The 110,919-nt window shown below is 69.3% G+C and carries 116 protein-coding genes, 2 tRNA genes and 1 pseudogene (2 of these 119 cut by a window edge); 62 read left to right on the top strand and 57 right to left on the bottom strand.

Annotation, left to right across the window (positions count from 1 at the left end):
• Positions 1–1,005: the 3' portion of a baeRF8 domain-containing protein gene (locus HNR13_RS13930; protein ID WP_179606674.1), read on the top strand. It extends 117 nt beyond the left edge of the window; only the last 1,005 of its 1,122 coding nucleotides appear in the window; the start codon falls outside the window, past its left edge; its stop codon occupies positions 1,003–1,005.
• A gap of 15 nt (positions 1,006–1,020) precedes the next feature.
• Here HNR13_RS13930 and HNR13_RS13925 read toward each other — a convergent pair whose 3' ends face one another.
• Genes HNR13_RS13925 through HNR13_RS13915 form a run of 3 tightly spaced genes read right to left on the bottom strand, consistent with a single transcriptional unit; the run spans position 1,021 to position 3,628 of the window.
• Positions 1,021–1,554 carry a DUF2017 family protein gene (locus HNR13_RS13925; protein WP_179606672.1) on the bottom strand — a complete coding sequence of 178 codons (534 nt, stop codon included), beginning with the start codon at positions 1,552–1,554 and terminating at the stop codon, positions 1,021–1,023.
• A complete protein-coding gene (clpS, locus tag HNR13_RS13920; protein WP_179606670.1) occupies positions 1,551–1,853 on the bottom strand; it encodes an ATP-dependent Clp protease adapter ClpS in 303 nt (100 codons plus the stop codon). Before clpS ends, HNR13_RS13925 begins: the two co-directional genes overlap by 4 nt.
• Positions 1,850–3,628 (bottom strand): glycoside hydrolase family 15 protein, encoded by a 1,779-nt coding sequence (locus tag HNR13_RS13915; protein ID WP_179606668.1) that lies wholly within the window; start codon positions 3,626–3,628, stop codon positions 1,850–1,852. The genes clpS and HNR13_RS13915 overlap by 4 nt, the downstream gene beginning before the upstream one ends.
• Positions 3,629–3,657: 29 nt before the next feature.
• On the opposite strand from HNR13_RS13915, the gene HNR13_RS13910 reads away from it, so the two are divergent.
• A complete protein-coding gene (locus HNR13_RS13910; protein ID WP_179606666.1) occupies positions 3,658–5,034 on the top strand; it encodes a glucose-6-phosphate dehydrogenase in 1,377 nt (458 codons plus the stop codon).
• Between the two features lie 24 nt (positions 5,035–5,058).
• Here the strand turns inward: HNR13_RS13910 and HNR13_RS13905 are convergent, their stop codons facing one another.
• Together HNR13_RS13905 and HNR13_RS13900 are read right to left on the bottom strand one after the other, a co-directional pair.
• Positions 5,059–5,523, bottom strand: coding sequence for a hypothetical protein (locus HNR13_RS13905; RefSeq protein WP_218881235.1), 465 nt, complete (start codon positions 5,521–5,523; stop codon positions 5,059–5,061).
• Between the two features lie 98 nt (positions 5,524–5,621).
• On the bottom strand, positions 5,622–5,819 hold the full coding sequence (locus HNR13_RS13900; RefSeq protein ID WP_179606664.1) for a hypothetical protein: 198 nt from the start codon (positions 5,817–5,819) through the stop codon (positions 5,622–5,624).
• A 77-nt stretch (positions 5,820–5,896) separates the two neighbouring features.
• Here HNR13_RS13900 and HNR13_RS13895 point away from each other — a divergent pair, with 77 nt between their 5' ends.
• Positions 5,897–7,051 carry an SLC13 family permease gene (locus HNR13_RS13895; RefSeq protein ID WP_179606662.1) on the top strand — a complete coding sequence of 385 codons (1,155 nt, stop codon included), beginning with the start codon at positions 5,897–5,899 and terminating at the stop codon, positions 7,049–7,051.
• A gap of 71 nt (positions 7,052–7,122) precedes the next feature.
• Here the strand turns inward: HNR13_RS13895 and HNR13_RS13890 are convergent, their stop codons facing one another.
• Both HNR13_RS13890 and HNR13_RS13885 read right to left on the bottom strand, forming a co-directional pair.
• On the bottom strand, positions 7,123–9,183 hold the full coding sequence (locus tag HNR13_RS13890) for a YhgE/Pip domain-containing protein (protein WP_179606660.1): 2,061 nt from the start codon (positions 9,181–9,183) through the stop codon (positions 7,123–7,125).
• A complete protein-coding gene (locus HNR13_RS13885) occupies positions 9,180–12,116 on the bottom strand; it encodes an MMPL family transporter (RefSeq protein WP_179606658.1) in 2,937 nt (978 codons plus the stop codon). The genes HNR13_RS13890 and HNR13_RS13885 overlap by 4 nt, the downstream gene beginning before the upstream one ends.
• 138 nt (positions 12,117–12,254) lie before the next feature.
• On the opposite strand from HNR13_RS13885, the gene HNR13_RS13880 reads away from it, so the two are divergent.
• Entirely contained in the window at positions 12,255–12,917 is a 663-nt protein-coding gene (locus HNR13_RS13880; protein ID WP_179606656.1) for a TetR/AcrR family transcriptional regulator, read from the top strand.
• A gap of 75 nt (positions 12,918–12,992) precedes the next feature.
• Positions 12,993–13,862, top strand: a complete 870-nt coding sequence (locus tag HNR13_RS13875) for an SGNH/GDSL hydrolase family protein (protein WP_179606654.1) — start codon at positions 12,993–12,995, stop codon at positions 13,860–13,862.
• On the opposite strand, the gene HNR13_RS13870 is transcribed toward HNR13_RS13875, so the two are convergent.
• A complete protein-coding gene (locus HNR13_RS13870; RefSeq protein ID WP_218881672.1) occupies positions 13,774–14,685 on the bottom strand; it encodes a sugar phosphate isomerase/epimerase family protein in 912 nt (303 codons plus the stop codon). The genes HNR13_RS13875 and HNR13_RS13870 overlap by 89 nt on opposite strands.
• Positions 14,686–14,869: 184 nt before the next feature.
• On the opposite strand from HNR13_RS13870, the gene otsA reads away from it, so the two are divergent.
• From otsA to ilvC, 6 genes are all read left to right on the top strand, one after another.
• Positions 14,870–16,342: an alpha,alpha-trehalose-phosphate synthase (UDP-forming) gene (gene otsA / locus HNR13_RS13865; RefSeq protein WP_179606650.1), complete on the top strand. Its 1,473-nt coding sequence runs from the start codon at positions 14,870–14,872 to the stop codon at positions 16,340–16,342.
• 31 nt (positions 16,343–16,373) lie between these two features.
• Positions 16,374–17,243, top strand: a complete 870-nt coding sequence (otsB, locus tag HNR13_RS13860) for a trehalose-phosphatase (protein WP_179606648.1) — start codon at positions 16,374–16,376, stop codon at positions 17,241–17,243.
• 71 nt (positions 17,244–17,314) lie between these two features.
• Positions 17,315–19,009, top strand: a complete 1,695-nt coding sequence (gene ilvD, locus HNR13_RS13855) for a dihydroxy-acid dehydratase (RefSeq protein ID WP_179606646.1) — start codon at positions 17,315–17,317, stop codon at positions 19,007–19,009.
• Between the two features lie 56 nt (positions 19,010–19,065).
• Positions 19,066–20,871 (top strand): acetolactate synthase large subunit, encoded by a 1,806-nt coding sequence (locus HNR13_RS13850; RefSeq protein ID WP_179606644.1) that lies wholly within the window; start codon positions 19,066–19,068, stop codon positions 20,869–20,871.
• A gap of 5 nt (positions 20,872–20,876) precedes the next feature.
• Positions 20,877–21,386 carry an acetolactate synthase small subunit gene (ilvN, locus tag HNR13_RS13845; RefSeq protein ID WP_064108653.1) on the top strand — a complete coding sequence of 170 codons (510 nt, stop codon included), beginning with the start codon at positions 20,877–20,879 and terminating at the stop codon, positions 21,384–21,386.
• Between the two features lie 72 nt (positions 21,387–21,458).
• Complete coding sequence (gene ilvC / locus HNR13_RS13840) at positions 21,459–22,487, top strand: ketol-acid reductoisomerase (protein WP_179606642.1); 1,029 nt, start codon at positions 21,459–21,461, stop codon at positions 22,485–22,487.
• Between the two features lie 74 nt (positions 22,488–22,561).
• On the opposite strand, the gene HNR13_RS13835 is transcribed toward ilvC, so the two are convergent.
• Positions 22,562–22,750, bottom strand: coding sequence for a DUF1918 domain-containing protein (locus tag HNR13_RS13835; protein ID WP_179606640.1), 189 nt, complete (start codon positions 22,748–22,750; stop codon positions 22,562–22,564).
• Positions 22,751–22,826: 76 nt separating this feature from the next.
• Here HNR13_RS13835 and HNR13_RS13830 point away from each other — a divergent pair, with 76 nt between their 5' ends.
• The 4 genes from HNR13_RS13830 to HNR13_RS13815 all read left to right on the top strand — a co-directional run bounded on the left by HNR13_RS13830 (position 22,827) and on the right by HNR13_RS13815 (position 27,110).
• Positions 22,827–23,573 carry a copper homeostasis protein CutC gene (locus tag HNR13_RS13830; protein ID WP_179606638.1) on the top strand — a complete coding sequence of 249 codons (747 nt, stop codon included), beginning with the start codon at positions 22,827–22,829 and terminating at the stop codon, positions 23,571–23,573.
• A 140-nt stretch (positions 23,574–23,713) separates the two neighbouring features.
• On the top strand, positions 23,714–25,306 hold the full coding sequence (serA, locus tag HNR13_RS13825) for a phosphoglycerate dehydrogenase (RefSeq protein ID WP_179606636.1): 1,593 nt from the start codon (positions 23,714–23,716) through the stop codon (positions 25,304–25,306).
• Positions 25,307–25,423: 117 nt separating this feature from the next.
• Positions 25,424–25,789 (top strand): YciI family protein, encoded by a 366-nt coding sequence (locus HNR13_RS13820; protein ID WP_179606634.1) that lies wholly within the window; start codon positions 25,424–25,426, stop codon positions 25,787–25,789.
• Positions 25,790–25,838: 49 nt separating this feature from the next.
• On the top strand, positions 25,839–27,110 hold the full coding sequence (locus HNR13_RS13815; protein ID WP_179606632.1) for a sigma-70 family RNA polymerase sigma factor: 1,272 nt from the start codon (positions 25,839–25,841) through the stop codon (positions 27,108–27,110).
• 9 nt (positions 27,111–27,119) lie between these two features.
• On the opposite strand, the gene HNR13_RS13810 is transcribed toward HNR13_RS13815, so the two are convergent.
• A complete protein-coding gene (locus HNR13_RS13810; protein ID WP_179606630.1) occupies positions 27,120–27,701 on the bottom strand; it encodes a TetR/AcrR family transcriptional regulator in 582 nt (193 codons plus the stop codon).
• 141 nt (positions 27,702–27,842) lie between these two features.
• Between HNR13_RS13810 and HNR13_RS13805 the strand changes: the two genes are divergently transcribed.
• The 3 genes from HNR13_RS13805 (at position 27,843) to HNR13_RS13795 (ending at position 31,689) form a co-directional block, all read left to right on the top strand.
• A complete protein-coding gene (locus HNR13_RS13805; protein ID WP_179609483.1) occupies positions 27,843–29,390 on the top strand; it encodes an MFS transporter in 1,548 nt (515 codons plus the stop codon).
• Positions 29,391–29,465: 75 nt separating this feature from the next.
• Entirely contained in the window at positions 29,466–30,536 is a 1,071-nt protein-coding gene (locus tag HNR13_RS13800) for a 3-isopropylmalate dehydrogenase (RefSeq protein WP_179606628.1), read from the top strand.
• A 22-nt stretch (positions 30,537–30,558) separates the two neighbouring features.
• Positions 30,559–31,689, top strand: a complete 1,131-nt coding sequence (locus HNR13_RS13795; RefSeq protein WP_179606626.1) for a branched-chain amino acid aminotransferase — start codon at positions 30,559–30,561, stop codon at positions 31,687–31,689.
• A 98-nt stretch (positions 31,690–31,787) separates the two neighbouring features.
• Here the strand turns inward: HNR13_RS13795 and HNR13_RS13790 are convergent, their stop codons facing one another.
• Positions 31,788–32,912: an aminotransferase class V-fold PLP-dependent enzyme gene (locus HNR13_RS13790; protein WP_179606624.1), complete on the bottom strand. Its 1,125-nt coding sequence runs from the start codon at positions 32,910–32,912 to the stop codon at positions 31,788–31,790.
• Between the two features lie 73 nt (positions 32,913–32,985).
• Between HNR13_RS13790 and HNR13_RS13785 the strand changes: the two genes are divergently transcribed.
• From HNR13_RS13785 to HNR13_RS13765, 5 genes are read left to right on the top strand one after another with little or no spacing between them, the layout of a single operon-like run.
• A complete protein-coding gene (locus HNR13_RS13785) occupies positions 32,986–33,927 on the top strand; it encodes a LysR family transcriptional regulator (RefSeq protein WP_179606622.1) in 942 nt (313 codons plus the stop codon).
• Positions 33,928–33,947: 20 nt separating this feature from the next.
• Positions 33,948–34,832: a ketopantoate reductase family protein gene (locus HNR13_RS13780; protein ID WP_179606620.1), complete on the top strand. Its 885-nt coding sequence runs from the start codon at positions 33,948–33,950 to the stop codon at positions 34,830–34,832.
• Complete coding sequence (locus tag HNR13_RS13775; RefSeq protein WP_179606618.1) at positions 34,829–35,614, top strand: fumarylacetoacetate hydrolase family protein; 786 nt, start codon at positions 34,829–34,831, stop codon at positions 35,612–35,614. The genes HNR13_RS13780 and HNR13_RS13775 overlap by 4 nt, the downstream gene beginning before the upstream one ends.
• A 12-nt stretch (positions 35,615–35,626) precedes the next feature.
• Positions 35,627–37,144, top strand: a complete 1,518-nt coding sequence (gltX, locus tag HNR13_RS13770) for a glutamate--tRNA ligase (RefSeq protein WP_179606616.1) — start codon at positions 35,627–35,629, stop codon at positions 37,142–37,144.
• A gap of 9 nt (positions 37,145–37,153) precedes the next feature.
• Positions 37,154–38,092 carry an FAD-dependent oxidoreductase gene (locus tag HNR13_RS13765; RefSeq protein ID WP_179606614.1) on the top strand — a complete coding sequence of 313 codons (939 nt, stop codon included), beginning with the start codon at positions 37,154–37,156 and terminating at the stop codon, positions 38,090–38,092.
• A gap of 164 nt (positions 38,093–38,256) precedes the next feature.
• Here the strand turns inward: HNR13_RS13765 and HNR13_RS13760 are convergent, their stop codons facing one another.
• Complete coding sequence (locus HNR13_RS13760; RefSeq protein WP_179606612.1) at positions 38,257–38,718, bottom strand: MarR family winged helix-turn-helix transcriptional regulator; 462 nt, start codon at positions 38,716–38,718, stop codon at positions 38,257–38,259.
• A gap of 93 nt (positions 38,719–38,811) precedes the next feature.
• On the opposite strand from HNR13_RS13760, the gene HNR13_RS13755 reads away from it, so the two are divergent.
• Positions 38,812–39,888 (top strand): hypothetical protein, encoded by a 1,077-nt coding sequence (locus HNR13_RS13755; RefSeq protein WP_179606610.1) that lies wholly within the window; start codon positions 38,812–38,814, stop codon positions 39,886–39,888.
• Positions 39,889–39,994: 106 nt separating this feature from the next.
• Positions 39,995–40,066 (top strand) — tRNA-Gln (locus HNR13_RS13750).
• 196 nt (positions 40,067–40,262) lie between these two features.
• Here HNR13_RS13750 and HNR13_RS13745 read toward each other — a convergent pair.
• From HNR13_RS13745 to HNR13_RS13730, 4 genes are all read right to left on the bottom strand, one after another.
• A complete protein-coding gene (locus HNR13_RS13745; protein ID WP_179606608.1) occupies positions 40,263–40,496 on the bottom strand; it encodes a hypothetical protein in 234 nt (77 codons plus the stop codon).
• Between the two features lie 144 nt (positions 40,497–40,640).
• A complete protein-coding gene (locus tag HNR13_RS13740; RefSeq protein ID WP_179606606.1) occupies positions 40,641–41,390 on the bottom strand; it encodes an ATP-binding protein in 750 nt (249 codons plus the stop codon).
• The gene (istA, locus tag HNR13_RS13735; protein WP_179606604.1) at positions 41,387–42,952 is read right to left on the bottom strand and encodes an IS21 family transposase; all 1,566 of its coding nucleotides are present in this window, start codon (positions 42,950–42,952) and stop codon (positions 41,387–41,389) included. The genes HNR13_RS13740 and istA overlap by 4 nt, the downstream gene beginning before the upstream one ends.
• A gap of 120 nt (positions 42,953–43,072) precedes the next feature.
• A complete protein-coding gene (locus HNR13_RS13730) occupies positions 43,073–43,909 on the bottom strand; it encodes a tyrosine-type recombinase/integrase (RefSeq protein ID WP_179606603.1) in 837 nt (278 codons plus the stop codon).
• Positions 43,910–44,086: 177 nt separating this feature from the next.
• On the opposite strand from HNR13_RS13730, the gene HNR13_RS13725 reads away from it, so the two are divergent.
• The 3 genes from HNR13_RS13725 to HNR13_RS13715 all read left to right on the top strand — a co-directional run bounded on the left by HNR13_RS13725 (position 44,087) and on the right by HNR13_RS13715 (position 46,101).
• Positions 44,087–44,710 (top strand): hypothetical protein, encoded by a 624-nt coding sequence (locus tag HNR13_RS13725; RefSeq protein WP_179606601.1) that lies wholly within the window; start codon positions 44,087–44,089, stop codon positions 44,708–44,710.
• Between the two features lie 364 nt (positions 44,711–45,074).
• A complete protein-coding gene (locus HNR13_RS13720) occupies positions 45,075–45,695 on the top strand; it encodes a hypothetical protein (protein ID WP_179606599.1) in 621 nt (206 codons plus the stop codon).
• A gap of 85 nt (positions 45,696–45,780) precedes the next feature.
• The gene (locus tag HNR13_RS13715; RefSeq protein WP_179606597.1) at positions 45,781–46,101 is read left to right on the top strand and encodes a hypothetical protein; all 321 of its coding nucleotides are present in this window, start codon (positions 45,781–45,783) and stop codon (positions 46,099–46,101) included.
• Between the two features lie 976 nt (positions 46,102–47,077).
• On the opposite strand, the gene HNR13_RS13710 is transcribed toward HNR13_RS13715, so the two are convergent.
• Positions 47,078–47,518 (bottom strand): hypothetical protein, encoded by a 441-nt coding sequence (locus tag HNR13_RS13710; protein ID WP_179606595.1) that lies wholly within the window; start codon positions 47,516–47,518, stop codon positions 47,078–47,080.
• On the opposite strand from HNR13_RS13710, the gene HNR13_RS13705 reads away from it, so the two are divergent.
• On the top strand, positions 47,517–47,894 hold the full coding sequence (locus HNR13_RS13705; protein WP_179606593.1) for a hypothetical protein: 378 nt from the start codon (positions 47,517–47,519) through the stop codon (positions 47,892–47,894). The genes HNR13_RS13710 and HNR13_RS13705 overlap by 2 nt on opposite strands.
• A gap of 24 nt (positions 47,895–47,918) precedes the next feature.
• Here HNR13_RS13705 and HNR13_RS13700 read toward each other — a convergent pair whose 3' ends face one another.
• Entirely contained in the window at positions 47,919–48,794 is an 876-nt protein-coding gene (locus tag HNR13_RS13700) for a PIN domain-containing protein (protein ID WP_179606591.1), read from the bottom strand.
• Positions 48,795–48,930: 136 nt separating this feature from the next.
• Between HNR13_RS13700 and HNR13_RS13695 the strand changes: the two genes are divergently transcribed.
• From HNR13_RS13695 to HNR13_RS13685, 3 genes are all read left to right on the top strand, one after another.
• Positions 48,931–49,110, top strand: coding sequence for a hypothetical protein (locus tag HNR13_RS13695; protein ID WP_179606589.1), 180 nt, complete (start codon positions 48,931–48,933; stop codon positions 49,108–49,110).
• Between the two features lie 136 nt (positions 49,111–49,246).
• Positions 49,247–49,858, top strand: coding sequence for a DUF2510 domain-containing protein (locus HNR13_RS13690; RefSeq protein WP_179606587.1), 612 nt, complete (start codon positions 49,247–49,249; stop codon positions 49,856–49,858).
• A gap of 140 nt (positions 49,859–49,998) precedes the next feature.
• Positions 49,999–50,211, top strand: coding sequence for a hypothetical protein (locus HNR13_RS13685; RefSeq protein ID WP_179606585.1), 213 nt, complete (start codon positions 49,999–50,001; stop codon positions 50,209–50,211).
• 104 nt (positions 50,212–50,315) lie between these two features.
• On the opposite strand, the gene HNR13_RS13680 is transcribed toward HNR13_RS13685, so the two are convergent.
• Entirely contained in the window at positions 50,316–50,900 is a 585-nt protein-coding gene (locus HNR13_RS13680; RefSeq protein ID WP_179606583.1) for a hypothetical protein, read from the bottom strand.
• A gap of 745 nt (positions 50,901–51,645) precedes the next feature.
• Between HNR13_RS13680 and HNR13_RS13675 the strand changes: the two genes are divergently transcribed.
• Positions 51,646–52,596, top strand: coding sequence for a hypothetical protein (locus tag HNR13_RS13675; protein WP_179606581.1), 951 nt, complete (start codon positions 51,646–51,648; stop codon positions 52,594–52,596).
• Between the two features lie 165 nt (positions 52,597–52,761).
• On the opposite strand, the gene HNR13_RS13670 is transcribed toward HNR13_RS13675, so the two are convergent.
• The 9 genes from HNR13_RS13670 to HNR13_RS13640 all read right to left on the bottom strand — a co-directional run bounded on the left by HNR13_RS13670 (position 52,762) and on the right by HNR13_RS13640 (position 58,281).
• A complete protein-coding gene (locus HNR13_RS13670) occupies positions 52,762–53,073 on the bottom strand; it encodes a hypothetical protein (RefSeq protein ID WP_179606579.1) in 312 nt (103 codons plus the stop codon).
• A gap of 100 nt (positions 53,074–53,173) precedes the next feature.
• On the bottom strand, positions 53,174–54,418 hold the full coding sequence (locus HNR13_RS13665; RefSeq protein WP_179606577.1) for a hypothetical protein: 1,245 nt from the start codon (positions 54,416–54,418) through the stop codon (positions 53,174–53,176).
• Positions 54,419–54,966: 548 nt separating this feature from the next.
• Entirely contained in the window at positions 54,967–55,317 is a 351-nt protein-coding gene (locus HNR13_RS13660) for a hypothetical protein (RefSeq protein WP_179606575.1), read from the bottom strand.
• A 312-nt stretch (positions 55,318–55,629) separates the two neighbouring features.
• Complete coding sequence (locus HNR13_RS21295) at positions 55,630–56,106, bottom strand: SDR family oxidoreductase (protein ID WP_218881233.1); 477 nt, start codon at positions 56,104–56,106, stop codon at positions 55,630–55,632.
• Between the two features lie 53 nt (positions 56,107–56,159).
• Entirely contained in the window at positions 56,160–56,390 is a 231-nt protein-coding gene (locus HNR13_RS21290) for an NAD-dependent epimerase/dehydratase family protein (protein ID WP_218881232.1), read from the bottom strand.
• Between the two features lie 23 nt (positions 56,391–56,413).
• Positions 56,414–56,746 (bottom strand): hypothetical protein, encoded by a 333-nt coding sequence (locus tag HNR13_RS13650; protein ID WP_179606573.1) that lies wholly within the window; start codon positions 56,744–56,746, stop codon positions 56,414–56,416.
• Positions 56,747–56,753: 7 nt separating this feature from the next.
• Positions 56,754–56,888, bottom strand: coding sequence for a hypothetical protein (locus HNR13_RS21890; protein WP_281369284.1), 135 nt, complete (start codon positions 56,886–56,888; stop codon positions 56,754–56,756).
• Positions 56,889–56,893: 5 nt separating this feature from the next.
• Positions 56,894–57,334, bottom strand: coding sequence for a GNAT family N-acetyltransferase (locus HNR13_RS13645; protein ID WP_179606571.1), 441 nt, complete (start codon positions 57,332–57,334; stop codon positions 56,894–56,896).
• Positions 57,335–57,363: 29 nt separating this feature from the next.
• Positions 57,364–58,281: an NADP-dependent oxidoreductase gene (locus HNR13_RS13640; protein WP_179606569.1), complete on the bottom strand. Its 918-nt coding sequence runs from the start codon at positions 58,279–58,281 to the stop codon at positions 57,364–57,366.
• A gap of 189 nt (positions 58,282–58,470) precedes the next feature.
• Here HNR13_RS13640 and HNR13_RS13635 point away from each other — a divergent pair, with 189 nt between their 5' ends.
• Positions 58,471–58,848 carry a nuclear transport factor 2 family protein gene (locus tag HNR13_RS13635; RefSeq protein ID WP_179606567.1) on the top strand — a complete coding sequence of 126 codons (378 nt, stop codon included), beginning with the start codon at positions 58,471–58,473 and terminating at the stop codon, positions 58,846–58,848.
• A complete protein-coding gene (locus HNR13_RS13630; RefSeq protein ID WP_218881231.1) occupies positions 58,824–60,077 on the top strand; it encodes an MFS transporter in 1,254 nt (417 codons plus the stop codon). Before HNR13_RS13635 ends, HNR13_RS13630 begins: the two co-directional genes overlap by 25 nt.
• Here the strand turns inward: HNR13_RS13630 and HNR13_RS13625 are convergent.
• Positions 60,046–60,666, bottom strand: a complete 621-nt coding sequence (locus HNR13_RS13625) for a TetR/AcrR family transcriptional regulator (protein WP_179606565.1) — start codon at positions 60,664–60,666, stop codon at positions 60,046–60,048. The two genes, HNR13_RS13630 and HNR13_RS13625, sit on opposite strands and share 32 nt — an antisense overlap.
• Between HNR13_RS13625 and HNR13_RS21885 the strand changes: the two genes are divergently transcribed.
• The 3 genes from HNR13_RS21885 to HNR13_RS13615 all read left to right on the top strand — a co-directional run bounded on the left by HNR13_RS21885 (position 60,665) and on the right by HNR13_RS13615 (position 63,603).
• Positions 60,665–60,799, top strand: coding sequence for a hypothetical protein (locus tag HNR13_RS21885; protein ID WP_281369283.1), 135 nt, complete (start codon positions 60,665–60,667; stop codon positions 60,797–60,799). The two genes, HNR13_RS13625 and HNR13_RS21885, sit on opposite strands and share 2 nt — an antisense overlap.
• 549 nt (positions 60,800–61,348) lie before the next feature.
• Positions 61,349–62,752: a DUF2510 domain-containing protein gene (locus HNR13_RS13620; RefSeq protein WP_179606563.1), complete on the top strand. Its 1,404-nt coding sequence runs from the start codon at positions 61,349–61,351 to the stop codon at positions 62,750–62,752.
• Positions 62,753–62,769: 17 nt separating this feature from the next.
• Positions 62,770–63,603: a hypothetical protein gene (locus HNR13_RS13615; RefSeq protein ID WP_179606561.1), complete on the top strand. Its 834-nt coding sequence runs from the start codon at positions 62,770–62,772 to the stop codon at positions 63,601–63,603.
• 180 nt (positions 63,604–63,783) lie between these two features.
• Here HNR13_RS13615 and HNR13_RS13610 read toward each other — a convergent pair whose 3' ends face one another.
• From HNR13_RS13610 to HNR13_RS13585, 6 genes are all read right to left on the bottom strand, one after another.
• Positions 63,784–64,416, bottom strand: coding sequence for a PASTA domain-containing protein (locus HNR13_RS13610; protein ID WP_246313105.1), 633 nt, complete (start codon positions 64,414–64,416; stop codon positions 63,784–63,786).
• Positions 64,416–64,952: a hypothetical protein gene (locus tag HNR13_RS13605; RefSeq protein WP_179606557.1), complete on the bottom strand. Its 537-nt coding sequence runs from the start codon at positions 64,950–64,952 to the stop codon at positions 64,416–64,418. The genes HNR13_RS13610 and HNR13_RS13605 overlap by 1 nt, the downstream gene beginning before the upstream one ends.
• Positions 64,953–65,121: 169 nt before the next feature.
• Positions 65,122–65,637 (bottom strand): hypothetical protein, encoded by a 516-nt coding sequence (locus HNR13_RS13600; RefSeq protein ID WP_179606555.1) that lies wholly within the window; start codon positions 65,635–65,637, stop codon positions 65,122–65,124.
• The gene (locus HNR13_RS13595) at positions 65,637–66,227 is read right to left on the bottom strand and encodes an RNA polymerase sigma factor (RefSeq protein ID WP_246312771.1); all 591 of its coding nucleotides are present in this window, start codon (positions 66,225–66,227) and stop codon (positions 65,637–65,639) included. The genes HNR13_RS13600 and HNR13_RS13595 overlap by 1 nt, the downstream gene beginning before the upstream one ends.
• Before the next feature lie 77 nt (positions 66,228–66,304).
• A complete protein-coding gene (locus HNR13_RS13590; RefSeq protein ID WP_179606551.1) occupies positions 66,305–66,577 on the bottom strand; it encodes a hypothetical protein in 273 nt (90 codons plus the stop codon).
• Between the two features lie 71 nt (positions 66,578–66,648).
• Positions 66,649–67,056, bottom strand: coding sequence for a hypothetical protein (locus HNR13_RS13585; RefSeq protein ID WP_179606549.1), 408 nt, complete (start codon positions 67,054–67,056; stop codon positions 66,649–66,651).
• Positions 67,057–67,338: 282 nt separating this feature from the next.
• Between HNR13_RS13585 and HNR13_RS13580 the strand changes: the two genes are divergently transcribed.
• Entirely contained in the window at positions 67,339–67,713 is a 375-nt protein-coding gene (locus HNR13_RS13580; protein WP_343063558.1) for a hypothetical protein, read from the top strand.
• Between the two features lie 345 nt (positions 67,714–68,058).
• On the opposite strand, the gene HNR13_RS13575 is transcribed toward HNR13_RS13580, so the two are convergent.
• The gene (locus HNR13_RS13575) at positions 68,059–69,054 is read right to left on the bottom strand and encodes a hypothetical protein (RefSeq protein WP_179606547.1); all 996 of its coding nucleotides are present in this window, start codon (positions 69,052–69,054) and stop codon (positions 68,059–68,061) included.
• 92 nt (positions 69,055–69,146) lie between these two features.
• A complete protein-coding gene (locus HNR13_RS13570; protein ID WP_179606545.1) occupies positions 69,147–75,137 on the bottom strand; it encodes an RHS repeat-associated core domain-containing protein in 5,991 nt (1,996 codons plus the stop codon).
• Positions 75,138–75,786: 649 nt separating this feature from the next.
• Between HNR13_RS13570 and HNR13_RS13565 the strand changes: the two genes are divergently transcribed.
• Together HNR13_RS13565 and HNR13_RS13560 are read left to right on the top strand one after the other, a co-directional pair.
• The gene (locus HNR13_RS13565; protein WP_179606543.1) at positions 75,787–76,617 is read left to right on the top strand and encodes an SGNH/GDSL hydrolase family protein; all 831 of its coding nucleotides are present in this window, start codon (positions 75,787–75,789) and stop codon (positions 76,615–76,617) included.
• Between the two features lie 64 nt (positions 76,618–76,681).
• Positions 76,682–77,014 carry a hypothetical protein gene (locus tag HNR13_RS13560; protein WP_246312770.1) on the top strand — a complete coding sequence of 111 codons (333 nt, stop codon included), beginning with the start codon at positions 76,682–76,684 and terminating at the stop codon, positions 77,012–77,014.
• A 55-nt stretch (positions 77,015–77,069) separates the two neighbouring features.
• Here the strand turns inward: HNR13_RS13560 and HNR13_RS22055 are convergent, their stop codons facing one another.
• From HNR13_RS22055 to HNR13_RS13545, 3 genes are all read right to left on the bottom strand, one after another.
• A complete protein-coding gene (locus HNR13_RS22055; protein ID WP_179606541.1) occupies positions 77,070–78,023 on the bottom strand; it encodes a LuxR C-terminal-related transcriptional regulator in 954 nt (317 codons plus the stop codon).
• Positions 78,024–78,172: 149 nt separating this feature from the next.
• Positions 78,173–78,550: a hypothetical protein gene (locus HNR13_RS13550; protein ID WP_179606539.1), complete on the bottom strand. Its 378-nt coding sequence runs from the start codon at positions 78,548–78,550 to the stop codon at positions 78,173–78,175.
• Positions 78,551–78,688: 138 nt separating this feature from the next.
• Positions 78,689–78,886 (bottom strand): hypothetical protein, encoded by a 198-nt coding sequence (locus tag HNR13_RS13545; RefSeq protein ID WP_179606537.1) that lies wholly within the window; start codon positions 78,884–78,886, stop codon positions 78,689–78,691.
• A 160-nt stretch (positions 78,887–79,046) separates the two neighbouring features.
• Between HNR13_RS13545 and HNR13_RS13540 the strand changes: the two genes are divergently transcribed.
• On the top strand, positions 79,047–79,487 hold the full coding sequence (locus HNR13_RS13540; protein WP_179606535.1) for a hypothetical protein: 441 nt from the start codon (positions 79,047–79,049) through the stop codon (positions 79,485–79,487).
• Between the two features lie 139 nt (positions 79,488–79,626).
• Here the strand turns inward: HNR13_RS13540 and HNR13_RS13535 are convergent, their stop codons facing one another.
• The 3 genes from HNR13_RS13535 to HNR13_RS21635 form a co-directional block, all read right to left on the bottom strand.
• Positions 79,627–79,914: a YciI family protein gene (locus tag HNR13_RS13535; protein ID WP_179606533.1), complete on the bottom strand. Its 288-nt coding sequence runs from the start codon at positions 79,912–79,914 to the stop codon at positions 79,627–79,629.
• A 105-nt stretch (positions 79,915–80,019) separates the two neighbouring features.
• On the bottom strand, positions 80,020–80,481 hold the full coding sequence (locus HNR13_RS13530; RefSeq protein WP_179606531.1) for a DUF2510 domain-containing protein: 462 nt from the start codon (positions 80,479–80,481) through the stop codon (positions 80,020–80,022).
• 264 nt (positions 80,482–80,745) lie between these two features.
• The gene (locus HNR13_RS21635) at positions 80,746–81,675 is read right to left on the bottom strand and encodes a hypothetical protein (RefSeq protein ID WP_246312769.1); all 930 of its coding nucleotides are present in this window, start codon (positions 81,673–81,675) and stop codon (positions 80,746–80,748) included.
• A 225-nt stretch (positions 81,676–81,900) separates the two neighbouring features.
• Between HNR13_RS21635 and HNR13_RS13520 the strand changes: the two genes are divergently transcribed.
• On the top strand, positions 81,901–82,374 hold the full coding sequence (locus tag HNR13_RS13520; RefSeq protein ID WP_179606529.1) for a hypothetical protein: 474 nt from the start codon (positions 81,901–81,903) through the stop codon (positions 82,372–82,374).
• Positions 82,375–82,406: 32 nt separating this feature from the next.
• On the opposite strand, the gene HNR13_RS21875 is transcribed toward HNR13_RS13520, so the two are convergent.
• A complete protein-coding gene (locus HNR13_RS21875; RefSeq protein ID WP_281369282.1) occupies positions 82,407–82,541 on the bottom strand; it encodes a hypothetical protein in 135 nt (44 codons plus the stop codon).
• A gap of 175 nt (positions 82,542–82,716) precedes the next feature.
• The gene (locus HNR13_RS13515) at positions 82,717–83,013 is read right to left on the bottom strand and encodes a hypothetical protein (protein WP_246312768.1); all 297 of its coding nucleotides are present in this window, start codon (positions 83,011–83,013) and stop codon (positions 82,717–82,719) included.
• A gap of 56 nt (positions 83,014–83,069) precedes the next feature.
• Here HNR13_RS13515 and HNR13_RS13510 point away from each other — a divergent pair, with 56 nt between their 5' ends.
• Both HNR13_RS13510 and sufU read left to right on the top strand, forming a co-directional pair.
• Complete coding sequence (locus HNR13_RS13510; RefSeq protein ID WP_179606527.1) at positions 83,070–84,350, top strand: aminotransferase class V-fold PLP-dependent enzyme; 1,281 nt, start codon at positions 83,070–83,072, stop codon at positions 84,348–84,350.
• Positions 84,347–84,784: a Fe-S cluster assembly sulfur transfer protein SufU gene (gene sufU, locus HNR13_RS13505; RefSeq protein ID WP_179606525.1), complete on the top strand. Its 438-nt coding sequence runs from the start codon at positions 84,347–84,349 to the stop codon at positions 84,782–84,784. Before HNR13_RS13510 ends, sufU begins: the two co-directional genes overlap by 4 nt.
• Positions 84,785–84,861: 77 nt before the next feature.
• Here sufU and HNR13_RS13500 read toward each other — a convergent pair whose 3' ends face one another.
• Both HNR13_RS13500 and HNR13_RS13495 read right to left on the bottom strand, forming a co-directional pair.
• On the bottom strand, positions 84,862–85,143 hold the full coding sequence (locus HNR13_RS13500; RefSeq protein ID WP_179606523.1) for a hypothetical protein: 282 nt from the start codon (positions 85,141–85,143) through the stop codon (positions 84,862–84,864).
• Between the two features lie 118 nt (positions 85,144–85,261).
• The gene (locus HNR13_RS13495; protein WP_343063556.1) at positions 85,262–85,759 is read right to left on the bottom strand and encodes a MarR family winged helix-turn-helix transcriptional regulator; all 498 of its coding nucleotides are present in this window, start codon (positions 85,757–85,759) and stop codon (positions 85,262–85,264) included.
• A 30-nt stretch (positions 85,760–85,789) separates the two neighbouring features.
• On the opposite strand from HNR13_RS13495, the pseudogene HNR13_RS13490 reads away from it, so the two are divergent.
• Positions 85,790–86,602: pseudogene (locus tag HNR13_RS13490) on the top strand (EamA family transporter); the annotation flags it as partial.
• A 56-nt stretch (positions 86,603–86,658) separates the two neighbouring features.
• On the opposite strand, the gene HNR13_RS13485 reads toward HNR13_RS13490, so the two are convergent.
• Positions 86,659–87,627, bottom strand: coding sequence for a Dyp-type peroxidase (locus tag HNR13_RS13485; RefSeq protein WP_179606521.1), 969 nt, complete (start codon positions 87,625–87,627; stop codon positions 86,659–86,661).
• 367 nt (positions 87,628–87,994) lie between these two features.
• On the opposite strand from HNR13_RS13485, the gene HNR13_RS13480 reads away from it, so the two are divergent.
• From HNR13_RS13480 to HNR13_RS13470, 3 genes are read left to right on the top strand one after another with little or no spacing between them, the layout of a single operon-like run.
• A complete protein-coding gene (locus tag HNR13_RS13480; protein WP_218881229.1) occupies positions 87,995–89,314 on the top strand; it encodes a quaternary amine ABC transporter ATP-binding protein in 1,320 nt (439 codons plus the stop codon).
• On the top strand, positions 89,311–91,026 hold the full coding sequence (locus HNR13_RS22050; protein ID WP_343063555.1) for an ABC transporter permease/substrate binding protein: 1,716 nt from the start codon (positions 89,311–89,313) through the stop codon (positions 91,024–91,026). Before HNR13_RS13480 ends, HNR13_RS22050 begins: the two co-directional genes overlap by 4 nt.
• Before the next feature lie 58 nt (positions 91,027–91,084).
• Complete coding sequence (locus HNR13_RS13470) at positions 91,085–91,957, top strand: alanyl-tRNA editing protein (RefSeq protein ID WP_179606519.1); 873 nt, start codon at positions 91,085–91,087, stop codon at positions 91,955–91,957.
• Between the two features lie 14 nt (positions 91,958–91,971).
• On the opposite strand, the gene HNR13_RS13465 is transcribed toward HNR13_RS13470, so the two are convergent.
• The 3 genes from HNR13_RS13465 to HNR13_RS13455 all read right to left on the bottom strand — a co-directional run bounded on the left by HNR13_RS13465 (position 91,972) and on the right by HNR13_RS13455 (position 93,435).
• Complete coding sequence (locus tag HNR13_RS13465; RefSeq protein ID WP_246312767.1) at positions 91,972–92,820, bottom strand: nuclease-related domain-containing protein; 849 nt, start codon at positions 92,818–92,820, stop codon at positions 91,972–91,974.
• A gap of 64 nt (positions 92,821–92,884) precedes the next feature.
• On the bottom strand, positions 92,885–93,154 hold the full coding sequence (locus tag HNR13_RS13460; protein ID WP_179606517.1) for a hypothetical protein: 270 nt from the start codon (positions 93,152–93,154) through the stop codon (positions 92,885–92,887).
• A 32-nt stretch (positions 93,155–93,186) separates the two neighbouring features.
• Positions 93,187–93,435 (bottom strand): SCO4226 family nickel-binding protein, encoded by a 249-nt coding sequence (locus HNR13_RS13455; RefSeq protein WP_179606515.1) that lies wholly within the window; start codon positions 93,433–93,435, stop codon positions 93,187–93,189.
• A 135-nt stretch (positions 93,436–93,570) separates the two neighbouring features.
• On the opposite strand from HNR13_RS13455, the gene HNR13_RS13450 reads away from it, so the two are divergent.
• Together HNR13_RS13450 and HNR13_RS13445 are read left to right on the top strand one after the other, a co-directional pair.
• On the top strand, positions 93,571–96,393 hold the full coding sequence (locus HNR13_RS13450) for an ATP-binding protein (protein WP_179606513.1): 2,823 nt from the start codon (positions 93,571–93,573) through the stop codon (positions 96,391–96,393).
• A gap of 51 nt (positions 96,394–96,444) precedes the next feature.
• The gene (locus HNR13_RS13445) at positions 96,445–96,708 is read left to right on the top strand and encodes a hypothetical protein (protein ID WP_246312766.1); all 264 of its coding nucleotides are present in this window, start codon (positions 96,445–96,447) and stop codon (positions 96,706–96,708) included.
• On the opposite strand, the gene HNR13_RS13440 is transcribed toward HNR13_RS13445, so the two are convergent.
• Both HNR13_RS13440 and HNR13_RS13435 read right to left on the bottom strand, forming a co-directional pair.
• On the bottom strand, positions 96,696–98,087 hold the full coding sequence (locus tag HNR13_RS13440) for an FAD-binding domain-containing protein (RefSeq protein WP_179606509.1): 1,392 nt from the start codon (positions 98,085–98,087) through the stop codon (positions 96,696–96,698). The genes HNR13_RS13445 and HNR13_RS13440 overlap by 13 nt on opposite strands.
• Positions 98,084–98,722: an MBL fold metallo-hydrolase gene (locus tag HNR13_RS13435; RefSeq protein WP_179606507.1), complete on the bottom strand. Its 639-nt coding sequence runs from the start codon at positions 98,720–98,722 to the stop codon at positions 98,084–98,086. Before HNR13_RS13435 ends, HNR13_RS13440 begins: the two co-directional genes overlap by 4 nt.
• A 110-nt stretch (positions 98,723–98,832) precedes the next feature.
• On the opposite strand from HNR13_RS13435, the gene HNR13_RS13430 reads away from it, so the two are divergent.
• Both HNR13_RS13430 and HNR13_RS13425 read left to right on the top strand, forming a co-directional pair.
• Positions 98,833–99,747: a diacylglycerol kinase family protein gene (locus tag HNR13_RS13430; RefSeq protein ID WP_179606505.1), complete on the top strand. Its 915-nt coding sequence runs from the start codon at positions 98,833–98,835 to the stop codon at positions 99,745–99,747.
• A gap of 82 nt (positions 99,748–99,829) precedes the next feature.
• A tRNA-Glu gene (locus tag HNR13_RS13425) sits at positions 99,830–99,902 on the top strand.
• Between the two features lie 140 nt (positions 99,903–100,042).
• On the opposite strand, the gene HNR13_RS13420 is transcribed toward HNR13_RS13425, so the two are convergent.
• Positions 100,043–100,711 (bottom strand): lysophospholipid acyltransferase family protein, encoded by a 669-nt coding sequence (locus HNR13_RS13420; protein ID WP_179606503.1) that lies wholly within the window; start codon positions 100,709–100,711, stop codon positions 100,043–100,045.
• A 23-nt stretch (positions 100,712–100,734) separates the two neighbouring features.
• Here HNR13_RS13420 and HNR13_RS13415 point away from each other — a divergent pair, with 23 nt between their 5' ends.
• Entirely contained in the window at positions 100,735–101,454 is a 720-nt protein-coding gene (locus HNR13_RS13415; protein ID WP_179606501.1) for a hypothetical protein, read from the top strand.
• 38 nt (positions 101,455–101,492) lie between these two features.
• Here HNR13_RS13415 and HNR13_RS13410 read toward each other — a convergent pair whose 3' ends face one another.
• On the bottom strand, positions 101,493–101,987 hold the full coding sequence (locus HNR13_RS13410) for a hypothetical protein (RefSeq protein WP_179606499.1): 495 nt from the start codon (positions 101,985–101,987) through the stop codon (positions 101,493–101,495).
• A gap of 22 nt (positions 101,988–102,009) precedes the next feature.
• On the bottom strand, positions 102,010–102,714 hold the full coding sequence (locus HNR13_RS13405; RefSeq protein WP_179606497.1) for a phosphatidate cytidylyltransferase: 705 nt from the start codon (positions 102,712–102,714) through the stop codon (positions 102,010–102,012).
• A gap of 126 nt (positions 102,715–102,840) precedes the next feature.
• On the opposite strand from HNR13_RS13405, the gene HNR13_RS13400 reads away from it, so the two are divergent.
• Positions 102,841–103,644, top strand: coding sequence for an MBL fold metallo-hydrolase (locus tag HNR13_RS13400; protein WP_179606495.1), 804 nt, complete (start codon positions 102,841–102,843; stop codon positions 103,642–103,644).
• Positions 103,645–103,666: 22 nt separating this feature from the next.
• Here HNR13_RS13400 and HNR13_RS13395 read toward each other — a convergent pair whose 3' ends face one another.
• The gene (locus HNR13_RS13395) at positions 103,667–103,921 is read right to left on the bottom strand and encodes a KTSC domain-containing protein (RefSeq protein ID WP_343063554.1); all 255 of its coding nucleotides are present in this window, start codon (positions 103,919–103,921) and stop codon (positions 103,667–103,669) included.
• A 139-nt stretch (positions 103,922–104,060) separates the two neighbouring features.
• Here HNR13_RS13395 and HNR13_RS13390 point away from each other — a divergent pair, with 139 nt between their 5' ends.
• The 7 genes from HNR13_RS13390 to HNR13_RS13360 all read left to right on the top strand — a co-directional run.
• Positions 104,061–105,167, top strand: coding sequence for a TerC family protein (locus tag HNR13_RS13390; RefSeq protein ID WP_246312765.1), 1,107 nt, complete (start codon positions 104,061–104,063; stop codon positions 105,165–105,167).
• Positions 105,164–105,904 (top strand): PP2C family protein-serine/threonine phosphatase, encoded by a 741-nt coding sequence (locus tag HNR13_RS13385; RefSeq protein ID WP_179606493.1) that lies wholly within the window; start codon positions 105,164–105,166, stop codon positions 105,902–105,904. Before HNR13_RS13390 ends, HNR13_RS13385 begins: the two co-directional genes overlap by 4 nt.
• A 194-nt stretch (positions 105,905–106,098) precedes the next feature.
• A complete protein-coding gene (leuC, locus tag HNR13_RS13380; RefSeq protein ID WP_179606491.1) occupies positions 106,099–107,559 on the top strand; it encodes a 3-isopropylmalate dehydratase large subunit in 1,461 nt (486 codons plus the stop codon).
• Positions 107,559–108,158, top strand: coding sequence for a 3-isopropylmalate dehydratase small subunit (gene leuD, locus HNR13_RS13375; RefSeq protein ID WP_179606489.1), 600 nt, complete (start codon positions 107,559–107,561; stop codon positions 108,156–108,158). Before leuC ends, leuD begins: the two co-directional genes overlap by 1 nt.
• Positions 108,155–109,525, top strand: coding sequence for a UDP-N-acetylglucosamine 1-carboxyvinyltransferase (gene murA / locus HNR13_RS13370; protein WP_179606487.1), 1,371 nt, complete (start codon positions 108,155–108,157; stop codon positions 109,523–109,525). The genes leuD and murA overlap by 4 nt, the downstream gene beginning before the upstream one ends.
• A gap of 19 nt (positions 109,526–109,544) precedes the next feature.
• A complete protein-coding gene (locus HNR13_RS13365) occupies positions 109,545–110,357 on the top strand; it encodes a lysophospholipid acyltransferase family protein (RefSeq protein ID WP_382312696.1) in 813 nt (270 codons plus the stop codon).
• Positions 110,350–110,919 carry the beginning of an NAD(P)H-dependent glycerol-3-phosphate dehydrogenase gene (locus HNR13_RS13360; protein WP_246312764.1) on the top strand. Its footprint extends 588 nt past the window's final position, so only the first 570 of its 1,158 coding nucleotides appear in the window; it begins with the start codon at positions 110,350–110,352; its stop codon lies beyond the right edge, outside the window. The genes HNR13_RS13365 and HNR13_RS13360 overlap by 8 nt, the downstream gene beginning before the upstream one ends.

Below are 110,919 nucleotides of genomic sequence, written 5' to 3'. Positions count from 1 at the left end.
GCGCGCATCGAGCTCAAGAACCACCTCGCCCTGGCGGTGAAGTCGCTGGAGGCGCTGGGCGTCGACCGGCGCCGGATCGCCGCCGTCCAGGCCGAGGGGGAGGGCATCCTGGAGGACCGCGACTTCTGGCGCTACCAGTCCCGCTCGCTCGCCGTCTTCCTCGACGGGGAGCTCGCCGAGACCTTCCGCCTCGCCAACCGGCTCACCTCCGCGTGCGAGGTCGCCGACCGGTTCTACATCAAGCCGCTGCTGCGGGCGGTGACCTTCCCGCAGTCGGCGCTCATCCTCGCGCTCGCGCAGAACTCCGTCCGGCTGATCCGCATCGACCCGGAGCTCCCGCCCGCGCTCATCGAGGTCGAGGGGATGCCGAAGGACGTCGCGTCGGCCGTCGGCCTGACCTCCGTCAGCGGGCGCTCCGCCGAGGGGCGCATCCAGGGCTCCGAGGGGCAGAAGGTGCGGATGCTGGAGTACGTGCAGGCCATCGAGCGGGCGCTGCACCCGCTGCTGGCGACCTCCACCGAGCCGCTCATCCTCGCCGCGGCCGAGCCGCTGATCGGGATCTTCCGCGGCGCCACGGACTACCCGCGCCTGGTGGACGACGTGATCGCCGGCAACCCGGAGGAGAAGACCGAGGACGAGCTGGCGAGCGCGGCGCGCGGTGTGCTGGACCGGCTGTACGCGGCCAAGATCGCCGCCCTCAAGGAGGACTTCTCCACGCGCATCGCCGCCGGGACGGCCCTGGCCGACCTGAGCGACATCGCCCGGGCGGCGACCTACGGCGCGGTGGAGACCCTCGTCTTCGACATCGACCGGCGGGTGCCGGGCACCCTGGACGACGAGACCGGCACGATCACCTACGCCGACGAGGACTCCGCGGGCAACTACGGCGTGGTCGACGAGATCATCCGGCGCTCGCTGGGGTCGAAGGCCAAGGTATACGCGCTGCGCGCGGAGGACGTTCCGGGCGGCGGCGCGGCGGCCGCGGCGGTGCGCTTCCCGGTCTGACCCGCGGCGGCAGGGTCAGCGGAGCTCGGCGCGGGTGAGGGCGAGCACGAGGAACTCCTGGACGGCGGCGAGCCAGTCGTAGGCCGCGCGGCGCGTCGCCGACTCCAGGTCGTGCACATCGCCCTCGTCGCCGTCCTCCTCGATGCCGAGGCCGGCGGCCAGCCCGAGCCGGATGTCGGTGAGGGTGCGCAGCCAGGCCTGCGCCTGCTCCGCGTCCAGGCTCACGTCGACGGCGCCGTCGGGCGCCGTCTCCTCCGCAGGCCCGCTCAGCGAGGCGATCACGACGTGGGCGTTCTGCGTCTTCGTCTCCGCCAGGCGCTCGGCCGTGAACCGGCGGAACTCGGCCGACGCCTCCGGGTCGTCGGGATACGCGTCGGGGAGGAGGCGCGCCAGCGCCGGGTCGGCGGAGGTCGCGCCCGGCGACTCCGCTCCCGCGCGCTCGGCCCGCTCGGCCGCCTCCGCGGCCAGCCCGCGCAGGATCGCGGCCTCGCCCGCCTCGAACCGCGCGTGCACGCCGCCGCCGTGCCGGTCGGCGCGGAACGGCCTCACGCGTCCGCCTTCGTCAGCGTGGCCCACAGGCCGTAGCCGTGCATGGCCTCCACGTGCCGCTCCATCTCCTCGCGGGTGCCGGTGGCGACGACGGCGCGGCCCTCGTGGTGGACGAGCAGCATGAGCCGCTGCGCCTCCGCCTTCGAGAACCCGAAGTAGCTCTGGAACACGTAGGTGACGTACGACATGAGGTTCACCGGGTCGTTCCACACGATGGTGACCCACGGTGAGCCGAGCTCCAGCCGCTCGCCGAGGTCGACCTCCTCCGCGGTGTCGGGTTCCGTGACCGCGGGCGTCACCGTGCCTGAGCCTCCGCGATGGCGTCGGCGGCGCGCACGAGCGCCAGGTGGGTGAGCGCCTGCGGCGTGTTGCCCACCTGCGACCGGCCCTCGACGTCGTACTCCTCCGAGAGCATCCCGACGTCGTTGGCCAGCGAGACGAGCCGGTCCATCAGGCGCACAGCGTCGTCCAGGCGGTGCGAGCGGGCGTACTGCTCGGCGAGCCAGAACGAGCACGCCAGGAACGGATGCTCGCCGGGCGGGAGGCCGTCGACGCCCTTCTCGGTGCGGTAGCGCAGCGCGAGGCCGGCGCGCATCAGGTCCTCCTCGATCGCCTTCACCGTGCCGAGCATCCGGGGGTCGTCGTAGGCGCAGTAGCCGACCTGCGGGAGCAGCAGCAGCGAGGCGTCCACCTCGGTCGTGCCGAAGTACTGGACGTACGTGCCGCGGTGCTCGTCGAAGCCGTTGGCCTCCACGTCGGCGCGGATCTGGTCGCGCAGGTGCCGCCAGCGCTCCACCGGACCCTCCAGGCCGTACTGCTCGACGCCGCGGATCGCGCAGTCGAACGCCGCCCACACCAGCACCCGGGAGTGGGTGAACATCTGCTCCTCGCCGCGGATCTCCCAGATGCCGTGGTCGGGCTTGCGCCAGTTCTGCTCCAGGTACCCCATCAGCGCGCGCTGCAGCGCCCAGGAGAACCGGGTCTCCTGCACCCCTGCCTCGCGGCCGTGGTCGAGCGCCAGCATCACCTCGCCGATCACATCGGCCTGGAACTGCGTCGACGCGTCGTTGCCGATCCGCACCGGATGCGCGCCCTGGTAGCCGGGCAGGCTGTCGATCTCCCGCTCGGCGAGGTCGCGTTCGCCCGCGAGGCCGTACATGATCTGCACGTCGCCCGGGTCGCCCGCGATCGCGCGCAGCAGCCAGTCCCGCCAGTGGTCGACCGAGTCGTCGTAGCCGTGCGCCAGCAGCACGGCGATCGTCAGCGACGCGTCGCGCAGCCAGACGTAGCGGTAGTCCCAGTTGCGCTCCCCGCCGAAGTTCTCCGGCAGGGAGGTGGTCGCCGCGGCGACGATGCCGCCGGTCTCCAGGTGCGTCAGCGCGCGCAGGATGAGCAGCGAGCGCACGACCTCCTCGCGGTACGGCCCGTCGTGGTCGCAGCCGTCCGCCCAGTCCGTCCACCACTTCCTGGTGTTCTGCAGCGAGGTCTCGACGTCGAGGGCCGCCGGCGCCTCGCGGTGCGACGGGAACCAGGTCATCGACAGGTCGACGGTCTGGCCGGCCTTGACGATGAACCGGCCTTCGTGCGCGTGGTCGGCCGGGTGCAGAGCGGAGCCGCGGAACACCAGCCCGTCCGGCCCGGCGACCGCGACGAGCGGTGCCGGCTTCTGGTCGGTCATCCTGCGCACCCAGGGGATGGCGGTCGCGTAGCCGAAGCGGATCCGCAGCTCCTCGCGCAGCTCCACCTGGCCGCTCACCCCGCGCACCCGGCGCACGAGGTCGGCGCGGTGGTCGCCCATCGGCATGGCGTCCACGACCTCCACCTCGCCGGTGGCGGTGCGCCAGCGGGTGACCAGGATCATGGTGTCCCGCTCGTAGTGGCGCGTGCTGGTGGCTGTGGGATCGGAGGGCGCGAGCAGCCAGCGGCCGTGGTCCTCCGTGCCGAGCAGCGCGCCGAAGGTGGACTGCGAGTCGTACCTCGGCAGGCACAGCCAGTCGATGCTGCCGTCCCGTCCGACGAGGGCCCCGGTGAAGCAATCACTGATCAGGGCGTAATCCTCGATGGGGAGCGACATATCCCCAGTATGGCCGTACTGTGAAGCGCATGACGCAGTCCGTGGGCACTCTGGTGATTCTCGGAGCGAGTGGCGACCTGTCGTCCAGGCTCCTCCTCCCTGCGATCGGACAATTGCTCACCCACCACCCGGAACGGCGTTTCCACCTCGTCGGCTCCGGGGCCGAGGACTGGTCGGACGCGAAGTGGCGCTCCGTTGTGAAGGCGTCGTTCAAGACGGTGAAGGCCGGTGGCCCAGCGGTGGAGCAGCTGCTCAAGAGCACCGTGTACCTCCCCGCGGACGTGACGAAGCCCGACGACCTGCAGACGATCTTCGACGCCTGCGAGGGCGCGCCCGCCCTGTACTTCGCTCTGCCGCCCGCGATCACCGCCAAGGCGTGCGAGGCGCTCGGCAAGCTGACGCTGCCGGCCGGGCTGACGCTGGCGCTGGAGAAGCCGTTCGGCACCGACAAGCGCTCGGCCATCGCGCTCAACAAGCGGCTGGCGACGCTGGTGCCGGAGGACCAGATCCACCGCGTCGACCACTTCCTCGGCAACTCCACCGTGCTGAACCTGATCGGCCTGCGCTTCGCCAACAGCATCCTGGAGCCGGTCTGGAACGGCGACCACATCCAGAGCGTCGACATCGTCTACGACGAGTCGCTGGGGCTGGAGGATCGCGCCAGGTACTACGACCACGCCGGCGCGCTGATGGACATGATCCAGAGCCACCTGCTGCAGGTGCTCGCGGTCTTCGCCATGGAGCCGCCCAGCGCTCTGGACGCCACCGACCTGCGGGACGCGAAGGCGATGGTGCTGCGGGCTACCCGGCTCTGGAAGGACGACCCGCTGATCTCGAGCCGGCGCGCCAGGTACACCGCGGGCACGATCGACGGCCAGAAGCTCCCGGCCTACACGAACGAGCCGGGGGTCGACCCCACGAACGACACCGAGACGCTGGCCGAGATGACGGTGCAGATCGACACCTGGCGCTGGGCCGGCGTCCCGTTCACGCTGCGCTCGGGCAAGGCGCTCGGCACGCGCCGGCGCGAGATCCTGGTCACCTTCAAACCGGCGCGGCACATCCCGCGCGGGCTGAGGGGACACCGCGAGCCGACGATGCTGCGGATCATGCTGGCGCCGGACGCGATGTCCCTGGAGCTGAACATCAACGGCCCCGACGACCCGCACGAGATCGAGCGCGTGGCGCTCAGCGCGGACTTCGGGCCCGGGCTGCTGCTCGCTTACGCGGAGGTGCTGGAGGGCATCCTCGACGGGGACCCGTCGCTGTCGGTGCGCGGCGACACGGCGGTGGAGATGTGGCGCATCGTGGCGCCGGTGATCGCGGCGTGGAAGAAGGACGAGGTGCCGCTGCAGACCTACCGAGCAGGATCGGACGGCCCGGCCTCGTGGAAGAAGATCGGCTGAGCGGAGCCGGACAGGCGGGGCGGCTCAGGCCGCCGAGCGCTCCGCGATGGCGGGGAGCTCACCGGTGACGGGCTTGCGCAGGTCGGTCCACACGGTGATGGGAGCGGGCTCCCAGCCGAACGCGGCGGGCTGCTCCTGCTCCTGGTGCGCCTGCTCCTCGGCGACCGCGGGGGCGTCGATGGCGACGGGCTCGGCGGGGGCGCGGTGCTGCGGCTCGGACGCGACCACGACGGTCGCCTCTCCGGCCTCCAGGCGTCGGCGCGCCTCGACCAGGGCGGCGGTGATGCCGACCGAGACGGACTGCGCGAGGACGGAGTGGAAGATGGAGTCGGTGTCGTCGGTCGAACGGCGCGACACGGTCCATTCACCGCTCTCGCCGATCAGCTCGGCGATCTTGGTGTGGACCACCTCGAGGATCTGGGCATCCGTGAGCTGAGGAACGGGCGCCGCCTGCACCTCGGCGGCGGCATGCCGCCTACGACCAAACATCGCGATACCCCTTCCAGGTTCTCCGTCGAGAACCAGTTTCGGGGCGCGAGCGCTTCACGACGCGCGGACACGCCGGGAGATTCGCGGAAATCGTGCGGTCAGCGCCGGATTTCGCGCTCGTCGGCCTCCCGCGACTCCTCCAGGACGGTCCCGACCGCGATCACGACGCTGATCGCCGCGCTGACCCACATGAGCACCACCCGCCAGTCGCGCCGGCCCTCCTTGGTCTCCTGGATCGTGGACCACAGTCCGATGATCGCGCTGATGACCGCTCCGTTGAAGATGAACTTGCGCATCCGCGTCCTTTCGCTCGTTCCGCCAGGGTACGCTTCCCAGGGCATCGGATCGACGGTGTGGCGTGGAGAGGAGTGGGATGCGGACGGCGATCGTCGGCGCTGTGCTCCTCGTGCTCGGGGCCGTCGCCGTGCTCACCGGCCTGCTTCCGGCGGCCGACGCGCTGGCCCTCTGGGACCGGGTCTGGCCGATCCTGCTCTTCGTCGTCGCGGTCACCGTGGTGACCGAGCTCGCCGCGGAGGCGGGCGTGTTCACCATCGTCGCGCAGCAGACGGCGCGCTGGGGACGCGGCCGGGCGTGGCTGCTCTGGCTGCTCGTCGCCGTCGTCGCCGTGCTGAGCACGATCTTCCTCTCGCTCGACACGACCGCGGTGCTGCTCACGCCGGTGGTGATCGTGCTCGCCCGGCACGCCGGGCTCGACCCGCTGCCGTTCGCCCTGACCACCGTCTGGATCGCCAACACCGGCTCGCTGCTGCTGCCGGTCTCCAACCTGACGAACCTGCTGGCCCAGCACGCGATGGGGGACCCGTCGCCGATCGCGTTCGCCGCGCTGATGTGGGCGCCGGCCCTGGTGGGGATCGTCGTCCCGCTGGTGGTCGTGTTCGTCATCTCGCGCAAGCGGCTGCTGGTCCGCTACGTCACCGGCCAGGAGGACGGGATCGAGGACCCGGTGCTGTTCTGGGTCTCGGCGGCGGTGGTCGTCGCGCTCATGCCGCTGCTGGTGTCGGGCATCCCGGTGTGGATGCCGGCCTCGGGTGCGGCTCTCGTGCTGCTCGTCGTCTTCGCCGTGCGCCGGCGCTCGGTGCTGCGGTTCGGGCTGCTGCCGTGGCAGCTCGTGCTGCTGGCGTCCGGGCTGTTCCTGTTCATCGAGGCGCTGCACGCGAACGGGCTCGGGACGCTGCTCGCGCGCGTGTCGGGGTCGGGGGAGTCGCCGCTCGCGCTGCTGCGGCTGTCGGTCACCGGCATGGTCGGCGCGAACGCCATCGACAACCTCCCGGCGTACCTGGCGCTCGAGCCGGCGGCCGGCAGCCCGGTCCGCCTGGCCGCCCTGCTGATCGGCGTCAACGCCGGTCCGCTGATCACCCCGTGGGCGTCGCTGGCGACCCTGCTGTGGCACCAGCGGCTGACGTCGTTCGACGTCCGCATCCGCTGGGGTCGCTACATGCTGCTCGGGCTGATCGTCGCCCCCGTCACCGTCATCCTCGCGACGCTGGCCCTGGCCGCCACCGCCTGACCCGCGCCGGACAGGGGTCGCAACACGCCGTTATCGCGTGCGCGTAACGGCGTGTTGCGACCCCCGTGCCGTCACTCCGCGGGGAGGAGCTGCGCGGCGGTGACAATGCGTCGGCGGGCGACCGCGGCCAGCGCGAGCGCGAAGCCGACGGCGGTCCAGATCAGCAGGCCGCCGAGCCCCCGCCAGACTCCCGTCGAGCCGTCCACGACGCCCTGGAGCGCCGTGATCGCGGGCGACGTCGGGAGCCAGGCGGTCACGCTGTCGAAGAACCCGGGCGCGGTCGACACGATCCCGGAGGCGAGGGTGACCACGACGACGAGCATCGAGAGGAACCGGCCGAGACCGCCGAGCAGGGCGACGAGCCCGTGGTTGACCGCCGCGAAGCAGACAGCCACCGCGGCCGCGACCCCCGCGAAGCCGAACCACGCGCCGACGCCGAGCTGCATGGCGGGCTGCATGATCGCCGCGACCAGCACGCCCTGGACGACGCCGATCGCGGCGGCCGGCAGAAGCCCGTCGGACGCGATCAGTCCCGCAGCCCGCGAGGTCAGCAGCGCGCGGCGCGAGATCGCCTGCAGCACGAGGAACGACGCGAACGCGCCCAGCCACAGCGCCACGGACGCGAACAGCGGGACGCTCGACGCGCCGAACGCGGTGGTGCCGGACTGCTTCTGCCCGACCGGCTGGGAGGCGACGGACGCCAGGTTGGTGCGCTGCCCGGCGTCGTAGCTGGGCAGCTGGGCGACGGCCTGGTTCAGTCCCGAGGCGAGCGAGGCCGCCCCGGCCGCGGACTGGTCGGCGCCGGAGGCGAGCGCGGGGACGCCGGCGGCGAACTGCTGGACGCCCGTCGCGTACTGCGATGCGCCGTCCGCGGACTGCTGGACGCCGGAGGCGAGCTGCTGCGCCCCGGAGGCCGACTGGGCCGCGCCGGAGGCGAGCTGCTGGGCGCCGGAGGCGGACTGCGCGGTGCCGGCGGCCAGCTGCTGCGCGGCGGACGCCGACTGGGCGATACCGCCCGCCAGCGCCGGAGTTCCCGCCGCCAGCTGCTTGGTCCCGGTCGCCAGCGCCGCGGCGCCGTCGACGAGGCTCGGGTTCTTGCCCTGGGGGGTCGTCATGATCCCGTAGGTGGTGGCGATCTGCTCGCACGTCGGGTCCGTCTCGCCGTGAGCCGCGACGCAGGTGGCGAGCGCCGTCTTCGCCGAGCCGGCCGCGAGCGACAGCCCTGAGGAGACCCCCGCGGCGCCGTCGGCGAGCTGCTGGGTGTCCGCCGGCAGCGATGCGGTCTTCTGCTGGAGTGCCGACATCCCGTTCGCGAGCCCCGAGGTCCCGCTGGACAGCGTTCCGAGCCCGTTCGCGAGCCCCGAGGTCCCGCTGGACAGCGTCCCGAGCCCGTTCGCCAGCCCGGACGCGCCGCCCGACAGCTGCCCGAGCCCGCTCGCGAGCGAGTCGGCGCCGGTCGACAGCTGCGTCGCGCCGTCCGCGAGCTGGTGCGTCCCGCTCGCCAGCTGCGTGAGTCCGGTGGAGAGCGATCCCGCACCCGACGCCGCCTTCGCGAGCTGGTCGTGCAGCGTGTTGAAGCCGACGTAGACGTTCTCCAGGTAGGTCGTCGTCAGCTGCTTGTTGAGCACGCCGGTGGCCGTGGTGGTCACGGCCTGGCTGATCGCCGGGTCCACGAGCTTCGACTTCTGGCTGGTGCGGACGTCGATCGTCGCCTGGGTCGCCGCGCCGGAGGTGCCGGCCGTGGAGGTAGCGGCCTTCGAGAAGTTCTTCGGGATGGTCACGACGGCCACGTACTCGCCGCTCGCGATCCCGGAGTCGGCGTCCTTCTGGTCGGTGAGCACCCACGTGAAGTTCTCGTTCTTCGCGCCGAGGAGCCCCGCGGCCATCTGCCGACCGAGCGGCACGATTTGGCCGTTGACGGTCACCGGCTGATCGAGGTTCACGACGGCGGCCTTGACCTCGCCGAGGCGGTCGGTCGGGTTCCAGAGCGCCCACACCAGCAGTCCGCCGATGACGAGCGGCACGAGCACGAGGCCCACGATGGTCAGCCAGGTCACCCGCTTGTCGGAGCGCATCCGCTCCAGCGAGAAGAGCGAGCGCGGACGGCGCAGCGGCGAGGTGGGGGTGGTCATCGGGCGTTCGCCTTCTCGAGGTGGGCGGCATCGTGGTGGTCGCCGAGGGGGTGGTCGGTGGAGGTCGCGCCGTCGGCGGCGGGCGGGACGGGCGCGGTTCCGTGCGCGGCGCCGTCGGCGTCCACGGCGAGCTGCACCGCGGTGGGCTCCGCCACGTCGGGCAGGAGGTCGTCCAGTCCGGACGGGTCGACGCAGCTCACGACCAGCGCGAACGGCCGGCCGGCGGCCGACGCGTCGGCGAAGGCGCGGCCGAGCTCGACCCGCACGCGGCGGCGCTCCACCGGGTCGGTCAGGCTGTCGGCGGCGTCCAGGCCGAGGATGACCGGCGCGCTGGCGAGCGCCCGGCGGACGTCCTCCACCGGTGTGTCGGAGTGGTCGAGCCGCACGACGGAGGTCCGCGACCGCACGGCGGAGCCGCGGGTCGGGAGCACGAATCCGGCGACCTTCACCGTCCCGCCGTCGATGCGGGTGCGGCCGGTGACGGCCATCACGAGCGCGAGCGCCGCGGTCCGGTCGGGGCCGTGCACGACCAGCGCCTCGCCGTCGCCGAGCCGGAACGACACGTCGCGCATGATCGGCGTGCGCCGGGCGCTGACCGACAGCCCGTCGGCCGCTGCGAGGTACCGGGCGCCGGGCGCCGGCCAGTCGGCGAGCTCCAGCTCCTTCTGCAGCCCGTCGCCCTCGACGTCGAACGAGGGGAGGATGCGGTCGAGCCAGCGCGGCATCCACCAGGCCTTGTCGCCGAGGAGCTGCAGCACGGCGGGCACGAGCGTCATCCGGACGATGAACGCGTCCACGAACACGCCGACGGCGAGGCCGAGCGCTATCGGCTTGATCGACGCGTCGCCCTCCGGGACGAAGGCAGCGAACACCGAGATCATGATGATCGCCGCGGCCGTGACCACCTTGGCCGAGCCGACGAACCCGCTCTGGATGGCCCGGCGGGCGTCGCCGCCGTGCACGTAGTCCTCGCGGATCCGGCTGACCAGGAAGACCTCGTAGTCCATCGCCAGGCCGAACAGGACGCCCATCAGGATGATCGGCATGAAGCTGATCACCGGCCCGGTCTTGTCGAGGTGCACCGCGTCCGCGAACCAGCCCCACTCGAACACCGCCGTGACCGCGCCGAAGGCGACGCCGACCGAGAGCAGGTAGCCGAGCGCGGCCTTGATCGGCACGGCGATCGAGCGGAACACCATCGTGAGCAGCACCAGGGACAGCCCGACCACGAGGATGCCGAAGGGCAGCAGGGCGCCCGCGAGCCGGCTGGAGACGTCGATCTGGGCCGCGGTGGTGCCGGTCACCTTGAGGTCGACGCCGTACTCGTCGAGGAAGTGCTGGTGCTTGGCGCGCAGCTCGGAGACCAGCTGGGCGGTGCGCGGGTCGTCCGGCGCCGTGGTCGGGATGACCTGGACGATGCCGGTGTCCGCGTTCTGGTTCGGCGTGGACAGCGGCACGGCGGCGACGCCGGGGAGGTCGGCGATCTCGGCGCCGAGCTTCTTCATCAGCCCGAGCGGGTCGTGGCTGGAGATGATCGAGCCGGTCACGATCAGCGGACCGTTGTAGCCGGGACCGAAGTGCTCGGACACCAGGTCGTAGGCGATGCGCGCCGGGTCGTTCTTGGGGTGCGAGCCGGCGTCGGGGAGGGCGAGGCGCAGCTGGAGGGCGGGCACGGCGGCGATGCCGAGCGCGACCACGACAGCCAGGACGGTCGCGATCGGGAACCGCGTGACGGCGCGCACCCAGGTGCGGAACGGGCCCTTCGGGATCTCGGCCTTGGCGGCGTGGGCGAGGGAGGGGTTGGCGCGGCTCGCGGGCTCCGGTGCGGCGTCGGCGGTGCCGGTCTCCGGCACGCTCGCCTCGCCCGTCGAGCGCGTGGCCGCGCGCTCGGCTCGCTTCGCGGCGCGGCGCCCCGGCGTGATGCGCGTCCCGGCGAAGCCGAGGAACGCGGGGGTGAGGCTCAGTGCGACCAGCACGGCGATGCCCACCGCGACGGACGCGGCCAGGCCCATCGTGGTCAGGAACGGGATCCCGGCGACGGCCAGGCCGGCCAGCGCGATGATGACGGTGATGCCGGCGAAGAGCACGGCCGAGCCCGCCGTCGCCACCGCGCGGGCGGCGGACTCCTCCGGGTCGACACCCGCTTTCAATTGGCTCTGATGGCGGGAGATGATGAACAGCGAGTAGTCGATCCCGACCGCGAGCCCGAGCATCAGAGCGAGCAGCGGGGTGGTGGAGGAGATCGGGCCGAACAGCGTCGCGATGAAGATGAGCGCCATCGACAGTCCCACACCGAGCAGGGCGGTGACGAGCGGCATACCCGCCGCGATGATCGATCCGAAGGTCACGATCAGCACGATGATCGCGATCACCAGGCCGACGCCCTCGGTGAGCGAGATCGTCGGCAGGTTCTGCGAGAACAGCTGGCCGCCGACGGCGGTCTGGGAGCCGGAGGGCAGCTCCTTCTGCAGCGCGGCGCCGGCGTCCTTGATCGCGGTCTTGGTCGCGGCGGGGACGGTGGTCTGCTGGCCGTGCAGCTGCACGGTGATGATCGCCGCGGTGCGGTCGTCGGAGATCAGGTTCTTGACGGTGGTGCTGTACGGGGAGGTCGTCCCCGCCACGCCGTCGGTCTTGGCGAGGTCGGCGACGGTGCTCTCGACCGGGTCCTTGATCGCGGCCTGGTCGACGGTCTCGCCCTTCGGTGCGACGACGACGATCTGCGCGCTCGTGCCGCTGACCTGCGGGAAGGTCCTGCTCAGCGTGTCGAGCGCCGCCTGGGACTCCGTGCCGGGGATGCTGAACGTGTTGTCCGTGCCCTGGTTGAAGGCGATCGCGCCGCCGGCCAGGAGGACGAGCAGCAGCAGCCATAGTGAGACGACCAGCTTGCGGGCACGGAAGGCCCAGCGGCCGATCGAGTACAGGAGCGAGGACACGCGTTCTCCAGCAGTCAGGGGAACGACGGCGCCGGAGGAACGGCGCCGTCGAGAGGGTTTCGATACACCGTCGTATCCGATGCCCGACTGTATCGGATACACTCGTGTATCGGAAACTCGACACAGGAAGGTTTCAGCTTGACCAGCACAGCTCTCAGAGACGACGCGCCTGTCGAGTCCGCGCGCCGGCAGCGCACCCGCACCCGGCTCCTGGACGCCGCCTTCGACGTCTTCGCCGAGCAGGGTGTCAAAGCCGCGAGCGTGGAGACGATCGCCGAGGCGGCGGGCTTCACCCGCGGTGCGTTCTACTCCAACTTCTCCAGCAAGGAGGAGCTCTTCTTCGCGCTGATGGAGCGCGAGAAGACGATGCGCCTCGAGCAGCTCGACGCCGGCGTCGAGCAGTTCCTGCGGCCGCTCGTCGGCGCGGGCGGCGTGGAGCTCGACGACGACGACGTCATCCGCACGATCACCCGCATCCTCGAACTGCAGTCCGACGATCGGCGCTGGTGGCTGGTGCAGTCGGAGTTCCTGCTCCTCGCCCTGCGCGACCCGGCGATCTCCGCCGACTTCCTGCGCTACCAGGACGGCTTCTTCCAGGAGCTCACCGAGACGGTCGTCGCCGCGCTCGCGAGCGCCAGGCGGCGGTTCACGATCGACCCGGAGGAAGCCGTCCGCGTCATCGCGGAGCTGTGCGCCAACGGGGAGGCCAGGGCACTGCTGGCGCGCGACGAGCGCAAGTTCTCCGAGCGGCTCTCCCAGTCCGTGCCCGCGATCCTGCTGGCGCTCACCGAGCGGATCTGATCGCCGCAGGCACCCGGCTCCGATCGCGGCGCAAGTCTGATCGAACGTCGAGCCGCACCGGGTAACGTGTGCTCGATGCGACGTCGAGTGCTCCGTCCCGCCCTCACGACCGCGCTGTGCGCGGCCGTGCTGCTGGTCGTGACCGCATGCGCCGCCCCGGCGGAACCGGCCGCGTCGCCGGGCGCCGGCACCGCGACGCCCGCCCCGACGGCGACGCACGACCCGTTCCCGAAGACGCCGCTCACCGCCAGGACGCGCTACGTCGCGCTGGGCGACTCGTTCGCCGCCGGGATGGGCGGGGGAGACGAGACGGGCAAATGCCGGTCCAGTCCGTACAGCTACCCCAGCGACTTCACCCGGGCCTCCGGCGTCGACCTCGTCGTCAACGCCGCCTGCGCGGGCGCCACCACCTCCGACCTCCTCAAGCACCAGCTGATCGCCCTGGACGACCGCACCGACCTGGTGACGCTGAGCATCGGCGGCAACGACCTCGGCGTGGCCGCCATCGCGGCGGAGTGCTCCGCGGGCAAGGCCGTGGCGTGCCGCAACGGGGTCTCCTCAGCGCTGTCGCTGCTCAACGTCCTCCCGGAGCGGCTGGCCTCGGTCTACGCGGCCGTCCACACCGCGGCGCCGAACGCACGCATCGTCGTCACCGGCTATGCCGTGTTCTTCGACAACTACGACCCGAAGTCACCCACCTTCGGCACGGACACCGCGATCAATGCGGCCACGCTCGGCCTCAACCAGACCATCTCGGACGTGGTGGCCAGTCAGCGGGCGCAGGGCGTCCCGATGACCTACGTCGGGGTCGACTTCGCCGGGCACGGCATCGGCTCGAAGAAGCCGTGGCTGAACGTCAGCGGGCCCTTCGCCTTCCACCCGACCGCAGCGGGCTACGCGCAGTACGCGAACGCTCTGGTGCGGCTGCTGGGCCGGGCGAAGTAACCGGGTCGGCGCCCACGGGCTCCGCGCCGGCGGGAACGTCGGCGATGTGCGTGCGGGCGAAGTCCAGCGTCTCGCGCAGCATCGCCATGCGGTCGCCGGCGTCCTTCGCCTTGCGGGTGTTGACCTCCGCCACGATCGAGCCCTCCCAGCCGGAGCCGGCGAGCGACCGGAGCACCTCGGCGACCGGCTGGCTGCCGCGCCCAGGGATGAGGTGCTCGTCGAACACGCGGGAGTCGTCGAGCGGCCCGGAGCCGTCGCAGAGGTGGACGTGGCGCAACCGGCCGCCGAGCGCGGTCGCCAGGTCCATCCCGTCCACACCGCTGAGCGCGGCGTGGGAGAAGTCGAGGGTGACCGCGTCGCAGTCCATGCCGACGGGGTTCCAGTGCGGGACGTACCCGGCCATCGAGCGGCCCGCGACCTTCCACGGGAACATGTTCTCGACCGCGACGGTCACGCCGGTGCGCTCGGCGGTGCCGCGGACGATCCCGAGGAAGTCCTCTGCGTAGCCCGACTGCCAGCGGAACGGCGGGTGCACGACGACCGTGTCGGCGTCCAGCTCGGCGGCGAGCTCGGCCGAGCGCTGCAGCTTGACGCCGGGGTCGCGGCCCCAGACGAAGTGCGTCAGCAGCAGGACGGGCGCATGGATGCTCAGCACGCGGGTGCCGTAGCGCTCCGCGAGCCTGCGCAGCGGCGCGGCCGACTGCGTGGTCTCGTCGCGGGTGACCATCACCTCCACACCGTCGTAGCCCAGTTCGGCGGCCGTGCGGAAGGCCGTCTCGACCCCGAGAGGGTAGACGCAGGTCGTGCCCATGCCGATGCGCATCACGCCCGTCACTCTAGCCACGGCGGCTGAACGACCAGTGTCCTCGAGGGGAACGCCGGGGCCGGTTCCCGCCGGTGCGTGCGCTGGTACTGTGGCAGGAGAACGCCGCTTCAACTGGGGGAGTTGACCCACTATCAGCCAGACGTCCCACGCCTCAGCAACCGAAACCTACGACCTGGTGATCGTGTCCAACCGACTGCCCGTCGACCGGGTGGTCGACGAGGCGGGACAGGCGACCTGGCGCCCGTCGCCCGGAGGCCTGGTGACGGCGCTGCAGCCGGTCATGCGGGCGGAGGACGGCGTCTGGGTCGGCTGGGCCGGCGTCGCGGGCGAGGAGGTCGAGCCGTTCGAGGCCGACGGCATCAGCATCCTCCCCGTCGCACTCAGCGAGCAGGAGCTGCAGGAGTACTACGAGGGCTTCTCCAACGACACCCTCTGGCCGCTCTACCACGACGTCATCGCCCAGCCGAGCTACCACCGGGAGTGGTGGGACAGCTATGTGCGGGTCAACCGGCGGTTCGCGGACGCCGCGGCCGGCGCCGCCGCGCCCGGCGCGGTGGTCTGGGTGCACGACTACCAGCTCCAGCTGGTCCCCGCGATGCTGCGCGAAGTGCGGCCGGACCTGGTGATCGGCTTCTTCAACCACATCCCGTTCCCGCCGTACGGCATCTACTCGCAGCTGCCGTGGCGCCGCCAGATCATCGACGGCCTGCTGGGCGCCGATGTCATCGGCTTCCAGCGCGTGGCCGACGCGGGCAACTTCTCGCGCGCTGTCCGGCGGCTGAAGGGCTACGAGACGCGCGGCCCGATCATCGAGGTGCCGATCGACACCGACGACCCCGAGTCCGGGTCGCACCGCCACGTGACGACGAACAGGCACGGCGGCCTGGTGCGCACGGTCCTCGCCAGGGCCTTCCCGATCTCCATCGACGCCGAGGCGTACCAGGAGCTCGCCCGCCGGCCGGCCATCCAGGAACGCGCCAGGGAGATCCGCGAAGAGCTCGGCAACCCCGAGACGATCATGCTCGGCGTCGACCGGCTCGACTACACCAAGGGGATCGGCCACCGGCTCAAGGCCTTCGGCGAGCTGCTGCGCGACGGCCGGCTCGACGTCGAGAAGGTCACGCTGGTGCAGGTGGCGAGCCCGAGCCGCGAGCGGGTCGAGACCTACCGGCAGCTGCGCGACGAGATCGAGCTCACCGTGGGCCGGATCAACGGCGACTACGCGACGCTCGGCCACACGGCCGTCGCCTACCTCCACCACGGCTACCCGAAGGAGGAGATGGTCGCCCTCTACCTGGCGGCGGACGTCATGCTCGTGACCGCGCTGCGCGACGGCATGAACCTGGTGGCCAAGGAGTACGTGGCCACGCGCGTCGACGAGGACGGCGTCCTGGTGCTCAGCGAGTTCGCCGGCGCCTCCGACGAGCTGCGCCAGGCCCTCCTGATCAACCCGCACGACATCGAGGGGCTGAAGGACGCCATGCTGCAGGCCATCGCGATGCCGAAGCGCGACCGCGTGCGCCGCATGCGCGCGCTGCGCAAGAAGGTGCTCACCAACGACGTCGCGCGCTGGTCGGCCAGCTTCCTGGAGGCGCTCACCCGGAGCGCCCACGGCGACCACCCGCTGCAGGACGCGCCGGTCAACCGGCGCTGAGCCGGACAGCATCCCACCCGACAGAGAGCCCATGACAGACACGCCCTCCCACCCGGACGCCGGCGGCGCCCAGCCCGCCGGCATCGCACAGCCCGCCGCCATCGCCCTGGCGACCGCCGTGGCGCGGCTCGCCCGCGCCGAGCGCCTGCTCCTCGCGCTCGACTTCGACGGCACGCTCGCCCCGTTCGTGGACATCCCGAAGGCGGCGCGGATGCTCCCGGCGATCAAGGCGGCGCTGGACCGGCTCGAGGCACTCCCGGACACCTGGGTCGCGTACGTCTCCGGCCGTCCGCTCGCCAGCCTGGAGATCGTGACGGAGGCGGACGAGGACGCCCTGCTGATCGGCTCGCACGGCGTGGAGATCCGGTTCGGCCGCGACGGGGTCTCCGTCGACCTCTCCGACGAGGAGCGCGCGACGCTCGACAAGCTGGGCGAGACGCTCGGCGCGCTGGTGGACAGCGTCCCCGGCACGCGCCTGGAGGTGAAGCCGGTCGGTTTCGGCGTGCACTACCGGCTGCTGGAGGGCGACGAAGGCGCCGCCGTCGTCGCTCGGGCGTACGAGGCGGCGGCGTCCGTCAGCGACCAGCTGACGATCCGCGACGGCAAGGACATCATCGAGTTCTCGGTCCGCGGGGCCGACAAGGGCGACGGCATTGAGCGGCTGCGGGAGTACACGCACGCGACCGCTGTGCTGTTCGCCGGGGACGACGTCACCGACGAGGACGGCTTCGGCGTGCTGCGCCCGGAGCAGGGCGACCTCGGGATCAAGGTCGGCCAGGGCGAGACGGCGGCGCAGTTCCGCGTCGCCGACGAGCGCGCGGTCGCGACGCTGCTGACGCTGCTCGCGGACGCGCGGGAGGCCGCTCGCGGAGAGAGCGCGCCCACGTCCTCCCCAGCCTGAGCCGCGCGGCCGTTCTCCACGGGTCGGGAGGCATGGCCGAACCGGCATCCAAACGGTCCTAGAGTTGTCACATGCCAGAGATCGATTGGAAGCCGCGTTCGCGCGTCGTCACGGACGGAATCGAAGCCACCACCAGCCGCGGGATGCTGCGGGCCGTCGGCATGGGCGACGCGGACTGGGAGAAGCCGCAGATCGGCATCGCCAGCTCGTGGAACGAGATCACGCCGTGCAACCTGTCGCTCGACCGCCTCGCGCAGGGCGCGAAGGAAGGCGTGCACTCCGGCGGCGGCTACCCGCTCCAGTTCGGCACCATCTCCGTCTCCGACGGCATCTCGATGGGCCACGAGGGCATGCACTTCTCGCTGGTCTCCCGCGAGGTCATCGCCGACTCGGTCGAGACCGTCATGATGGCCGAGCGCCTCGACGGCACCGTGTTGCTCGCCGGCTGCGACAAGTCGCTCCCCGGCATGCTCATGGCAGCGGCACGGCTCGACCTCTCCGCCGTCTTCCTCTACGCGGGCTCCATCGCGCCGGGCTGGGTCAAGCTCAGCGACGGCACCGAGAAGGACGTCACGATCATCGACTCCTTCGAGGCGGTCGGCGCGTGCAAGGCCGGCAAGATGAGCGAGGAGGACCTCAAGCGCATCGAGTGCGCCATCGCCCCGGGCGAGGGCGCCTGCGGCGGCATGTACACCGCGAACACCATGGCGAGCGTCGCCGAAGCGCTCGGCATGAGCCTCCCCGGCTCGGCCGCGCCGCCCTCGGCCGACCGCCGCCGCGACTACTTCGCCCACCGGTCGGGCGAGGCCGTGGTCAACCTGCTCAAGCAGGGGATCACCGCGCGCGACATCCTGACCAAGAAGGCGTTCGAGAACGCGATCGCCGTGGCGATGGCGTTCGGTGGCTCGACCAACGTCGTGCTGCACCTGTTGGCGATCGCGAACGAGGCGGAGGTCGAGCTCACGATCGACGACTTCAACCGGATCGGCGACAAGGTGCCGCACATCGGCGACCTCAAGCCGTTCGGCAAGTACGTCATGAACGACGTCGACCGGCACGGCGGCGTCCCCGTGGTCATGAAGGCCCTGCTCGACGCGGGCCTGCTGCACGGCGACTGCCTCACGGTGACGGGCAAGACCGTCGCGGAGAACCTGGCGGAGATCAACCCGCCCGCGCCGGACGGCAACGTCATGCGCTCGCTCGACAACCCGATCCACCCGACCGGCGGCCTCACCATCCTCAAGGGCTCGCTCGCTCCGGAGGGCGCCGTCGTCAAGACGGCCGGCTTCGACGCCGACGTGTTCGAGGGTCCCGCGCGGGTGTTCGAGCGCGAGCGCGCCGCGATGGACGCGCTGACCGAGGGCCGCATCAACGCGGGCGATGTCGTCATCATCCGCTACGAGGGCCCGAAGGGCGGCCCCGGCATGCGCGAGATGCTCGCCATCACCGCCGCCATCAAGGGCGCAGGCCTCGGCAAGGATGTACTACTATTGACGGACGGACGATTCTCAGGCGGCACAACCGGCCTGTGCATCGGCCACATAGCACCCGAAGCGGTGGACGCAGGTCCCATCGCCTTCGTGCGCGATGGTGATCTGATACGGGTCGATATCGCGGCTCGCTCCCTCGACCTACTTGTCGACGAGTCAGAGCTGACCGCCCGCCGTGACGGCTGGGCGCCTCTTCCTCCGCGCTATACCCGTGGCGTTCTCGCGAAGTACTCCAAGCTCGTGCACTCCGCTGCGGAAGGCGCGGTCACGGGGTAGCCCTTCGCCCCCACACAGAATCATCAACCGCTTCGCACGTAAGGGATCGATAAGGCATGACGCCGGATGCAACCCCCAGTTCAGTGTTGCCCCCCGCGGCGCCAGGAAAGGCGTCGCCCGAAATCCTGACCGGCTCCCAGTCGGTCGTCCGCACCCTCGAGCTCCTCGGCGTCACCGACGTCTTCGGACTCCCGGGCGGTGCGATCCTCCCCATCTACGACGCGATCATGGACTCGTCCGTGATCCGCCACATCCTGGTCCGCCACGAGCAGGGCGGCGGCCACGCCGCCGAGGGCTACGCATCGGCGGCCAACAAGGTCGGCGTCGCGATGGCGACGTCCGGCCCGGGCGCCACCAACCTCGTCACCGCGATCATGGACGCGCACATGGACTCCGTCCCCGTCGTGTTCATCACCGGCCAGGTGTTCTCCACCCTCATGGGCACGGACGCGTTCCAGGAGGCCGACATCGTCGGCATCACGATGCCGATCACCAAGCACTCGTTCCTGGTCAAGAAGGCCGAGGACATCCCGGCCACCATCGCCGCGGCGTACCACATCGCGGGGACCGGCCGGCCGGGCCCCGTGCTGGTGGACATCACCAAGGACGCCCAGCAGAACGCGGTGCCGTTCGTCTGGCCGCCCAAGATCGACCTGCCCGGCTACCGCCCGATCACCAAGGCGCACGGCAAGCAGATCCTCGCCGCGGCCCAGCTGCTCGTCGAGTCCAAGAAGCCGGTGCTCTACGTCGGCGGCGGCGTCATCCGCTCGCGCGCCTCGCAGGAGCTGCTGGAGCTCGCCGAGGCGACGGGCATCCCCGTGGTCACCACGCTGATGGCGCGCGGGGCGTTCCCCGACACGCACAAGCAGCACCTCGGCATGCCCGGCATGCACGGCACGGTGCCCGCGGTGCTCGCGCTGCAGGAGTCCGATCTCATCGTGTCGCTCGGAGCGCGCTTCGACGACCGGGTCACCGGCAACACCTCCCTCTTCGCGCCGAACGCGAAGATCGTGCACGTCGACGTCGACCCCGCCGAGATCTCCAAGATCCGGATCGCCGACGTCCCCATCGTCGGCGATGCCAAGGACGTCATCGTCGATCTGACCGCGGCCTACCAGGAGGCCGCCCGCGCGGGTGCTCCCGACCTGGTCGAGTGGTGGACGTACCTGAACGGCCTTCGCGAGGAGTTCCCGCTCGGCTACACGCCCACCAGCGACGGCCTGCTCGCCCCGCAGCACGTGATCCAGCGGATCGGTGAGCTGACCGGACCGGAGGGCATCTACACCGCCGGCGTCGGCCAGCACCAGATGTGGGCGGCGCAGTTCATCAAGTACGAGCGCCCCAACTCGTGGCTGAACTCGGGAGGCGCGGGCACGATGGGCTACTCGGTCCCGGCCGCGATGGGCGCCAAGGTCGCCCAGCCCGACCGCGTCGTGTGGGCGATCGACGGCGACGGCTGCTTCCAGATGACCAACCAGGAACTGGCCACCTGCACGATCAACGACATCCCGATCAAGGTGGCGATCATCAACAACTCGTCGCTCGGGATGGTCCGGCAGTGGCAGACGCTGTTCTACGACGGCCGCTACTCCAACACCGACCTCAACACGGGCCACGACACCGTGCGCGTGCCCGACTTCGTGAAACTGGCCGAGGCGTACGGCGCCCTCGGGATCCGCGTCACGAAGGAGGAGGAAGTCGACGCCGCCATCAAGCTGGCCCTGGAGACGAACGACCGCCCGGTCGTCATCGACTTCGTCGTCAGCGCCGACGCCATGGTGTGGCCGATGGTCCCGCAGGGCGTCAGCAACAGCTACGTGCAGTACGCACGCGACCACAGCCCCGCCTTCGGAGAGGAGTGACCCCCATGAGCACCCACGTTCTGAGCCTCCTCGTCGAGGACAAGCCCGGTCTGCTGACCCGGGTCGCCGGCCTGTTCGCACGGCGCGGCTTCAACATCCACTCGCTGGCGGTGGGCACGAGCGAGGTCGACGGCCTCTCGCGCATCACCGTCGTGGTGGACGTGGAGGACCTCCCGCTGGAGCAGGTCACCAAGCAGCTGAACAAGCTGATCAACGTCATCAAGATCGTGGAGCTGGACCCGGCGCAGTCGGTCCAGCGCGAGCACCTGCTGATCAAGGTGCGGGTCGACAACTCGACCCGCTCCCAGGTGCTGGAGGCGGTCAACCTCTTCCGCGCCCGCGTCGTCGACGTGGCCACCGACGCCCTCGTCATCGAGGTCACCGGCGACAGCGGCAAGACCCAGGCGCTGCTCAAGGTGCTGGAGCCGTACGGCATCAAGGAGATGGCCCAGTCGGGCCTCCTCGCGATCGGCCGCGGCGGCAAGTCCATCACCGAGCGCGTCTTCAAGAACTAGACCCGCCCTCCGGGCGGCGAAAGAACTAGACCAGAACGTTTAAGAACCACATCACGAAGGAGAACCCACACAGTGGCTGAGATCTACTACGACAACGACGCGGACCTCTCGATCATCCAGGGCAAGAAGGTCGCCGTCATCGGCTACGGCTCGCAGGGCCACGCGCACGCGCAGAACCTCCGCGACTCGGGCGTCGAGGTCGTCATCGGCCTCAAGGAAGGCTCGAAGTCCAAGCCGAAGGCCGAGGAGGCGGGCTTCCGCGTCCTCTCCGCCTCCGACGCGGCCAAGTGGGCCGACGTCGTCGTCATCCTCGCGCCCGACCAGGTGCAGCGGAACCTCTACAAGGACGACATCCAGGCCAACCTCGAGGAGGGCAACGCCCTCGTCTTCGGTCACGGCTTCAACATCCGCTTCGGCTACATCGAGGCCCCCGAGGGCGTCGACGTGATCATGGTCGCGCCCAAGGGCCCGGGCCACACCGTGCGCCGCGAGTACGAGGCCGGCCGCGGCGTCCCCGTGATCGTCGCCGTGGAGAAGGACGCGACCGGCAACGCCTGGCCGCTCGTCCTCTCCTACGCGAAGGGCATCGGCGGCCTGCGAGCCGGCGGCATCAAGACCACCTTCACCGAGGAGACCGAGACCGACCTGTTCGGCGAGCAGGCGGTCCTCTGCGGCGGTGTCTCGCAGCTCGTCCAGTACGGCTTCGAGACCCTGACCGAGGCCGGCTACCAGCCGCAGGTCGCCTACTTCGAGGTCCTCCACGAGCTGAAGCTCATCGTGGACCTGATGTGGGAGGGCGGCATCGCCAAGCAGCGCTGGAGCGTCTCCGACACGGCCGAGTACGGCGACTACGTCTCCGGCCCGCGCGTCATCGACCCGCACGTCAAGGAGAACATGAAGGCGGTGCTCTCCGACATCCAGGACGGCACCTTCGCCAAGCGCTTCATCGCGGACCAGGACGCGGGCGCGCCCGCGTTCCTCGAGCTCCGCAAGAAGGGCGAGCAGCACCCGATCGAGGCCACCGGCCGCGAGCTGCGCAAGCTCTTCGCCTGGAACGCGTCGAACGACGACGACTACGTCGACGGCGAGGTCGCGCGCTGATCCAGCCGCGCTGAACCAGCACGACGGCACGAACGGGGCCGCACCGGACGATCGGTGCGGCCCCGTCCGCCGTCTCACGCCGCGCTGTGCTCGATGACCGCGTCCGTGCCCGGGTAGACGAGCGTCTCGTGCCCGTCGTCGAACCGGACCAGGTACGGCGGTGCGCCGTCCTCCCCGCGCACCTCGACCACCTCTCCGTGGCGGTCGGCGGACTCGACATGGGTGCCCCGGATGCAGATCCGGTCTCCGATCGTCGCCTGCATGACGGCCTCCTCCCTGAACCTCACTGCCGACGTTACGCCGGGGCCGCCGCGGCGGGAATGCCGCTATCGTGGCCGCATGCCCGAACCGCGCCGCACCGCCGTCGAGATCGCCGTCCAGGACGTCGCCGGAGTGCGCGTCGCACTCGCGGAGGGGGCGGACCGGGTCGAGCTGTGCGTCGCGCTGGGCCTCGGCGGGCTGACCCCGTCGGCCGGGCTCGTGCGTGCGGCGGTCGAGGAGGCGCGCGAGGACGGCCGCACCGGCTTCGTCCACGTTCTCGTCCGCCCGCGCGGGGGCGGTTTCGTCTACGACTCCGACGAGCTCGACACGATCGTCGCCGACATCCGCTTCGCCCGCGAGGCCGGCGCCGACGGCGTCGTCGTCGGTGCGCTGGACGAGGCGGGCAGGGTCGACCGGGAGGCCGTCGCCCGGTTCGTCGGGGAGGCCGGCGGGCTGGAGGTGACGTTCCACCGCGCGTTCGACACGCTGCCGGACTCGCTCGGCGCGGGCGACGCGCTCGCCCAGCTGGGCGTCGCGCGCGTCCTCACCTCCGGCGGCGCCCAGCGCAGCGCCGACGGGATCGAGGGGCTGCGGGCGCTGGCCCAGCGGGTGGATGGGCGCCTGCAGGTGATGGCCGGCGGGGGAGTGCGCGTGCAGGACATCCACGCGCTGATCGCCGCGGGCGTCGACGCGGTGCACCTCTCCGCGCGCGAGTCGGTGTCCGGCGCGCCGAGCGGCCCAGGCGGCGGGGACGCGGCTTACGACATCACCGACCCGATCAGCGTCCGGGAGGCGGTCGCGGCCGTTCGCGACGTCCGGCCGTAACGCGAGGTCCGGCCACACGCGGCGTCCGGCCGTAACGCGGCGAAAGGCGGTGTTGCGCTCCGGCTAGAGTTAAGCAACCCGCGCACCGACGACTGCTGCGCGTCTTCTCCCAAGCCAGCCTCCCCGTAAGGAACTGCCACGTGACAAAGCCGGTCGTGCTGATCGCCGAAGAACTTTCGCCCGCCACCGTCGACGCCCTCGGGCCGGATTTCGAGATCCGCAACGTCGACGGGACCGATCGGCCCGCCCTCCTCTCCGCGGTCTCCGACGCGGACGCCATCCTGGTGCGCTCCGCCACCAAGGTCGACGCCGAGGTCATCTCCGCCGCCCCGAAGCTGCGCGTCATCGCCCGCGCGGGCGTCGGCCTCGACAACGTGGACATCAAGACCGCGACCAACGCCGGCGTCATGGTCGTCAACGCGCCGACCTCCAACATCATCTCGGCCGCCGAGCTCACCGTCGGCCACATCCTGAGCCTCGCCCGGCACATCCCCGCCGCCCACAGCGCGCTCGCGCAGGGGCAGTGGAAGCGCTCCAAGTACACCGGCGTCGAACTCTACGAGAAGACGGTCGGCATCATCGGCCTCGGCCGGATCGGCGCGCTCATCACCGCCCGCCTGCAGGCGTTCGGCACCAAGGTGATCGCGTACGACCCCTACGTCACCAGCGCCCGCGCGCAGCAGCTCGGCGTCCAGCTCGTGAGCCTGGACGAGCTGCTCACCGACGCCGACTTCATCACCATCCACATGCCGAAGACGCCCGAGACCACCGGGATGATCTCCGACGACCAGCTCGCCCAGATGAAGCCGACCGCGTTCATCGTCAACGTCGCCCGCGGCGGCCTGATCGACGAGGACGCGCTCTACCGCGCGCTCAGCACGGGCAGCATCGCCGGCGCCGGCCTCGACGTGTTCGTGAGCGAGCCGCCCACCGAGTCGCCGCTGCTCGAGCTCGAGAACGTCGTCGTCACCCCGCACCTCGGCGCGTCCACAGACGAGGCCCAGGAGAAGGCGGGCGTGTCCGTCGCCAAGTCGGTGCGCCTCGCGCTCTCCGGCGAGCTGGTGCCCGACGCGGTCAACGTCGCCGGCGGCGTCATCGACCCGTACGTGCGTCCGGGCATCCCGCTGGTCGAGAAGCTGGGCCAGGTCTTCTCCGGCCTCGCACACAGCCCGCTGACCAGCATCGACGTCGAGGTGCGCGGCGAGCTGGTCGACTACGACGTGAGCGTCCTCAAGCTGGCGGCGCTCAAGGGCATCTTCACGAACATCGTCTCCGAGACGGTCTCCTACGTGAACGCGCCCCTCCTCGCCGAGCAGCGCGGCATCGAGGTGCGCCTCATCACCGACTCGGTGAGCGAGGAGTACCGCAACCTGATCACGCTGCGCGGCGCGCTCAGCGACGGCTCGCAGGTGTCGGTCTCCGGCACGCTCACCGGCACGAAGCAGATCGAGAAGGTCGTCGAGATCAACGGCTACGACGTCGAAGTGCCGATCGCCGAGCACCTGATCGTCATGGTCTACGACGACCGCCCCGGCATCGTCGCGGTGTACGGCCACGAGTTCGGCGAGGCGAAGATCAACATCGCCGGCATGCAGATCGCCCGGACGTCCGCCGGCGGCAAGGCGCTCAGCGTCCTGACCGTCGACTCGCGCGTCCCGGAGGGCCTGCTGGAGACCGTGCGGATCGCGATCAAGGCCGACCTGATGCAGGAGATCGACATCACCGAGTCCTGAGCTCCGGCGTCGGCTTCGGAACTCCGCTGTCGCGCGCTGTCGATTTCGGCTGTTGACTTGCGTCATAGGAATGTCGCCCCGCACGGGGCGGCGTTCCGACGACGTGAGGAGACCACGATGTCCGACGAGTACGTCCTGCTCATCCGCGAGCCGAGCTGGGACCCCGAGGCGATGACGGCGGAGGAATGGCAGGCGGGCATGGCCGGCCACAAGGCGTTCCAGGACGCCGTGGTCGCGGCCGGTGAGCGGATCGTCGCCACCGGCGCCCTCCAGCCGGCCACCCGCGCGGCCAAGATCACGCCGACGCCGGGTGGCGCGCCGCTGATCACCGACGGGCCGTTCGGGGAGACCACGGAGGTCCTGACCGGCTTCTACAGCTACACCGCGGCGACGCCGGAGCAGGCCAGGGAGCTGGCCGCGCTGGTCCCGACCGGAGGCTGGGTGGAGCTCTACCCGGTCCTCGCGCTCGACACGGTGCTCTGAGGACGCAGCCGGGCGGCGCGATGACGGGCACCGCACGAAGGCGCGGGCCGTGACGGCGGCCACCCGGATCGAGCGTGCCTACCGCGAGGACGCCACCCGCATCCTGGGCGCGGTCGCGCGCACGACCGGCGATCTCCTGCTCGCCGAGGACGCGGTGCAGGAGGCCTTCGCGCGCGCGGTCGCCGAGGCGGCGCGCGGCCGCGAGCCGCGGAACCCCGCGGCCTGGATCACTACGGTCGCCCGCCGCGTCGCACTCGACGCGGTGCGCCGGGAGCGGTCCGCGCGCCGGGTTGCGCCGATGCTCGCGGCCGAGCGCGAACGGGCCGAGAGCGCGGCGGCCGAGGCGGAGGAGCGGAGAGCGCAGGAGGGAGGCGGGTCCGTGTTCACCGGCGACGAACGGCTCGACCTGATCCTTCTCGTGGCGCATCCCGACCTCGCGCCGGAGACCCGCGTCGCGCTGGCGCTCCGGCACGTCTGCGGCGTGCCGACCGCGCGGATCGCCGACGCGTTCCTCGTCTCGGAGCCGACGATGGCCGCTCGGCTCACCCGGGCCAAGAAGCGCATCCACGACCGGGGGATCCGCTTCGCCCTGGACGATCGGGCGGCGGTCGCGGCCCGGATGCCGGACGCGCTGACCACGATCTACCTGCTCTACACGGTCGGCCATGCGACCGCGGACGGCCGGCTGCGCGCCGACGCCATCGCCCTGGCGCGGGACGCCCGCCGGGTCGCGGACGACACCGAGAGTGCGGGCCTGCTCGGCCTGCTGCTGCTCACCGAGGCGCGCCAGACCACCCGGCTGACCGCCGACGACGAGTTCGCGACGCTGCGGGAGGCCGACCGGACGCGCTGGGACGTGGCGATGATGGTGGAGGGGGAGCGGCTGGCGACGATCGCGCTGGACGGCGCGGGCCGCGAGGCCGGTCCCGGGGCGGACGGCAGGTACGGGCTCCAGGCGGGCATCGCCGGGCTGCACGCGATCGCGCCGACCTGGGCGGCCACCGATTGGCCGGCGATCGTCCGGCTCTACGACGGTCTGGTGCAGGTGTGGCCGAGCGCGACGGCACGACTCGGCCGCCTGGTCGCGCTGGGCCACAGCCCGGACGCCGGACCGGAGGTCGCACTGGCCGCGCTCGACGCCGAGCCCGACCTGTTCGCCGGGCCGCTGTCCTCGCGCGCGCACGCGGCACGGGCGGAGCTGCTGCGGCTGGCGGGCGACCGCGCGGCGTCGGAGGCCGAGCTGCGGCGCGCGATCGGGACGGCGGAGGACGACCGGACGCGGCGGTCGCTGCTGCGGCTGCTCGCCGCGGGCGGCGCGTGAGGGGCCGGCTCAGTCCCGGGCGCTGAGGCGCTCGACCAGGCCGATCAGCTCCTGCAGGTCGGTCTCGTCGCGGAGCACGGTGTTCGCGGCGGGCAGCAGCGCCGTGTTGTAGTACATCCCGTCGCCGATCAGCATGATGGTGCGCGCGACCATCCGATCGCCGACGACGGCCTCCAGCTCGCTCAGCCACTGGCGCTGCGCGTCGGCGAGGGCGTCGCTGGCGCGGGCGTCCGAGGCCTGGGCCAGCCGTGCGATCGCCACGATCACCCGTTCCAGCCGGTTGTCCGAGGGGATGGAGGTGCGCAGGAAGTACGCCACCGGCCCGTCCGGCGCGGCGCGCATGTGCTCGATGTCCTGCGCGAGGTCGGCGGCGAAGCGTTCGAGAACGCCGTCGACCAGCGCGTCCTTCGAGGCGAAGTGGTAGAGCAGACCGCCCTTGGACACGCCCGCCCGGGCGGCGACGGCCTCGAGCGTCGCAGCGCGCTCGCTCTGCTCGGCGAGCAGGTCCTCGAACGCGTCGAGGATGCGATCGCGGGCCGAGCGCGACGGGGCTGCGGACGAGGTGGACGCCGGGGCGGCGGGGGAGGACATGGGGCCATGCTAGCCGCGACGCGGACGCTCAGCGGTGCGCACAGCGGTGCGCGGGCGGGGCGCGCGGCCGCGGATCGTTGACTACTGTACCGTCCGGACGGTACAGTAGTGGTCATGACCTCGACCACCTGCCCCGACCGCATGCCGGCCGCCGCCGAGACGACGGCCCAGACGCTGCACGCGCCGACGCCGACGCCGGCCCGCGCCGGTGCGCGCGCCTGGGCCGCCCTGGTCGTCCTCATGCTCCCCGTCCTCCTGGTGTCGGTCGACAACACCGTCCTCGGCTTCGCCCTCCCGGCGATCACCGAGGCGCTGCGGCCGTCGTCCACCCAGATGCTCTGGATCGTGGACGTCTACCCGCTGGTGCTCGCGGGCCTCCTCGTCGCGATGGGCAGCCTCGGGGACCGCATCGGCCGCCGGAAGGTCCTCCTGATCGGCGCCACCGGTTTCGCCGCCGTCTCCGCGGCCGCCGCGTTCGCCCCGACCGCCGAGCTGCTGATCGGCGCCCGCGCGCTGCTCGGCGTCTTCGGCGCCATGCTGATGCCGTCGACGCTCTCGCTGCTGCGCAGCGTCTTCCAGGACCGCGAGCAGCGCCGCGTCGCCATCGCGATCTGGGCGGCGGGCTTCGCGGCGGGATCCGCGCTCGGGCCGATCGTGGGCGGCCTGCTGATCGAGCACTTCTGGTGGGGCTCGGTGTTCCTGCTCGCGGTCCCCGTGCTCATCCCGCTGCTGGTGCTCACGCCGCTGCTGGTGCGCGAGTCGCGCGATCCGGCGCCGGGGCCGGTGGACGTCGTGTCCATCCTGCTGTCGCTGGTGACGATGGCGCCGATCGTCTACGGCATCAAGGAGTTCGCCGTGCACGGGCTCGGGGTCGTCCCGGTGCTCGCCGTGCTGGTCGGGCTCACCGCCGGTGTGCTGTTCGTCCGGCGGCAGCTGCGGCGGCCGGTCCCGATGCTCGACATGCGGCTGTTCCGGCGGGCGGCGTTCAGCGGGGCCGTGCTCATCAACCTGCTCAGCGTCATCGCGCTGGTCGGCTTCCTGTTCTTCGTCTCGCAGCACCTGCAGCTCGTGCTCGGGATGGCGCCGATGCGCGCGGGGATGGTGCTGCTCCCGGGGCTCGCGACGATGATCGTCTCCGGCCTGCTCGTCGTGCCGGTCGCGCGGCGCCTGCGGCCCGGCCTCGTCATCGCGGGCGGGCTCTGCGTCTCCGCGGCGGGCTACGTGCTCGTCGCCGTCAGCGGCGGGGACGCGTCGTGGGGTGTGCTGCTGGCGGCGTTCGTGCTGCTCGGCGCGGGCATCGGGGCGGCGGAGACGGTCTCGAACGAGCTCATCGTCTCGACGGCGCCCGCCGACAAGGCCGGCGCGGCGTCCGCGGTCTCCGAGACGGCCTACGAACTCGGGGCCGTGCTCGGCACGGCGACGCTGGGCAGCATCATCATCGCGTCCTACCGCGCCGCGATCGTGCTGCCGGCCGGGCTGAGCCCCGCCGACGCGACTGCCGCCGCCGACACCCTCGGCGGCGCGGTGACGGTCGCGGGCTCGCTCCCGTCCGCGACGGCGGCGGAGCTCCTGGCCTCGGCGCGGCACGCGTTCGACAGCGGGATCGCGCTCACGGCCTCCATCGGCGCCGGCCTGATGCTGACGGCCGCGGTCCTGGCGCTGGTCACCCTGCGGCGCGTGCGGGGCTGAGGCGCGAGGCGGTGGCGGTGCGGCGGCGATAGTGTGTAGGGGAACCGTCCGCCCACCGATCAGTGCAGGAGCGTCATGAGCAGAACCGTCCAACTCGCCGTCATCCCCGGGGACGGAATCGGTCCGGAGGTGATCGCGGAGGCGGTCAAGGTGCTCGACGCGGTCACCGCCGGAAGCGACCTCGCGTTCGAGAAGACCCACTTCTCGCTCGGCGCCGACCGGTACCTCGCGACCGGCGACGTGCTCACCGACGACGACCTCGCGGCCATCGCCGGCCACGACGCCATCCTGCTCGGAGCGGTCGGCGGCAAGCCGGGCGACCCGCGGCTGGCCGGCGCGAACATCGAGCGCGGGCTGCTGCTGAAGCTGCGGTTCTCGCTCGACCACTACGTGAACCTGCGCCCGACCACGCTGTTCCCCGGCATCGCGAGCCCGCTGGCGAACCCGGGCGAGGTCGACTTCGTCGTCGTCCGCGAGGGGACCGAAGGCCCGTACGTCGGCAACGGCGGCGCGATCCGCCAGGGCACGCCGCACGAGATCGCCAACGAGGTCTCGGTCAACACCGCCTACGGCGTGGAGCGCGTCGTCCGCTATGCGTTCGAGCAGGCCGGGCAGCGCCGCAAGAAGCTGACGCTCGTGCACAAGACCAACGTGCTCACCTTCGCGGGCGGGCTCTGGAAGCGCATCGTGGACGCCGTCGCCGCCGAGCACCCGGAGGTGGCCGTCGACTACCTGCACGTGGACGCGGCGACGATCTTCCTGGTCACGGATCCTGCTAGATTCGATGTGATCGTCACGGACAACCTCTTCGGCGACATCCTCACCGACCTCGCGGCCGCGATCAGCGGCGGCATCGGACTGGCCGCCTCGGGCAACATCAACCCCGCGGGTGAATTCCCGAGCATGTTCGAACCGGTTCACGGATCGGCTCCCGACATCGCCGGCCAGCAGAAGGCCGACCCCACCGCCGCGATCCTCTCCGTCGCGCTCCTCCTCCGCCACCTGGGCGCCCGGGAGCTCGCCGAGCGGGTCGAGCAGGCGGTGACGTCCGACCTGGCCGCCCGCAGCGGCCGATCGTCCACGGACCCGACGCGCACGACCTCCGAGATCGGCGACGCGATCGCGGCCCGCGTGGCGCAGAATTGACGCATCGCACAAAGGACACTCAATGACCTCCACCAGCATCAACCTCACCTCCGGACCCTCCGAGACCGCCGGCCTCCTCTGGAACGTCACGCGCAACGAGTCGGCGCGCAGCGCGGCGGAGCGCGAGGAGATCCTCGCGAACCCCGGCTTCGGCAACTACTTCACCGACCACATGGTCGACCTGTGCTGGTCGGCCAAGGGCGGCTGGCACCGGCCCCGGGTCTCCCCGTACGGGCCCATCCAGCTGGAGCCGTCGGCCGCCGTGCTGCACTACGCGCAGGAGATCTTCGAGGGGCTCAAGGCGTACCGCCACGCCGACGGCTCGATCTGGAGCTTCCGCCCGGAGGCGAACGCCGCCCGCATGCAGCGCTCCGCCTACCGCCTGGCGCTGCCGGAACTGCCCGTCGAGCACTTCCTCGACTCGCTCAAGCAGCTCGTCGCGGTGGACGGCGACTGGGTGCCGGACCGCGAGGAGACCAGCCTCTACCTGCGCCCGTTCATGTTCGCCAAGGAGGCGTTCCTCGGGGTGCGCCCGGCCAACAAGGTCGCGTACTACCTGATCGCCAGCCCCGCGGGCGCGTACTTCCCGAGCGGCGTTGCCCCGGTGTCCATCTGGCTGTCCGACCACTGGTCGCGCGCGGGCAAGGGCGGCACCGGCGCCGCGAAGACCGGCGGCAACTACGCCTCCAGCCTGCTCCCGCAGGCCGAGGCGTACGAGCACGGCTGTGCGCAGGTGCTCTTCCTCGACTCGGTGGAGGGGAAGTACATCGAGGAGCTCGGCGGCATGAACGTGGTGCTCGTCTACAAGGACGGCACCCTGGTCACGCCCGACTCGGACAGCATCCTCGAGGGCATCACGCTCGACTCGGTGCTGCAGCTCGCGCGCGACCGCGGCCACACGGTGGAGCGTCGCCGCGTGACGATCGACGAGTGGCGCGACGGCGTGGAGTCCGGCGACATCGTCGAGGTGTTCGCCTGCGGCACCGCGGCGGTCATCACGCCGATCGGCGAGCTGAAGTCCGACACGTTCACGGTCGGCGACATCACCGCTCCTCCCGGGGAGCTGACGATGTCGCTGCGCAAGGAGCTCACCGACATCCAGTACGGCCGCGAGCGCGACCGCCACGGCTGGATGATGCGCCTCGACGCGTAGCCCGCGTCCTGCCGCCCCTGTGTCGCGATTCGTCACGAATCGTGGCACAGGGGCGTATCCACATTCGTGACGAATGTCGCGAAAGCGGCGACGTTTCCCTACATTCGTGACGAATGTCGCGCGGCCGGTACGAGTGCGGCGAGGATGCGGTCGACGTCGTCGTCGGTGTTCCAGAGGTGGAAGGCGACGCGGGCGCGGCCCGCGCGACCGGACGCACGCAGGCCCGCGGCGGTGAGCGCGGCGAGGTCCGCGCCCTCGGGGTCCGGCCAGGTGAGGACGGCGCGGCCGCGCACCCGATCGCCGACGGCGTCGGTGAGGTCCAGCGCCTCCGACAACCGATCCGCGAGCCCCGTCGCGTGCGCGTGCACCGCGGCCGGGTCGAGCGACGCGAAGAACTCCAGCGCCGCCGCGGTGCCCGGCCAGACCGGCCACGCCGGCGACACATCGAACCGGCGGGCGGAGGCCGCGGGAGCCAGGAGCGGCCCGTAGCAGGACGCCCACGGGTCCTCGCCCGCGTACCAGCCGGCGTGCACCGGGGTGAGGGCGTCCAGCAGGGCCGGGCGCACGGTGAGGAACGCGCTCCCGCGCGGCGCGCACAGCCACTTGTAGGCATGCGTGATGGTGACGTCGAACCGGGAGGCGTCCACCGGCAGCCAGCCGAGCGCCTGCGTCAGATCGGCCAGGCTCAGCGTGCCCGTGCGGGCGCAGGCCGCGAGGATCGCGTCGGCGTCGGCGTGCTCCCCGGTGGCGGACTGCACGAGCGAGAAGGCGACGAGCCACGTGTCGTCGTCGATCGCGTCCGCGAGGCCGGCCAGCGGGACCTCCCTGACCCGCACCCCGCGGTGCGCCTGCGCTTGGAAGGGGGCGACGACCGAGGCGAAGTCGCCCTCCGGGCAGAGCACCACGGCGCCGTCCGGGGCGGCGGCGGCGATCAGCGAGGCGAGGACGGACGCCTGCGACCCGATCGCGATGTCGTCCACCGCCACGCCCGCCAGCCGGGCGAACGCCGCCCGGGCGCGGGAGATGGCCACGTCGTAGTCGGCGGGAGTGGCCTCCCCGCGCGCCCACCGCTCCAGGTCGGCGCGGGTCGCCTCGACCGTGGCGCGGGTCGGCAGGCCCTGCGTGCACGCGGCGAGGTAGCCGGCGCCGGCGGCGAAGGCGTCGCGGTACGACGGTGCGGACACGGTGGCGGGGTGGGTGAGGGTCTCGGGCACGCTGTCCATCCTGAGCGACCCTCACACATCACACCAGAACAGGTGTTGAATCGCACGCATCACACGGCGTTATGATTCCGGCATGCTGCTCGACGACCTCGACTCCCACAGCCTCCGCGTGGTGCGGGCGATCGCCGACCACGGCTCGATCACCCGCGCCGCCGAGTCCCTCGGCTACAGCCAGCCCGCGATCAGTCAGCACTTGCGCCGCCTGGAGGCGCGCATCGGGATGCCGCTGGTCGCGCGCGCCGGCCGCGGGGTGCGGCTGACGGAGGCGGGCCGCGTCCTCGCCCGGCACGCGCGCGCCGTGACGACGGCCCTCGACGCGGCGGCGGGCGAGCTCGCCGACCTGCGCGGCCTCCGCACCGGCCGGGTCCGGCTGGCCGGCTTCCCCTCGGCGTCGTCCTCGCTCGTCCCGCGGCTGCTCAACACGATGGAGGCCGAGCATCCCGGCGTCCGGATCACCTATCTGGAGGCCGAACCTCCCGAGGCGGTCGCCGCCGTCCGGGACCAGACCGCAGACCTGGCGATCACCTTCAGCTACCCGGGCGACCGCGTCGACCCGCACCGCGAGAGCGCCAGAGGCCTCGCGGTCGTGCCGCTCTGGAAGGACGAGATGCTGGTCGCGCTGCGTGCCGACCACCCGCTCGCCGCGGGGGAGCGCGTCGACCTCGCCGAGCTGGCGTCCGCGGCCTGGATCGGCGGCTGCCCGCGCTGCCGCGGCCACCTCCTGGAGCTGACCGACGCCTGCGGCTACGCTCCGCGGATCGCGTACGAGACCGACAACTTCATCGCCGTGCTGCGGATGGTCGCCGAGGGCGTCGGCGTCGCGCTGCTGCCCGCGCTCGCGGTCGGCAGCGCGGGGGCGGTCGAGGGGGTCGTCCTGCGCCCGACCGCCAACCGCGACCACCGCACCATCAACCTGGTCGCGGCGACCGGCTCGGACGCCGTCCCGGCGATCGCCGCGACCGCGGACGTGCTGCTCACCCTCGACGGGGCGCCCTGGGGGCTGTCCGCGCTCTGAACGCTGGCTACGATCGAGCCATGAGCGCTGCCGAACCCGCCCCCGTCTTCGCCGTCGTCGGTCCCGGTGCGGTCGGCGGCCTGTTCGCCTGGCTGCTGACGCGTGCCGGTCACGAGGTGGTCGCGGTGGGGCGGCCGGGGACGGTGGAGGCCATCCGCGCCTTCGGCATCGAGGTGCGCAGCGCGACGTTCGGCGACGGTGTCGAGCGCATGCCGGCGTCGACGGAGGTCCCCGCCGGCGCGAGCGTCATCGTCGCCACCAAGGCCTACGGGCTGGAGGATGTCCTCCCCGGCATCGCGGCCGCCCGCCCGCGCGAGGTGGTCTCCTTCCTCAACGGCGTCGAGCACATGGGCCCGCTGCGGGCGGCGCTGCCGGACGTGCCGGTGGCCGGCGCCTCCGTCGCGGTCTCGGCCCTGCGCGCCGCCACGACGGTGATCGACCACCGCAGCCCGTTCGTGAACATCGAGGCGCCGGAGGCCGCGAGCGGCTTCGCGTCGATCCGCGCCCTCGCCGACGCCGGCCCGCGCGTGAAGGTCGGCGGCACGGAGGCCGAGGTGCTCTGGGCGAAGTTCCGGCTGCTGTCCGCGCTCGCCCTGCTGACCTCCTACTGGCGGCAGTCGGCCGGTCCGGCGCTGAGCGAGGATCCCGAGCTGACCGAGGCGGTCGTCTCCGAGATCGTCGCGTGCTCGACGGCCGAAGGGGTGCCGGCCTCTGCGCTCGACCTCGTCCGGGCGCTGCACAGCGTGCCGGGCGGGATGCGCACCTCCCTGCAGGAGGACCTCGCCGACGGCCATCCGAACGAGCTGGACGCGCTCGGCGGCGCGCTGCTGCGCATCGGCGCCCGTCACGGCGTCCCCACCCCGGCCATCGCCCGGATCGTCGCGGCGCTAGGCTCGAACGCGTGAAGATCGCACGGTTCAGCCACACGCGTCCCTCCGAGCAGACCCCGGTCATCGACTACGGCATCGTGGACGACGACGCCCTGGTCGTCCTGGCCGGCGATCCGCTGTTCTCCGGCTTCGACACGACGGGGGAGCGGGTGCCGCTCGGCCAGGTCGGGTCGCTCCTGGCGCCGGTCATCCCGCGCTCGAAGGTCGTCGCCGTCGGCAAGAACTACCGCGAGCACGCCGCCGAGATGGGCTCGGAGGCGCCGGGCGAGCCGCTGCTCTTCCTCAAGCCGAACACGTCCGTGATCGGCCTCGGCGATGCCATCCTGCTGCCGCCGCAGTCGCAGCAGGTCGAGTACGAGGGCGAGCTGGCCGTCGTGATCGGCAAGATCGCCCGGCACGTCCCGGCGGAGAAGGCCGCCGAGCACATCTTCGGCTACACCGTCGCCAACGACGTCACCGCCCGGGACCTGCAGAAGGCGGACGGCCAGTGGACGCGCGCGAAGGGCTTCGACACCTTCTGCCCGCTCGGCCCGGTCATCGAGACCGAGTTGGACCCGGAGGCGTTCCTGCGCACCCGGGTCAACGGCGAGCTCAAGCAGGAGGCGCGCGTCTCCGAGATGGTGCACGACATCCCGTCGATCATCGCGTACGCGTCCAGCGTCTTCACGCTGCTGCCGGGGGACGTCATCCTCACCGGGACGCCGGCCGGCGTCGGGCCGATCGTCGCGGGCGACACCGTCGAGGTGGAGGTCGAGGGCGTCGGTTCGCTGGTGAATCCGGTGCGCGCTCCCAAGTAGGATTTCAGAGGTATGTCTGACAACACTTCGCACCCCTTCTCGACCGCGACCGGCGCGGACGTCCGCGTCCGGTTCTGCCCGTCGCCCACCGGAACGCCGCACGTCGGCCTGATCCGCACCGCCCTGTTCAACTGGGCGTACGCGCGGCACACCGGCGGCAAGCTCATCTTCCGCATCGAGGACACCGACGCGGCCCGCGACAGCGAAGAGTCCTACGCGATGATCATCGACGCGCTGCGCTGGCTGCGCCTCGACTGGGACGAGGGCATCGACGCCGGCGGCCCGAACGAGCCCTACCGGCAGTCGCAGCGCTACGACATCTACCGCGAGCTGATCGAGCGGCTGAAGGCCTCCGGCCACATCTACGAGAGCTTCGCCACCGGCGAGGAGATCGAGGCGCGCAACGTGTCGCTCGGCCGCGACCCGAAGCTCGGCTACGACAACTTCGAGCGCGACCTCACCGACGAGCAGAAGGCCGCCTACCGCGCCGAGGGCCGCGAGCCCGCGCTGCGCCTGCGCGTGCCGGACGACGACCTCAGCTTCGACGACCTGGTGCGCGGCGAGATCACCTTCCCGGCCGGCTCGTTCAGCGACTTCGTCGTGGTGCGGCCGAACGGCCACCCGCTCTACACCTTCGTGAACCCGGTGGACGACGCGCTCATGGGCGTCACGCACGTCCTCCGCGGCGAGGACCTGCTGTCCTCCACGCCGCGGCAGATCGCGCTGTACCACGCGCTCATCGACGCCGGCGTGACCACGTTCGTCCCGCGCTTCGGCCACCTCCCGTACGTCATGGGAGAGGGCAACAAGAAGCTCTCCAAGCGCGACCCCGAGTCCAACCTGTTCCACCACCGCGACCGCGGGTTCATCCCGGAGGGGCTGGTCAACTACCTGGCGCTCCTCGGCTGGTCGCTGACGCACGACCGCGACGTGTTCTCCATCCAGGAGCTCGTGGCGGCGTTCGACGTCGCCGACGTGAACCCGAACCCGGCCCGCTTCGACCAGAAGAAGGCCGAGTCGATCAACGGCGACCACATCCGGCTGCTGGAGGTCGGGGACTTCGCCGAGCGGACCATCCCGTACCTGGTCGCGGCCGGTGTGCTCACCGAACCGCTGACCGAGGCGCAGCGCGCGGTGCTGGCCGAGGCCGCGCCGCTGGTGCAGGAGCGCGTGCAGCTCCTCGGCGAGACGCCGGGGATGCTGGGCTTCCTGTTCACCGACGCCGCGTCGCTGACCATCGAGGACGACGCCCGCGCGTCGCTGCCCGACAACGCCGGCGAGGTGCTGGCCGCATCGCTCGGCGCGCTCGAGCTGCTCCCGGAAGACGGCTGGACGCACGACGCGATCGAGGCCGCCCTGCGCGACGCTCTGGTGGACGGCCTCGCGCTCAAGCCGCGGGTCGCCTTCGGCCCGCTACGGGTCGCGATCTCCGGCCGCCGGGTGTCGCCTCCGCTCTTCGAGTCGATGGAGATCCTCGGCAAGGCCGAGTCGCTCGCCCGCCTCGACGCGCTGTCGGCGAGCCTGGGCTAGGCGGGCGCGGTGGCGGCCAGCGTCGAAGTCATCGTCGTCGGGGGCGGTCCGGCCGGCCTCAGTGCCGCGCTGAACCTGGCGCGCGCCCGGCGTCGCGTGCTGGTGGTGGACGGCAACCGGCCGCGCCACGCGGCGACGCTGCAGGCGCACGGCTTCCTCAGCCGCGACGGCGTCGCTCCTGCGGAGCTGCGCCGCCTCGGCCGCGAGGAGGTCTCCGGCTACGACGAGGCCGACGTCGTGTTCGCCCAGGTGAGCGAGGTTGCGGTGGACGCCGACGGCTTCCGGGTGCGCGCCACGGGCGTGCGCGGCGGCGCCGACGTGGACGCGGTGGCCGAGACGGTCGTGATCGCGACCGGGGTCACCGAGACGATGCCCGCCCTCCCGAGCCTGCGGGCGTTCTACGGCACCCAGCTGCACAGCTGCCTGGAGTGCGACGGCTTCGAGAAGGCGGGGGAGCCGCTCGCGCTGATCGGCGAGACGGCGGACATGGCCGAGCGGGCGCTGCTGCTCACCCAGTGGACGGACGACCTCATCGTCTTCACCAACGGCGTCGCGCCGATCGGTGACGACGAGGAGCGCGCGCTCGCGCGGCTCGGCGTTCGGGTCGAGCGGCGGCCGATCGAGGACGTGGTGGGGGAGAAGGGTGTCATGACCGGCGTCCGGCTCGCCGACGGCACTGTGATCCCGCGGGCGGGAGGCTTCGTGCGACCGGTCTGGACGCCCGCGCTGTCGTTCGCCGACGGCCTCGACCTGGACCGGGACTCCGACGGCTATCTGGTGACGGACGCCCACGGGCGCACGTCGCTCCCCGGGGTCTATGCGGCGGGGGAGACCACGGCTCCCGGTCCGCAGCAGCTGATCGTGGCCGCCGGGTCCGGCGCGGTCGTCGCCGCCGCGGTGAACCGCGACCTGATCGGGATCGCCGCGGACGAGGGCGCGGTCCTCTAGCCCGCGCGACATTCGTCACGAATGTGGGCTTTAGCGCCCGCATTCGCGACATTCGTCACGAATCGCTAGCGCGCGGCCGCGTCGGCGAGGGCGCGACATTCGTCACGAATGTGGGCTTTGGCGCTGCGATTCGCGACATTCGGCACGAATCGCTGTGCGCGGGGTCACTCGTCGGGCGCCGCGTTGTAGCGCTCGAGCATGCGCGCGAACGCCTCGAGGTCCGTCTCGGACCAGCCCTCGAGGCGGCGCGCCACCGAGTCCAGGACCGTGCGCGTCGACTGGTCGAAGGCGCGGCCGCCTGCCGGGGTGAGCCGCAGCGCGATGCCGCGCGAGCCTCCGGGAGCGTCGTCGTCGGCCGCCACGTAGCCGTGCTCCAGGAGGGCGGCGAGCTGCCGCGACACGGTCGAGCGGTTGAGCTGGAAGTGCGCCGCGATGTCGACGGCCCGGCAGCCGGGGTTGTCCTGGATGTAGGTCAGCAGCGAGCGGTCCACGACCGACAGCACCTCGTCCTCCCGGCGGACGCGCGCCGTGCCGCGGCGGCCCAGGGTGAGGAGCTCGCGCTGCACGCGGGCGATCGGGTCGCTGGAGGTGCGATCGCGGGGATCCGGCGCGGTCGGGGGCGTCATCGTCCCAGCCTACCGGCAGTCGAGTTGCACAATACAACGATCTAACGTACGTTGCTTTATGCAACATACGCACGAGAGGATCCCGGCACCCGCATGTCCGCGCACCGCATCACCCCCGTCCCCGCCGTCGCCCGCCCGCGCCCGTGGCCGCCCGCCGCCTTCTGGAAGGCCCTCGGGTCGCACATCGTCATCCCGCTGTTCCTCGCCGCGGGCATGGCGCTGGCGTACCTCGGCGCGTTCCACGCCGCGCACCCGGACAACATCCCGGTCGGGATCGTCGGCCAGGGGCCCGCGACCGACGTCTTCGCCCAGACCCTCAACGACAAGGCGCCCGCCGCGCTGGACGTGAGCACTGTTGCGACGGTCGCGACGGCGAAGGCGAAGGTCGCGGACGGCACCCTGTCGGCCGCGTACGCCACCGACCGGACCCACGCGACGATCATCGTCTCCACCGCCGCATCCCCGGCCGAGGCGTCCGCCGCGGAGGAGCTGTTCCTCCCCATCGCGTACCAGCAGCACCTGCCGGTGACGATCGACGACGTCCGCCCGGTGCCGGCCGACGACATGACCGGCCAGGGGCTGTTCTTCATGATGGTGGCGATGAGCGTGGGCGGTTACTCCAGCGCGATCGCGATCGCCGCCGTCGCCGGCCGCCTCGGGATCGGTTGGCGGGTCGCCGTCTCCGCCGCGACCGCGGTGGCCGTCTCGGCGATCACCACCGTGGTCGCCGGCCCGCTCTTCCACGTGCTCTCCGGCAACGAGTGGAGCATCGGCCTCCTCGGCGCGCTCTACACGTTCGGCATCATCACCATCGGCGTCGGCCTGCACCCGATGCTGGGACGCTGGACCACCCCGGTCCTCACCCTGCTGTTCGTCATGCTCAACGTGACGACCTCGGGCGGCATCTTCCCGCAGAACATGCAGCCGCCGTTCTTCGCAGGCCTCAGCACCTTCTGGACGGGCGCCGCCTGGCTGGACGCCGCCCGCGCGCTGACCTACCTGCCCGGGCAGCAGTTCGGGTTCGACGGCCTCCGGCTGGCGCTCTGGGCGACCGCGGGACTGGCGCTGATCGGCATCAGCCACCTCCTCACCGTCCGCCGCCGCCGGGCCGCCGACGACACGGTCGAGGCGACCGCTGAGGAGGAGGCGACGGCCGCGGTCGCGGCCTGACCCGCACGGCCGGGCGACGGCTCGCCCGGCCCCCCCCGCGTTTTGGGAAAGCGCCGGAGCATAGGCTATTGTTGTATCTCGTGCCCGGGCCACAGCCCGAAGCCCTTGGGGTATGGTGTAATTGGCAACACGGCTGATTCTGGTTCAGTTGTTCTTGGTTCGAGTCCAGGTACCCCAGCAAGAAATCCAGTCGAAACCCCGGTGATTACCGGGGTTTTCTGCTGTTTTGGGAGCTTGGCTCTCATCTGGCTTCATGCGAATTCACTCGTTCTCACCGATTAAACGGCGAATAAACGTCCCGGGCACGAAAATGCGCGGTGCCGAAAACGAAAGCGCCCCCGCAATGCGGGGGCGCTTGTCGAGGCTGGCGCTTCTCAGCCGATTTGTTCGTCGGCGACCGGTCGATTCCGCGCGAACATTGCCTCGGTGATGCTGGTCACGTTCGGGGCCATGCTCGCCTTCTCACCGTAGGTGCTGATTATGAGCGCGTCGTCAGCGTGGCCCGCTACCGCAGCTGCAACCTTGGAACCGAGCTGGTGGTTCACTGCCGTGAGCACCGTCTTCCGGGCTGCGTGAGGTGTCACCCATTCCAGGTCGGTACCCTTCACGATTTCGCGTAGAAGCCTGTGAGTATTTGGAGTCGTGAGCGCCACTGATTATTGCGGTTGAGCGCCAGTCGATATTCACTCTCGGGGCCACTGGTATTGCCGGTGAGCGCCACCCCCGCGGGCGCGACGCTCACCGGCCCGGTTTCAGCCGGCCGCGGCGGCGGTCTGCTCGCGCATGTTGACGTCGCCGGTCTCGATCCAGAGGGTGTTGTGGACGATGCGGTCCATGATCGCGTCGGCATGGACCCCGCCGCCGAGGCGCTGGTGCCAGTCCTTCTTCGCGTATTGGGTGCAGAACACCGTCGAGGTCGCGTCGTAACGCCTCTCGAGGAGCTCGAGCAGCATGGACCGGACGTCGTCGGTGGGCGGGTCGAGCAACCACTCGTCGATCACCAGCAGCGTGAACGTGGAGTACTTCCGCAGCCACTTCTCCCTGCCCGCGGGGCGGTCTTTCGCGGCGGCCCAGGTCTCTTCGAGGTCGGGCATGCGGATGTAGTGCGCCCGGTAGCGGTGCTGACACGCCTGTTTCGCCAACGCGGACCCGAGGTAGGACTTCCCGGAGCCGGTGAAGCCTTGGAACACGACGTTCATGTGCCGGGTGATGAACTGACAGGTCCCGAGCTGCGCGATCACACCCCGGTCCAGGCCGCGCTGTTCGAGCAGATCGACGCGGCGCAGGTCCGCGTTCGGGTATCGCAGCCCCGCCCGCCGGATCAGCCCCTCGACCTTCGAGTGGGTGAACGCGGCGTGGGCGTCGTCGACGGCGAGCTTGATGCGCTCTTCGAACACCAACCCCATGGTGAGGGTGTCGTCCTGGACGTCGAACGCGTCGATCAGGGCGGGGACGCCCATCTCCCGCAGCTTCCGCTTCGTCTCCGCATCGAGCCGGCTCATCGGGTGCCTCCCGCGTAGTAGTCGGCGCCGCGGACATACCCGGCCGGTTCCTCCCAAGCACTCGGTTCGAACCTTGGCTGTCGCCTGCCGGTCTGCTCCTGGTTCGACTCCAGGATCGGTCGCAGATGCGCATACCGCGGCGACCTCACCCGCGACTGCAGCGCGATGCCGGCCGCCGCCTCGACCCGTGCCGCGGAGTAGCGTCTCGTCATCCGCAGCACTGCCAGCGCAGCGTCCAGGCCCTGCTCATCGACGGGCACGGACTCGAAGATGCGGTTCACGATCGTGGTGGTGTTCTCCCCGATCCTCGCCGCCCATTCCCGCGCCCGTTGAGGGTCCATCTGCTGGTAGCGGGGCCCGTCGGGCAGGTCGCTGTCATGCGTCCGGTACTCGTTGATCACCCCCGCGGGGGCGAGGAGGTGACTGGTGAGCCGCTGGTCCCCGGCGAACACCTCCAGGGTGCTGTCCGTGATCCGCAGGTCGACGGACCGGCCGATGTGCTCGTAGGGGACGGAGTAGAAGTTCCGCTCGAACACCACGTGCCCGTTCTTCTGGACCTTGCGTCCATAGCGCCACTGGGAGATCTCGAACGGAACCGCCGGCAGCGGCCTCAGCAGCGGCTTCTCCTCCGCCTCGAACACGGAAAGCCTCGATCCGGCGCGCTTCTGGAACGGCTCGGCGTTGTAAGCGGTGACCCGCTCATGGATCGCGACGCGCAGTTCCGACAGCGTCGCGAAAGCCCTGTTGCGCAGCGTCGCGATCACCGAGGTGGCGACGTTCCCGACGGTGCCCTCGACGCTCGCCTTGTCTTTCGGCTTCGCGAGCCGGCCCGGCAGCACCGCCGCGGAGTAGTGCGCGGCGAGCTCCCGATACGCGTCGTTGAGCACGACCTCGCCCTCAGCGGGGTGCTTGATCACTCCCGTCTTCAGGTTGTCAGGGACGATCCGCGGGACGCTGCCCCCGAACCAGTCGAACATCGCCGCGTTCGCGCGCAACCAGGTGTCCTGCTTCATATCCAGGGCCGGCTCGACGAACGAATACCTCGAGAACGGCAGCGTCGCGACGAACAAGTACACCCTCGTCTGCTGCCCGGTGACCGGATCGGTCAGCTGCATCGTCTTCCCGGACCAGTCGACCTCGACCGTCTGCCCCGCCTTGTGTCCAACCCGCGACGACGCGCCGATCACCAGCACGTGACGCTGATACGACTTGCAGAATCGGTCGTACCCCATCGCCGTCTCCCCCTTGCTCCGGCAAGCGTCGACGTACTCACCATGCAGCAGCTTCAACGTCACCCCGACCCGGGCGAGCTCCCGATGCACCCGGTCCCAGTCCGGCTGCGCGTGAACACTCTCGTAATCACCACGCCCTGGGAACAGCCGCGCATACACGTCCGCTTCCTCGAGCTCGACGATGTCGTCCCAGCCGATGCCCTCCCGGTCAGCGGCGTCGAGCACCGCCGTCACCGAGTGCCTGGACATGCCCTGCGCCGCGATCTGCCGACCCGTGAGCCCCTCCGCGCGAAGCCTCAGCACCAGCTTCGCCTTGATCCTGCGTACCATCCGAACTACTCCTTCTGCCGTGTGATCAGCCACGCGGCAGAAGGAGCCTAGAAAGACGGCGCCGAACCCCAATATCCGGTGGCGCTCAACAACGCGATCGCGTCCACGAGCAAGTCGCGCTCAACCCCAATACTCGTGGCGCTCAGAGAAGCGAATATTCAGCCTGCGCAGGTTGTTCTGCGAGATAGGGCCGCCGGCCGCTCGTGAACTCCGGAAGATGAGTCCAGGCCCGTAGGTCTCGATTCGTGCTTGGACGATTTCGGCGGCGAACCGCGGAAGGACGATGCCCCGCTCGGTCGTCGCCGTCTTAACGGGCCCGAGTCCATAACCGGAGCCGCGCACGTATTCGACCTTCGCAGTGACATTCAGTGTGGGCTCTGCACCGTCGAAGTCGAGGTCCTGCGAGCTGATGCCGAGAACCTCCGAGATGCGCAGGCTAGTGGCGAGTGCGAGGTCGATTGCGTCGACGACGTCGTCGTGCGCTTTCCGAGTCTTCGGGCCACTTCGTGGACGTGCCCGGTCATCCGCAACCAGGTTGCGCAGGCGCTCTAGCTCATCTCGGGTGATTGCTCGAGCCTTCTTCTTGGGCACCGCGAGCCTGATGCCGTCGAAGTCGAAGAGGCTTGGCGTGCAAACTCCTTCGTCGGCGCCTTTTGAGAGCACGTGGCGAAGAACGACCCGCGAATTTCGCGCTTCAGCGAGGTGGTCTTTCGCCAACGCTTTAATCCACTTTCGCAGTCGGGGGTTGGAGAGCTCGGACACCGAAAGGTCGCCGAACGCCGGCAGGATGTGCGCGGAAAGCGATGATTCGTGTCGCTGCACGGTCTGGGGACTCGGCGTGGGAGCAAAGAAATCAGTCCAATGGCGGCCCTCCGGGCGCAGCAGCGCGTCCTCCCACCAAGGCGCCGCGTCTCGCGGCGCCGCACCACGGAGTAGCCACGCCCGCGCATCGTCCACGGCCCGTCCTCTAACCGCGACCCCACCGGTTCGCTTCCGGACCGCCGCCGATGCGGTTCGATACAAGTTCGGGCGTTTTCTGGTTGTCCCTAGCCCTCTCAAGATCGGAATCGCAGATTAGTTGTCCACTCCGTTTTGGGGTATGCGTGACGACCGCGCCATCGGTACCCTCATGCCATGTCGACCCAGCAAGCCGAGGCGCATATTCGCAGCACGCGGACGCTCATGTTCGCTGCGGGTGTCGTGTTGATCGTGGCGACCATTGTCGGAGCTGTTCTCTCAGTGGCGGTGTTCATCTCAGCGGGCAGCGCCGCCGGTAACGCCGCGTCCTCAAAAAGTGAAGCAATCAGCGCCCGCCGGCATGTCACGGACGCGAAAGGCTCCGAGGCGGCCATGCAGGCGCAGTACCAGGCCGCGTTGGCCGCGCTCCAGGTCTACACCGACAAATACGGCGCAGCGGGCCTGATGCTGATCCAGCAAGCAACAGCAGGGTCGAATCCGCCAGCTGCTCTACTAACCGAACGCAAGAGGTTCGAGGCGGCAAACCAAGCTGTAGAGAGCGGGTATGGCAACCTGAACTCGGCGAAGGATGATGTGACCCGCGCGCAGGCCGACGCGGCCCAGGCGGCTGCTCGCGCCAGTGGCGACGCGTCGTCGGCTGAGGCGGCCTTGGCTTGTGCCTGGATTACGGTCGGCGTGAGTCTGCTCGTCGTGGCGGTGCTGGTATTGGTGTTCTTGTTCACGAGAACGAAGTACCTAGCCGCACGAGCATGCGCAGCCGAGACCACTTCCGAGGGCTGAGATCTTCTAGGTCTTTTCCCCTAGCGGGTAGCGTTGCGTCGGCAAATGGCGACACCGTCTCATGTCGCCGGCCAACGGTAGGCTCGCCACGACCCACCCCGAACTTCTTACTGACGGCGCGATCGCCGAACTCGTATCGCGACGGTCTGACACCGAGCGTTCGGCGAGGCGGTTGCTAGGGCGGCGTAGTGGTTGCTGGTGCAGAAGCAGGAGGCGGGCGTGTGGAGCGGGGATCTTGCGCGACCATCCGCCGGCACGCGGAGTGGAAGAGGGCGCGGTTGGGGGAGCTCGAGGGTTCGGCGCGGTGACGCGTGCCAGCTTGGCTATCCTGGTGCGTTCCGCGTGCGCTCGCTAGAGTCGCCGCATGGCGGAACCAGTGCGGCTCACTTTGAGTTGGGACCTTGGTCCCGACGCGGATTTCAGCGTCATTGCGGAACGGGTCAACGAGCTGAATAGCATCATCTTGTTGGCGGTTGACGCGCAGAACCTTGCATACCGCGAGCAGGCGGGAATTCTGGATCGAGAGACAGTCGAAGAGTTGCAGGGCGGGAGCTTCGAAGTGGTGGCTGAAGCCCTCTCGATCAGGGCCGTCATCCCTCCCCCATCTTTTCGGGCTGCACGCGAACGCAGACTGCAAGCGATCCTTTTGGAGCAGGGCGTCCCACGCGCGCAGGCGGTGAGTGTCGTCTACGAGAACCCGCTCAAGATCGATCTCAGCGTGAACTTCCCCTTCCTCGTTCGTATCCTGGAAATCATCCGGGATTGGACAACAACTCGCGCCAGCAACCGGGCCGCGGCCGCGTACCAGAAGTCGGAGCTTGAAAGCAGGGCGCTCGCCCGGCGGGCGATTCGAGACGAGTTCATGAGGCGGCTTCCCGAAGTTCCGACAGAAGATCTCGCGCGACTCCTGAGTGAGGACACGGTCGACGAGGTTCTGGCTTTTAGTCAGCATCAGCCGGAGCGAGATACAGGGGGAGACGTTTGAGGTAGGTTGCGGGAACATCGCTGTTACGGCTGCCCCCAGAACGGGACCTCGCGGCCGTCTAAGTCCGCTCACTAGCCTGACAGCGATGCTCGAGCACCTGGCCGCCACCAACCCGACCGCCTATTGGGCCGGCTTCGCGATATTCGCGCTCTTCTCATCCGTCGGCGCTGTCCAAGTCCTCCGGTTCCTCGTGCGCTGGGAGCTCCGCCTTCGCGCCGACGCCCGCTGGCATCGCGACGGACGGCGGATTCGCCGGCGCGTCGCCGCGAATCGGGTTTCGGCACCGCACCCGCTGACGAAACCGGCACAACTGGCTACGCCGGGGTCGATCAACGGGCTTTCGGACTACCTCGACGGACAACGGGCGAGGCCGTTCTCGGAGGATGCCGGGCCCAGGGACTGGTAGGGCGCGCGGGCATCAGTGGATGCACGTCGGAGCGGGGGCGTCACTGAATGTGCGAGTAGTCCGGCGTCACCAGATACACACGCGGCGGTGCCCGCCACCAAAGGTACGAGAACGCTCGTGCGGCAGCGGATGGCCGCGGGGGCGTCACCGAAAGTACGAGAGCCCTCCGGCGTCACCAGATACACACGCGGCGGTGCCCGCCACCAAAGGTACGAGAACGCTCGTGCGGCAGCGGATGGCCGCGGGGGCGTCACCGAAAGTACGAGAGCCCTCCGGCGTCACCAGATACACACGCGGCGGTGCCCGCCACCAAAGGTACGAGAACGCTCGTGCGGCACCGGATGGCCGCGGGGGCGTCACCGAAAGCACGAGAGGCCCTGGCCGGTCACCGAATGCATGAGAGCCCTCCGGCGTCACCAGATACACGCGCGCGGTGGCCGCCACCAAAGGTACGAGAATGCTCGTGCGGGATCGGATGAGCGCGGAGGCGCCACCGAATTTACGAATGGGCTGGCGTCACCAGATACACACGCGGCGGTGCCCGCCACCAAAGGTACGAGAACGCTCGTGTGGCACCGGAGGACCGCGGAGGCGTCACCGAATTTTCGAGGGGTCCGGCGTCACCAGATATACACGCGGCGGTACCCGCCACCAAAGGTACGAGAACGCTCGTGCGGCAGCGGATGGCCGCGGAGGCGCCACCGAAAGTACGAGAGGCCCCGCGCCGCCACCGAATTTACGAAGGGGCTGGCGTCACCAGATACACACGCTGGGTGCCCGCCACCAAAGGTACGAGAACGCTCGGGCGCGGCAGCGGATGGCCGCGGGGGCGTCACCCAATGTACGAGAGCCAGCCTCTCGCGTCACTAGATACGCGTGCGGCCGCCACCAAATGTACGAGAGCCAGCCTCTCGCGTCACCCACACGCGCCGCTGCAAGCGGACTTATGAGGGCACGCCGGCGGTCGAGGCCACGATCATTCGTTCCACCACGACTCGTCGCCGTCGATCCAGGAGTAGGTCGCGGCCATCGTTTGCCCTTTGTGACGGGCGAGCTCGAGCACGAATCTGTGCCCCATCTCGCAGCGGAAGAAGACACCCACCGTGTTGCCGCGCGGCCGGTAGTCGGTCCGTAGCGCTTCGTTTCCCGTGACGGATTCGGTTGAACCGTTGACGAGGTCCATGCGTGTGCCAGGCTGAAGCTCGTCGTACTCACTGACGTAGGTCTCGACATTCGTCGGCGACACCACATCGGACCCGCACGCAGCGCACCGGAGAAGCTGTCCCTCCGGGTTGGCCTTAGCCGTCCTCGTCGCGTACAGCAACGGGATCAGGCTCGTGCCGTCCAGGTTCTCGCCAGCGTCGTTCTCGCGAGGGGTGACCGTTCGAAGGGGGACTGCGCCTTTTCGGATCTCCATGACCGGATCGTATCGGTACGATCACATCCTGACCGCGGCGACCGAAGTCTTCGTGCATCAACTGATCGAGCTCGGCATCGCCAAAGAACTGAACGCGCACGGTGCAGCCCACGGCCTTGAACCGTTGTCGTGGCGGGTCGACCTCGAGTTCGAGCCAATCCTGACTGGAGAGCACCCGGAAGGAGCGGCCGCCCCTGGCAGGAGCGAGCTATGCGACCAGTGGGGTGGGCTGCTCGAACTTGACCCGCCGCCAGCCGCGGGTGAAGCCGAAGGCTTCCGGGTCTGGACAGGATACGTCCGCGATTGGACGGTCAGGGTTTTCTGCGTCACGAACGAGGATCGTTATCGGGAAGCGTTTCCCGGCGATATCGACTAATTGCGCGTGGCCTTCGCGCCGGTGCTAAGACGCTTCGTCGTGGTTGAGTAGCTTCGCTTCTAGTCCAAGGCTTCGCGCAGTGAAGATGAGGTTGGTGTCGTAACTGACCACCGTCACGCTTTGGGTGAAGGGCTCGAGGGTCAGGGCTCGGTCCAGGATCTCTGCATCGGCGGTTGGCAGGCGCGTGTGATCAAGGTCATCGAGCACGAGGACCTGATACAGCCTGGGAACGATCGGTCCGGCGTCGGCAGGAGTGTATTCAAGCTGTGTCCGTCGATGCTTGTCGGGGAAGGTCTTATTGAGGTGGTTCAGGGCTCGCTGCGCAAGACTCCGTCTCGGGTACGACTCGCCGGCAACGTTCGTCATGTTCCCTGACGCCGTTTTGAGCGAATCAAGCTCGTCGATGACAACAGAAAGGGTCGCGAGACCTATCGGCTCATGTGGCCGCCGGTCAATCATCCGCGTCCAGTCGAGGCTGGCCAGGCCGGTTGCGTGACCCATGATCATGTTGGTGTCGAGCACGACGCAGTTCAGCAGGGAACCGTTGGGATGCTCCTGCCATAGTGCTGCGGCCTCGTTGAGCTTCGTTACCTCAGCTTCGAACTCTCGGATCCGGTCGGTCAACTCGAGTTCGATGAAACGCCCGAGAGAAGAGCCGTAGTCGGCGGGGGAGAGCGTCTGAATTGCCCAGTACCGCCGAGTCCTGAGAAGGTCGTCGATCGCGGCGCCACTGTACGCGTTTGCAAGCCTGCGCTCCTGTGTGACGGCCCAGTCCAAGTAGCCGTTGAAGCGGTCAACGCCGGTGCCGCCGGCGCCGATGACGTTGCCTGCGTCGCGGGCGGCAGTGGTGAGCGCTTCTTTCGCTGACTCGACGGAAGCGCCTGGTGACAAACGGATCATGCTGAAAAGCGTCGCATACGCTGGGGACACAGCGTGCTGACGGGTGCCGTTCCTCGAGCACCGCCGGCCCGAACTGGGGTCACGCACAGCCCCGTAGGCTGGGTCTCGGTCTCAGGCACGCCGATAGCCTGACGGAATGGTCTCGCCCAACACTCCGGTCCTCATGATCATCGGCACAATCGCGGCTTCACTACTTGGCATCATCATTTGGGTGCTGATCTGGTGGGCGATCATCCGTGGGGCAGTCCTGTCTGCACTCCGGAAGCACCACGCAGAGATCAACGGACCAGTGCGCGAGCTGTACCGCGGCGAGTAGCGCTAGCCCTCACGTTTCGTGACCGAGATCACCCGTTCTGGGGCGCGCCTTTCAACGCGATTGATCTGTAGCTTGTAACGACCGCGCCGCCACTCTGCCCGAGAGCTTGGTCCGAGCGCTCGAATGGGGGAGTCCAGTGACCGATGCTGTCCTGCCGCCTGCTGGCTGGTACGAAGACCCGGACCCGAACCGGGCCGACGGCTCGCACCGTTGGTGGAACGGTTCCGCTTGGACCGAGCACGTGCGAACAACTTCGCCGGCCCTGCAGATGTCGCCGGCGCCCTCTGCTATCGCTCCGGAGCCGTTGCCTTACGAGAACACGGCCGCTCCGCTGCATGAAGAAGTCGCTTACGTCCCGTTTGCGTCTCGACGCGCAGCAGTCGAAGCCGAGTACCCGCGCCGCCAATCCGCGGCCTCGCCCCGTAACAGTCACGCATTCGTTGGCCGGGGACTGTCGCTCCTCGCTGTGATGGTCTCGATCGTCACCGTCATCATGTTGGACGTTGCTACGCATATCCCCGGTCAAGACTGGAGCGCATACGTGTCGCTCGCCGGCGTTGTCATCGCGCCGGGGCTGGCGATCGCGGGGATCGTTTTCTCAGCGATCGGTCTCGCCCGGTACAGAACTCGCGGGAACGGTGGTGTTGCAGCTGCAGGGCTGACGCTCGGGATACTTTTCACGTTCGCGCCGTTCTGGATCGGCCTGGTTCTCGGAATTATCGCTGGCTTCATAGGCCGCGTCGCCTAGAAGAGGCTCGCCTGCGCGTGGGTGAACAGCCGCTTGCGGCCGCATCATGACGATACGGCCGCAAGCGGCTTCGGGTCTGAGATCCGCGGAGCAGTCAGCCCTGGAACAACCTGTCGGACACCGCGAACAGCCTCGGCAGCGTGCTCCCGGCGCTGACCAACGCCCTCGGCGCGCTCAACAACCCCGGTGCTGGTCACTTCACCGCAAGCGTCGCATCAGACAAGCTCGCGGCTGCAAAGGCCCTGCTGCTGCAAGCGACTAACGCTGCGTCAAACGACCACGCCGCAGCCGGCACCGACCTCATTGAGCTGAACGGGCTCCAAGGTCAGGTCGACCAGTTGCCGTACTGCTGAGCAGTTGCCGAACTGCTGAAACGACATCACCGTCGCCTACCGCACAGCGTGTGCAGCGAGAATTCCACGCCGTCCCTCCAAGAGACAGTGGCAGTCCTGCGAGCTCATGTCACCCCAAGCGCGGCAGCATCGACGCAGGCCGGCTTCGCGGATGCGCCGGGAAAACCGCACAGCGACGCAATCGTGAGATCGGTGACCGCGTCGGGGCTAGTCACCTGCGCAAGCGCGAGATGCTTCTTCGCTGCACCGAGCCATTCGGAAGCGGTCTTGCACGAGTCGAACGTCGGCAATACAGCCGCGGCGTCCGCGTCCTCGACTGCCTTGCGCGCAGCATCGTATTCGGCCTGCTGCTCCGGGGTCTTTACGCTGAGCGCGGCGTCGTTCAGCTTGTCGTCGGGACCACCGGCCGCGTAGAGCTGCGTTAGCACTGCGTCGGCCTTGGCAGCAGCGGCTTCGCACTCAGCCGAGATTGAATCTGCTGCGGCAATGGTTTGCGGCCCAGCGTCAATGGCCGGCTTAGCGCGACCGAAAGCAACAACCAGTACGACCATCAAGACTGCCGCGACAGCGAAGGTCACCCAGATGCCGGTGTGCCGCTTCCTCTGTGGAGCCAGCGGCGCCTTGGGTGGCAGGCCCGGCGATGCGGGCCGGTTTTCCCACGGCCGTTCCGGGTACAAGTCATTGGGCATCTGAGACCCACGCTTTTGGCCGCTCGAATGTCGCCATGTAGATGCTTGGCTCTGTCCCAATCCCTTTATGGAACAGCGATGGAGGCGCGATGAGCCGCCATCCGTGCTGCGACACGTTGTTGATCCCGACCGTGAGCGCGTCCGAGTGCGGTCTACCGGGCGACGACCCTATCTGCACAGTCACATACTCGAAACCATCGACCACGCCCCGATGCTTCAGAGGTCATCGAACCGGACCGTAAACATCGCGCGAACGAGCCGCAAACGCGTGCAGCGTGCCGATGTGACGGAGACAACAATCCGTCGCGGGACGCTGACGACGCGCTCCCATCGCCCCGCAGCGGGACGCCCGCGACACGCTCCCTGTCCCACGTAACGGGACGACTGCGACCCGCGTTCGTGACGCCACTGCCTCGCCGGTCGTCCCGTCGGTGTCACCCGGACTGTCCCATCGGACGGGATCGTTGAGACAGTCGCCTGTCCCGCCGGGCTGTCACGACATGTCCCACGTGTTGTCCTGCGCTGTCTCGCCGGATATCGCTACTCCGTCCTCGCGGTGACCCCGCGACGAGACCGCCGCTTGACGCGGCGCCGGCCCAGAGGCGGACCGCGACATGTCGCCGCCGTCCCGTCACGGCAATGGCCGGCCCGCTAGTGCACGTTGATACCACAAGGCTGATGTGCGATCCCGCTGGGCCGCGTGTCTTGACGGCATCGCGGGAGGCATCCGCCATTAGCATGTCGCGTGGCCATTTCGACCCGCGGCGGTGTCACCGTCGCCCTCACTTCCAGCCAATTGACTCCGGTCATTTGGGTAATGGTTGTCACTCAGGCGGCTGCCGTAGCAGTGACCGTGCCAGTGATTTACGCGGTGGCGTTCACACCCGGTGACATTCGAAAGACCTTGACCGACCTGAACGAGGGATTTCATACGCCGTTCAACGTGGCAGTGATTCTCCTCGCAGCGGGAGGGACTGCTAGCTGTCTGCTCTTCACGCAGACATTGCTGTCGCTACGGGTGAGTTCTGATGACTCAACCACAGAGTCGTTCAACCACGTGTTGCTATCCGCGCGGACGTGTTGGTGGCTCGGGCTGTGGACAGTCAGCTGGTTTGCGGCGTTCCTCGTACTCTCGGCACTGGTAGGCGGGAACACGCCAGCTGTTACCTACGGATGGTGGTTCATTGGACTCTCCATTACGACTTTGCCGACTTGGGTGGGCGCGATCGTGGGGCTCGGAAGGATCCGTAAATCGCTACGAGCGAAGCCATATTTCGATGGCTTCGACGAGCGAACTTCTCGGTCGATCAGCACGGGTCTGACGGGGCTGCGAACTTATGACCTCGTCGCGCCAGCGAGCCTTACGACGAGTGCGTCGGCGACAAGCTACGAGCGGCTCGCAATCGCGAAAGCGCGAACCCGTGAGCTGTCTGCAGCATGGATCTTGCTGCTGAGCTCCGTCGTCCTCGGCGCTGAGCTGGCATCGCTGGTCAGCCAACCCCTCGCCCTAATCCCGGCCGGTGCGCTAACAATTGTTGTGGCAGCATTCGGCTTCAGAGCCCAACTCGCCGCCAACGTTTACCGAGAGCGCGCGGCGGAATTCAAGTCTCGTGCTGACGAACTCAAACGGACGGAAGCTGAGGCTCGTCCGGACCGCTCACGAGGACTCCTCGGCCGGATCGTATCGTGGTTCTAAACCAGCCGCTCTAGCCCTCGTGGCCTTCCCTGTCTCGCAATCCTGCGAACGGGGGGAGCGCAAATCATCGGCACTACGGCTGCTCTGTGTATTCGTATCCGGCGCGCCAGCAGCCTGGGCTATCCCCGAGCGGCAACCCCGCCTCGAGTGCATTCATGACCGAGGCTATGCCGGAACGATGAGGTCCGCTGCCGTCTCGATCATCGCATCCGTCCACCCCGCCTGAGCCATCTTCCGGACGAGCAGCGGCCAGACACCCGGCAGATGTTCACGGAGATGCGCTCGCGCCGCCTGCACCCATCGCGCACCCGCATCACGCTCCACCGCAGACGGCAAGTCACCGACCCGCTTCAGCAGCGCCGCGACCACGGGCCGCGCCTCTTCGCGTGCGCGCCGAGCCCGGTCGATACGTGCCGCCCGCTGCTCCCGAACCGCGGCGAGCCGTTTCCGGTTCGTTTCCTCCAGCGCGGCGCGCATCCGAGCTGCCCAGCGTGCCGTCTCCCGGGTCGGTATCAGTGCGACGGTGGCCGAGACGGATGCGGTGCGGGCCGGAACGGTAGCGCCCCGCCCCTTACCGTTACGCTGCCGCCGAGCCGACGACCCGTTCGAGATGCTGAATGGCCGCGTCGACCATCGCCTCCGACCATCCCCTCTTGGTCAGCGTCGTCCGCAGCTCAGCAGCCAGCTGTTCGGTCCACGGGTGCTCGCGAACCGCGGCGGTGAGTGAACCCATCCATCTCCGCGCGTCCTCCCGGTCCGCGGGCGGCAGCCCGGTCGTGTCGATGACGGCACGGACCGCGGCGCGAGCGGCTTTCACGAGACGGTAGCGTTCCGCGCTGGCGGCACGATGCGCGGCGAGGCGAGCCGCAGTCTCCACAGCGCGCTGGCGGAACGCAGCTTCGGCGGCGTCGCGGGCAGCAAACGCCGAGTCCCGTGCCGCCTGCTCGTCGAGCTGGTCGAGGAGGTCGAGGCCGCCGCCGGTGACGGGGGAGCGGCGCAACTGTGATCGTCGGGGCTTGATGCTGACGCCGAGGGTTGAGTCGTCAGGGACGCCGGCGGCCTGGTGGAGCCAGGCGATCCACAGTTGCGTGGTGAGCTCGCCGTAGGAGAGGGCCGGGTGCCCCGCGGCCATGAGAACCTGCGCGAGCGCTGTATCGGCGGTCCCGGCACCCAGCTCGTTCACGGTGTCTGAGTGAAGCCACGCGCGCTGGCGGAGATCCTCGGTCTCGAGCGTGCGGAATCGGTATCGTCCGGCGCGTCCACGCCTGCCGGCGGGGGAGAGCCAGCGGAGGTCGTTGACGAGGCTGCGGATGACCAGCCTTGCTGCGTCCTCGGTGAGGCCGAGTTGCAGGCCAAGCCACGCCGACGAGACCACGACCTTGTCGAACCCGAGCGTGCAGAGCTGGACGCCGATGACCGCGAACGCGCGCCGACACATCGCCTCCCGTCGCGGCGAGATCGTCCCGCCGGCCAGCGGGGACGAGCACCGTGCAACAGTGACCCTGGCTGTGGCCAATCGGTTGCGGTCTCGGCCGGCATCCGATGACTGGTCCTCCACCCTCGCCTTGGCCGTGCGGACGAGGGCCGACCAGGCCGGGCGGGAAGAGGAGAGTTCGATCTGCTCCGGCGAGCCGACGAGTGCGATAGCCCGGCGGATCGCAGTCGTGGAGTGGGAGGCCGACAGGCCAGCGCAGAGCGCCCGGAGCAGGGCAGGGCGAGGGCCCTGTTCCGCGCGGCCGGTGACGTCCAGCTGGGGACGAAGCAGGCCGGCGAGGTCTGTGCTGACGGTAGCTGTGTGGTGGTCGGTGAACTGAACGGCCAAGGTGACCTCCTGATGCTTGGAAACCAGTACATTGAGGGACCGATCGGCGGCGCGAAGCGCCGTCCGTCGGGACCTCATATGAACGTGGTGTGCGGCAGCCAAACAGGAGTGACCGACTAAGGGGTGGGCAGGGCTCGCTGACGCTCGCCCAAACGGCTCGCTTTCGTCTTGCCTACGGACCGTTTCGAGGCGGTGACGGGGTTCGTATCGCGGCGGGGCGGTGTCGGTCCGTGACGGAGCGGGGCGAGTCGTTCTGCGGCTGCGATTCGGGTGGCGATGCGAAGGCGTGGCGGTAACGCCCCGACCAGGTGGCGGAGGTGGCTGGTTGTGCGCGGTGGTCGGGGTTCCTGGGAGTGGGGTGGAGTTCGTGCTCGGATTCAGCTCAAGCTCTGAGATTGGCTACCCATTGTGCGATTCGTTTGCGAATCGTCGACGCCTCATATCGCTCTCTACACGCCGCCGCTTCCCGTCGAGGTAGCCGCCGTTCTGCCCGGCCCCGCGGAGCACCCGGTGTCAAAGCGCGGTCACGCCCCGCCGGCGTGATGTCTCTAGACGAGGTCGTCCGGGTAGGCGGAGTTGTAGAGCTCCACGTCTGTGATTGCGTAGATCTCGATGGTCTTCCCATCATCGGTGGGTCCGCGCCAGCTGATGAGACCTTCGTTAGGGCCGAAGGGGTCCATCTCTGGCAGTTCGAGCAGGTCCGCCCATCGTGCGCAGAACTCTCCTGCGCCAGGGGCAGCGCGTCCGTTGGGGTCGGTTCCCTCGATCGTCACGTCATCTGCCAGCGACATCTGCCATGCTAACGGCGGCAACCCGTGGGCGGCACCCCAAGCGTTGAGTTCCTGGTTGACTCCTCGGTCGATGAGCTGGTCGAGCAGGGCACCGATTCTCTCCACCACAGTTTGAGGCTACACGCCGGTGGCGGTTGCACCCGAGCGACGCGTTACGAGCTCCGCTCGGTTGGCTCGGCCCATTTAGCGCAAGAGGCCCGCCACGAGGGCGGGCCTGGAGTCTTGGTACTTCGGATCTTGGAATTGTCTGGCGACAGGACAGATCGGAAGCAGTCTTACCGAAATAGAACCGGTTGGCGGCCGGAGCTTCGTCGTACCTCATTCCTTGTAGGTGGTTCTCACACTAGTTCGTGCCGTCTGATCTGGTCGGAAGAGGGGTGCGCACCGGCGCCATTGATACCTACTTCTCGTCTCAGAGGGTCAGTCGGATCGCGTGCGTCGGTCTAGCCAGTCGGTGAAATGCGACCAGTAGAGTCGCGCGTCGGTTGAGGGGAGCAGATCGCGAGGTTGCAAGGGCGTGCCGAAGTATTCTCGTTCCGCTTCGGCCCTGACTTCTCGTGGGTCGCGCGACCAGCGCAACTCCAGTTCAACCAGGTCTCCCAGACGGAATTCGTCGGGGCCCGCCACTTCGATCATTCCTTGGCGCGGTGCTTGTGTCGCGGCGTCGGCGACAGCGGCCGCAGTGTCCGCCGCGGCGATTGGCTGGACAAGCGCCTCAGCCACACGCGTGACTTGGGCCCGTGTGGCAGAGTCTGCGATGGCCCGGACGAATTCGAAGAATTGCGTCGAGCGGACGATTGAGTGGGGAACCCCCGACTCGGTGACCAGCCGCTCCTGCTGGGCCTTGGCCTGGAAGTATCGGCCGCCGGCCCGGGCGAGTCGGTCGGTTCCGACCACAGACAGGACGACATGATGGCGCACCCCCGATGTGGCACCGACGGTCAAAAGGTTCAGCGTCTCGGTCTCGAGAAGTCCAGAGCGCCCTGGTAGTCGGTGTAGAGGGAGTTCGATGCATCCACGACGACCTGGGCCCCGTCCATGACCTCCGGGAGGCCCTCTCGGGTGTACAGATTCACTCCGGTTCGGCGGGACGCGGGGACAACGTCGTGGCCGGCGGCTCTTAACTTCTCCACGACCTTCGCGCCGACGAGTCCCGTACCGCCGGCGACTACGACTTTCATCGGGGGCTCCTTCGTCGAGGCTCTCAGGCGGTTCGCTCGAGCGCTTGTACGTCCCAGTAGACGCACTCGACAAGCGAATAGGCGGGGCAGGCCGGTGCGCCGGAGGCATCAGGTGTTGCGATCTTTTCGAATTCGCTGTGCGCTTTCTCGGCGAGGGCCGCGAACTCGGCTTCGGTGACGATGCAGTGGTCCGCGGTGAGCCATTCGCGGAGGAGGACTTCGACGTCTTGGTGGTAGACCCGGGAGTCGGCCCAGACGCGCTGGACGATGCCCGCGATCTGGTCCTCGCGGGGCGCCGATTGCGCGCCGTCCATCACGGGGAAGTGCTGCGCCGCCTTGTGCTTTTTCGTGCTCATAGCGTGATCACCTGTCAGACCGGCGCACGCCGGCGCCGTCTCCAGGATGCACCCGGTCGATGCGGTTGGCATAGGCCGGATTCCGGGCGATGAGCGCAGCGTTGTTCTCGGCACGGGCGGCGCCGGTGATTTCGAGCGTCATGCCCGTCAGCTCTCGGGTCGGGTCTTCCGAAGCCCTGGGAGGGTCGGGTCGACGAGGTCGTTGTACTCGGGGTTGCGGTCGATGAATGCCCAGACGATGGGGCAGAGGATCGTGACCGTGTTCCCGCGGTCACGGATGTCGTCGAGGACGCGGCGGATCAGTTCGGTGGCGACGCCTTGCCCTCGGTACTCGGGGAACACCGCGGCTGCGATGAGAACCACGCGTTTGGTGCCTGTGAGGCTGTAGGTGAGGCCGCCAATGACGGTGTCGCCGGAGATGGCCTCGTAGGTGGAGATCTCTTCGTTGTTGGAGACGAAGAAGTTGATGGTGGGGGAATGGTCGTCGGTGTTCACTTCTTCGATGAGGGTCACTTGATCCTGGGTGAGAGTGCCGATGCCGTCGGGGTAGCCGGCTTCGTCGGGGTATTCGAAGTTCGAGGTGCTCATGAGTTCTTGCCTCCGGGGAGTTCTGAGATTCAAGGACGGAAGGTGATGATGGTCTTGCCCTTGCGCCGCTGGGCGGGGTTGAGGGCCGCGATCGCGTCGTCGATCGGGGCGATGGTGCCGATGTTGGTGCGCAGGCGCCCGTCGCGGACCCGCTGGATGATCTCGGTGAGCTGAGAGGGCACAGACTCCACGACGAAGTCGACAGCGAGCCCTTCCTCCGGGCGGATGTCGCCGAGCCCGTTGATGGTGACCAGGGTCCCGCCCGGACGGATCAGCGGGACCGAGCGCTCCTGGATGGAGCCGCCGATGACATCGAAGACCAGGTCGACCTTGCCGAGGTCTTCGAGGTCCTCGTTCTCGAGGTCGACGAACTCGTGCGAGCCGTAGTCGAGCGCCTTATCGCGGTCGCCGGCGCGGCCGGTGCCGATGACATACGCGCCGGCCTCGCGAGCGAGCTGGGTGACCATCGTGCCCACCGCGCCCGCGGCTCCGTGAGCGAGGACGGTCTGCCCCGCCTGGAGGCGGCCGTGCTGGAACAGGCCCTGCCAGGCCGTGAGTCCGGAGATGGGCAGGCTCGCGCCGACAGTGAAGTCCATGTCACCGGGAAGCGGGGCGAGGTTCCGGGACTCGACGGCGACGTACTCGGCGAGGGTGCCGTCGCGGTGCCAATCGGAAATCCCGATGACGCGCTGGCCGATGCTAAGCCCGGTGGTGCCGTAACCGAGAGCCGTGACGACCCCGGCGAGATCGTGGCCAAGAATGGAGGGCGTTTTGGGTTTGCCCGCGCGGTCGGCCCACGTGGAGGGCCAGTCGATCTCGGTCGGGACGTACCCTGCGGCGTGCACTTCGACGAGCACGTCGTTGATCGCGGGCTTCGGCTGCGGACGCTCCGTCAGCTTCATGCCGGCCGCACCCTCGGCCTGGTCGGTCACCACTACTGCCTTCATCAGGCACCTCCCTGCACTGCGACCTCGCGGCCGCTCCTGTCTCTAGGTTCGACCTTCTGATCGAATCTGGGAACATGGTAAGCACAAACGGGACGAAATAGTCCAATGATGTGTCAACGGCCAATTGCTAGGCGCATAGACTGGACGAATTAGTCCCGTTTTGAACGGGTCGACAAATGGAGGAATTTCATGACCATCGACCAGATCACCGATGATGTCGCCATTCTGGAGCAGTTGAATCTCGACTACAACGCGGCTGACCAGGCCAGCGACGCCGAGCGGTTCAAGACCCTGCTCGCGGACGACTTCGTGGTGCAGACACCAGGCGTCACCCGCAACCGAGAGGAGTACCTCCGGTACATCGCTGGCCCACGCCCCTTCACCGGACTCACCCTCTTGGAGTCGCGGGTGCGGCTGTTCGGGGATGTGGCACTGATCCACGGCAGGGCTCGTTACACACTCGTCAGCGACGGCTCTGTGCAGGAGGCGCTGTACACGGACGCCTATCAGAAGCGCGACGGCTCCTGGTACTGCATCTCCGCGTGCGCGATCGCACCGGGGTCCTGATGGCGGACGCACAACGCCGCCCCGAGACGAGGCTGCTGTTCGCCTTCGTCTCGGCGGTCGTGGCCCTGATCGCGGCGTTCGCGGCCGTCGGATCGACGATCCCGCTGTTCAACATCTACCGGGCGCAGGACCACTTCACGAACGGAGCGATAGCGCTGACCGTGGTGGCGTACTCGGTCGGAACCATCGGCACGCTGCTCGTCCTCGGCCGACTCTCGAACTACGTGGGCCGACGGGCTGCCGCGGTCACCGCTCTCGCGGTGCTGGTCGCTGGATGCGTGGTGCTGCTGAACGTGCACGCGATCGGCGTGCTGGTGGCCGGTCGCCTGCTCATGGGGCTTGGCGCCGGCATGGCCAGCAGCAGCCTCGCCGCCTACATCGTGGATACCGCCCCGAAGCGACCCGCGTGGCTGGCATCGGTCGCCTCGAGCCAGACCGTGATGCTGGGGCTCGCCGTCGGTGCCATCGGCTCCGGTGCGCTCGTGCAGTTCGCGCCGTGGCCGCGGCAGCTGGCATACCTAGTCGCGATCGCGCTCCTGGTCATGTCCGCGGTGCTGATCGTCCTCAGCCCGGAGACCGTGACCAAGGCGTCGTTCGTCTGGAGCTCGCTGCGGCCGAGCGTGAGGGTGCCGCCCCAGGTCCGGCCGTTGCTGCCGGTTGCCGCGGCGGTGATCCTTCCGACGTGGGCCACGGGCGCGTTCTACCAGGCGTTCGTCCCCGCGCTGGTGGAGGACCAACTGCACACCAAGAGTCCGCTGATCCTTGGGCTGGTCTTCGCCGCCTACATGGCCCCCAGCGTGTTCGGAGCGCCGGTCGGACACCGCTTCAAACCGGCCACGGCGCAGCGGATCGGAATGGCCGCGTTCCTGCTGGGCTGGGCCGGGCTCATCACGGCGAACGCGACGGGAGCGCTGCCGCTGTTCCTCGTGGCGACAATCGTCGCCGGCGTCGGGCAGGGCATCGCGATAAGCGCGGTGACGCACGGCCTCGTGTCCGGCAGCAACATCACGGAGCGTGCGGCCATCTTCACCGTCATCTTCCTGCTCAGCTACACCGGTGCGACCATCCCGAGCCTGATCGCCGGGAAACTCTCGGCTGTGGTCTCGGTGCCGCAGATAGCCGTCGGCTACGCGGTGTTAGCACTGATCGGCACGGCCTACACGACGGCGTTCGCGAAGAACCCCGTCGCGGAGCTGGTCAGTGTGTCGAAAGGCTCTCGATATGCGTGAGCGCCATGTCGAGCGACGTCGCCATCGGCGCCACGTCGCCCGCGGTCTGAGCGAGCAGGTACCCGCCCTGCAGCGCCGCAAGCAGGCCGGTCGCGAGATCCTCCACCGGCGCATCCGGCGCGAGGGTGCCGTTCTCCTGCAACCGGCGGATCGCACCGGCGATGAGATCCTTCCACTCGGCGAACAGCGCCATCAGCGTCCGGCGTGCGACATCATCGTGATCAGCGACCTCGGACGCGAAGGAGCCGAGAGAACAGCCGTAGGCGCCGTGCCGCAGCGCGTTGTTCTGTACGAGCGCGTCCCGCCAGCGGCGCAGGCCCGCGATCGTGGAGACGCGGCCCAGCGCATCCTGCTCGCGCTGGATCACCCGCTCACCCATCAGGTCGATCACCGCGCGAACGACCTGGTCCTTGTTCGCGAAGTGCCGGTACAACTGTGACTTGCTGACACCGCTCGCGGCGAGCACGTCATCCAACGTGGTGGCGCCGACCCCGCGCACGTACATCAGGTCCGCTGCCGCAGTGACGATCCGTTCCCGCGTGGCAGCCCCTCGCGCGGTGAGGCGCGCGAGGGGCGGTTCGGCTGTCATGGACACCACCTCATATTACGTCTGGGCCTGGTCGGTCAGTTCAAGAACTCGGGTCGCGGTCGGGACCGACCCGCGGCTCTGGGGCACGGAGCAACGGATCGCTGAGTTCGGACAGGACGGCCAGCCGCTGTGAACGCGCAACAGCTGGGCGGGTCGCTACGTCCAGCGGCCGGATCGCCGCGCCGCGACGCCAGCGTGACATAGAGCGGGTCGCAGCGGTGCGGCGCGGGACGTGGCGAACCGTGAAGCGGCACCGGTGCGAGCGCGTGGCGTCGGCGTGACGTGACGACCCGCCGACGGGGGATGAGATCGTAGGGGCGCGGTGCTGCTTTCGTGCGGACAAAGGCTGAGTCGACGGATCTTCGGATCTCGACCCGGTTTGGCATTTGAGTCTCTTGTTCTGGAGACGCAAGGCATCATTCTCACTACCTCCAAAGAGTCTATGAACTTCGGCGATGCCTTCGTGTTTGTAGCTAGCTAGCTAGTAGCCACACCGCCTGCCTAGCTAGCGAGCGAGCGAGCGAGCTAGCCATGTCGCTGTCTAGCTAGCTAGCTAGCGAGCGAGCTAGCCATGTGGCTGTCGCTTTTCGGGCTCTGCCACCTCAACCCCCGGCTTGGGCATGTGCGGTGCCCTCCGAATGGGTGACGGCGGTGCTGGTTGGCCGGTTGTAGCTTGAATGCCGTGAGTGATGCGAACGCGCCCGCCGGGTGGTACCCGGATGGCCAAGGTCAGCTGCGGTGGTGGGACGGCACGGCTTGGACGGCACACTACGCGCCCCTCCCGAGCGTGCCGACCGTTGAGCAGCCTCATCTCATCTCCACCGAGCCGCCGATGTCGTCGCAGGTGTCTCCGCTCGCGGGGACCACGGCAGACGCCGCTTTGTCGACGCACGACGACGGCCTTGAGGCGGCATCGGTCACCGCGCCGGTTGTCCGTGAGGCGAAGACGCGCAACGGTCGTGTCACCGTGAACGGTGACACGGTCACATTCACTCTCCGCGGCAAGTCGCGCGAGCTCTCGTTGCACAATATCGACGCAATCACGTACGAGCCGCCTGGCGTGTGGCGGAACGGGGCTTTTCGGATCTTCGTCACCGGTGATGCCGCTGAGCCGAAAGGCCGTTACCTGGACCCGTGGACGATTGTGCTTCCCGGCGGCCCGGAGTCAATGCGCGACGACTGGTCGGACTTTCACTTGTGGATGCTTGATGCTGTCGCAGCCGCTCGGCCGAAGATCCCTCTCGCGCAGGCGGCCGCGCGTGGGGAAGTGGTGAAGCCAGAGGCAACAGCCACGCTCATGAGGGAAGCGAAGCGGGAGCGACCCGAGGTCGTCCCGCCGACGTCTACGGCACTGACGGTTCCTGCGGCGAGGTCGGTGGGGGAATTGGATCGGCAGCGGACCGCGGCGCTGACCCCGGTCGCTGCTGAGCGAAAGTCTCCGCGCGAGCAGCGGCGGGACGCCCGCGAACTGAGGAAAGCAACAGAAGAGCTGGAGAAGCGTCTCGCGTCGTGGCGTTCGGACCTATCGATTGCCGAGCGCGCGCTCCGGTTCGCTAGCGACGAGAAGCCCTCAGCGGCCGGTGCTCCCGTCATGCTGAAGGCGGGGGAGACCTGGTGGCAGTCATTCCCGGTTCAGCTCATCGAGGACCGGGTGCAGACCTCGTGGACCAGCGGCCATCAGGGTCTGAGCATCCCGGTCGCGAAGATCGGCGGTCGCTCCGTCCGGTACTCGGTGGGAGCTACGAAGGGTCACGTCGACCGCACCACCGTGGCGACGGCGGTTGATCAAGGGAGCCTGATCGTGACGTCGACGAGGTTGTTGTTCCTCGGGCAGAAGCAAAGCCGGGAGTCGCTGTTCGCCAAGCTGATTGGTGTGGACTGGCCGGCGCCCGGCCAGCTGGCCATCGCGGTCAGCAACCGTCAGAAAGTGACCTTGCTCCAATACCAGCCAGGCTACGCATTCGATCTGCAGATGACGATCACCTTGGCCCAAGCCGACTTCACCGGACGGCGGGACGAGCTCATTCACGAACTTGAGCAGACGGTGGCGCAGGTGCGCGCCGCCCAGCCGAAACTCGGCGGCTAGGACGCTAGGCTCGGCTCGTGACCGACCTGGGCGAGCTGGCTGACCGTATCCGTGAGGGTCTGTCCGCGCGTGGTGTGCGTGTTATGGAGGCCATCTTCGCCGCGGAGCCGGCGATTTCGCTGGATGAGGAATCCACGACCGTCGATGACCTCATCGAACTCGTATCGGCATCGTTCACGCCTCTCGCGACCATCACCACCACTCGTCTCGATCGCGACGAGCTTGAAGAAGCCGTGGAGGCATCGGCTGGGCCACTCGACCCGGAGGTGATCCGGATCTTCGATGATCAAGTCGGCGATGTGGACACGGTTGGTGTCTACTGGATCCACGGCGCAGTCACTTTGGCCTATTACGCAGCTGCGGACTGGCGAGGCAGGCTGAACCAGCTGCTGGTCGTGAACGAGATCGACCGGCGAGAACGCTTCGATAAGGAACGCTCTGCTAAGGAAGCTCGGACCACCCATTTGGTCGACCAGCTAGAAGCTCACCCCGAGTTCCGTGCCGCCAGCATCAACACGCGCCGCGCCGTTGGATCCGCACTCGTGGAATCACTTCTTGATGTAGACGATGAGGTGCTGCGATCCCGAGTAGTCGCTCGCGCGTCAATCAGGGCGCAAGACAACGCTATTGCCACGTACATGACGCTCCAAGGTCGGTTTGCTGAATTGGCCGCCGAGCTCGCTGCGACGGATCTCTGGACGTCCCGCGGCAGCAGAGTCGCCGACCGTGACAGCGCCGCCAGGAGCTTCCTGATCAGTGAAGCTGACGGGTACGGGCCCACCGTTCATGACGTCACTGCACTCCGGGTGGCCGCTGACGGTATCGCTCGGTCACAACGCGGAACGCCGTAAAGCGCGCTGTCGGCGTCTCGAGCGCGCTGAGTCGCGTTCCACAGCTGAGCCCGCTGCCAACCCATCAGCGATGCACGAAGGGGCGTGATCTCCACGCCAACCGCCTCTTCACCCTGTCTCCAGCCGTACCGGCCGCTACGTTGGAAGAACGTAGACGGCAACGCCTCGCGCTCACATCAGCTATTTCGGCTCATCGGAGCCGGCTCGCACGCCATCCCAGCAGGTGCTGCCTCGGTCGGGGAACGTCGCCTTGATGAGGATGCAGTCACCCATCACCGGGCCGGAGTCAACGTAAAGGTTCAGGTCGGGTACTGCCGGGTTGTATGCCTCGTACACTCCTGGCGCCACGGCGACGAGCTGTGTTACCGATGACCCGCCGAGCCCGGACCAGTACGAGACTCGCGAGTCGACGCTGGCGACCGAAACTACCACCGGGTACCCCGGGAACTGCGCTTTGATCTTCTGCACCAGGGAGGATTCCTGAACTGCGGGCGACGTTGCTGCGATGGTGTCCTCGGCAAACTTAAGCGACACGACGGCCCCCTGGTCCGCTCTACTGCCCGGCGCAGGTTCCTGTGCGGTGACCTTGGGATCGGTCCCAGTCGCGGCCAGACTCCCGTCCACTGCAGCGAAACCTCGGTTCTGCAACGTCTTCCGCGCGGCGGAACGTGTCAGCCCAACTACGTCAGGGACATTTACCGATTCGGCTACGACAGATCTTGTTGGTGTCGAAGGTGTTGAAGTGTTTGAGCAGGCAGCGGTTGTTGCAACTGAGAGCAGCACCGCGGTGGCGACGAGAAGGCGGCGGTACATCAGCACGCCGATGGGTCGGCTGGAAGACCGAGTCGGGAGCGGAGGCGCTGGCTGGCGGCCGACGCCTCGGTGAGGGCGGGGAAGGCATTGGTCATCGCCGAATCCCAGTTCGGCGCGGTCGCGATCTGAGCGAGGATAGATGCCTGTGCGAAGTCGGCGTCTCGGACCAGCGCAATGTCGGCTCTCAGTTCTTCCGGCCATTTGCCTTGGTCGAGTGCGGTGGCGGTTGTGGACATGGCGTCCCTCGCTGTCGCAGCCGCTTGTCGGAGGGCGCCGATGTCACCAGAGCCCGATGTCCACACCTGGTTGAACATTTGCCCCTGCGCGTTCACACGGCACGCCCCGGCCTTGTAAGCGGCGGCGGACTCCTCCAACGTCATGACAGTCGGCGTCGGCAGCGGTGTAGGGGATGCAGTGGCGGTCTTCGTGGGTATCTGAGACGTCGCGTCGGAAACGGATTGGGCTGTGCAGCCTGCGAGAGCGATGACGAGGGCAAATGCAGTCAGCGTGCGAGCTGGCGCGGCGAATCTGAGCATTCACTCAGACTATGAAGAAGCGGAAAGGTCGGCCCAGCCCCAGAACGCGGGACGCCGTCGGTTGGCGGGAACCACTTCGCTGTGAGGCGTGAGTATCCGGGGAGCGAGAAGGTCCGTTCTGTCCCGGCGTTCTACCCGTGCCGTCAGCGCCGGGTACTGCTGGCACGAGTTAACGCTTCACCGCCAGCCCCAGCTTCGCGCAGACCGTGTCATCACCAGGGACCACGGCGGCGGTTCCGTCGCCCATCATGCACACGGCAAGGTGCGGCGGAACGGGGTGAGAGAAGCTGCGGTCGTACGCGTCTTTCGATGCGGTCCCGCTCGGGGTGCCCGCGTCGAGGATGTTCTGAGCCCACAGGTCGGCGCAGAGGGCTCGCGCGTCATCGATCGACGCCGGGCCGTTGCCATTCTCGTCGGCGACCGCCGCGGGGGTGCCCGGGAAACCACCGAACGGGTTCAGTTCCGGTCGGGCGAAACATGCGACAGAGCTCCTGTCAGTGACGTTTGCGTACTGAGCGAACACGAGCGCTCCAGCGGTGAGTGCGACAGCAGTTGCGGCGGCGGGAATGAGAATCCACGCACGCCGGGCGTTCCGCATTCGGCGGTTCGCCGAGGTGTTCTTCTCGGCGACGGAGACCAGCGCCTCCCGGATGGCTGCGCGGCGTTCCTGCTGGGTGGCGGGCATCAGATTCCCCCTTCGACGGTTCGCGCCGGCTGGTCGCCGGCAGGTTCGGACAGCAGCTGCGCGAGCCGTGCCTTCGCGCGGCTGAGCCTGGACTTCACCGTTCCCAGCGGAACCCGCAGCACGCCGCTGACATCGGCGAGTGGCAGCTCCTCGAGGACGCAGAGCGTCAGCACCTCCTGGTCGCGTGCGCTAAGCCTGGTGATCGCTCGCTGGACCCGCTGGGTTCGCGCTTCCACATCAAGACGGTGGAGAACCTCGTCGCTCGGGTCCGGTACATGCTCTGCCGTCGGCACCGCGGTCAGGTACCGGCGGTAGCGACGTTCCGCACGGGCGTGGTTGCGGGCGACGTACCCGGCGGTCACAAGCAGCCACCCGATGATCGACCCGTTGACGATTCGAACACGTGACCGGTTCCGCCACGCTTCGAGGAAGACGAGCGCGGTGAGGTCGTCGGCCGCGTCGACGGAGTCGGCCGCTCGCCGGCAGAGCCCGAACACCCGGTGGACATGCCGGTCGTAGACGACACCGAACGCGGCGCCGTCACCGGCTCGGACACGGGACCGGAGTTCTGCGTCGGTGAGACCGTCCATGCTCTCCATGCTGATGTAATGTCCAGTCGCCGCGGAAAGGTTTCACTCTGCGCGGGCCTGTTCGACGCTTAGTCGCCCTACCCGTCCTCGAGTAGCTGTTCGACTTCCGCAATCTCTGCGGTCAGGGCGTCTTGGGGCCGTACCCGCAGTCTCCGCAGCTGCATGTTGTAGACGACGCTTGCGGCGATTTCGGAGCATCCGAGCGTTGATCGGATGCCGGCCAGCGCGTCCTCATCGGACTCCGCCGCAGCGATGACTGCCGCGACTTCGGGGAGGCGTTCCCGCGCGGCCCTCATCGCTTTCAGGTATTCGAGGCGCTGCATGAGGTTCGCTCGGACGTCAGCTTCCATCCCCGGACTCTATCGGCCGGTTCGTGGGCTCCGTCAGCCCTGCGAGCGGCAGCAGCTGCTCAGAGGTTGTATCAGCCGACCGCGGCGATGTAGCACGCGACTGGCAGTGCGAGCACGGCGATGACCACCCAGATGTTCCCGCCGATGAACCGGCTTCGGACAAACCCTCGGAGGATGAACACTGCGACGGCGGCGACGGCCATGACGATTCCCGCCGCGACCATCAACGGGAACGCTTTCGCGTCGATCGCGGCCCGCGCCGCCTCGTCCTGTACACCCCAGCTCCGGAACGCGGTCAGCAGCGAGTTGAAGATGAGAATGAGCGGGACGGCTAAGAGTCCGAGCGCGCCGACGGCGTGGACGGCCGCGCGCTGCACTTCCTCCGGTTCGCGGTCGGTGTTGCCGGTTGGTCGTTCAGGTCCGAACAACATCATTTCGATCCCCCGATCGGTTTCATGGAAGTCTGCCAGTTCGCGCATATCCCCGTCGGCCGCATTCGCTACGATGCGGCGGCATCGTTGCTACGCAGCGAGTGCACACCCGCCGGCGACGCCGCAGTACAGCGAACCGCGGAAAGATCTGACGCGTTGCTCTGGTTTGCTTCGCGCCGGCTGCTGCGCGGCGACCTTGGGAGCGGTTCCCGTCGATGTTACGTTCTCGTCCACGGCGCCGAATGCCTTTCGGGCGGCTGAGTGCGTCAGCCCACGGATGTCCTGCTCGCGCCGCAGCCGTTTCCTGACCGGTGCCGATATGTTGTGGAGGTGCCCATCGTCGCCATTGCCGTCGTTCTGCTGTGCATCGCGCTTATCGCGCTTGCTCTGTTCCAGCTCGCCCTGATTCTTGGGGCGCCGTTTGGTCGTTTCGCTTGGGGTGGCTCCGACCGGGTGCTCCCGGCGAAGCGGCGCGTCGCGAGCGCCGGAGCGATCGTGCTGTACACCATCTTCGCTGTCGTTTTCATCCTGCAGGCTGGCCCGCTTCCGGCGCTGCTCGTCACGATTCTGGCCTGGGTTATCGTTGCGTACCTGGCGTTCGGCACTGTGATGAACGCCCTGTCACGCAGCCCGCAGGAAAGGTTGACGATGACACCTGTCTCTGCTCTGCTCACGGTCCTCGGGGTCGTCGTCATTCTCGGCTGAACGAAGGCCACAACGTCGAACATCCCTCTTGATACCTGTCCAGCTGCTTGGCCCGACCGGGGACGGCGCGTCCACGCCTTGCCTTCAACCCGTCGGCGTTCCGTCTCGTCGTGGACGCTTCGCCGTCGTGCCGGGGTCGGTGCGCGGCGCTGCGGTGGCTGCGGTCCGAGTTCGTGTCGGTGCGTGGCGGTGGCGCGCCGGAGCACTACGTGAAGCTCTGTCTCGAGGTCTGTCCGCCACACATACTTAGCCGCTGAAACCGAACGCGAACATCCGAGCGTAGTGGTACCGCACTTTGGACAATCGAAGCCGCGCATCAGCGGCCAACGAGCGACGACCCGCTATTCAGGCACCCCGGCCAATCCAGAGTGCGCAAATTGATTCAGTGATCGCGTTCAGTTTCCGTTCGTTGGTCGCAGCGAACCGCCGGGAGGGGTCGGAGATGGTGAAGTCGAGAAGAAGCGGCCACCGCTCGTCTGGTGGAATTACCGCGACCTCCAAACCTGTGTTGGACGTGCGCCCGTTGACGATCAGCGTGGTGTCGAGACCAATGACATCTGACCGTGACACGTTCCACACTGGTCGCGGCTCTCGAGATCCTCGCCATATGGAGAAGCCATCCTCGTCAAAAACGAGCACGGCCAACCACGGGATCGTGCCCGCTGCAAGGTTCAGTCGTTCGGTAGCAGCACGCGTGTCCAGGGTACTGAACGCACTCAGAATGATCCCAGACGCAACCCGGCTCACCCGAGCCAAGCGTGTGGCTTGCACGAAAACAATGATGATGACTGTTGCGACGACCGCTGCGAACAAGAGTGCGAGCACGATGGGGCCGAGAAATAGGGTCGTACTCGCAGAAACACCCCCACCTTGAACCCGGGCAACTATTGCGACAGCCATCAAGGCTGTGGCCGCGATGCCGAACCAACGGACTCTCCGTTCGATGCGACCGAACGATGGCGTCTCGGGTGCGATGTTCGATGGGTGCGCTTCGCCGTGGCTAGACCAAGGAGTGCGCGCGCGAGCGGCGTCCGCGTCAAAACGAGGCGGCCCGAGTCGTTCGATCCGACGGGTGTACGGGTTGACGCGAGGAACGGACCCTCGCAACGAGTTCCACGTGAGCGTGGTGTAGCCGAGAGATCCTTCACGGTTGGCCTGACGGAAGAGAAAGTGAAAAGCCACCCAGGCTGAGACGCCGCTGACGACGAACACAACGATGGCCGTCACTGCCGCTGGCGAACCCGTGCGCACATCCATCAACTGTGGGGCGATGAAATTCGACACGACTGCGGCTGTCATATCGGCTAACCAGATGACAAAGGCGACGCTGGCGAGCAGCATCCAGGTCCTTGCAGAAGCCCCCCTTATCAGTGGCTCATCCCACGTCGCAGCCTCGGCGCCTGATGCCCGATGACTCGGCATCCTATCCCTCCTCAAGAGCAAATGAGTTGCCTACCATACGTCAGATCGAGCCCCCACGTCCCCGTGCCCGCTCCCGCCCAACCCAGCTGCATCTTGCTCTCGTTGAGTGCAGCAGCCTTCGCCGCCTTGGCGGCCGCGGTGTATTCCTTCACACCGGTCTCGGCAGCAGTTTTAGACAATTTGGACGCAGCGGCCGCCGTTCGCCCAGCGATCTCGCCCACGCCGGCGGTGGCCAGCCCCGCCGCGTCGAGCCCGCACGTAGTGATGTCAGTGTCCCCCCCAAAAGTTCCAAAGCAGTCATCGAGAAGAGCTACCGCGCCGGCGGCTACGGAAACGACTTCTAGAACTGCGCCTAGGGGAGCCCCGAAGCCGGTGGCATCCGCTGCGAGGCCGAGGACGCCGGCGCCGACGCTGATCCAGCCCGCGATCGTGCCTACGTTACCGCCGCTAAGCCCTAGCGGGTCCACCATTTGCAACGGGTTGTTATGGACGTAGGTGTAGGGCTGGAGAGTTGAGTCGATAGCGGGATCGACAGTGATGAATTGGCTCGTCGCCGGGTCGTAGTCGCGGGCGCGCAGGTAGACGAATGCAGTAGTGGGGTCGGTCCAGTTGCCGGTGTAACCAATTGCGCTGTGGGCCGTGCCGGTGTTGTTTGTGCGGTTCCCATATGCGTCGTAGTTGGTGGTGCCGATAGCCGCACCACTGGCGTCGGTAATTAGCCGGATCGAGCCTAGGACATCCCCATGCAAATATTCGATTGTTCCGTTTGTATCGTCGATCTGTGCGATCGGGGCAGTGCCCATTGCGTAGATATAGCTGTATTTACCGTCATCCAACAGCAATGGAATCGCACTGTTGGTATTCCACAGGAACTGTTGGGTGGTGGACCCTGTGGTTCGCGATTGCCGAAGACCGTCGCCGTCGGAGGTGTAGTTGATGGTGTTCGTTCCGGTGGTAACCGAAGCGAGATTGCCCTCGGCGTCGTAGCTGTAAGTGACTTTCGCTGTCGGAGCGTCGCTGGAGGTGGCGGTCGAGCTGGTGCGTGACCCGTTGGCGTTATACCCGAAAGTGGTGGTTGTTCCGGCTTCCGCGTTGCTTGCCGTGACTAGTTCTCGTCTGCTGTCGTAGGTGAAGGTATCACCGGCGGGCGTCGTGAGTGTCTTACCGCCCGGGCTGGAGCTGAACCCGGTCGACGGACCAGTCGAGCTGAGCTGGCCGAGCGCAGTGTATCCCCAACTTTCGGTGGTTTGAGTCGGGTGAAGCGGGTCCGTCGTTGTTGATGAGGTCAGCTGGCCGGCGTCGTCATAGCCGTACCCATAGTCAGAAAGCGTTGCGGAACTCGTGGCGGAGGTGATGTCGGTGAGCTGGTTGTTGGCGTTGTAAATGCGTGTCTCTGTTACTCCGGATTGGTCGGTGCGGGTATTTTGTAGGCCGTCGGGGGTGACGGTGAAGGTAGTGGTGCGGGAGGCCCAGTCCGTGACCGCCGTCATGTTCCCCGCGTTGTCGTAGCCGTAGTTGACTGTTTTAGAGCCGGGATACGTGATTGAGGTGAGTCGACCGGCGTCGTCGTACCCGTAGCCGAGCGTTTGGCCGTTGCCGTTCTCGACGGAGATCATGGCCGCGTCCGCGTTGTACGCGTATGTGGTCGTGCCTGTGGCGTCGGTCATAGTGTGGCGGGTGCCGTTGGGAAAGTACGTGTAGGTGATGTCGTTGCCCGTTCCCGGGTAGTCAATTCCCGTTAGCCGGCCCGCATCGTCGTAACTGCGGGTTGAAACGACGCCGTCGGGGGTGGTGACGGTGCGGATCCGACCAGCGCCGTCGTAGCTGTAGCTGGTGGTCATTGCCCCTGGCTCAGTCTTAGTCGATAGGAGGCCGGCATCGTCGTACGTGTAGCTGGTGACCTCCCCGTCCGCGTTGGTGAACGACGTCTGTGCGTCATTCGCGTCGTACGTGTAGGTCTCGACGCTATTGTCCGGGAGAGTGGTGGCGAGCAGCTTGCCGTCCTTGGTGTAGCTGTAAGCAGTGACTCGACCCAATGGGTCCGTTGTCGACGTGTGCTGTCCTGCGTCATCGTACGTATAGTTAGTGACCTTGCCGCGCGCGTCGGTGGTCGCGACTGATCGGCCGTCCGCGTCGTACCTTGACGATGTGACCGCGCCGGAGGGCAGCGTCGTCGCGATCTTGCGGCCCAGAATGTCATATACGAACGATGTCACATGTCCGTCGGCATCGGTTGTTGAGGTGAGGCGGTTCAGCGCGTCGTAGCCGTATGTAACGACGCCTCCATTCGGGTCCGTTATGGTCGCCAAGGAGCCTCGAGCCGAGTAGGTGTAGTGCGTGGCTTTGCCCAGCCCGTCCGTGCTTGCGGTTCGCTGCCCCGCTTTGTCATACGCAGCGGTTACCGAGTGCCCGGCTGGGTCGGTAGTTGAGGTCAGGTCACCGTCCGCGTCATACGCGTTGGTCGTTGTGTTCGCGTTCGGGTCAGTGATGGTGACCACCCGTCCCGTGTCGTCGTAGGTAAGTGTCGTGACCTTGCCTGCGCCGTCGGTCTTCGTAGTCGCCAGGCCGCGACTGTCGTAACTTTGGCACGTCTGTCGCAAGTCCGGGTCTGTTACACACAATGGCCGGCCCGCAGAGTCATAGCTGTAAGAGGTCGTCTTGCTAAGGGCGTCCGTTGCCGTGGCGGTAGTTCCGTCCGAGTTGAACGTCCAAGTTGAAGTGTGACCAGCGGGGCTTCTCAGGGACTTCATGTCGCCGGCGCTGTCGTACGTCATCGTGGTGGTACGACCCAACGGGTCCTGTGATGTCAAGACATCGTTTAGGGCATCATAGGTTCGCGTGGTGGTGTTGCCGAGTGGGTCAGTTGATGTGAGTTGGTTGCCGGCGGTGTCGTAGGCGTAGCTCGATGTTTTTCCAAGGGCATCGGTCTTGGTAAGGACGTTGCCTGCAGTGTCGTACGAGAAGGAGGTCGTCGCGGCAACGGCGGTGCCTGCTGCCACCGTTTGACTCGTGAGAAGTCCACCCGAGTAGGTTTCGACCGTTTGGCTACCGTCAGGCGTGGTTGTGGTCGTGGTGAGCCCGTTGTAAGCGAACGTGGTCTGGCGTCCTATCGCGTCTGTTTGGGTTACGACCCGGTGAGATGCGTCGTAGATGTTCGTCGTAACTCCGCCACCGGGCTTGGTGATGGTTGTGATGTAGTGCCCGGAGTCGTAGCCGTAGCCCGTCACTGCGCCATCCACGGCGGTAACAGAACTCAGATTCGAAGCGCCGTCGTAGCCGTAGCTGACTGAGCGCCCTGCACTGTCGGTGACCTTCGTCACGTGGGATCCAGACCAAGTGAGGGTCAGTGCGCGTCCACCGGTGGCGATGATGTTGGTCACGTGCCCGCTCGCGTCGCTCGTGTAGGCGGTCGTGTTCCCGTGAAGATCGGTGGCGGCGGTGATCAAGCCGGACGCACTGAACGTGAGCGTGTCTCGTGCTTGTCGAACGAACTTCCAGGTCCCGTCGCTGCGCTTCGTCAGCGTTGCGTGCACGACTGGCGCCGCGGCGTAGGTGCCGTCGTTCTGCTGGGCGTATTCGACGACTGACCCGTTCTCTTGCCGTACGTCGACGATGCCGCTCGAGGGGAAGGTAAGGGCCGCGGTGAAGTTGCCGGTCCACCCGTACCCGAATGGCCCGTCCGTTGCGACAGCAGTCGTAGAGTAACCGCGGGTAATAGCAAGAGCTGGGCCGACCCCGGAGATCCCAATGTCTGTCGAGTTCTCGTAGTACTCGCCGGTGGCGGTGTTTATCGGGTCGGCGTGGCTGCACTGGCAAGGCTTCTCAGACGGGTTGGAGCCACCGGCGGTTTCGCGAGCGCTCAGGTCGGTGACGTTTCGCCATGCGGACGAGAGAGTGCCGTTGTTTCCCGAGATGTACGCCCGGATCGCCGTGACGTTCTTGACAGGGGCGCTGCCCTTGAATTCGTGCGCAAACGGGTAGAGCTGGCCGTATATTCCGCTGACGCCATCGATTGTGGAAATGGATCCGTCGATGCTCTTTCCCTGGATCCACAGCGAGCAGTCTCCATAGCCACAGACGGCGTCTGGCAGCCAGAAGAAGGAAGCGGTCGAGCCGACATCCCATGTCAGGTTTTGGTTGGAAGAGTCCCGGCCGAGCCCGTAGATGCTCACGCTCACCGATGGTGAGGGGTAGGGGTCGGTGACCGATACCCAGTCAGAGTAGAACAGGGTCGGTGTGCTGTAGGCGGCGCCGGAGGCGAGGTATGCGCGTGCGGCGACGACCTGGCGGATGAGTGTGTTGCCGGTGAACCTGGTCGTGTAGGGGTAGGGCTGACCGTAGATGTTGGCGGACGCAGCTATCTGCTGGGTGCTGCCGTCGGCAAACTTGACCTGGATATTGAGGTTGCAGCTGTTGCTGCTGTAGGCGCAGATGCCGTCGGGCAACCAAAAGTTGGACGCGGTCGCGGAGAAGTCGTAGTTCAGGTTGCCGTTGGTCGGGTTGCGTGAGATCGAGTTCACGCTCACGCTCACCGATGGTGAGGGGTAGGGGTCGGTGACCGATACCCAGTCAGAGTAGAACAGGGTCGGTGTGCTGTAGGCGGCGCCGGAGGCGAGGTATGCGCGTGCGGCGACGACCTGGCGGATGAGTGTGTTGCCGGTGAACCTGGTCGTGTAGGGGTAGGGCTGACCGTAGATGTTGGCGGACGCAGCTATCTGCTGGGTGCTGCCGTCGGCAAACTTGACCTGGATATTGAGGTTGCAGCTGTTGCTGCTGTAGGCGCAGATGCCGTCGGGCAACCAAAAGTTGGACGCGGTCGCGGAGAAGTCGTAGTTCAGGTTGCCGTTGGTCGGGTTGCGTGAGATCGAGTTCACGCTCACGCTCACCGATGGTGAGGGGTAGGGGTCGGTGACCGATACCCAGTCAGAGTAGAACAGGGTCGGTGTGCTGTAGGCGGCGCCGGAGGCGAGGTATGCGCGTGCGGCGACGACCTGGCGGATGAGTGTGTTGCCGGTGAACCTGGTCGTGTAGGGGTAGGGCTGACCGTAGATGTTGGCGGACGCAGCTATCTGCTGGGTGCTGCCGTCGGCAAACTTGACCTGGATATTGAGGTTGCAGCTGTTGCTGCTGTAGGCGCAGATGCCGTCGGGCAACCAAAAGTTGGACGCGGTCGCGGAGAAGTCGTAGTTCAGGTTGCCGTTGGTCGGGTTGCGTGAGATCGAGTTCACGCTCACGCTCACCGATGGTGAGGGGTAGGGGTCGGTGACCGATACCCAGTCAGAGTAGAACAGGGTCGGTGTGCTGTAGGCGGCGCCGGAGGCGAGGTATGCGCGTGCGGCGACGACCTGGCGGATGAGTGTGTTGCCGGTGAACCTGGTCGTGTAGGGGTAGGGCTGACCGTAGATGTTGGCGGACGCAGCTATCTGCTGGGTGCTGCCGTCGGCAAACTTGACCTGGATATTGAGGTTGCAGCTGTTGCTGCTGTAGGCGCAGATGCCGTCGGGCAACCAAAAGTTGGACGCGGTCGCGGAGAAGTCGTAGTTCAGGTTGCCGTTGGTCGGGTTGCGTGAGATCGAGTTCACGCTCACGCTCACCGATGGTGAGGGGTAGGGGTCGGTGACCGATACCCAGTCAGACGCGACCGTGCCGCTTGCACCGCTCACAACGGTTCGCAGGGCGCCCACCTGCTTGAGGAGCGTCCGACTGGTGAACGTGTTGGAGTATGACTGGCCGCTCAAATACGAGGCGCTCGAAATCGTCGCTATCGAGTTGTCGCTGGAGAGCTGCGCCTGCACAGAGATGACGCAGTTACTCGCATCCGCGCAGACGGTGCCTATGTACCCGTTCGCTGAGGCGGTGACGGTCGCCTCAAAGTAGCCGTCTGTGGCGCCGCGGCTGATACTGCCTATGACAAGAGAAGCTGGCAGAGAATCCGCGGTTGCGGCTTGGACGAATGCGCCAACAAGCGCCACAAAAATAAGTGCCGGAATCGAGAACAGCAAGTACCCAGCCGCACGTCTCAATGGAGCCCCCGCTCGATCGCCCAATGGCACAAATCTGGACCTGAGAATATCCTGATGGTTGGCGCACTCCGTATCACCCCAATCGGGGGGTTGCTGAACGATCCACCACTAGCGCGCCGGCCACGTCGACGAGCGCCGACCCCTGGCACTGGTTCAGGATCCCGGCGCCAGTGGGCGGGGAGGCGTCTCTACCCGCCACCGAAGGCCTCGTTAATGCCCTGCGCCATCGTGAGCGCCGTTCGCCCCTCGACGCGCAGCGAAAGCAGGCTAGCCAGTGAAGAATCCCACGAAGACCCAGTGCGGGGTTTTGGGCTCGTCGTCGACCACGGTCCATCCGGCGGGATCTTTCCACGGGTAGGTGCGAGGCGGAGTATCCCTGTCCAAGGTCCAGCCGAAGCATGTCACGGGCCTGGGTGCTCGCGGGCGATGGCCACGGCGGTGACGTGGAGCCCCGAACACGCTTCCTCCTGGTGCCTGCTCGCGCCCGGCGGACCGTGCCGAGCGGTAGCCCGGCGTCTGTTGCTCGCCCTCTCCGCGGGTCTATAGTCTGCAGCGACCGGGGCGCTGCGGCCCCGGGCAGTTCGTGAGGGGGCGAACCGTTCGATCCGTCCGAGGATTCGAGGGCATCATGAAACGACGCATGATCGCCGCGCTCGCGGCTCTCGCTCTGGGTCTCACGACCCTGTTCGGCGCATCGGGCGCCGCCTTCGCCGATACGTCGTCCGGGGGCCTCCGGTACATCGCGCTCGGCGACTCCGAAGCGGCCGGCACCGGCGCCGCCGGCTGTGTGCACGCTCCCGGTGCGTATCCGGCCGTCCTTGCCGCATCGTTTGGGCAGTCGCCGTCCTTCTCGGCGGCATGTGCCGGCGCCACCACTGCCGATGTGTACACGCAGCTGGCTTATCTGAGCGCGCACGGAGCGATCGGGGGAGCCACGAAACTGGTGACCCTGACCGTCGGCATCAACGACCTCGGCTGGCAGAACGCCCTGCGCCCATGCAGCGGACCCAACGCCACTCTCGCCTGTCTCCAGTCGCTCGCGACGGCTCTGACGTCGGGCCGATCGCTCCCGGGCAAGATCAGCGGTCTCGTCACGGCGATTCGCGCGCTCGCCCCCGAAGCGAAGATCCGCGTCACGGACTACCCGCTGCTGTTCGGGGTCGTGTCGGGGACCTGCGACATCGGCAGCTTCGGCGGCACGCCGGTCGACGTGACGGCGACGCAGGCCACGCTGGTGGACGGTGCGCTCGTCGCGGTGGCCGCATTCATCCGCCAGGGCGTCGCGGGCGCGCGTGACGCGAACACCCGCTTCGTCGACGTGATCGGGGGCTTCGCCGGCCACGGGCTGTGCACGAGCACTCCGTGGATCTTCGGGTTCGGCCCGGCCGTCTGGGACGCTCTGCACGCGAACGCGCTGGGTGAGGCGGAGTACGCGAAGCTGATCGCGTACACGATCTGAGCGGATCGGAAGCTGGGCTGCGTGATCTTCACAACCGCGAGCGTTCCGGGTCTATGGTGCGGTCATGGTTGAACATGCAAAGGGTCGCCCGGACAGGCTCCCGAAGGGCGAGCAGCCGATCGCGGAAGTGGGAGCCGACCGACTGGATGAGGACGGCCGGCATGCCGGTCGACTCGTTCTCACTCCGAAAACGATCTACTTCTTCGACGATGAGCACCACAACGGGAGCCACGACGACGTCATCGATCACGCCCGCTTCGAAGGCGCCGAGGTGACGGGAGACGAGACTGTCGGCACGCTGGCGCTCACCTGGGCCGGCGGGGGAACGGTCTACGAGGGCGACACGCTGGAACTCGAGGCCTTCAAAGCGGCGATCGACGACCAGCTGAACCCGTAGCCGGGGTGGCCGGCTCCTTTCTCGTACCGACCGGCGACTGGATACGAGGAGCTGGTCAGCGGATGACGCCGTGCTCCCGGGCGATGGTGACGGCGGTCACTCGGTCGTGCGCGCCGAGTTTTGCGTAGGCGTGCTCGAGGTGCTTGTTCAGCGTCGACGTGGCCACCCCGAGCACGGACGCCGCCGCCCGTGCTGTCATCCCTGAGCTGAGCGCCTGCAGCGCCTGGATCTCCCGCGTGCTCAATCCGAGCCGGTCGCGCCGGATGCCGCGGACGACGATCAGGTCGCCGTCGCTCGCCCACGACACATCGATCGCGTGGTCGGCATCGAGGGGGATGGGCGCCCTGTGAAGCGGCGACTCCCTGATCAGGTCGTGGAGTTCGTCGCTGAGCAGCGGGCGTGCTTCGAGCGCGGCGGCGAACGACCTGGTCGAGTAGAGCACCTCGCCGCCGTGCGCCGGAAGGACCATCACCAGGGCGCCATCGTCTTCCGCGACGTGGTCGAGCGCAGTGAGCACTGCGTTCGTCTGCTCCCACTGCCGGACTCGCCCCCAAACGGTTCGCAGGATGCGCCGGTACCGGGCCAGGCTCTCCCGCTCCCGCGTGTCGAAGTCGGAGCCGCCTCTGGCGAGCGACAGTGTCGTCACCGCCCCGTTCGAGTGGACGAGCTCGCCGCTGATCTGGGATCGCAGCCCCTCTGGCTGGTACACCTCGCGGTACAGCGGATGCTCGATCCACCGGCGGCCCGGGAGGATGTCGTCGACGCTGACGAGCTCCGTCGTCCTGGTCTGGAGGTAGTGCCGGATCAGCGGGTGACCGAGGGGATCGACGACCATGCGGGCGGCGATGTCGACGCCGGATCCACGCAGGCCGACGACACGGTAGCGGACTCCGCCCTCAACGGTGAGCTCGGCCACCCGCACACCATCGGCGTGTGCAAGCGCGCCCGCCCCCACGAGCACCGCAGCGACGACCTCCTCCTGGGTCTGCGACTCCAGGAGGCGTTGCACCTCAGCATCCAACTCGTCCCGCATGTTGCCCCCGCGCCCGGTTCCGAACCGGCCGGCACGACGCAATGCTGACACAGACTCCGCCGGGTGAGAACGCTGAACCCAGCAGGTCTCGCCGGCCGCAGGCATGGCGGCTCCGTCGGCCGCGGTTACGGCGCGGTGGACGCTCCGCCGGGCGCTGCGGTAGTCGCGAGCCTTGCGGTGGCTGGGGCTGGGTTGAGATCGTACCGGTCGGGGGAGTCGATGGCGTCGCCGATCAGGATGAGACGCTCAGCATCGGTGTCCACACCGACGGATGCCATGAACGCGACGACGTCGTCACGGCGGAAGAATCCCTTGAACGCGTCGACAGAAGTCCATTCGTCGATCAGGAACCCGGACCCGTCGCCCGTGGCGTACCGGTGGGACCGGCCACCAGCGGCCTGCGCCAGTGCCTGCATCCGCTCGTACTCGTCCGCCCGTTCGGTCAACGTTCGCATGAACACGTCGACGTCCACAGGGACCTTCATCACCACGATCACAGACATGGCCGTGACCTCCTTCTCTCCGCCTTTTCTCCGCGCGACCGGTGCGGCGCGCTCACTGTCCTGATCGTCCCCACGGTGGACGCTGATGACCACTCGCAATAGTGCGTACCCCCGGCTGTCGGTGCGACAGCGGAGGGACTACTCCATTCCCGCGCGACCACCCGTCGTCGCGGCCGCCGGCCAGAACCGCAACGGAGGGGACCCCACGGTCGGGGAGACCCCGATCGGAACCACGCCCGGTTGCGTCATCGGAACGGACACCCGCAGCGCCCACCAATCGATGAACGGCACCGCCTCCCCGGCGGGCTCGGCCACATCGTCGGCTGGATCACCCATGAGGACCACCTCCAACGGAATGATCCAGCCCCGACAGGCTCCGCACGATTCGCAGAACTACGGACACGACCCCTGCTCGTCGGCGCCCGCCCGGTCGTCGAAGCGTCACGGATGAGACCGCTGATGAGCGGCCGTAGCCCGCGGCCGGTAGTATCCAGCAGTGACATCGACGACCACCGACCACGAGGCACAGCGGCCACGCGATCGCTCGAACGCGCTCGGGATCGTCGCGCTGGCGTTGGCGATCTTGACGGCCGTCGTCACCGTCGGCCTGGTCGTGACCGCCCTCCTGCTCTACCTGCCGATCGGCAAGGCGACCGCGATCTCCGCGTGCGAGGGTCCCGACCTTACGGCGGCTCAGGAGCAGGTGTCGGCCCTCGTCGTGAACCTGAAGACGACGGCCCCGCTAGCGGCCTTCGGGTTGGGAACCCTCACCCTGACCGCCGCCTGTGTCGCCGCCGCGCTGAACGAGGGCCGGCGCCTCGTCGTGGCGGCGCTTCTGGTGCTGGTCGGTGCGGCGATCGCGACCATCGCTCTCCTCACCTACGGATTCCCGATGGACCCGGGCACCTGGCATCTCAGCACCTGCGGCGGCGGGTGACCGGTCTCCGTCAGGCCGCGGGGCGGAATGGACGCGGAAGGGGCCGGGCGGCTCCCTTCGCCGCCCGGCCCCCTCGCGTACGGGACTCAGCCCGCCAGCGCCTCGGCGTCGGACAGTCGGCCCCGCAGGGGCGGACGACCTACATCGGGATCAGTTCCCCCACCTCGACGCTGCCTCCGTAGGAGAGGCCGGGGCAGCCTTCGGCCAGGGCGGTCGCCGCGGTCAGGTCGGGCGCCTCCACGACCGCGTAGCCGGAGAGCGCGTTGGCGCCGGCGGAGGTTCCCAGCACCGTGGTGGTCCCGACCCGGCTGCCCATGTCGGTCACTGCCGAGCCGAGCTGCTGGAACCAGGCGCCCCAGGCGGCGATGTCCTCGTCGGTGGCGTTCACCGCGGGGTCGTTGCGGAAAGCGAAGACGAAAGCAGACATGATGTGCTCCTTCTGTTCCGGTCGACGTTGGGCTGTCGACTCAGCACTACGACGGGGGAGCGCGCCCGAAATCGACAGCTCGCCGAAACGCATCGGCCCGAGAGTTCAGCCGCGGATCCGGGACACCCCACCCGCTGCGTTCGTCCCGCCGTCCACCGGCGACCCGGTGAAGAGCAGCGCCACCACGAGCGCGCACGCCAGCAGGGCCCCGGCGCCGAGGCAGATCCCCCAGATCGCGCGGGCCCTCCCGACGTGCCCCGCCGCGCGGCCCGCGCGGATCAGGCCGGGGACGCCGAGTCCGATGGACAGCCCGGCCCCGGCCAGGATCAGCAGGGCGAAGAGCGGGTCGACGCCGCTCCCGGTCGCCAGCGCCAGCACGACCACCCCGGCGGCGACGATCCCCGACACGAGTGCCGCCGTGGCCAGGCCGTTGGCCGGAGGCGGGACGTCGACCGGCGCGGACGGCGCGAGCGGGCGGACGGCGTCGGTCCACTGGCTTCCGTCCCACCAGCGCTGGAACCGCGTGTCTGCGTCGGGATACCAGCCGGGCGGCGGCAACTGACTCATCGGGCTCCTCGATCCGGGTCACCCGACACTACCGGTCCGAGTGCCAGCATCGGAGGATCCTCAGCCTGGACCTCCCTTTTTGGGGGTAGTCCCAGGCTTCAGTTCACCCGCCGGTAACCCCGAACGCGCAGAATCATTCGACCGGGATAGCGGTACGGGGGTTCCGCAGCCGAAGGTCACCCCATGACGCGGGTGACGGTGCGGCCGATCTCATCCACAGGACGGGGTGAGACCGGCCGCACCTCTCTGTTGCAGGGGGTGAGGTCAGTTCCCCAGCCCCACCCGGTCCACCCGCCGGTGGTAGTGCATCCCCGCGACGCCGCCGAGGACGGCGCCCGCGAGACTCACGATCGCCACGGCGACGGCGGTGATGACGCCGGTCAGAGTCACCGCGCCCTCGTCGAGGGGGATGCGCGGGAACCCGTTGATGCTGCTCAGGATGTTGTACTGGGCGCCGAGGATGAGGGTCAGCACCGCGACCACGACCGCGATGACGATCGCCCAGATCCAGACCGCCAGGCCCTGCTTGGCGCCGTCGAAGCGGGCCATCCGGCCGGCGACGTAGCCGCCGCAGTAGTAGGCCACGAACGTGATGACCACGAGGGCGATCGCGCCCGCCAGCCCGATGGTGGCCGCGTTCTTGCTGGCGGCGTTCGCCGCCGAGTTGCCGCCGCCGGTCGCGCCCAGCCCGACCGCGGCGCCGGCCGCGGCCACCAGGGCGGTCAGCAGGACCGCCATGCCGGTCGCGCTCAGCCAGCCGAAGAAGGCGGCGCCGAACTTCATGCCGCCGAACTCGCTGCGCTCGCGGGCGACCACGTTCTCGCGCAGCGTGCGGTTGCCGTCGACCCGCAGGACCTCGTCCGTCTCGATCTGGTTGTCGCTCGGGTAGCGGGCGGCGCGCGGGTACTCGTCCACCGGCTGCTCATCGAGGGAACGGTCTTCCACCCGGCTCGGAGCGGCGGGGTCGGCGACCGGACCGACGACCGGATCCTCGGCGGCACGTGCCGCCGGGTACGCCTCGGCGGGCTCGGGGTCGGCCCGGTGCGCGCCTGCGCCCGGCTCTGCGGCCGTCCCGTCGGCGTAGGCCGGGTCGCTGCGGACCGGCTCGGCGGGGGCCGGGTCGTACGCCCGGGTGGCCGGCTCGTAGGTCCTGGTCTCCGTCGGTTCGTCCGCTGGGGGCTTTCGGTCCGTCATCTCGGTGCCTCCTCCACTTTCCCCCGCCTCGGGGCGGGAGCGTCGCTGGAACTGCCGGAGCGGACGGTAGACCGGTCAGGGCGGCGGCGGAAGGCGGTTGAACACCGCGGCCATCCGAGGTAGGCGAGCGTACAATCGGTGCCACGTCAGCCGGAGGCGCGCCCTCGGCGGGAGGTCGATCGCGGCCCGCCCCGCCCCGGACCCCCGGCAGGAGGGAGGCGCCCGATGGGATGGTTCGCCCGCACGCGCGGCGCCGGCCCGGACCCCGCCGCGATCGCGGAGGACGGCCTGAGCGCCCTCACCCTGCTGGCGGTGCTGGAGGAGGCCGTCTCGCACCTGTCCGCGGCCGAGAGCCTCCTCGAACGCTGCGCGGTGGCGGGGGAGCCCGGCCACCCGGTCGGCGTGCGGCCGACCGACCGGCGCCTCGGTGCCGCGGAGGCGCGCCAGGGGCTCCGCCTGCGGATCGCCTTCACCCAGCTCTCCCGCTGGCTCGACGGGATGACGTGCGCGCCGGAGCAGGAGGCTCTCCGCGCGGACGCGTCGCGGCTGCTGCGGTTCTATCTGCTGATGGTGACCTACGCGCTGGACGCCGCCTTCACCCCGCCCGCGCGGCAGCACATCGCCGTCCGCGGCGGGCACGGTGGCGCGGCGGGACGACTGGTCGAGCTGCGCGACCTGGCCCGCGCGGCGGTCGAATAGGCGCTGCGGCCGGATACGCGCGACGGGCGACGCTACCGCGTCCGCTGCAGCGCGGGATGTTGCGTGCCCGACAGCGAGTCGAGCACCGCGACGGAGCCGAATCCGAAGAGCGCCGCCGCGACGACGGACAGCAGGACGGCGACCAGCACCGCATGACGACGATTCATGTTCCCCCCACGAGAAGCGCCCCCGATGCGCCTGGACAGGCTAACACCTCGACGGGCTGAGCAGACTCACTCGTCCACCCCCACGCGGCGTGTCCGTCCGTGGGGGAGGGGGCGCGGCTCCCTTGCGGGCCGCGCCAGCGGCCCAGCGGCCGCAGCGTGCGTCAGCGCCCGATCGTCAGCGCCCGCGCCGCCGCCGGAGGCCGAACCCGATCAGCACCCCGCCGCCGATCGCGACGAGGACCCCGGCGCCGCGGACGAGCCACTGCACATCGCCGGTCGCGGCGTCCACCAGGAGCGGTCCGCCGAGCCCGGCGACGACGAGCAGGATCCCGCCGATGAAGAACCACGGGGAGCCGTTCGTCCGTTCGACCATGTCGTCGAGCCTACCGGCGCGCCCCGGCGCCACGCCCGGCGTCGCCACGCCCGGCGTCGCCACGCCCGGCGTCGTGGCGCCGTCGCGCGGGCTTGTCACGCGAGGTCGTCACGCACGGCGGGATTGCAGCGAACCCCGGTAGCGTTGCAGGCAGTATGCGCACCGACACCCTCGACCCGGTCCGGCTCCGCTCGGACTTCCCGATCCTCTCCCGCGAGGTGAACGGGCACCCCCTCGTCTATCTCGACTCCGGGGCGACCTCCCAGAAGCCGCGGCAGGTCCTCGACGCCGAACGCGCCTTCGCCGAGCGGTACACCTCCGCCGTGCACCGCGGCGCCCACACCGTCGCCGGGGAGGCCACCGAGCTGTTCGAGGACGCCCGCGCCCGCGTCGCCGGCTTCGTCGGCGCGCGCCCGGAGCAGCTGGTCTGGACCTCGAACGCCACCGAGGGCCTCAACCTCGTCGCCTACGGGATGTCGAACGCGTCCGCCGGGCGCGGCGGCGCCGAGGCGGAGCAGTTCCGCGTCGGCCCGGGCGACGAGCTCGTGGTGACCGAGGCCGAGCACCACGCCAACCTCATCCCGTGGCAGGAGCTGGCGGCGCGCACCGGCGCGACCCTGCGCGTCATCGGGCTCACCGACGACGGGCAGCTGCGGCTCGACCAGGCCGCGGAGCTGATCGGACCGCGCACGAAGGTCGTCGCGTTCACCCACGTCTCCAACGTCCTCGGTGCGATCAACCCGGTCGCCGAGCTGGTGGCGCTGGCGCACGCGCAGGGCGCGCTCGCCGTGCTCGACGCGTGCCAGTCCGTCCCGCACCTGGCCGTCGACCTCCCGGCGCTGGACGTCGACTTCGCCGTGTTCTCCGGCCACAAGATGCTCGGCCCGACCGGGGTCGGCGCGCTCTACGGCCGCAGCGAGCTGCTGGACGCGCTGCCGCCGTTCCTCACCGGCGGCTCCATGATCACCACCGTCACGCTCGACCACGCCGAGTACCTGCCGGCGCCGCAGCGGTTCGAGGCCGGCACGCAGCGGGTGTCCCAGGCCGTCGCCCTGGCGAGCGCCGTCGACTACCTGGACGCCGTCGGGATGCCGGCGATCGAGGCCCACGAGGCGGAGCTCGGCGCCCGGATGCTGGCGGGGCTATCCGCCATCCCCGGCGTCCGCGTGCTCGGCCCCGGCGCGGACGTCGAGCGGGTCGGCCTGGCGAGCTTCGTCGTGGACGGCATCCACGCGCACGACGTCGGCCAGTTCCTGGACGACCGCGGCATCGCGGTGCGCGTCGGCCACCACTGCGCGCAGCCGGTGCACCGCCGCTTCGGCGCCACCGCCTCCACGCGGATCAGCGCCTACCTGTACAACACCGCGGACGAGGTGGACGCCGCCGTGGCGGCCGTCGCGGACGCCCGCGACTTCTTCGGAGTGATCGAGCGATGAGCGACCTGCAGAGCCTTTACCAGCAGGTCATCCTCGACCACGCGCGGGAGAAGCACGGCTACGGCCTGCGCGACGACGCCGCGGCCAGCTCCCACCAGTACAACCCGACCTGCGGCGACGAGGTCACCGTCGGCGTCCATCCCGACGCGGACGGGCGCATCCACGCCATCAGCTGGGAGGGTCACGGCTGCTCGATCTCGACCGCGTCGGCCTCGCTGCTCAGCGACCTGGTGCACGACACCGGCCGGTCGGAGCTGACGGCGTCGATCGCCGCGTTCCGCGAGCTCATGCAGTCGAAGGGCGCGCTGGAGGGCGACGAGGAGCTGCTGGGCGACGCGGTCGCCCTGGCCGGGGTCTCCCGCTACGTGACGCGCGTGAAATGCGCGATGCTGCCCTGGGTGGCGTTGGAGGACGCCCTCCTCAAGTCCGCCTGAGCGAAGTCCGCCTGAGCGAAGTCCGCCTGAGCGAAGTCCGCCTGAGCGCGGGCCCGCTCGTCGGGCGGCGGCGCAGTTCAGGGGACCGGCGCGAGGTCGACCTCGTCGGCGATGGCCTCCAGCGCCGACGGCAGGGTCGGGAAGGTGGTGCCGTAGACCAGCCCGGACGGACCGGCGGCCGTCCAGGTCTCCTGCTGCTTGCGCACCTTGCCGACCAGGTAGCGCTTGTGGCCGCCGAGCACCTGGCGCTGCGCGATCGGCAGCGTGAGGGGGAACGCGTAGACGTCGCCGCGCGGACTGACCACCAGCTCCCAGCGGGCGCGGCCCGGGTTGAACTTGCTCGTGAAGATGCGCGACATGATGGCCTTTTGTACCTCGCCGCCGCCACCGGCCGCCAAGAAGATGACGACCTGTTGCGCCCCGAGCGCGTCATCCGGCGTCACACACCCGGCCGGCCGCGGAACCGCCTCAGCCGCGTCAGCCGCCGAGCCGCGCCAGCCAGTCGGTGAGGATGCGCTCCAGCTCCTTCGCGTCCGCGGGGGAGAGCTCGCCGACCAGGCGGCGCTCGTTGGCCAGGTGGTCGGCGATCGCCGCGTCGATCCGCTCCAGGCCCGCCGGCGTGAGGGCGACCACGCGTCCCCGGCGGTCGGTGGTGGACGCGCGTCGCGAGACGAGGCCGGCGGCCTCGAGCCGGTCGATGCGCTTGCTCATCCCGCCGGTGGTGACCATCGTGTGCTGGGCGAGCTCGCCTGGAGTCCGCTCGTAGGGCGCGCCCGCCCGCCGCAGGGCGGCGAGGGCGTCGAAGTCGCCCTCGCCGAGGGCGTGCTGCCCATAGACCGCCACGAGCTCGTCGGTCAGCCTCCCGGCGACCAGGTGCAGCCGGCCGATGACGCCCATCGGGGACGGGTCGAGGTCGGGACGCTCCCGGCGCCAGGCCTCCTGGATGCGCGCGACGTGGTCGTGAGGTTCGGTCACCGCTCCATAATACCTTCCGGGGAAGCTATTATGTCTTCCGTGGAAGCTAGATTTCGCTGGATCCTGATCACCGCCATCGCGCCGATCGCCTGGGGCTCGACCTACGTCGTCACCCGTGCGGTGCTCCCGGACGCGCCGCTCTGGGGAGCGGTGCTGCGCGCGCTGCCCGCCGGCCTGCTGCTGCTGGCGGTGGTCCGGAGGCTGCCGCGAGGGGCGTGGTGGTGGCGTTCGCCCCTGCTCGGCGTGCTCAACGCCGGCGGCTTCTTCGTGCTGGTCTACGCGGTGGCGAAGCTCCTGCCGTCCTCGATCGCGTCGACCGTCATGGCTCTGTCGCCGCTCGCCATGATGGGTTTCGGCTGGATGCTGCTGGGCCAGCGGCCACGGCTGCTCTCCCTGGCCGGCGCGCTGGCCGGCGTCGTGGGCGTCGCCGTCATGCTGCTGGGCGGCGCCGCCCCGGTGGCCCCGCTCGGCGTCGTGGCGGCGGTCGCCGCCCTGCTGCTCTCCGCCGCGGGCTACGTGCTCGCCGCGCGCTGGAACGACGTCGACGTGCTGTCCCAGACCGCCTGGCAGCTGGTGGCCGGCGGTCTCCTGGTCGTGCCGTTCGCCGTCGTGTTCGAGGGGGCGCCTCCCGCGCTCGACGGCCCGGCGGTCGCCGGCTTCGCCTACGTGTCGCTGGTCGCGACGGCCGTCGCCTTCCTTGCCTGGTTCGCCGGCATCCGGCGACTCGGCCCGGCGGTCGCCGGCCTGGTCGGGCTGCTCAATCCGATCACGGGCGTCGCCCTCGGCGCGCTCCTCGCAGGCGAGGCTCTCACCGGGCGGCAACTGCTGGGGGTCGCGATCGTGCTGGCCGGGATCGGCGTCGGGCAGCTCGCGAAGGCCGGCGGCCCCGCTGGTCCGGGTCAGTCGCCGAGGGACTCCAGGAAGCCGCGGGTCGGCACGAAGAACGTCGTCCCGGTGACGGCCGTCGAGAAGTCGAGGATGCGGTCGTGGCTGCCGGGAGGGTCGCCGACGAACATGCGCTCCAGCATGCGCTCGATCACCCACAGCTCGCGCGAGTAGCCGATGAAGTAGGTGCCGAACTCCCCGTGGCCCGGCCGGCCGAACGGCATGTTGTCGCGCAGGATGTCGTGCTCCACGCCGTTCTCGTCGGTGATCGTGTTGAGCGTCTTGTGCGCCTTCTGCCCGTGCTCCACGTCGGCGAGCTCGATGTTCTCGACCTTCGTACGCCCGATCACGTCCTCCTGCGACGACACCGGCAGCCGGTTCCAGGAGGCGAGGTCGTGCAGGTACTTCTGGACGACGACGTAGCTGCCGCCGGCGTGCGCCGGGTCCTCGTCGCCCACGATCGCGGCGGCCGCCATGTCGCTTCCGGTCGGGTTGGCGGTGCCGTCGACGAAGCCGAGCAGGTCGCGGGCGTCGAAGTAGCGGAACCCGACCACCTCGTCCACGACGGTCACCGCGTTGCCGAGCGCATCGAGCAGCTGCCGCTCGAACTCGAAGCAGAAGTCCCCGCGCTCCGCCCGGATGTGGAACAGCAGGTCGCCCGGGGTGGAGACGGCGGTGTGGACGGCGCCGCGGACCTCCCGGAACGGGTGCAGCTCCGTCGGCGGCGCCGCGTCGGTCAGCCGGCTCCAGAAGCCCGCCCCCACGCCGATGTTGCAGGACAGGTGGGCGCCCAGGTCGCGGAAGCCGACGGTCTTGACGAGGTCGGAGATGCCCGACACGACCTCCCGCGCCGTCGCGGCGGCGTCGGGGGAGTCCGCGACGGTCACGACGAGGAACACGGCCGCCTGCGAGAGCGGCGCGTCGACGCTCTGCGGCTCGATCGGGACGCGGTGCCAGGGGTGGTCGCCAGTGCTGTTCGCCATGCGCACACTCTGCCGGAAAACCCGGGATCCGCGATAGGTGCGGCCGGCTCGCTGACGCGTTTTCACCCGCTCTCGATTGGCGATCGCTGCGAAGACCCTGATAGCGTCGAAGGCGCCCCGGCGCGCCGAAAGGTTCGTGCGCCGGAGGTGAACCAGCCCGCGATCAGGGCCGTGCGGCCGCACAGGTGGCCCCGCCCCGATCGTACGATCGGCTGGCGTGGGCGCACCCCGATGGTCGCGCCAGCGGCGGTGATTCGCGCGGACGGTCCGCGCTGGAGTCGTCCTGCCGTCGCCGCATGCCGCCGACCCGGGCGCTACCACTGTGCGTGCGTCGCCTGGCGCGAGCGTGCGCCGCGGGAGAGACACGTTGAGCGACACGATCGCCGTCGAGGCGAGGAACATCTTCAAGGTCTTCGGACGCAAACCCCAGGAGGCCGTGCGACGGCTCCGGCAGGGCGCCGACCGTGACGAGGTCACCGGCCTGGGGACGGCCGCCGTCATCGACGCCGGCCTCACCGTCCGCCGTGGCGAGATCTTCGTCGTGATGGGACTGTCCGGATCGGGCAAGTCCACGCTGATCCGCCTGCTGAACGGGCTGCTGGAGCCCACCGCCGGCGAGGTGGACGTCATGGGCACCACGATCACGGGCCTGGCGGGGGCGAAGCTCCGCGCCGTCCGGCAGCAGCACATCTCGATGGTGTTCCAGCACTTCGCCCTGCTGCCGCACCGGACCGTCCTCGACAACATCGCCTACGGCCTCGAGGTGCAGGGGACGCCGGCCGCGGCGCGCCGCGAGCGCGCGGCCGAAGTGCTGGAGCTGGTCGGCCTCGGCGGCTGGGGCGACAAACTCCCCGGCGAGCTCTCCGGCGGGATGCAGCAGCGGGTCGGCCTCGGCCGGGCGCTGGCCGCCGACACCGACGTGCTGCTGATGGACGAGGCGTTCTCAGCCCTCGACCCGCTGATCCGCCGCGAGATGCAGGAGCAGCTGCTCGAACTGCAGAGCACGCTCGGCAAGACCATCGTGTTCATCACGCACGACCTCAACGAGGCGATGTTCCTCGGCGACCGGATCGCCGTGATGCGCGACGGCCGGATCGTCCAGACCGGGACGCCGGAGGAGATCCTCACCGACCCTGCGAACGACTACGTCGCCAGTTTCGTGCAGGACGTCGACCGCGCCCGCGTGCTGACCGCCGCGAGCGTCATGGAGCCGGCGCGTGCGCTGGTCACCGTCGCGGGCGGCCCCCGCGCGGCGATGCGGACCATGCGCGACCTGCAGACCTCCGCCGCCTTCGTCGTCGGCCAGGGCCGCCGGCTACTGGGCGCCGTGCGCGACCGCGAGGTCATGCGCCAGGTGCGGGACGGTCAGGGCGACCTGTCCGAGGCCATCGACTCGGACATCGCCACGGTGTCCCGCGACGAGGTGCTCAGCGAGCTGGTGGAGCCCGCCGTCGGCAGCGCCCTCCCGCTCGCGGTGGTGGACGACCAGCACCGCCTGCTCGGGGTGATCCCGCGGGTAACCCTGCTCGCGGCGCTCGGCAACGTGTCCAGCGACACCACCGAGATCCCCGTCGTCGTCGAGCCGCCCGCGACCGTTCCGGTGGACGCGATGACGCTGGCCCTGCGGGAGTCCGCCGGAGACGACGCCGTCCCGCTCGTCGCTGACGAGGCGGAGGTGGTCGCGTGAACACCGCCCATCTGATCCCGCTCGGCCAGTGGGCGACCGCGGTCGTCGACTTCGTCACGACCACGTTCGGCGGCCTGTTCGACGTCATCCGCATCGTCTTCACGGGGATGTACGACGGCGTCGACTGGGTGCTGCAGACGCCGCCGTTCTGGGGTGTCATCCTCATCGTCGCGATCCTCGCTGTGTGGCTGCGCGGCTGGGTGTTCGGCGCCGGGACCGTCCTCGGCCTCCTGCTGATCGCGGGCATCGGCCAGTGGCCGAACGCGATGGACACCCTGGCGCTCGTGCTGGTCTCCTCGGCCATCGCGATCGCGCTGAGCGTGCCGCTCGGCATCCTCGCGGCGCGGTCCCGGACGGCGTCGGCGATCATCCGCCCGGTGCTCGACTTCATGCAGACGATGCCGGCGTTCGTGTACCTGATCCCGGCGCTCATCCTGTTCCGCGTGGGCGTCGTGCCGGGCATGGTCGCGACGATCGTGTTCGCGATGGCGCCCGGGGTGCGGCTCACCGAGCTCGGCATCCGCGGCGTCGACAGCGAGCTGGTGGAGGCCGGGCGTGCGTTCGGCTCGCCGCCGCGCCGCATCCTGCGCCAGATCCAGCTGCCGCTGGCGATGCCGTCGATCCTCGCCGGCGTCAACCAGGTCATCATGCTGTCGCTCTCGATGGTCGTCATCGCCGGCATGGTCGGCGGCGGCGGGCTCGGCCGCGACATCGTCCAGGCGCTCAGCCGGGTGGACGTCGGCCTCGGCTTCGAGGCGGGCATCGCCGTCGTCATCCTGGCGATCGTGCTCGACCGGCTCACCGCCGCGGTCGGGAAGGCCCGGCTGCGGATGCCCAAGCGCGCCCTCGCGGTCCTCGGCGCGGCTCTGCTCGTCGTGATCGGCGGCACGGCCGTGACCGCGGCCTCCACCGCGGGCGGCGACAAGGGCACCGTGAAGGTCGCCGTGTTCAACGGCTGGCCGGAGGGCGAGGCGGCGTCCTACCTGTGGAAGCACGTGCTGGAGCGCGAGGGCTACCGGGTCGACTTCGCGTACGCCGACGCCGGACCGGCCTTCGCCGGCCTCAGCACCGGCGACTACGACATCGCCTTCGACGGCTGGCTGCCGACCACGCACGCGCAGTACATGAAGACCTACGGCGCGCACCTCACCGACCTCGGCGCCTGGAACGACGAGGCCAAGCTGACCATCGCGGTCAACAAGGACGCCCCGATCGACTCGCTCGACCAGCTCGCCTCGCACGCCTCCGACTTCGGCAACAGGCTGGTCGGCATCGAGCCGGGCGCCGGGCTCACCGAGGCGACCCAGAAGAAGATCATCCCGGAGTACGGGCTCGGGAAGCTGGACTACGTCACCTCCTCCACGCCGGCGATGCTCGCCGAGCTGTCCAGCGCGATGAAGAAGCACGACAACATCGCCGTGACCCTCTGGCGGCCGCACTGGGCGTACGACCAGTGGGACCTGAAGGACCTCACGGACCCGAAGAACACCCTGGGCGCTGCGGAGTCCATCCACTCGATCGCCAGCACGGACTTCCCGCAGAAGTTCCCGCAGATCGCGAAATGGGTGAAGAGGTTCCACATGAAGTCGGACCTGCTCTACTCGCTGGAGAACGCGCTGTACAACGGAAAGGCCGACTCCAGCCAGTACGACGGCATCGTGGAGAAGTGGATGGACGCGCACTCGGCGTACGTCGACTCGCTCACGAAGTAGTCGCGCAGCCGCGCAGCCGCGCCGGGAGGGCCGTCGCTCCAGCCCCTACGCTGGAGGGATGACCCTCCCCGCCGGCGACACCCTCGTCACCTACCCCGACGGCGACCTCGCCTCCACCGGAACCGTCCTGCACGTCGAGCCCCTCGCCGACGGCCGCAGCGCGGTGATCCTCGACCGCACCGCCTTCCACCCGGTCGACCCGGTCTGGCCCGACCAGCCCGCCGACACCGGCACGCTGACCGCCGACGGCCGCAGCGTGCCCGTGGTCGGGGCGGTGGTCGGGGCGACCGACGGGGCGGCGCTCCACGTCGGAGACGCCCCGGTCCGCACCGGGACCGACGGCTGGTCCTTCCTGGTCTGCCACCTGGTGGACGACGCGACCGGCATCGACACCGGCGCCACCGTCGAGGTGACGGTCGACGGGGAGACCCGGCGCGCCCTCTCCGCCGGCCACACCGCGTGCCACCTGGCCTCCCTGGCCCTGGACGAGGCGCTCGCGGGCCTCTGGACGAAGGACGTCCCGCTCGACGGCCGCGGGCAGCCCGCGTTCGACCAGCTCGCCATCGCCTCCTCGCGCATCCTCCCGGACGGCTCGGTCGACGAGTACCGCATCGGCAAGAGCCTGCGGAAGAAGGGCTTCGCCGCCGCAGAGCTGCCGGAGGCGCTCGCCGCGGTGACGGCGGCCGCGAACGCCCTGCTGGCCGGGTGGGTCGCCGCCGGCGCGGACGTCGCCATCTCGATCGAGCGCGACGGTGACGGGCTGGGGGAGCGCAGGCGCTGGCGCGCGGGACTCCCGGACGGCGTGGTCGAGATCCCGTGCGGAGGCACCCACCTGCACTCGCTCGCGGAGGTCGCGGCGATCCGCGTGGAGCTCGACTACGACCAGGAGGCGGCGGCGCTCACCATGCGGACCACGGCCGTCCCGGTCTGAGGCCGGGGCAGCCCTCAGCGCGTCAGGACGGCGAACACCGGCAGCGCGACGGCCACCGCGCCGAGCGCGACGGCGACGCCCCAGCCGAAACGCACGAGTTGCGCGTTCCTGACCTCGCGCTCGATCGACGCGAACCGCTCGGCCGTGTCGGCCGCAACCGCGCCGACTGCAGCAGTGTCGGCAGCAACAGTGTCCGCCGGCGACGGCACCGGTCGCCAGGTCGACGGGTCGTCGAACAACCGGGCGACAGCGGCGGTCGTGGCGGCGTCCAGCACCGCGGGGCGCCGGGTCAGCCACCGCACGAGCCCCTCGGCGCGGATGACGAGCACCCGGCGCGGCTGCTGGCGCACCGTGACCTCCCTGGTGCCGACGAGGGCGACGACGGCCGTCACCGGGGCGGCGATGCCCGCCTGAGCGAGGACGCCGCGGACGCGGGAGGCCTCCAAGTCCGAATTGCGCAGGTACGGCTGCTTCTGACCGGCGACGAGGACCGCGCGCTCGCCGACCCAGACCCGCTGCCCGCGATGGTGCTTGGTGTTGACGACGAACACGCCGGGCGGCCCGACGACGATGTGGTCGACGTCCGCGACGGCCCCCGTCGCGTCCGGCTTCGTCCCGACCGGCACGGCGTGGAAGACGCTCCAGCCCTCCGGCAGCCGGTCGAGCAGTGCGCCGACCTCCCGCTCGCCGAGCGCGCCCGCGTACCACGGCGCCGCATCCGCCGCGATCGGCCGCGTCCCGAGGGCGCGCGCCAGGGCGGAACGCGGCGGAGCCTGGGTCTGCAGCCGCACGACCTGCTCCATCACCGCAGCCCCGGGGGCGCGGTCGCGCATGCGCGTCGCGCGCCGTCCGTCGTCGTTCATCCCTGCCAGCGTAGGGACGCGCGCAAGGACGCCCCAGTCCCCAGTGAGGGACGACCGCCGCGGCCTACCCCTGGCCGGGTGCCCCCTCGCCGCGGGCCAGGTCGGCGTCCGCGCGGTCGCCGTCCGCGCGCTCCTCGGATCCGTCGTCGCGGGGGCGGTCGTCGTGGAGACCGTCGCCGTGCGGAGGGTCGCCGTCCGGCAGCTTCTCCTCGAGCGCGTCGTTGCGGCCGGCGACCTGCTCCAGGGCGTCCTCCGGCGTCTCACCGAGCTCGGCGACCCGGTCCTGGAGCTCGTGCGCGCGGGTCACCGGGGCCTCGTCGTGTCCATCCGTCATGCGGCGCACTGTACGCCGCATGGGCGCCGGGGTCAGACCACGATGTCGACCGCGTAGACCTGGTCGGTCGGGTGCCCCGCCTTCTCGTGCACGCGCATCACCGCCTCCTTCGACGGCCCGGTCGACAGGCAGAACACCTTGCCGCTCTCCGGGTCCAGCCACGCGGTCTCGAAGTGCACTCCCTCCTCGCCCTCGACCGCGAGGTCGGCGGCGTGCGCCTCGGCCAGCTGGTCCTCCGTGACGCCGACGAATCCGTCGTGAACGTCCATGAATCGTGACATAGTCGGTTCCTCTCCTCGCGGGCGGGGAATCCCGTCCCCGCCTCGATCGGAGTCTCGCCCGCGGCCGCCGGCGCGGCATCGGTCATCCGACCGATCCCGGTGCTCCGCCTGCGCACGCGGGGCTATGCTTCGCGCATGGAAGCGGCGGCGTCGTCGTTCCGGGGCATCGAACGCGTGTGCCCGGTGTTCGTGGGCAGGGAGGACCTGCTCGCGCTGGCGCGCCGCCGGGAGGCCGCCGCTCTAGACGGCCGCGGTGGGCTCCTCCTCATCGCGGGGGAGGCCGGGATCGGCAAGTCGCGGCTGATGGAGGAGGTCGTCGCCCTCGGCTCAGCGCGCCGCCTCCACGCCGACGCCTATGCGGACGACCGTGAGACGCCGGGCATGCTGCTGCTCGGCATCGCCGCGTCGCTTGCCGAGGCGGGCGACGGGCCCGCCGCCGAGCGGATCAGGGGGCTGGTGCTCCGCGGCGACCCGACGATGGCCGCGCCCGAGGACCCGACGACGCGCTCGACGCGGCGGCGCCTGCTGGTCGCGGAGCTCGCGTCCACCCTGGCGACGGTGCTCGTGCTCCCGACGATCCTGGCCCTGGAGGACGTGCACTGGGCGGACCAGCTCGCGCTGGACGTGCTCCGCAGGGTCGCGGCGGCGGTGCGCGAGCGGCCGAGCCTGCTGGTCGCGACGTTCCGCACCCAGGATCCGGAAGTGGCCGAGGAGGCGACGGCGTGGCGGCTGGAGCTGGTCGGGCACCGGCTCGCGGAGGAGGTCCGGCCGGTGCGGCTGGACGCGGCCGGCGTCGCGCGCATGCTCGCCGCGATCCGGGGGACCGAGGCCTCCGCCGAGGAGGTGGCCCGCCTGCACGCGGTGAGCGACGGCATCCCGCTGCACGTCGAGGAGCTGGTCGCCGGGGGCTCCGACGGCGCGCCGGAGACCGTGGCGGCGGCGGTGCTCTCCCGGACGCGCGGCCTGTCGCCGTCCTCGGCGGCGGTGCTGGAGGCGGCGGCCGTGATCGGGCGCGAGTTCGACACCCGGTTGCTGGCCGTGGTGGTCGGCGACGAGCTCGACCGGGCGGCGCGGGAGGCGGCGCTGGACGACCTGGCCGGGCAGCACTTCCTGGTCCGGACCGCGGCGGGCTCGTACGACTTCCGGCACGCCCTGATCCGCGACGCGGTGTACTCCGCGGTGCCGTCGGCGCGTCGGCGCATCCTGCACGGTCGGGTGGTTGACGCCGGGGCCGTCCTCTCCGACGCGCTGCTCTCGCTGCACAGCGAGCGCGCGGGGCGGGCGCGGGAGGCATACGCCCTGGCCCGGCGCGCCGCCGAGCGGGCGTCGGCGCTCTCCGCGCACCGCGAGGCGGCCGATCTCTACCGGCGGGCGCAGCGCACCATGCCGCTCGCCGTGACCGGCCGCGACCGGGCCGAGCTCCTGCGCCGGCTCGGGGCGGAGCTCGCCGCCGTCGACGCCAACCGCGAGGCGGAGGCGGAGTTCGCGCGTGCCGTCGAGCTGTACCACGCGGCCGGGGCCGACCGGGAGGCGGCCGCGGTCGTCCCCGCGCTCGTCGCCGCCCGCCACCTGCTCGGCGCGGACTACCCGGCCCGCGTGGCCGCGATCCGCTCGGCGCTCGGCTGGATCGACGGGGACGAGACGGCAGAGGGTGTCCACGTGCGCGGCCGGCTGCTCGCCGCGCAGGCCGCCGCCGCCATGCTGGAGCGGCGGCTGGACGACGGCCGCCGGGTCGCGGAGGAGGCGCGCGGGCTGCTGACGGACGAGGCCGACCGCATCGGCGTGGACGCCACCCTCGGCTCCGTCCTGGTCTTCGCAGGCGAGGGCGAGCCGGCGTGGGAGCTGCTGCGCACTGCGGCGGAGGAGGGCGCGGCCCACGGCAGGGAGGAGGCGGCCGCCCGCGCCTACCGGATGCTCGGCTCGAGCGCGTCCGTGCTGCTCCAGTACGACCGCGGCGCCGGATGGCTGGCGGACGGCATCGCGTACGCCGAGCGCATCGAGCGCTGGAACGACGCCCACTACCTCACCGCACACCTGGCGCACGTCCGCTGGGCCACCGGCGAGCTGGCCGCGGCGGCAGAGCTCGCCGGCCACGCGCTCGCCGACGGCCGCGGCGGGATCACCACCGAGGTGACCGCCCTGCACGTGCTCGGTTACTGCGCGCTCTCGTCGGGCGACCTCCCGCGCGCGGAGGAGGTGCTGCTCCGGGCAGAAGCGATCGGCGAGCGGATGCAGGAGTTGCAGCGCCTGTCGCCCGCGCTCTGGGGGCTCGCTGAGACGGCCCTGCTCTCCGGCGACCACGTCGCGGCCATCCGCTACTGCGAGCGCGGCGCGGCCGAGTCGCACCGCGTCGAGGACTCCGCCTACGTCTTCCCGTTCGCACTCACCGGCGTGCGGGCCTACCTCGCGGCAGGCGATGTCGCCGGTGCGCGGACGTGGCTGGAGCGGGTCGGCGTCCTGGTCGGCCGGCGGAGCATCCCCGGAACGGAGTCCGCGCTCCAGCACGCGGCCGGTGTCCTGGCCCTGCGCGAGCGGCGGCCGGGCGACGCCAAGGAGCTGCTGCAGTCCGCCTCCGCGGGCTGGGACGGGATCGGCCGCTGGTGGGAGGGCACGCAGGCGCTCCTGGACCGGGCCGAGTGCGCGCGACGCACCCGCAGCCCGGCCGAGGCGGCCGCGCTGCTCGCCGAGGCCGCCGCCCGGTCGCGCGGGTCCGTACTCCAGGGCCGTGTCGACGAGCTCGCCGCACGGCTGGCGGAAGGCGTCGAACCGACGACGCTCAGCGCGCGGGAGCGCGAGGTGGCGGTGCGGATCGCGGGCGGGGCGACGAACCGGGAGATCGCCGCCGCCCTGCACATCGCGCCGAAGACCGTGTCGACGCACGTCGAGCACATCCTGGCGAAGCTGGGCGCGTCGCGGCGGTCGGAGATCGCGGCGTGGGCGGCCGAGCGCGGGGCCTGACGGCTGGCGGGTCTTGACGCCCGCGGAGCCCGGCGGGCTACGATGCGGCACATGAGCCAGATCGAAACCGGGATCGTCTCCTACACGCTCTCGTCCGACTACTACGCGCAGGTCGGGGCCGACTTCGACACCGAGGCCGTGGACGACGCCATCCTGGCCGAGCTGAACCGCAAGCTGCCGGCCGGGATCGTGGTCGAGCGCAGCGGCAAGGTGCTGGCCGACGAGGACCTGGCCGAGGTCGCCCGCTCGCTGGACTGGCAGGCGCTGCTGCAGCAGATCGACGTGGACCAGATCCTCGCCGATCACGCCCGCTGAGCGCCCGCCTTCTTCACGGTGTCGTACGCGGCGAGCGCCGCGCGCCGCGACTCGCCCAGGTCGACGATCGGCTCCGGGTAGTCGCCGGTGTCCCATTCCGGGACCCAGCGCCGCACGTAGTCGCCGTGCGGATCGAACTTGGTGCGCTGCAGCTCGGGGTTGAACACCCGGAAGTACGGCGCCGCGTCCGCGCCGGAGCCGGCGACCCACTGCCAGTTGAAGGGGTTGTTGGCGGCGTCGGCGTCGACCAGCGTGTCCCAGAACCATTCTTCGCCGCGGCGCCAGTCGATCAGCAGGTTCTTGGTGAGGAAGGACGCCACGACCATCCGCACCCGGTTGTGCATGACGCCGGTTCTCCACAGTTCCCGCATCCCCGCGTCCACGAGCGGGACGCCGGTGCGACCCTGTTGCCAGGCGTGCAGCACGGACGGGTGCAGGCGCGGCCAGGGGAAGGAGTCGTACTCGCGATGGATGTTGACGGTGGCGAGGTCGGGGTGCTCGAAGAGCGTGTGGTGGGCGAACTCCCGCCAGCCGAGTTCGGAGAGGAAGGTGGCGGCGCTGTTCGCCGCCGCGTCGTCGCGGTCGCGCGCGCCGGCGACCGCGTGCCAGACCTGGTGCGGGCTCAGCTCGCCCCAGCGCAGGCGCGGGGAGAGCCGGGAGGTGCCGTCGACGCCGGGGACGTCCCTGTCGTCGCGGTAGCGGGCCAGGGCGTCGGTGACGAACCGGTCGAGGTCGGCGTGCGCCGCCCGCTCGCCCGGCTCCCAGGTCTCCCGCAGGCCGCCCGCCCAGTCGGGCCGGGTCGGCAGCAGGTCGAGGTCGTCGACGGTGAGACCGTCGACGGACGGACCCGCGGTCAGCGCTTGCGGCGCCGCGAGGGGCTTGCGCGGCGCCGGCGCCGACAGGCATGCCCGCCAGAACGGGGTGAAGACCGAGAACGGCGTGCCCGAGCCGGTGCGGATGGTCCACGGCTCGAAGAGCAGGTTCGCGCCGAAGCTCTCGGCCTCGATCCCGGCCTCGCGCGCGGACGCCTTCACCGCGGTGTCGATGCGGCGCTCTGCGGCGCCGTAGCGGCGGTTCCAGTACAGCGCTGCGGGCTGCAGCTCCGCGATCAGCGCGGCGAGCTCGGCCTCGGCGGGGCCGCTGCGCACGACCAGCCGGGCGCCCACGTCGTCGAGCCCGGCGGCCAGCGCGGTGAGGCTGTGGTGCAGCCACCACCGCGCGGCGCCGCCGAGCGGGCGCACGCCGGGGGACTCGTCGTCGCGGATGTACAGGCAGACCACCGGCCGGCCGGTGCGCGCGGCCACGTCGAGCGCCGGGTTGTCGGCCACCCGGAGATCGTCGCGGAACCAGACGACCGCGGGGCGGGTGTCGGCCGTCACAGGTCGAGCGTGTCGCCCGGCTCGAGCGCGAAGAACTCGCCGCCGCCCTGCTCGGTGGCCCAGGCGATCCGGGCGTTCGACAGGTCCTTGCCGGCGCGCGAGAGCACCATCTCGTGCGTGGGGAAGGTGCGCTTCGGCTTCGTCGCGAGCACGTAGTCCATCGTCTCGGCGACCTTCATCCAGGGAGCGCCCGCCGGCACGGCCAGGACGTCGAGCTCGACGCCCTCCGGGATGACGAACGAGTCGCCCGCGTAGTAGAGCTCGTCGTTCACCAGGACGCCGAGGTTGTCGACCACGGGGATGCTTTCGTGGATGACCGCGTGGCGGCCGCCGAAGAAGCGGAGGGTGAACGGTCCCGCCTCGACGGTGTCGCCGGCGTGCACCACGGTGATGTCGAAGTCCTCCGCAGCCCGGGCCACGCCCTCTGGCGCGAAGATCGGCACGTCGGAGTTCATCTCCACGACGCGCTTCAGCTGCTCGGGCGTCCAGTGGTCGGCGTGCTCGTGCGTGATGACAATGGCCACGGTGTTCGCGGTGTCCGTCAGGGGCGAGGTGAAGCTGCCCGGATCGATGAAGAGCTTCTTCCCGGACTCCTCCAGGAGCAGGGCGGCGTGCTCGAACTTCGTCAGTCTCATGGCATCATCAAACCTCGACCGGCGATCGCGCGCCAGGTCCGGCCGGCTCCAGCGTCGGCTCCGGTCGTGTCGCGCTGCGGGGGACGGCGGCTATGCCATAGTCGTGGTCTATGCCTGTCTCCCCTCGGACTGTCGTCGTCGCGGTCAACCCGATGGCGTCGTTCGGCCGGCGCCGCGACGTCGGGCCGCGCGTCGTCGAGCGGCTGCGTGCCGCCGGCCACACGGTGATCGCGGTGGACGAGGCCAACATCGAGCTGCTCCGCCGGGAGACCAGCCGCGCCGTCGAGGCCGGCGCTGATGCGCTCGTCGTCGTCGGGGGAGACGGCATGGCCAACCTCGGCATCAACATCGTCGCCCAGACGCCGACCCCGCTCGGGATCGTGCCGAGCGGGACCGGGAACGACCTGGCCGACGGCCTGGGCATCCCCACCGCCGACGCGGAGGCCGCGATCGATCAGCTCCTGGAGGCGCTCGGCCGCCCGCCGCGCACGATCGACGCCGGCCTGATCCGGCACGGAGAGCAGCACGCCGAGCTGAGCACCTGGTTCGGCTGCGTGCTCTCGGCCGGGTTCGACGCGACGGTCAACGAGCGGGCCAACCTGATGACCCGTCCGCGCGGCCGCAGCCGCTACGTGTTCGCGCTGCTGCGCGAGCTCGCGGTCCTGCACGCCCGCCCGTACCGGATCCTCGCCGACGGCGAGCCGATCGAGACGGAGGCGATGCTGGTCTCGGTCGCCAACAACCGCTCGCTGGGCGGCGGGATGCGCATCGTCCCGCACGCCGACCTCGCCGACGGCCGTCTCGATCTGTTCGTGGTGACCCGGATGTCGCGCCCGCGCTTCCTCCGGCTCTTCCCGAAGGTGTTCCGCGGCGAGCACACCGGCCTGCCCGAGGTCTCGTTCCGCGGGCTGAGCACGGTGCGGATCGAGGCGGAGGGCGTCGTCGCCTACGCCGACGGCGAGCGGATCGGGCCGCTCCCGGTCGAGGTCGCCGTCGTCCCCGGCGCGCTCCGCGTCCTGGTCTGACGGCCGCGCGACACACCCGGGCCGACGGCGCCGTTTTGGAGGAAGGCCCCCATCTGTGGCATTATCAATGAGTTGCAAAAACGGCCCCATCGTTTAGCGGCCTAGGACGTCGCCCTCTCACGGCGGTAACGCGGGTTCAAATCCCGCTGGGGTCACATTCGCCCGCTTCCCTTGATTTTCAAGGGAAGCGGGCTTTTTTCTTGCCGTTGGCTGGTCGCTTCGTTTCCGGTGTCGTGGTGGAGATCCGATTCGTCGAGGGCCTCCGTACTGCTGACAACATGCAGCCATCGACACGCTAAGGAAGACGGAAGTCTGCCGCGTAGGAGTCGCAGTACGGCTGGCCGGTCAAAGCGGTGAGGTCGTGCATGATCTCGTCGGTGATCGCCCGGAGGACGCCCTCATCCGTCGTCCCGCGGATCTCGCCGTAGTGCCTCGGTCGCCCGAAGACCACGCCGACACGGTGGATTCGCGGCACCCGTGCCCCGATGGGCAGGACGCGGTCCGTCCCGATCACGGCGACCGGGATGACGGTCGCGCCGGTTTCCAGCGCGAGGCGTGCGACGCCGGTCCTCCCGCGATAGAGGCGACCGTCCGGGCTCCGGGTGCCTTCCGGGAAGATACCGACGACTGAGCCGTGTCCGAGAATGTCGACAGCGCGGTCGAGCGCACGATCTGCGGCCAGTCCGCCCGCCCTGTGGACGGGGATCTGCCCGCTCGTCCTCATCAGCCATCGAACGAATGCGCCTCCGAAGCCGGGAAGTTCGAAGAACTCGCTCTTGGCGAGGAATGTGACGCGCCGTGGCGTGACAAGGGGGATCAGCAACCAGTCCACGAGGGAGAGATGGTTCGCAGCGAGGATGACGGGGCCATGCGGGGGCACGCGGGTTCGTCCGCGCGTCCACGGCCGGAACACCAGCATCGCGAGCGGCCCCACAAGAACCTTGAGGAGCCAGTACAGCGTCATCGAACTGCCTTCCCGCTTCGGGTGTGGGTTCACGCTATCGTGCGCCCGTGGGTTCGTTTATCGCACAATTCGGATGGAACCTGCTCGTGGTGGCGGGCGGGATCGCTGTCTTCGCGCTGCCCTTCGTCACGGTGTTCGCTCTTCGCCACCGGCGAGAGGTCCGCGACAAGCGGCCCCACATCAACCAGTTCATGGAGTTCTTCCTCGTCAGCCGGGAGTCGAACGCCTTGGTGTTCTGCTGGGCGCTCGCCGAGGCACTCGTGTGGTGGGTGATTCCCGAGTTCCTGCTCGTGCTGATCGTCTTCATGAAAGTGAGGCACAAGGTGAGCCTGCTCACGTACGACCTCGCGGGCACGATCGTCGGAACCATCATCGCGCTGACGTGGCGGCTGCCGGATGAACTCTTGCTGCGGGTGCCTTACGTCTATCCACGGATGCTGACGCAGACCGATGAGTGGTACCGGAAGATGGGAACGCTCGCCCTCGTCAACCAGCCGTTCTCCGGCGTTCCGTACAAGGTCTTTCTCGCGCACGCCCCCACGATGGGCTTCTGGAGCGCGCTCGTATTCATCGGGTTCGCCGTCGTGGTTCGTCTCTCGCGCTACGTGATCGGCTACTCGGTCGCAGTCGCGCTCTTCCCGATCGTGCACCCTTTCGTGTACAGGAACTACGTGCGCCTGCTCATCGGCGCCGTCGTCATCTTCACGCTGCTGCTGATGCGGGTGAGCGCCATCTACAGCTGAACTCGTGGCGCGGGGTTGCGAGTCACGGCGGTCGAGACTCAGATCCCGTAGCACCCGCTCCAACCGCAGAAGGTCACCCACAGCAGGATGATCGCGCTGATCGGGTTCGCGACCGCGATCAGGCCGAGAACAAGCAACGTGCGGCTCCGACCCTTCCGTTCCTCCACCTTCCAGATGCTCACGACATAGCCGAAGTAGCAGACGATCATGCCGAACAGTGCGAAGGTCGCGATCGGCTTGCCCTGCATGAATTTCGGGAGAGTGGGGTCACCTACCGCCGTCAGGTCTCTGAGGAAGAACATGTCGATGATCCATGTGACAAGAAAGATCGCGAACGCGATCCCCCACCATCGGGCTGTGCGCGAAACGCCCGATTGCGAACGCTCAGCGACGTATTCGTCTTTCGATTTCCATTCGAGCGGATGAGCGTTCGCGGGAGCAGGCGTGGGGGATGCGATCGGGTCATCCGCGGCGTCTGACGAGGCGGGCGCGGGGCTCTCGGGCCGGGACTGCTCGTCTTCGGGATCTGACATCGGATGCCTCCTCGGTAGCGATTCACCTGGGCAGCAGGACGGCTGCCGTCAGAGCGACGTTCAGACTGCAGAACCGGTCGATCACGCCGCCGTGACCCGGGATCGTGGAGCCCCAGTCCTCGACTCCGACGATGCGCTTGGCGACGCTGTTGACGAGGTCCCCGGCCGCGCTCGCGGCGCCGATGACCAGGCCCGCGAGCAGGGGCGGCTCCGTGCCGAAGATCATCCCGAGGTGGAGCACCCCGAGAACCCCTCCGATCAGCTGCCCGAAGACACCCTCCCAGGACTTGCCCCGGTTGATCCAGTCCGGGAGGCGGTGACGGCCGAGGTATCTCCCGAAGAAGAACGCCATGACATCGGAAAACACCGAGGAGAGGCAGTATGTCATCCATAGCGCCGGGGCGAGATTCGCGGTCGAGATCGGCCACGCCGCGCAGGATGCCGCGAAGAGCGCCAGGTACCACCAGGTGCGACGTGCACGGTCACGGCGGAACCACTCGACGGCTCCGACCGAGGCGAGCCCGACGCCCAGGAGGAGCCCGGTGGTGAACCCGCCGGCAACCGCAGCAACGAACACCACGAACAGCGGGATCCACATCACCACCTTCACGAAGAGGCTCGAACGGAGAAACCGGCGGAGGTTTCCGCCGTACAGCGGTACACACGCAGCGGCGCCGACCAGGAGGCTCATGAAGAGCCACGGAATCGCCACGATCACGACCGCCATCCTGGACCTCTCCTTTGAAATTCGTCGCCGGTTGATGGAGGCTATCCCGGCATGCCTATCGGCGGCTACAGGCGAGAATGTCAGCGCCGTGAGCGGGCAGCCTAACGCTCTGCTACCGTCGCCACCATGCTGAAGCCGGTCGCCGAGGGCGTGCGCGTCCGCCGGAGCGAGTTCTGCCAGACCAACACCGTCGTGGTCGACGGCGACGCCGGGGTGCTGCTGGTCGACCCGGGCATCCTCGACGGAGAGCTCTCCACGATCGCGGGGGAGCTGAGCGCAGCGGGGCAGCCGGTCGCCGCCGGCTTCGCCACGCACCCGCACTGGGACCACGTCCTCTGGCACCCCGGCTTCGGCTCCGCACCGCGCTTCGCGACGGCGCGCGCGGCCGCGGCCATCGAGGCGTTCCTCGCGGACGCCGCCTGGCGGGAGCGGGTCGCCCCGATGATCCCGGCCGACATCGCCGAACGGGTGCCGCTGACGCTGTTCGGCGAGCTCACCGCCCTCCCCGAGCGCGCCGAGTGGATCCCGTGGGACGGCCCCCGTGCCCGCGTCGTCGAGCATCGCGCCCACGCGGCCGGGCACGCGGCCCTCCTGATCGAGGAGCGCGGCGTGCTCGTCGCCGGCGACCTGCTGTCCGACGTGCTCGTCCCGCTCGTCGACCACAGCGCGGAGGAGCCGATCGAGGACTACCTCGCGGCGCTCACCCTCCTGGAGGGCATCGCGGACGGCGTCGAGGTCGTCGTCCCCGGCCACGGCTCGGTCACCGGGCCGGACGGCCTCCGCGAGCGGATCGACCTCGACCGGGCCTACCTCCTCGCGCTGCGCGACGGCCGAGACCCCCTCGGCGACCCGCGGCTCGGCCCGGACGCCGTGTACGACTGGGTCGCCGGCGTCCACGAACGGCAGGCGGTGCTGCTCGCGCGGCGCTGACCCCTATTCACGGCAGAGCCCGCTACGGCACCCACTCTTCCGGGAACCGCCCCCGGACGCTCTCCGCGAAGTACCGCCCGGGCGACTCGGCCTCGCGCAGCTCGCGCCAGACCCGGGGCGGGACGAGCAGGTAGCGGTAGACCCCGCCGGATCCGAACTCGATCTCCAGCACCGCGGTGTCCGCGTCGTAGCCCGCCGAGGCGATCGCCGTGCTGTCGAACACCTCGCGCCGCATGGTGCGGACGATACACGCGCACCCGGTAGACTGGGTGCTCACGAAGGGGAGTATCCCGAAGAGGCCGGGCGGCCTCGCGCTGTGAACGTCATCACGGTCCGATCGGACCCGGGCGCAGCGGCACGGATGTGCGGGAGAGACTTTCGGGCCCGTCCCGTACGCCCTTCGAAAGGTCTCTCCGTTGGAACTCGCCCTCCCACTCTGGTTCGAGGTCGGCAGCTTCGTCGTCCTGCTGCTCATCCTCGCGTTCGATCTGCTGATCGTCTTCAAGCGCCCGCACATCCCGAGCCCCAAGGAGTCCGCGCTCTGGGTGGCGTTCTACGTCGCGCTCGCGCTGATCTTCGCGCTGCTCATGCTCCTGGTCGGCGACGCGGAGCACGCCGGGCAGTTCCTCGCCGGCTGGCTCACCGAGTACAGCCTGAGCATCGACAACCTGTTCGTGTTCGTCATCATCATGAGCAGGTTCGCGGTGCCCAGGAAGTACCAGCAGGAGGTGCTGATGGTGGGCATCATCCTCGCCCTGATCTTCCGCGGCGTCTTCATCGTGCTCGGCGCCGGGCTCATCGCGACCTTCAGCTGGATCTTCTACCTGTTCGGCGCCTTCCTGCTCTGGACGGCGTTCCACCAGGCGTTCGGTAACCACGACGACGAGGGCACGAAGGACGGCCGGCTCATCCGGTTCGCGCGCCGCCGGCTGAAGGTGTCCGACCAGTACGAGGGCAACAAGCTGCGCACCGCGGTGAACGGCCGGCGGATGTTCACGCCGCTGATCATCGTCTTCCTCGCGCTCGGCACCACCGACCTGCTCTTCGCGCTCGACTCCATCCCGGCGATCTTCGGCATCACCCAGAGCCCGTTCATCGTCTTCACGGCGAACGTCTTCGCACTGATGGGGCTGCGCCAGCTGTACTTCCTGCTCGGCCACCTGCTGGAGAAGCTCGTCTACCTCAAATACGGGATCGCGTTCATCCTCGCCTTCATCGGCGTCAAGCTGGTCTTCCACGCCATGCACGAGAACACGCTGCCGTTCGTCAACGGCGGCGAGCACATCGAATGGGCCCCCGATATCAGCACCTGGACCTCGCTCGCGGTGATAGTCGGTGCGATGGTGGTCGCGACCGTCGCTAGTCTGGTGAGGCTGCACGCGAGCGGCACCACCGTCGGCGACGCCATCCACGGGGATGACGGAGCGGCCCCGGACGACCGGGCGCCGCGCGAGCCGGTGGGGACCGAGACGACCGTCGAGGCCGCCCAGGCCCAGAACCACCCGGAGGACCCACGCACATGACTTCCCGCGTCGAGGTGAGCGCCCGCAGCGACACCGGAGCAGTCCGGCAGGTCAACGAGGACAGCTACCTCGCGGAGGACCCGGTCTTCGTCGTCGCCGACGGGATGGGCGGTCACGCGCGCGGCGACGTCGCCAGCCGGACGGCGGTCGAGAGCCTCGCCCGCACAATCCCGGCCGGGACGACGCCGACCCCGGACGAAGTCATCACCGCGATCGACGAGGCGAACGCCGCCGTGCGGGCGCTGTCGGACGCCGAGGAGACCGGAGCGGCGGTGGCGGGCACCACGCTCACCGGCGTCGTGCGGGTGCGGGTGCCGGAGCGGGCCGCGGAGGAGTGGATGGTCGTCAACATCGGCGACTCCCGCGTCTACTCCTGGGACGAGCGCGCGCTCACCCAGCTCACCGCCGACCACTCGGCTGTGCAGGAGCTCCTGGACGCCGGCCTCATCACGCCAGAGCAGGCGGCCGTGCACCCGGAGCGGAACGTCATCACCCGCGCGCTCGGCGCGGAGGACTTCGTGGACACCGACAGCCTGCTGATCCCGCTGGACCAGGCGCGGACCTTCCTGGTCTGCTCCGACGGCCTCACCCGCGAGCTGAGCGACGAGACGATCGCGGAGATCCTGGCCGGCGACCCCGCCGATCCGGCCGGGGTGCTGGTGGAGGCCGCGGTCGCGGCGGGCGGGCACGACAACGTCACCGTGCTCGTGGTGCGTCCGGCCGCCGCCCGGAGCTGACCGCCGCGCGAGCGGCCCGCGCGCGCCCGACGGCCGCGAGCCGTCCGTCCTGTCCCCAGGGCGGGTGATAATCTGAATCCGTGTTCGCGGGTCTGCTCCTCCTTAGCCGCCGCGGCGAGTCCTAATCCTCAGGCCACCCTCGCCGCGGAGTCCGTCGACGGCTGAACCGTGAACGAAGCTCAAGGAGTACCGAGATGACGACGCAGCACAGTCCGCTGACCCTGGCGGAGAAGGTGTGGCGAGACCACCTGGTCGTGAAGGGTGAGGACGGCACGCCGGACCTGATCTACATCGACCTCCACCTGGTCCACGAAGTGACCAGCCCGCAGGCGTTCGACGGCCTGCGCATGGCGGGGCGGCCGGTCCGCCGCCCCGACCTCACCATCGCGACCGAGGACCACAACACGCCGACGATCGGCATCGACCGGCCGATCGCCGACCTCACCAGCCGCACCCAGATCGAGACGCTGCGCCGCAACGCCGAGGAGTTCGGCGTCCGGCTGCACTCGCTGGGCGACGTCGAGCAGGGCATCGTCCACGTCGTCGGCCCGCAGCTCGGCCTCACCATGCCCGGCATCACCGTGGTCTGCGGCGACTCGCACACCTCCACGCACGGCGCGTTCGGCGCAATGGCGTTCGGGATCGGCACCAGCGAGGTCGAGCACGTGCTCGCTACGCAGACCCTGCCGCTCAAGCCGTTCAAGACGATGGCCATCACCGTCGAGGGGACGCTGCGTCCCGGCGTGACGGCGAAGGACATCATCCTCGCGGTCATCGCGAAGATCGGCACCGGCGGCGGCCAGGGCTACGTGCTCGAGTACCGCGGCAGCGCCATCCGCGCCCTCTCGATGGAGGGCCGCATGACGATCTGCAACATGTCGATCGAGGCCGGCGCCCGTGCGGGCATGGTCGCGCCCGACGAGACCACCTACGCCTACCTGAAGGGTCGCCCGCACGCCCCGGAGGGCGCGGACTGGGACGAGGCCGTCGCCTACTGGAACACGCTCGTGACCGACGACGACGCGGTCTTCGACGCCGAGGTCTACCTCGACGCCGCCGAGATCGAGCCGTTCGTGACCTGGGGCACGAACCCCGGCCAGGGCGTCTCGCTGAGCGAGGCCGTCCCGGACCCGGCCGCGATCGCCGAGCCGAACGCCCGCGCCGCCGCCGAGCGCGCGCTGGAGTACATGGACCTGGCGCCGGGCACGCCGATGAAGAGCATCCCCGTCGACGCGGTGTTCATGGGCTCCTGCACCAACAGCCGCATCGAGGACCTCCGCGCCTTCGCCTCCGTCATCAAGGGGCACAAGAAGGCCGATGGCGTGCGCGTCATGGTCGTCCCCGGCAGCGCCCGCGTGCGCATCGAGGCCGAGGCCGAGGGGATCGACAAGATCGTCGAGGAGTTCGGCGCCGAGTGGCGGTTCGCAGGCTGCTCCATGTGCCTCGGCATGAACCCCGACCAGCTCGCGCCGGGGGAGCGCTGCGCCTCCACCTCCAACCGCAACTTCGAAGGCAGGCAGGGCAAGGGCGGCCGCACCCACCTCGTGTCGCCGCTGGTCGCGGCGGCCACGGCCATCCGCGGCACGCTGTCCAGCCCGTGGGACCTGGAGCACGACGAAGCCGATACCAACGCTGGAGAGAAGGTGGGCGCCTGATGGAGAAGTTCGAGACCGTCACCGGCGTGGCCGTGCCCTTCCGCCGGTCCAACGTCGACACCGACCAGATCATCCCCGCCGTGTTCCTCAAGCGGGTCACCAAGACCGGCTTCGACGACGCACTCTTCCACGAGTGGCGCAAGGATCCTGAGTTCATCCTCAACCAGGAGGCCTACCAGGGCGCGAGCGTGCTCGTCGCCGGGCCCGACTTCGGCACCGGCTCGTCCCGCGAGCACGCCGTCTGGGCGCTGCGCGACTACGGCTTCCGGGTCGTCCTGAGCCCGCGGTTCGCGGACATCTTCCGGGGCAACTCGGGCAAGCAGGGCCTGCTCACCGGCATCATCACCGAGGAGGACGCGGAGCGGCTCTGGGCAGCCATCGAAGCCGAGCCGGGAATATCCGCGACGGTGGACCTGGTTGCCAAGACTGCGACCGTCGGTGGGGTCCAGGTGTCTTTCGACATCGACGACTACACTCGCTGGCGTTTGCTCGAAGGGTTGGACGACATCGCTCTGACCCTGCGCGACGAGGCGCGCATCTCCGAATACGAAGCCGCTCGCGCCAGCTGGCGGCCCAAGACACTCCCGGTGAAAATTTGAACTCGCTTCTTCAGGACTCCCAGGCGGCAGGCGCACACGTCGGCCTCACGGCCGACCGCATCACGATCAACGGCGGAATCCCCCTCAAGGGCCGCATCGAGGTGCGCGGCGCCAAGAACTTCGTCACCAAGGCGATGGTCGCCGCCATCCTGGGCGAGGGCCCGAGCGTGCTGCGGAACGTCCCGAACATCAGCGATGTCCGGGTCGTCCGCGGCCTCCTCGAGGTCCACGGCGTCAAGGTCACCGACGGCGCGGAGGAGGGCGAGCTCCTGCTCGACCCGAGCGCGGTCGAGTCGGCGCACATGGCCGACATCGACGCCCACGCCGGCTCCAGCCGCATCCCGATCCTGTTCTGCGGGCCGCTGCTGCACCGCCTGGGCGAGGCGTTCATCCCCGACCTCGGCGGCTGCCGCATCGGCGACCGCCCCATCGACTACCACCTCGAGGTGCTGCGCAAGTTCGGCGCCGTGGTCGACAAGCTCCCCAGCGGCATCCGGATGACGGCCCCCGAGGGCCTGCACGGCGCCAAGCTCGAGCTCCCGTACCCGAGCGTCGGCGCCACCGAGCAGGTGCTGCTCACGGCCGTCCGCGCCGAGGGCATCACCGAGCTCAAGGGCGCGGCGATCGAGCCCGAGATCATGGACCTGATCAACGTCCTGCAGAAGATGGGCGCGATCATCTCGGTCGACACCGACCGCGTGATCCGCATCGAGGGCGTCGACAAGCTGGTCGGCTACAGCCACACCGCGCTGTTCGACCGCAACGAGGCCGCCAGCTGGGCCGCCGCGGCGCTGGCCACCAACGGCGACATCTACGTCGGCGGCGCCCGCCAGCCGGAGATGCTGACCTTCCTCAACGTCTTCCGCAAGGTCGGCGGCGCGTTCGAGATCCACGACGACGGCATCCGCTTCTTCCACCCGGGCGGCGCGCTGAAGCCCGTCGTGATCGAGACCGACGTGCACCCCGGCTTCATGACCGACTGGCAGCAGCCGCTCGTGGTCGCGCTGACCAAGGCCGAGGGCGTGTCGATCGTCCACGAGACCGTCTACGAGCAGCGCTTCGGCTTCACCGACGCGCTCATCGACATGGGCGCGAAGATCCAGGTCCACAAGGAGTGCCTCGGCGGCCACGACTGCCGCTTCGGCCAGCGCAACTTCAACCACTCCGCGGTCATCATGGGCCCGGTGGAACTGAAGGGCGCCGACGTGGAGATCCCCGACCTGCGCGGCGGGTTCAGCCACCTCATCGCCGCCCTGTCGGCGGAGGGCCGCTCGACCGTCAGCAATGTCGGCATCATCAGCCGCGGGTACGAGAAGTTCATCACCAAGCTCGAGCTGCTCGGAGCGGACTTCGTCCTCGAGGGCTGAGGCCCGCGATAATGGGATGGTGCCCCATCCCGATGAACCCGTGAACCCGACCGCGTCCGAGAGCGCTGCCTCCGAGCACTCCGAGAAGAGGCAGCGCTCCGAGAAGAGCCGGCCCTCGATCTTCTGGGTGCTGGCCGTGCTCATCATCCCGCTGGCGAGCCTGCTCGCCCGGTTCCGGATCACCGACGGGCAGAAGCTTCCGCGCCACGGCGCCTACATCATCTCGCCGAACCACTACAGCGAGATCGACCCCGTGATGATGGGGATGGTGGTCTGGAAGCTCGGGCGGCTGCCGCGGTTCCTCGCCAAGGAGAGCCTGTTCCGCGTGCCCGTCGTCGGCTGGTTCCTGCGCAAGTCCGGGCAGATCCCGGTGGCGCGCGGCGGTTCCGGCCGCGGCGCGGCCCCGCTGGCGGAGGCGCAGAAGATCATCGACGACGGCAAGGTCGTCATCATCTACCCGGAGGGCTCGCTCACCCGCGACCCCGACATGTGGCCGATGCGGGGCAAGACCGGCGCCGCGCGCATGGCGCTGGAGCACGACCTCCCCGTCATCCCGATGGCGCACTGGGGCACCCAGCAGGTCATGGCCCGCTACGCGAAGAAGATCAGCTTGTTCCCGCGCAAGACCATCGCCGTCAAGGTCGGCGACCCGGTCGACCTGTCCGCGTTCCGGGGCCGCAGCCTCGACCAGGCGACGCTGACCGAGGCGACCGAGGTCATCATGAACGCGATCACCGCGCTGCTGGAGGACCTGCGCGGCGAGAAGGCGCCGGAGACCCGCTGGGACCCGGCCTCGCACAACCAGAAGGAGACCGGCCGCTTCGATGGCTGACAGGAAAGGCCGGACGGCCGCACGACCGACTACGCCTCCCCGCCGCATCGCCGTCCTCGGCGCCGGAAGCTGGGGGACGACCTTCGCGAAGATCCTGGCCGACGGCGGCAACGACGTCGTGCTGTGGGCCAGGCGCCCGGAGCTCGCGCGCGAGATCAACGAGGTCAAGCGCAACAGCGACTACCTGGAGGGCATCAACCTGCCCCGCAACCTGCGCGCGACCTCCCACCTGGGCGACGCGATGCGCGGCGCCGAGCAGGTGTTCGTGTCCATTCCGAGCCAGACGCTGCGCTCCAACCTGGAGGCGATCGCGCCGCACCTCGCGCCGTCGATGATCCTCGTCAGCCTGATGAAGGGCGTCGAGAAGGGCACCGGCCTGCGGATGAGCGAGGTGATCGCCCAGGGACTCCCGATCGAGCCGGAGCGCATCGCCGTCGCCTCCGGCCCCAACCTCGCGCTGGAGATCGCGCGCGAGCAGCCGACCGCGGCCGTGGTGTCCTCGGAGAGCCTGGAGACCGCGCAGGCCGTGGCGATGGCCGCCACCAACCGCTACTTCCGCAGC

The organism is Leifsonia shinshuensis (genome assembly GCF_013410375.1).
Taxonomy (GTDB): Bacteria; Actinomycetota; Actinomycetes; order Actinomycetales; family Microbacteriaceae; genus Leifsonia; species Leifsonia shinshuensis.
The sequence above is the reverse complement of the archived record's forward strand: the minus strand, read 5'-3'. Positions and strand labels throughout refer to the sequence as shown.

Bases quoted from the DNA above. Each gene is read 5' to 3' on its own strand.
- HNR13_RS13585 (WP_179606549.1), bottom strand. From the start codon at position 67,056: ATGCGCGAACTGGCAGACTTCCATGAAACCGATCGGGGGATCGAAATG.
- HNR13_RS13790 (WP_179606624.1), bottom strand. From the start codon at position 32,912: ATGGACAGCGTGCCCGAGACCCTCACCCACCCCGCCACCGTGTCCGCA.
- HNR13_RS13545 (WP_179606537.1), bottom strand. From the start codon at position 78,886: ATGGGTGATCCAGCCGACGATGTGGCCGAGCCCGCCGGGGAGGCGGTG.
- HNR13_RS13670 (WP_179606579.1), bottom strand. From the start codon at position 53,073: ATGCGCGCCGCGCTGGAGGAAACGAACCGGAAACGGCTCGCCGCGGTT.
- HNR13_RS13530 (WP_179606531.1), bottom strand. From the start codon at position 80,481: ATGAGTCAGTTGCCGCCGCCCGGCTGGTATCCCGACGCAGACACGCGG.
- HNR13_RS13695 (WP_179606589.1), top strand. From the start codon at position 48,931: ATGGTCTCGCCCAACACTCCGGTCCTCATGATCATCGGCACAATCGCG.
- HNR13_RS13610 (WP_246313105.1), bottom strand. From the start codon at position 64,416: ATGTACCGCCGCCTTCTCGTCGCCACCGCGGTGCTGCTCTCAGTTGCA.
- HNR13_RS13625 (WP_179606565.1), bottom strand. From the start codon at position 60,666: ATGACAGCCGAACCGCCCCTCGCGCGCCTCACCGCGCGAGGGGCTGCC.
- HNR13_RS13430 (WP_179606505.1), top strand. From the start codon at position 98,833: ATGCCTGTCTCCCCTCGGACTGTCGTCGTCGCGGTCAACCCGATGGCG.
- HNR13_RS13405 (WP_179606497.1), bottom strand. From the start codon at position 102,714: ATGGCGGTCGTGATCGTGGCGATTCCGTGGCTCTTCATGAGCCTCCTG.
- HNR13_RS13835 (WP_179606640.1), bottom strand. From the start codon at position 22,750: ATGCAGGCGACGATCGGAGACCGGATCTGCATCCGGGGCACCCATGTC.
- HNR13_RS13915 (WP_179606668.1), bottom strand. From the start codon at position 3,628: ATGTCGCTCCCCATCGAGGATTACGCCCTGATCAGTGATTGCTTCACC.
- HNR13_RS13740 (WP_179606606.1), bottom strand. From the start codon at position 41,390: ATGAGCCGGCTCGATGCGGAGACGAAGCGGAAGCTGCGGGAGATGGGC.
- HNR13_RS13875 (WP_179606654.1), top strand. From the start codon at position 12,993: ATGCGACGTCGAGTGCTCCGTCCCGCCCTCACGACCGCGCTGTGCGCG.
- HNR13_RS13520 (WP_179606529.1), top strand. From the start codon at position 81,901: ATGGGATGGTTCGCCCGCACGCGCGGCGCCGGCCCGGACCCCGCCGCG.
- HNR13_RS13680 (WP_179606583.1), bottom strand. From the start codon at position 50,900: ATGCCCAATGACTTGTACCCGGAACGGCCGTGGGAAAACCGGCCCGCA.
- HNR13_RS13575 (WP_179606547.1), bottom strand. From the start codon at position 69,054: ATGCTGCTCGCCAGCGTCGCCTTTGTCATCTGGTTAGCCGATATGACA.
- HNR13_RS13725 (WP_179606601.1), top strand. From the start codon at position 44,087: ATGTCGACCCAGCAAGCCGAGGCGCATATTCGCAGCACGCGGACGCTC.
- HNR13_RS13780 (WP_179606620.1), top strand. From the start codon at position 33,948: ATGAGCGCTGCCGAACCCGCCCCCGTCTTCGCCGTCGTCGGTCCCGGT.
- HNR13_RS13485 (WP_179606521.1), bottom strand. From the start codon at position 87,627: ATGGCGAACAGCACTGGCGACCACCCCTGGCACCGCGTCCCGATCGAG.
- HNR13_RS13905 (WP_218881235.1), bottom strand. From the start codon at position 5,523: ATGTTTGGTCGTAGGCGGCATGCCGCCGCCGAGGTGCAGGCGGCGCCC.
- HNR13_RS13605 (WP_179606557.1), bottom strand. From the start codon at position 64,952: ATGCTCAGATTCGCCGCGCCAGCTCGCACGCTGACTGCATTTGCCCTC.
- HNR13_RS13640 (WP_179606569.1), bottom strand. From the start codon at position 58,281: ATGAAGGCAGTAGTGGTGACCGACCAGGCCGAGGGTGCGGCCGGCATG.
- HNR13_RS13550 (WP_179606539.1), bottom strand. From the start codon at position 78,550: ATGTCTGTGATCGTGGTGATGAAGGTCCCTGTGGACGTCGACGTGTTC.
- HNR13_RS21875 (WP_281369282.1), bottom strand. From the start codon at position 82,541: ATGAATCGTCGTCATGCGGTGCTGGTCGCCGTCCTGCTGTCCGTCGTC.
- HNR13_RS13715 (WP_179606597.1), top strand. From the start codon at position 45,781: ATGCTCGAGCACCTGGCCGCCACCAACCCGACCGCCTATTGGGCCGGC.
- HNR13_RS13890 (WP_179606660.1), bottom strand. From the start codon at position 9,183: ATGACCACCCCCACCTCGCCGCTGCGCCGTCCGCGCTCGCTCTTCTCG.
- HNR13_RS21635 (WP_246312769.1), bottom strand. From the start codon at position 81,675: ATGACGGACCGAAAGCCCCCAGCGGACGAACCGACGGAGACCAGGACC.
- ilvD (WP_179606646.1), top strand. From the start codon at position 17,315: ATGCCAGAGATCGATTGGAAGCCGCGTTCGCGCGTCGTCACGGACGGA.
- leuD (WP_179606489.1), top strand. From the start codon at position 107,559: ATGGAGAAGTTCGAGACCGTCACCGGCGTGGCCGTGCCCTTCCGCCGG.
- HNR13_RS13900 (WP_179606664.1), bottom strand. From the start codon at position 5,819: ATGCGCAAGTTCATCTTCAACGGAGCGGTCATCAGCGCGATCATCGGA.
- HNR13_RS13700 (WP_179606591.1), bottom strand. From the start codon at position 48,794: ATGATCCGTTTGTCACCAGGCGCTTCCGTCGAGTCAGCGAAAGAAGCG.
- HNR13_RS13645 (WP_179606571.1), bottom strand. From the start codon at position 57,334: ATGAGCACCTCGAACTTCGAATACCCCGACGAAGCCGGCTACCCCGAC.
- HNR13_RS13755 (WP_179606610.1), top strand. From the start codon at position 38,812: ATGTCCGCGCACCGCATCACCCCCGTCCCCGCCGTCGCCCGCCCGCGC.
- HNR13_RS13420 (WP_179606503.1), bottom strand. From the start codon at position 100,711: ATGACGCTGTACTGGCTCCTCAAGGTTCTTGTGGGGCCGCTCGCGATG.
- istA (WP_179606604.1), bottom strand. From the start codon at position 42,952: ATGGTACGCAGGATCAAGGCGAAGCTGGTGCTGAGGCTTCGCGCGGAG.
- HNR13_RS13710 (WP_179606595.1), bottom strand. From the start codon at position 47,518: ATGGAGATCCGAAAAGGCGCAGTCCCCCTTCGAACGGTCACCCCTCGC.
- HNR13_RS13800 (WP_179606628.1), top strand. From the start codon at position 29,466: ATGAGCAGAACCGTCCAACTCGCCGTCATCCCCGGGGACGGAATCGGT.
- HNR13_RS13385 (WP_179606493.1), top strand. From the start codon at position 105,164: ATGACTTCCCGCGTCGAGGTGAGCGCCCGCAGCGACACCGGAGCAGTC.
- HNR13_RS13565 (WP_179606543.1), top strand. From the start codon at position 75,787: ATGAAACGACGCATGATCGCCGCGCTCGCGGCTCTCGCTCTGGGTCTC.
- HNR13_RS13830 (WP_179606638.1), top strand. From the start codon at position 22,827: ATGCCCGAACCGCGCCGCACCGCCGTCGAGATCGCCGTCCAGGACGTC.
- HNR13_RS13820 (WP_179606634.1), top strand. From the start codon at position 25,424: ATGTCCGACGAGTACGTCCTGCTCATCCGCGAGCCGAGCTGGGACCCC.
- HNR13_RS21290 (WP_218881232.1), bottom strand. From the start codon at position 56,390: ATGAAAGTCGTAGTCGCCGGCGGTACGGGACTCGTCGGCGCGAAGGTC.
- HNR13_RS13435 (WP_179606507.1), bottom strand. From the start codon at position 98,722: ATGAGACTGACGAAGTTCGAGCACGCCGCCCTGCTCCTGGAGGAGTCC.
- HNR13_RS13805 (WP_179609483.1), top strand. From the start codon at position 27,843: ATGCCGGCCGCCGCCGAGACGACGGCCCAGACGCTGCACGCGCCGACG.
- HNR13_RS13795 (WP_179606626.1), top strand. From the start codon at position 30,559: ATGACCTCCACCAGCATCAACCTCACCTCCGGACCCTCCGAGACCGCC.
- leuC (WP_179606491.1), top strand. From the start codon at position 106,099: ATGACGACGCAGCACAGTCCGCTGACCCTGGCGGAGAAGGTGTGGCGA.
- HNR13_RS13560 (WP_246312770.1), top strand. From the start codon at position 76,682: ATGGTTGAACATGCAAAGGGTCGCCCGGACAGGCTCCCGAAGGGCGAG.
- HNR13_RS13810 (WP_179606630.1), bottom strand. From the start codon at position 27,701: ATGTCCTCCCCCGCCGCCCCGGCGTCCACCTCGTCCGCAGCCCCGTCG.
- otsB (WP_179606648.1), top strand. From the start codon at position 16,374: ATGACAGACACGCCCTCCCACCCGGACGCCGGCGGCGCCCAGCCCGCC.
- HNR13_RS13650 (WP_179606573.1), bottom strand. From the start codon at position 56,746: ATGAGCACGAAAAAGCACAAGGCGGCGCAGCACTTCCCCGTGATGGAC.
- sufU (WP_179606525.1), top strand. From the start codon at position 84,347: ATGAGCGACCTGCAGAGCCTTTACCAGCAGGTCATCCTCGACCACGCG.
- HNR13_RS13720 (WP_179606599.1), top strand. From the start codon at position 45,075: ATGGCGGAACCAGTGCGGCTCACTTTGAGTTGGGACCTTGGTCCCGAC.
- HNR13_RS13595 (WP_246312771.1), bottom strand. From the start codon at position 66,227: ATGGACGGTCTCACCGACGCAGAACTCCGGTCCCGTGTCCGAGCCGGT.
- HNR13_RS13910 (WP_179606666.1), top strand. From the start codon at position 3,658: ATGACGCAGTCCGTGGGCACTCTGGTGATTCTCGGAGCGAGTGGCGAC.
- HNR13_RS13450 (WP_179606513.1), top strand. From the start codon at position 93,571: ATGGAAGCGGCGGCGTCGTCGTTCCGGGGCATCGAACGCGTGTGCCCG.
- HNR13_RS13590 (WP_179606551.1), bottom strand. From the start codon at position 66,577: ATGGAAGCTGACGTCCGAGCGAACCTCATGCAGCGCCTCGAATACCTG.
- HNR13_RS21885 (WP_281369283.1), top strand. From the start codon at position 60,665: ATGGACACCACCTCATATTACGTCTGGGCCTGGTCGGTCAGTTCAAGA.
- HNR13_RS13470 (WP_179606519.1), top strand. From the start codon at position 91,085: ATGACCCTCCCCGCCGGCGACACCCTCGTCACCTACCCCGACGGCGAC.
- HNR13_RS13400 (WP_179606495.1), top strand. From the start codon at position 102,841: ATGCTGAAGCCGGTCGCCGAGGGCGTGCGCGTCCGCCGGAGCGAGTTC.
- HNR13_RS13510 (WP_179606527.1), top strand. From the start codon at position 83,070: ATGCGCACCGACACCCTCGACCCGGTCCGGCTCCGCTCGGACTTCCCG.
- HNR13_RS13455 (WP_179606515.1), bottom strand. From the start codon at position 93,435: ATGTCACGATTCATGGACGTTCACGACGGATTCGTCGGCGTCACGGAG.
- HNR13_RS13635 (WP_179606567.1), top strand. From the start codon at position 58,471: ATGACCATCGACCAGATCACCGATGATGTCGCCATTCTGGAGCAGTTG.
- gltX (WP_179606616.1), top strand. From the start codon at position 35,627: ATGTCTGACAACACTTCGCACCCCTTCTCGACCGCGACCGGCGCGGAC.
- HNR13_RS13705 (WP_179606593.1), top strand. From the start codon at position 47,517: ATGACCGGATCGTATCGGTACGATCACATCCTGACCGCGGCGACCGAA.
- HNR13_RS13785 (WP_179606622.1), top strand. From the start codon at position 32,986: ATGCTGCTCGACGACCTCGACTCCCACAGCCTCCGCGTGGTGCGGGCG.
- HNR13_RS13445 (WP_246312766.1), top strand. From the start codon at position 96,445: ATGAGCCAGATCGAAACCGGGATCGTCTCCTACACGCTCTCGTCCGAC.
- HNR13_RS13870 (WP_218881672.1), bottom strand. From the start codon at position 14,685: ATGCGCATCGGCATGGGCACGACCTGCGTCTACCCTCTCGGGGTCGAG.
- HNR13_RS13460 (WP_179606517.1), bottom strand. From the start codon at position 93,154: ATGACGGATGGACACGACGAGGCCCCGGTGACCCGCGCGCACGAGCTC.
- HNR13_RS13600 (WP_179606555.1), bottom strand. From the start codon at position 65,637: ATGCCCGCCACCCAGCAGGAACGCCGCGCAGCCATCCGGGAGGCGCTG.
- HNR13_RS13850 (WP_179606644.1), top strand. From the start codon at position 19,066: ATGACGCCGGATGCAACCCCCAGTTCAGTGTTGCCCCCCGCGGCGCCA.
- HNR13_RS13535 (WP_179606533.1), bottom strand. From the start codon at position 79,914: ATGTCTGCTTTCGTCTTCGCTTTCCGCAACGACCCCGCGGTGAACGCC.
- HNR13_RS13410 (WP_179606499.1), bottom strand. From the start codon at position 101,987: ATGTCAGATCCCGAAGACGAGCAGTCCCGGCCCGAGAGCCCCGCGCCC.
- HNR13_RS13500 (WP_179606523.1), bottom strand. From the start codon at position 85,143: ATGTCGCGCATCTTCACGAGCAAGTTCAACCCGGGCCGCGCCCGCTGG.
- HNR13_RS21890 (WP_281369284.1), bottom strand. From the start codon at position 56,888: ATGACGCTCGAAATCACCGGCGCCGCCCGTGCCGAGAACAACGCTGCG.
- ilvN (WP_064108653.1), top strand. From the start codon at position 20,877: ATGAGCACCCACGTTCTGAGCCTCCTCGTCGAGGACAAGCCCGGTCTG.
- HNR13_RS13895 (WP_179606662.1), top strand. From the start codon at position 5,897: ATGCGGACGGCGATCGTCGGCGCTGTGCTCCTCGTGCTCGGGGCCGTC.
- HNR13_RS13465 (WP_246312767.1), bottom strand. From the start codon at position 92,820: ATGAACGACGACGGACGGCGCGCGACGCGCATGCGCGACCGCGCCCCC.
- HNR13_RS13760 (WP_179606612.1), bottom strand. From the start codon at position 38,718: ATGACGCCCCCGACCGCGCCGGATCCCCGCGATCGCACCTCCAGCGAC.